This window comes from Pantoea sp. X-Soil-TKNS-1211, from assembly GCF_059730495.1.
In genome coordinates, this window is sequence record NZ_AP035953.1 from 3,096,095 (window position 1) to 3,210,667 (window position 114,573).

Below are 114,573 nucleotides of genomic sequence, written 5' to 3' on the forward strand. Positions count from 1 at the left end.
GAAACTTTCTCACCGAGAATCGGGTTGTCGAAGCGATCGCGCAACGTGATGGTAAAGCCAGCCGGTTTACTCATCAGAATCGTTCCTGGCTTAATCTTTCCATCGGTCGTTTGGCTTTTCCAAATCTGCGCAGAATTCACATCTGCGATGATGATAAAGGCCTTGGTGGCTACAGGTTTTTTCTCGCCCGCCACACGAACGGTGACGCTATATTTGCCTGCCTTTTTCTCGATCAGCGTTGCTGACACGTTACCTTGTGCATCGGTTTTCCCACCGTTGGCAGCCGCGATAACTTTGCCATTTTTATCAGTAAATTCAATGACCGCATCCTTGACCGGCTTACCATTGATATCTGTAGCTTTGACCGTGAAGGTGGCGTTGCTGCCCGCGACAAATTTATTATCCTTGCTGACAAAGGCCAGATTGGTTGCCTTAACCACTTCCGCTTCTTTAGCTTTCAGCTTCAGCGTTTGCGGTTGTCCCAGCGGTTGGTTGCCATGATACAGCGTCAAGGTCACGATACCGTCTTCATGACCGGCAGTCAGATCCACCACATAGTGGCCCTGCACCTTACCTAACTCGCGGAACTGGCCGATGGTAATGCGTGAGCTGGCGCGCATCCTGGTATCCAGCAGGGTGGCTTCCAGACGCAGGTTCGCGGTTTCGTTACCGACCGGCTTACCCTCTTTGTCTCTCAGTTCAATCACCGCATGGGTCTGGTCAGTACCGTTGGCGATAAGCTCATCAGCACCCAATGTCAGGGTGGATTTTAACGCATCCGGTTGAGTAGGTTGCGCGGGCTGTTCAGGCTGAGTCTGCTCCGCTTGTTCGACCACAATCTGCACCTGAGCGCGCGGTGAGGCTTTACCTTTGCTGTCATAAGCCACAGCGCTCAGGGTGTAGTGGTTATCTGCCCCGTCCTTATACGCTGGCAATACCAGTACCGCGTTAGTCCCTGTCCCGGTAATTTTGCCGCCCGCGGCCACCAGTGCAGCATCATCCCAGACAATTTTGTCCAGGCCGTGCTTCGCCCACACGCTCACGCCGAGCGAATGTGACGTGCCTTCCACGCCCTGAATCGCACTCGCCAGCGAGAAGGTGATCACCGTCTGCTCGCGATAATCCATCACGATCTGGTTATTGCGCGATACCAGATCATAGCGCGAACCGGCCAGGCTACGCTGTGCTGCCACGGCGTCTGGTGACAGATGCCAGTCAAGCGAGCGACCAAAGTTCCAGTTCAGGTTAAGTCCAACCGTAGTGTCCTCACCACGCTGCATACTCATGCGATGGCCTGCATCGATCGAGACCAGCGGAACTGGGGTCCAGTTCACCCCGACGGTGGCAACGGATGGGTTGTGCTGTAAGCGATCACGGCTGATTAACGCAACGTTATCACCATAATATTGTTCATATTTCACCTTGCCACCAAGCTGTGGATACATCGGCAGCCAGCTGGACAGTTCAATATCCCAGCCATTCGCCGGACGTTCGTCATGGTCGGCGATAAAGCGCGAATCATGCCAGCCATTCAGTTTGAAATAGCCGTTGGCGTTCAGGCGTATGGCATCAGTCCCGACTTCCGCACCGATACCGATACGGCGGTTGTTGCCACTGAAATCATTGTCATAAAAGATGTTATTACCCAGCATCCAGCCATCAGCAAAATAACGCGCACCGAGGCCGACGTTGCCGGTGGTGCGGTCATCTGCGTGACGAACCCCTAACTGGCTGAAGATCATAAAATCTTCACGGCTGTTCCACAGCGGCAGCAGCACATCACCGGCATAGTTGTATTTCGCAAAATTTTTCGCCGAGTTGATGGCAACACGAGAAGATCCGCCAAAACCATTGAGCCAGGCTTCTGCCTGCTGGCTTGCCAGCGATGTCAACTGATCTTGCCCAAACCGACGTGCATCGGTGGTTTTGTCGTTGGCTTTGGCATCCGCCTTACCGGCTTTCGGTGCCTGCACCGTGGCATGTGCCAGCGGCAAGGTGGTTTCTTTTACCGCCGGTACAGTCGGAATCCAGATGGTTTGCCCGGCACCTGCCGCCACGAAAGCCGCTTTATCACTCCATTCAAAGGAGTTTATTTCCCATAAATGGTCAATCATCAGGTTATTGTTGCGCGCGATATCCGCCACGCTCTCACCCGGTTTGAGTACCGTAGCCTCAACCGCCATATCTTGATATTGCGTGCTTCTCGCATGCGCAACACCGGTGACACCCACCGTTGACGCAGCCAGTTGCATAAAAATCGCGGTATAAATAGCGGAAAGCTTAAACTTCTTAAATCTCATGTTAAAAATAACCCAGCAAAGTGAAGACGCATGTAATCATTCAGCACAGGGTATTAATTTTTCCTCCTATGCTTTTTCGCCGGGCATTCTCTGTTCAGTTCGCAAAAAACGGTAATGAGATTTTTCACAGATATTTATGATGAGTTTATCCTGAATTTAGCTTCCTGATTTCTTAGTTCAACTTCCATGACATCTGAAAAATTAAGCGCGTAGTCATAGGTGGAAATTGCGAAAGGAATGATTTATCACAATAATTACCCCGCATTGAATTACCGGTGTGAAATTTCAAATCTGATAAGTATGAAAAGGTGCCAGAATTACGTTTTGACAAGATTCCAGTAGGAAAGTGGGTCATCATCATGTTTTTATCATCTGCTAGTCTGGATTGTGTATGCGTTAGGCGAGAGCAGCAATCCGTCGCACCGCTACGAGTCAGCGAAAATATGCAAGACAACATATTTTCCTTAGTTGATAAGCATAAAACTTGCTGGTCAGGTAACGTTACTGGGGGACATGGGTAAGGAAAGAGCTGGAAGCTGAACTATTTTCGACAAAACGAAAAAGGCAACCATCGATGCGGTTGCCTTAAAGGTTATTAATGACCGAGCCGTACTCTACTTAATTGACCTTTCTAAATTCCATAATGGTCGCAGGACCATCAATACGCTTACCGTCTACCATAACATACAAGTCATAATAACCATTTGCCGAATCAAGACGGTCAGTCAAGACGCCCTCACCTGTGGATTCACCATTGGTATTGGTCTTACCGCTATTGTCCAACTTAAGGGTAGCTGGTGGCAATCCAGCTCTTGCTTCCGCAATAACAGAGACGATTTCGCCAATAATTGGGTTCTTGAAGCGATCCTGCAAAGCGATGGCAAAGGTTGCTGGTGTCACCATTTCCGCTTCAAAGCCGTTGTTTCTGAGTGTGCCTACAGTAGTACGCCCCTCTATCACACGAGCCGAAGACATATCAGCTTTCACATAATAAGGTTTGTCAATCAAATAGGTTTCAGCACCCGCAAGGCGAATGGCAACGTTATAATTTGCTGCTTTTTCTTTCATCAGAGTAAAAGAGAGTTTACCTTCTGCATCTGTTACGCCGTTATTTTCCGGCGTGATGACGTTACCCTCACGATCGTTAAGCTCAAGTGCCGCACCTTTAACCGGATTTCCCTGCTTGTCAGTGGCGATTATAGTTTGGGTAAAGCTATTCCCGGCAATAAATTGATTTTCAGTGGTAACAAACCGAATCTTATCAACCACTACGGCTTCCGTTTCCTTCGCTGTCAGCGTCAGAGTCAGCTGTCCCATCTGAGTGCTGCCATGATATAGCGTCAACGTCACCACACCAGCCTGGGTTCCTGACGTCACATCCACTGTATAGCGACCCGGTTGCTGACCATCTTCTTTAAACTGACCGACCGTCACACCCGCCTCAGCGCTTCTCAGCAGATTTTGCATTTTTGCATCCAGACGCAGGCTGCCTGCTTCATTGCTTACCGGCTTGCCATCTTTATCTTTCAGCTCAACAACCACCTCAGTTTTGCCGCTGCCATCAGCCACCAGTTCACCGCTGGTCAGGGTGACAGTGGTCTGTCCGGCATCCGGCTGCCCTGGCTGTTGCGGCTGCTCCGGTGTACCCGGTTCTTCCGGCTGCTGCGGCTCTTCAGGAATAGTCTGTTCCGCTTTCTCTACCGTAATCTGCACCTGAGCACGTGGAGACGCCTTGCCTTTGGTGTCATAAGCTACCGCACCGAGGGTATAGGTGTTGTTCGCCCCTTCTTTATACGCTGGCAGAACCAGTACTGAGTTAGTGCCAGTACCGGTAACTTTACCGCCCGCCGCCACCAGTGCCGCATCGTCCCAGACAATTTTGCCCAGACCATGTTTCGCCCAAACGCTGACACTCAGCGGTTGAGAGGTGCCTTCCACGCCTTTAATCGCGCTCGCCAGTGAGAAGGTAATCACGGTCTGCTCACGGTAATCCATCACAATCTGGTTATTACGTGACACCAGCTCATAGCGTGAACCGGCCAGGCTGCGCTGATCGGCCACCGCTTCTGGCGACAGGTGCCAATCCAGGTTACGGCCAAAGTTCCAGTTCAGGTTCAGGCCAACGGTAGTGTCTCCGCCGCTCTGCATGCTTTTGCGATGACCCGCGTCAACGGTAACAAGCGGAACCGGTGTCCAGTTCACACCCATCGTCACGGCTGACGGGTTCTTTTGCAGGTTGCTACGGCTCATCAACGCCACGTTGTCGCCATAGAATTGTTCGTATTTAACCTTACCGCCGAGCTGCGGATACATCGGCAGCCAGCTCGCCAGTTCGATATCCCAGCCATTGGCCGGACGTTCGTCATGATCCGCCAGCAATTTAGACTGATGCCAGCCGTTCAGTCCGTAATAGCCGTTAGCAGCCAGACGCAGTGCTTCGGTCCAGATTTCGGCACCAAGGCCCAGACGGCGGTTGTTGCCACTGAAATCATTATCAAAAAACAGGTTGCTACCCAGCATCATGCCATCAGTAAAATAACGTGAACCGAGACCGATATTACCGGTAGTGCGGTCGTCAGCATGACGCGCGCCCAACTGGCTGAAGATCATAAAATCACGGCTGTCCCACAACGGCACCAGCACATCACCGGCATAGTTGTAGTTAGAGAAGTTGTTGTCGGAGGAGATGGAAACACGTGATGAACCGCCGAAACCGTTCAGCCAGGATTCGGCCTGCTGACCGGCCATCGAGTTCAGTTGGTTCTGACCAAACTGACGTGCATCGGTGGTTTTGTCGTTAACTTTGGCATCAGCCTGCTGTGCCGACTTGCTGGCTTTTTTATCCTCATGTGTTGCTTTATCCACTGGCAACGCGGCTGTTTTGCTGGCAGGAACCCAGATGGCTTCACCGGCGGAAGCTGCAAGGAACGTCGCTTTATCGCTGAAAGCAAACGAGTTGATTTCCCATAAGTGATCGACCGACACCTTATTACGCTTCGCAAGATCGGCGACACTCTCACCCGCTTTAAGTACCGTGGACTGAACCTTCATGTCCTGCTGCGCACTGGCGTGGGCCACAACCGGCATACCCAGCGTGGAAACAGATAGCTGCATAAAAATTGCAGTATAAATAGCCGAGAGCTTAAATTTTTTAAATTGCATTCAGATTTACCCAGTGATTGAAAACCGCTTAAAAATATCGCCCGAAATAAAAATCGCTTTTTTACTTCGAACTTTACCGCTGGGAATTTTCAATGCAGTGAGAAAAAATCGGTAATGAGATTACACGTAATTATTAAGGATGAGAATAATCGTCATAAGCGGATTATTTTCCTCACTCATACTATACCTGTAAGATAAAACCTCAGACATTAGCCACCAACTGCCTATCGCATTGATATGATTGATTATCAGATCATAAAAACATGAATAAAACCTGATAGTAAAAAGCATACTTTGCCGAATTGTGAATGAAATTAAATATAGACATTCAAACAATGGTGGGTTTTATAATTAAATTAACAGGAAAAATAGAGACAAAAAAATCTTGGGGCAATCAGAAAGCACTCAGTATAACACCGGGTATTTTCAGTTTTTTACCTACATAGCTAAGAATAAATAATACAGAAGAAAAGCGATAAAATAGCGAAAAAACGGGCGAGAAAGATTAGCAGTCAAATTATTTGCAGAAGATGCCCGCTTTTAAGTATTGATTAAAAGCGGGCAAAACCAACTTAACCTTCGTTATGCAGTTCCAAACCTTCCACTTCAGTCTGACGCGCGACAGCTTTCGCATCATCATTGCGCAGTGACTGGAGATAGTCGAGATAACGCTGGTCAACGTCTTTGGTGACGTAGATACCGTTAAACACCGAACACTCGAACTGTGCGATATCCGGGTTCTCTTCGCGTACCGCTTCGATCAAATCGTCCAGGTCCTGGAAAATCAGCGCGTCAGCTTTGATTAACTGGCGAATCTCTTCCACTTCACGACCATGGGCAATCAGCTCGGTAGCGCTTGGCATATCGATACCGTAGACGTTCGGAAAACGAATTTCCGGTGCCGCAGAGGCCAGATAAACGCGCTTCGCACCCGCTTCACGCGCCATCTCAATAATCTGCTCAGAAGTGGTGCCACGTACGATGGAGTCGTCCACCAGCAACACGTTCTTGTCACGGAACTCAGCACGGTTAGCATTCAGCTTACGACGTACCGCGCTGCGGCGCAGATGCTGGCCCGGCATGATAAAGGTACGGCCCACATAGCGGTTTTTCACAAAACCCTGACGATACGGTTTGTCGAGAATACGCGCGATTTCCAGCGCCACATCGGTGGAGGTTTCCGGGATTGGAATCACCACGTCGATGTCGAGATCTTCCCACTCACGAGCAATTTTCGCTCCCAGCTTGGTACCCATACGCACGCGCGCGCTGTAGACCGAAATTTTGTCCAGGAAGGAATCCGGGCGCGCAAAGTAGACGTACTCGAACAGGCACGGATTGCTTTTCGGGTTTTCGGCACACTGACGGGTAGACAGCTGGCCCTGCTCGGTGATGTACACCGCTTCACCCGGTGCGACGTCACGAATAAACTCAAAGCCCAGCGTATCCAGCGCCACGCTTTCCGAGGCCACCATGTACTCGGTACGGCCATCAGCAATGACACGTTTGCCCAGCACCAGCGGACGGATACCGTTCGGGTCGCGGAAAGCCACCATACCGTGACCGATAATCATCGAAACGACCGCGTAAGCTCCGCGCACCTGCTGGTGCACCGCAGCCACCGCGGCAAAAATGTTGTCAGCTTCCAGCGGGTAGTGCTGAAAACGGTCCAGCTCCTGCGCAAAGATGTTCAGCAGGATTTCGGAATCTGAGGTGGTGTTGACGTGACGGCGACCCACTTCGAACAGCTGTTTACGCAGTTCATGTGCGTTGGTCAGGTTACCGTTGTGCGCCAGCGTAATGCCGTACGGGGAGTTCACATAGAAAGGTTGCGCTTCAGAGGCGCTGGAACTGCCTGCTGTCGGGTAGCGTACGTGACCAATCCCGATGTTGCCTTGCAAACGCTGCATGTGGCGTGCTTCGAAGACATCGCTCACCAGCCCGTTGGCTTTGCGCAAACGAAAGCAGTTCAGCGCATCGATGGTACAAATGCCGGCGGCATCCTGCCCGCGGTGCTGCAGCACCGTTAACGCGTCATAGATCGACTGGTTTACTGGCATAAAACCGGTGATACCAACAATACCGCACATGTTGTCATTTCCTCATTAGCCGCACTCCCGATGGCGTCACCGGGGTAAAAAACTGGACGTGCTTTTCAGATAGTCGAAAAACCACCTGATGATATAACTGAACTGGGGAATAAGTTGGGACTGCTGCCAGTCCGGGCTTTTTGAGAAGCCGGTGAATGTATCAAGGAAGAAGAGAATAGCGGCAACAATCAGCACGCCACGCAACGCCCCGAAACAGACCCCCAACACCCTGTCGGTTCCCGACAGGCCGGTCTTTTCAACCAGCGTGCCGATCACATAGTTCACGATGGCACCCACAATCAGGGTGGCAACGAAAAGCACCGCGATAGCGATACCGTTGCGAACCAGTTCGTCGTCAAAACCTGTAAACCAGACTGCAAGGTAGGCGTAGTAGTGACTGGCGACAAAAAACGCACATCCCCAGGTAACGAGAGATAAGGCTTCCCGGACAAACCCGCGAACCAGGCTGACCAGGGCCGAAAAACCAACTACCGCAATAATGACGTAATCAATCCAGATCATGAACTCTTCCAGCGCCAGCGCGATTGCACCCCTGCATCCAGTTCGGGGCGCATTCTAACAGAAAAAGAAAACGTTTGCGTAGGGTTTTCCGGTTCTGCATCCATAAAAAGGGCGATGAAAAAAACTTTCCTCGCCCTGAGCCACTTCAGCATTATAATCCACTGAAATATAATAAATTTTTACCCATCACCGCAGTGAACACTCCGTGCTGTGCCGCGCCTTTTTCAGCTATCGGCGCGGCTTATCAACGGTTTAGCGCGTGCTGTAAGGTTTCACCACACCGCCCAGTCCGGAGAGGTTTTTCAGCTCACCCAGTGCGGCCTGCATCTTCGCTTTTGAGGCATCCGGCCCGACATAAATACGGGTGATCTGCCCCTGAACCGGCGTGGAGGGCACGGTAAAGGCGCGATATCCCGACAGGCGTAGCTGCGCGACGATCTCATTCACTTTGGCGGCGTTTTTCAACGCACCGAGCTGTACCACATAAGCCTGGCCGGTTGGAACCTCCGCTTCGCTCTGCTTCGGCGTTTCAACCGGTTTAGCGGTTTCAACCGACTTCGGTTGTTCGACCGGCTTCGGCTCTACCGGTTTGGGTTTCGGCTGCTCGACAGGTTTGGGCTTCGGTTGCTCAACCGGTTTCGGTTTCACAGTCTGATGCACCGGCGGCGGCGTCACCACCGTGGGTTCGCTGTTCTCCACGGGTTGCGGGCTGCTATTCTCGGCTGGCGTGGTGATGGTTTTGCCATGAGCTTCACTCTGCGCTGCCCCCGCGCCTTCCGGTGGCTGTGCAGGCAGCGACTGCGTTACCGGCGGCACCATTTCGCTGTCCTGCTGGTCATCCGGTTTCGGCACCAGCGGTATCGCAGCGAACTCCTCTTTATAGTGCTTTTTCTTGCCATCCAGCAGACCGGGTAACACGATGACGCCAACCGCCACCAGGATTACCGTGCCCACTAAACGGTTCTGAAACTTACTTGCCACTGCCGTTCTCCGCTGCCATCGATTCCATTACCTGTGCCACGGTGTGGAAAGATCCACACACCAGAATCACATCCTCGGGTCTGGCCTGCTGACGCGCGGCCTGCCATGCTGAGTCTACGGTAGTAAATGCCTCACCACTCGCCAGGTGGGCAATCAGTTGTTCCGCTGTTGCACCGCGTGGACCATCCAGTGGTGCGCAGTACCAGCTATCCACCTGTGGTGCCAGCGCCGCCAGCGTCCCGGCGATGTCCTTATCATGCAGCATGCCGACCACCGCGTGTACCTTACCCGTACTCGGCAATTCAGCCAGACGTGAAGCCAGATAATAAGCGGCATGGGGATTATGCGCCACATCAAGGATCACGCGCGGCGCAGTGCTTACCGTCTGGAAACGGCCCGGCAAAATCGCCAGCGGCAGATGCTGACGGATAATCTCTTCGCTTACCGCCAACCCCGAGGCACGCAGCGCGATAAGCGCGGTGGCGGCATTGGGGAGTGGCACCTGTGGCAATGGCAGATCACGTAATTCGCCCTGCGCATCCTGCAACGTCCAGCTGTCGCCCTGCTGCTGCCATTGCCAGTCACGATTACGCTGCAACAACAGCGCGCCCTTCTCCGTCGCAACGTCAGCAATGGTATGCGGCATCTCGGGTTCACCCACCACTGCCGGTTTGCCGCCACGAAACACGCCGGCTTTCTCGCGGCCAATGCTTTCGCGATCCGGCCCCAGCCAGTCGGTATGATCCAGCGCGATGCTGGTGATAACAGCCACGTCCGCATCGACGATATTGGTTGCATCCAGACGTCCGCCAAGGCCGACTTCGAGGATCACCACATCAAGCTGCGCAGCACGGAATAGGTTCAACGCCGATAGGGTGCCGAACTCGAAGTAGGTCAGGGAGATATCACCCCGTCCGGCTTCAATGTCAGCGAAGCTGGCGCTATGCAGCGCTTCATCCAGCTCAGCGCCCTGAACACGTACCCGTTCGGTATAACGCACCAGATGCGGCGAGCTGTAGACGCCGACACGATATCCGGCCGCCATCAACAGGGTTTCCAACGTGCGGCAGGTGGTGCCTTTGCCGTTAGTACCGGCAACGGTGAAGACAAATGGCGCAGGTTTGAGCAGGTCAAGGCGTGCGGCGACGCGCTGAATACGATCCAGCCCCAGTTCGATGGGCTGAGAATGCAGGTGTTCAAGATAATGAAGCCACGTGACCAAAGGCGACGTGGCTTGAGGAAGGTGAAGAGTGTCCATGTGTCCCGTTAACTAACTTTATACGGTGCATTGGTGAAAAGGCGCATTGCTGCGCCTTTCCGTTGCCTGTCAGGCCTCGTTGCTCTCCGGCTCAGCCGCAATCGGCTGATCACCATCCTGCAGCGGCGCTGGCAGGTTCATCATTTTCGCCAGCAGGCTGGCCAGCTTAAAGCGCATCTCCGGACGACGGATGATCATATCGATCGCGCCTTTTTCGATCAGGAACTCACTGCGCTGGAAGCCCGGCGGCAGTTTTTCACGTACGGTTTGTTCGATGACACGTGGACCGGCAAAGCCGATCAACGCTTTCGGTTCCGCCACGTTGAGATCGCCCAGCATCGCAAAGCTGGCAGAAACGCCACCCATGGTCGGGTCAGTCAGTACCGAGATATACGGCAGACCGCGTTCCTGCATTTTCGCCAGCGCGGCGCTGGTTTTCGCCATCTGCATCAGCGACATCAGCGCTTCCTGCATACGCGCACCGCCACTGGCGGAGAAGCAGATCAGCGGGCAGTTGTCTTCCAACGCCTGCTCAACCGCTCGCACGAAACGCGCACCCACCACAGAACCCATTGAGCCACCCATAAAGGAGAACTCAAACGCGGCAGCCACGATTGGCATGCCATGCAGCTGGCCTTTCATTACGATCAGAGCATCTTTCTCGTCGGTCTCTTTCTGAGCCGCCGCCAGACGATCTTTGTACTTCTTCGAGTCACGGAACTTCAACAGATCCTTCGGTTCCAGCTCGCTACCTAATTCTACCAGCGTCCCTTCATCCAGCATGCTATGCAGGCGCTCACGGGCGTGCATGCGCATGTGATGGTCGCACTTCGGGCAGACCTCAAGATTACGCTCCAGCTCGGCGCGATACAGCACCTGTCCACAGCTGTCGCACTTGGTCCAGACCCCTTCCGGGATGCTGGCACGGCGCGTTGGCGTAATATTGCTTTTGTTAAGTATGCGTTCAATCCAGCTCATTGATGACCTTTCTGTTTAAAACCGACCTGGTCCAGTCTTCTCATTGCTGCTGAAATCACCTTCAGCAGGCCGTAAATGTCGCTCATTAAACCACAACCGCTTCTCGCTGTGGATAAAAATCTGGTTACGGGCTTACTGAGGTTTTTGCTGACGCGCCTGACGACGATGACGCCAGACTTCAATCACGCCCGGCAGAATCGACACCACAATGATAGCGACAATCAACAGTTTCAGGTTCTCCTGTACCACTGGCAAATCACCAAACAGGTAGCCAGCGTACGAGAACAGCAACACCCACAGCAGCGCACCCGTCACGTTAAAGAGCGCGAAGTGACGATAGGACATGTGCCCCATCCCTGCCACAAAGGGGGCAAAGGTTCGCACGATTGGTACAAAGCGTGCAAGTATTATGGTTTTGCCGCCGTGACGATCGTAGAACGCATGGGTCTTATCCAGATAGCTACGACGGAAAATTTTCGAATTGGGGTTACTGAACAGCTTCTCACCAAACAGGCGGCCAATGGTGTAGTTAACGGCGTCACCGAGAATGGCGGCAATGACCAGCAGAGTCACCATCAGATGCACGTTGAGATCGTTGCCCGGCAGTGCCGCCAGCGCCCCGGCGACAAACAGCAGGGAGTCTCCCGGCAGGAACGGCGTCACCACCAGCCCGGTTTCACAGAACAGAATCAGGAACAGAATGGCGTAAATCCAGATGCCGTACTGCGCCACCAGCTCGGCCAAATGCACATCAATATGCAGAATAAAATCGACAATAAAATGGATGAACTCCATAAAGCCAAGCTCCTTACATCCTTCGAGTAACAATTAATCCGCGAGGAACAACGGTCCCAGCGCAGGCTGAGGTAACGCAAAGTGGGCTGGATAATCCACCGCCACCAAATACAACCCTTCAGCTCTGGCGGTCGCTGCGGCAAGGGTGCGATCTTTCGCTGCCAGCAACGTTGCCATCCAGGTTTCCGGCTGATTGCCGCAACCAATCTCCATCAGGCTGCCAACGATGTTGCGCACCATATGGTGCACAAACGCATTCGCCTTGATATCCACAATCACGTACGGTCCCTGACGCGTGACGTTAAGATGCATCACATTGCGCCACGGCGTCCGCGACTGGCACTGCACGGCGCGAAATGAGGTGAAATCATTTTCGCCCAACAGGCATTGTCCGGCGCGCTGCATCTTTTCCGCATCCAGTGGATGGTAAAAATGTGTTACGCCACTGCCAAGAATCGCCGGACGCAGCCGCTGATTATAAATCACGTAGCGGTAACGCCGCGCCGTCGCGCTAAAGCGTGCATGGAACGCATCCGGCACCGCTTTAACCCAGCGCACGGCGATATCCGGCGGCAGGTTGGCATTGACGCCCAGCGTCCAGGCTCCATCTGCGCGCTGCGAGGTGGTTTCGAAGTGCACCACCTGTCCGGTGCCGTGTACCCCGGCGTCGGTACGTCCGGCGCAGAACACGCTGACCGGATGGTTAGCCACTTTCGTCAGCGCTTTTTCCAGCTTTTCCTGCACGCTGCGTACTTCCTGCTGCCGCTGCCAGCCATAATAACGGCTGCCATCGTACTCAATACCCAGCGCCAGCTTATGCGTGTTTCCTTCAGACAACATTAATACAAATACTCCTGCACCAGCTTCTCAGCGGTTTTCACCGCCATCAGCGCGCCGCCGAAGCGAATGTTGTCAGCCACTGACCAGAATTGCAGCAGCTCAGGGATACCGTAATCGTTGCGCACACCGCCAATGCTCAGCTCACCACTGCCGGTGGCATCCTGCACCGGAGTCGGGTAATCCCCTTCGTCGCTCAGGCGGATATCCTCGGCACGCGCCAGTTCATCACGCGCTTCTTCCGCCGACAGCGGACGCAGATTTTCCAGATGAACGATCTGCGCAGTGCCATAGAATACCGGTGCCTGCACGCTGCTCACCGCAATCGGTAAGCCTTCGTCCTGTAACACTTTGCGCACCTGATCAACCAGACGACGTTCGCTCTCGACGCTGCCATTGCTGTCCACTTGCTGTGGCAGCAGGTTAAATGCCAGCTGACGGCCATAATAATGTTCATCCGCCGGTACACCATTCAGCAAACGCGCACTCTCACCCGCCAGCGCATCCACCGCGCTCTTACCGTCGCTGGAGACCGAAATCAGGTTGGTCACCTGCAAACGGCCCAGACCGGCGGCATCCACCAGCGGTTTGATGGCACTCAGCAACTGGCTGACCAGGCTATCCGCCACGCTGATGATGTTGCGGTTGCGATAATCCGCCAGCACCTGCGGATTGACATCCGGCACCACCAGCGGCACATCCGGTTCCAGCGCGAACAGATCGCTGCTGTCGATCACCAGGCAACCCTGGCTGGCCGCTTCTTCGGCGTAACGCGCTGACGCCGTACGCCCGGCGGCAAAAAACGCCAACTGCACCTGCGCCCAGTCAAATTCCGCTGCATCCTGCACCCTCAGCGAGCGGCCTTCAAAGCGCTTAGTTTCACCTGCGCTATTTTCGCTCGCCAGCAGATATATCTCACCAACCGGGAACTGGCGTTCCGCCAGCAGTTCCAGTACAGCGTTCCCTACTGCGCCTGTCGCGCCCAGTAGCGCAATATTCCAGCCGTCAGACATGTTGGTTTACTCCAGACAATGACATAAAAACAGAAGGCGGTGACATTCACCGCCCAAGAATTAAGATTTATCCCGCCAGGGCCAGTTTAACTGTGATGCAGGCTGGCGCGGAAACCGAGTTGATTCAACATCGCCGCCGTGTCTGCATCATCACAGATCACCTGCAACGACGACCATTCACGGCGTTCTTCATATTGCTTACGCAGGCGATCAAACTCTCCCGGCAGCGCGGCCACTTTGCGTAGCGGCGCATCATCACGGCGCACATCATACACCAGGTGCACCAGACGTTTCAGCGTCGGCTGATCAAGCTTGCCGTGTAAGTTAACGCTGCCAAATTCTGGCGCAGGCAGCAGGCTTTCCAGCGGCACCTGCTGCGGCTGACCGAGAAACGCACACCAGGCTTCGAACACCTGCGTGGTGCCGCGCGCCTTTCCTTCGAGGGTATAACCAGCGATATGGGCGGTGGCGATATCCACCCTGTCCAGCAGTTCCAGCGACAGCTCCGGTTCCGGTTCCCACACGTCCAGTACTACGCTGAGATCCTGGCGAATTTTCAGCACTTCGAGCAGTGCGGCGTTATCCACCACCGGGCCACGGCAGGCATTGATCAGGATGGTGTTGGGTTGCAGCGCCATCAACAACGCTGTATCAGCCAGATGCCAGCTTTTATAGGGTCCGTCTTTAAACAGCGGGGTGTGGAAGGTCAGAATATCCGCCTGCGCCACTACCTCATCCAGCGTTCGGAAATCTTCCTCATCGCCACGATCGGCACGCGGTGGGTCGCACAACAGGGTTTTCACCCCCCAGGCCTGCAAACGTTTTTGCAGACGCCCGCCGACATTACCGACACCGACAATCCCCACGGTACGATCGCGCAACTCAAAACCATCACGTTCTGCCAGCAGCAACAACGAGGAGAAGACATATTCTACTACCGCAATGGCGTTGCAGCCCGGTGCGGCCGAGAACGCGATTCCTGCTGCCGCCAGCGAGGCCTCATCGATATGGTCAGTGCCCGCCGTGGCGGTGCCAACAAATTTCACCGGCGTACCCGCCAGCAACGCAGCGTTGACTTTGGTCACCGAGCGCACCATTAACCCGCTGGCATCGGTGAGTTCAGCTTCCGGTAACGGACGTCCCGGTACCGCCAGCACCTCGCCGGTGCGGCTAAAGAGTTCACGGGCGTACGGCATGTTTTCATCGACGAGAATTTTCACCACGGCTGTCCTGTAAATTCGCAAGGGCCATATTCTGGCACAAAGCCTTTGATTAACCTAACCGGCTGCGATAGCGATCCGGTGTGGTACCGGCCTGATGCTGAAACATCACAATCAGCGCCGAGGCTGAGCTGTAGCCCAGCTCATGGGCGATAGCCTGCACGCTGATGCCTTGCTCCAGCAAGGTGATGGCACGTAAAAAACGCAGGCGCTGCCGCCACTCGCTAAACGACATATTCAGTTGCTGCTGGCAGCGTCGCGCCAGCGTACGCTCGGTGGTAAACACGCGCTTTGCCCATTGTGCCAGCGTGGTGTTATCGCCAGGGTGGGCCTGCAAGGCATGGAGGATCGGGGCGAGCAGTTTGTCATTCGAGCCAGGCAGATAACTGTTATGCACTGGCGCAAGGGATAACCGGTCCCTCAGCACCTCACACAGACGCCTGTCGGCTGCCGTGTGGGGCTGCTCCAGGCCACGCCGGGCAAACTCGTCCATAATGGCATGAACGATGGCATCAACATTCAGCAGGCAGGCTTGTTGCGGCAAGCCGTCGCACAAGTCCTTCGCCAGATTGAAGGTACGAAACAGCGACTGACGATGGTTATAGCTGCTATGACGATGCCCTGGTGGGATCCAGATCGGCATATCCGCCGGAGTCAGCAGGCGCTGCCCTTCCACCTCCATCTCCAGCACATGGCTTTTGACGAAAATCACCTGTCCCCAGGTATGGGCGTGCGGCAGATATTCGGTTTTGGCATTTGCCTGTTCGAAGCGCATAAAGTAACGCAACTGCGACGCATCGACAGGCGGCTGATACTCGACCTGTAAATTCATTCTGTCCGGTCATCAATGATTTTTGTCCGATTTTAATTATCTGTTCTAAACCGGTCAAACGTAAACTGTTCGCGTTTACTTTCAGGAGCCGTACGATGAACTTTCTGTTTCCGCTGGTAGCGGTGTTGATCTGGTCGATCAACACCATCGTCAGCAAACTCTCCGCCGGTAGCATCGATCCTGCGGCAATCGCGTTCTATCGCTGGATTCTGGCGCTGGCAGTGTTGACGCCGTTTGCGTTGCCGGGCGTCTGGCGTCATCGTCGCCAGATTGTTGCCAGTAGTGGGCGTTTGTTGATCCTCGGCCTGCTTGGCATGGTGTTGTATCAAAGCCTCGCCTATTACGCGGCGCACAGCGTGTCGGCGGTGATGATGGGGATCCTCGGGGCGACCATTCCGCTGCTAACCATTCTGCTTAGCCTGGTGGTATTACGCCTGGCACCGACGCGGGGCATTTTGTTTGGTGGCTTGTTGTCGTTTGCCGGTCTGGTATGGCTGGTGAGCGCCGGTAACCCGGCCCAGTTGCTGGATCAGCGGCTCGGCAACGGTGAGTTGATGATGCTGGCTGCGTCAACCTCATATGCGCTGTACGGTGTTCTCACTAAACGCTGGGCGATCCCACTACCCGCCTGGCAAAGCCTGTACGTCCAAATTTTCTTTGGCGTGCTGCTGTTGCTGCCCGGTTTTCTGCGCACACCGGATGTATCACTCAACGCACACAATATTCCGCTAGTACTGTTTGCCGGGCTGTTTGCATCGATTGTCGCGCCCTTCCTGTGGATCCTCGGCGTAGAGCGTCTGGGAGCTAGCACCACCAGCATCTTTATGAATTTCGTGCCCGCATTTACCGCCGTCATCGCGGTGTTGTTCCTGCATGAACAGCTGCATGCGTATCACTGGATTGGCGGCGGTATGACGTTGCTGGGCGTGATTCTGGCACAGCGTCTGCGCACGCCACTGCGTCGCGCCCGCGCCGTGACACCGCCGATCAGCGGAAACTGATGCTCACCCGTAGTCCGCCTAACTGCGGGCTACGGTCCAGCTGCAAATGCGCGCCGTGCCAGCTGCAGATATCCTTCACTAACGCCAGGCCGATCCCCGCACCCGGTTGTTGCTGACCATGATCCAGCCGGGAAAAGGGTTGCAACGCTTGCTGCTGTTGCGCATCCTCAATGCCCGGTCCGCTGTCCTCAAACGCCAGTCCCTCCGCGCTGATGCGTGCCGTCACAGTACCGTGCACCGGTGTGTACTTGATGGCGTTATCCAGCAGATTGGCGCACAACTCTGCCAGCAGCAACGCATCCCCCTGCACTTCATAGCAACTGGCCCCTTCATAGCCCAGATCGATCTGTTTATGCCGTGCGGCTGCATAACCGCTGAAGCATGCCTGCTGCACAATGGCGGCAAGATCAACACGGGTCATCACTTTTTCTTCACCGTGGCGTGCTTTTACCTGCGCCAGTTGCAACAGACGATCGGTCAGTTGCACGGTGTCATCCAGCGTGTGGCTCATACCCTGCAAACTTTCCCGCCACTGCCGGGGATCGTCGCTGTTCAACGCCACCCCCAACTGAGTTTTCAAAATGGTCAGCGGAGTGCGCAACTGATGCGAAACATCGGCGCTAAAGCGCTCCTGACGCGCCAGCAAACCACGCAAGCGCTCCAGATGACGGTTGAAGGCGATAATCAACGGTTGCAGTTCCGACCACGGCAATAGCGATGGCAGCGGTGTCAGTTCACCCGGCGCTCGACGCAATACAATCCGCGACAAACGCCGCAGCGGTCGCAGCACCTTGCGCAGTAGCCAACCGGCCAGCAACAGGGTCATCAGCACCAGAATGCTTTGGCTGATCAATGCAGTACGCAACAATCCTTCCGCAAAGGCATGGCGTGAATTGAGTGTTTCCGCTACCAGCACCAGCGCCATGCCCTGCACGCCCTCTTCATTAACCGGCTGCCACAGGGCCGCAACGCGAATCGGTTGCAGGTGATAACGTGCATCATAGAAATGCACCAACGCTGGGAAGGCTTCCGAACGCGGAGCCGTCGCGGGTAACGGCGGTAGATCATCGTACCCTGACAGTGTCTCCCCTTCTGGCGAGATCACCTGATAAAACAACTGGTCATTCATATTACGTTCGAAGCTATCCAACACCACCCAGGGAACATCGACGCGAATACGCTTTTGCCGCACTTCCAGTCGTTCCGCAACGGTGCGTGCCGAGGCCAACAAGGAACGATCGTAAGCCTGGTTGGCGGCATGTAACGCACTTTGATAATGGGTGTAGACCGATAATCCCCACAGCAGCAGCAGCGGTACACCCAGCCACAACAACAACTCGCCGCGTAACGAGTGGATCAGCCGCATTGCTGGCACTCAAGGCTGTAACCTAATCCACGTAGCGTGACAATCGCCACATCGCTGCCCGCCAGTTTTTTGCGTACCCGATGGACATATAACTCAATCGTCTCCTGACTCGCTTCATCACACAGCGTAAAGGTCTGTTCATACAGATGTTGTCGTGATACCGGATGACCGGGGCGGCGCATCAGGGTGGTCAGCACACTCGCTTCGCGCGGCGTCAGACGCAGCGGTTTGCGATTCAGCAGGAAACAGCCCTGATTATCCCGCTCCAACTGACCAATCACCTGTGATTGCGTTAGCTGGCCCTGGCCGCGACGCAGCAAAGCGCGCAAGCGTGCCTCCAGTTCATCCAGCTCAAAAGGTTTGGTGAGATAATCATCAGCACCAGCATTCAACCCCTGGACCCGCTGCGCCAGCGCGCTACGGGCAGTCAGCAGCAAAACCGGCACTTTCTGCTCACGTCGACGTAAACGCGCCAGCACTTCCAGACCATTCATGCGCGGTAAAGTCACATCCAGCACCACCAACGCATACTCTTCGGTTTGCAGAACATGATCTGCCGCCACGCCATCAGCAACCCAATCCACCGCAAATCCTTTTTGCGTCAACGCTTTTTGCAACCAACCCGCCAGCTCAACCGTGTCTTCCACCAGTAAGAGACGCATGTCACACCCCGCCATTTTTCCCGATGAATGAAAGGTAAATGAAAGACTCAGGCCTTAACAATTCATTAACCGCGATTCTTCGGCGGGTATCACACTCTGAAACCTACAATGGAGCGACCAATGAAAAATACTATTCGCACCAGCCTCACCGCAGGCCTGCTGGTCTTGTCAATTTCTTCTGTTTTTGCCGCTGCACCGGAACGTACTGAATGTATCGCCCCCGCTAAACCGGGCGGCGGTTTTGATCTGACCTGCAAATTGTTGCAGGTTTCCCTGCAAGAAACCGGGCAGATCACGACACCGATGCGCGTGACTTATATGCCGGGCGGCGTCGGTGCCGTGGCCTACAACGCCATCATTGCCCAGCGCCCGGCAGAAGCAGGCACCGTTGTCGCCTACTCCGGGGGGTCTCTGCTCAACCTGTCACAGGGCAAGTTTGGCCGTTACTCCGTAGACGACGTGAAATGGCTGGCGGCGGTTGGCACCGATTACGGCATGGTGGCGGTCCGTAACGATGCACCATGGAAAACCCTCGGTGAACTGATGGAAGCGATGAAACAGGATCCCACCAAAGTGGTAGTGGGCGCTGGTGCGTCAATTGGGAGCCAGGACTGGATGAAAACCGCGCTGCTGGCGCGTGAAGCTGGCATCGATCCACGCAAAATGCGTTATGTCGCCTTTGAAGGCGGTGGTGAACCCGTCACGGCATTGCTCGGCAACCATATCCAGGTGGTATCTGGCGATATGAGCGAAATGGTGCCCCATTTACAGAGTGGCAAAATGCGTGTGCTGGCAGTGATGGCTGGCGAACGTCTGCCTGGCGAACTGGCGCAAATTCCCACCGCCAAAGAACAGGGCTTCAACGTCGAATGGCCGATTATCCGTGGTTATTACCTGGGACCAAAAGTGAGCGATGCCGATTATCAATGGTGGGAGGATGCGTTCAAAAAGCTGGTGACTACCAAAGAGTTCCAGCAGCAGCGTGATATGCGTGGCCTGTTTGAGTTCAACATGTTTGGCAGCGAATTAGACGCTTATGTAAAAAAACAGGTTGCCACCTACCGTGAACAGGCTAAATCGTTCGGTCTGGCGAAATAAGGGGGCAACATGAGCGATCGTATTTTTGCCACCGTCTGGCTGTTGCTTTGTGTCGCCGGGCTGTTTATCGCCTGGCAGATTCAAAGCGAATACAGCTATGAACCGGTCGGGCCCCGCCCCTTCCCGATGCTGTTGCTCGGACTGATGGCCCTGTGTTCGGTGTTGATGCTGTTACGCAAACCCGATGCCGTACATTGGCCCGTGCCAACCACGCTGAGAAAACTTATTACCCTGTGCCTGATGTTGATGCTGTATGGCTGGCTGTTTGAACGCATGGGATTTGCCCTCTGCACCACCCTGTTGACCTTCGGCATCGGTCTGCTGTTTGGTGCCCGCTGGTGGGCAGCGGTGATTTCTGGTGGCGTGATGGGCATTACGCTGTTTTACGCCTTCGATCATCTGCTGGATGTCACGCTGCCGGTCGGCAGCTGGTTCAGTTAACGGGAGATTATGATGGATACCTGGTCTTTTCTGATGCAGGGTTTCGCCGTCGCCATGACGCCGGAAAACCTGATGATCGCCCTGATCGGCTGCTTTATCGGCACCATTGTCGGACTGCTGCCGGGGCTGGGGCCAATTAACGGCGTGGCGATTCTGATGCCGCTGGCGTTTGCCCTACACTTACCGGCCGAATCGGCGCTGATCTTGCTGGCAACGGTGTATATCGGCTGTGAATATGGCGGACGTATCTCGTCAATTCTGCTGAATGTGCCGGGGGACGCCGGAGCGATCATGACCGCACTGGATGGCTACCCGATGGCGCAGCAGGGCAAAGCGGGGGTGGCGTTGTCGATTTCCGCCGTCAGTTCGTTTATCGGTTCCACCATTGCTATCATCGGCATCATCCTGTTCGCCCCGCTGCTGGCAAACTGGTCGCTGGCCTTTGGCCCGTCGGAGTATTTCGCGTTGATGGTGTTCGCCATCGCCTGCCTCGGCAGCATGATGAGCCATAACCCGCTGAAGTCATTCCTCGCCGCGCTGATGGGGCTGGGGATGGCGACGGTGGGTGTCGATGCCAACACCGGCGTCTATCGCTTCACCTTCGATAGCGTGCATCTCTCCGACGGTATTCAGTTCGTGGTGGTGGTGATTGGTTTGTTCTCGGTGAGCGAAATTCTGCTGATGCTGGAATCCACCAGCAGCGGTCAGAAGATGGTACGTGCCAGCGGCCGTATGCTGTTCAACATGCAAGAAGCGGCGATGGCGACAGGAGCAACCCTGCGCTCCTCCTTTATCGGTTTCTTTGTCGGTGTATTGCCCGGTGCTGGAGCGACCATTGCCAGCGCTATTGCTTACATGACCGAAAAGAAAATCAGCGGCAGCGATCAGTTTGGTAAAGGCGATATTCGCGGCGTGGCAGCACCGGAGGCGGCGAATAATGCCTCGGCCTGCGGTTCGTTTATCCCGATGCTGACGCTGGGCATTCCCGGCTCCGGCACCACGGCGGTGATGGTCGGTGCGCTGACGCTCTACAACATCACTCCCGGCCCGGCAATGTTTACCGAGCAGCCGGATATCGTCTGGGGATTGATCGCCGCGCTGCTGATTGGCAACGTAATGTTGCTGATTATGAACATCCCGATGATCAATCTGTTCGCGCGTATGCTGACGATTCCGCTGTGGTTTCTGGTCCCGGCGATTGCGGCGATTTCTGCGGTGGGCGTCTATGCTGTGCACAGCACCACCTTTGACCTGCTGCTGATGGTGGGGCTGGGGATTTTCGGTTATATCCTGCGTAAAATGGATTTCCCGATGTCTCCGCTGATCCTCGGCTTTGTGTTGGGCGAGATGCTGGAGCAAAACCTGCGACGCGCATTGTCGATCAGCAACGGCAACCTGCCGATCCTGTGGGAAAGCCTGATCTGCAAAGTGTTGTTGGTGCTGGCCGTGGCGGTGCTGATCGTGCCCCCCATCTGGAAACGCTGGCGACGTAAACGCGTACGGTTGGTCGAGGTAAAATAATTCCCTGCCCTCTGCTGCCCCCGTGGATTTCCCGGGGGCATTTGCTATCATATGGCCTCGTTTTTCCGGCGCACCCGGATCTGACTCGTTTTTCAAGGATTCCGCCATGCAACCTATTAGCGGTCCCGGTGTGCCCGCGGGCGATCGTTCCCCTCTCACCAACGCCGCTGGGCGTCCCGGCGGACCCGCTGGCGAGCAGCCATTAAGCCCGGCCCAGCGCACCACGCTGGAACGCCTGATTGTGCGTATCATGTCGCTCAGCACCCTGAAAGCCCCGGAACTGTGGGCCGGAGTACGCCATGAAGTTGGCGTGAAGAACGATGCGGAACTGCAATCACGTCATTTTCCTGCTGCTGAGCAGCATCTCAACAGCCGCCTGACCCAGGTGCAGGATAGCCATGCCACGCGCCAGCTGTTGCAGCAATTGTTGGAAAAACTGCCGCAGGGCAATAACCGCCAGGCGGTAAGTGACTTTATCCGCCAGCAGTTTAATCAGACGGTATTGAGCGCGCTGTCGCCGGACCAGCTGCGTCAGGTGCTGACCATGTTACAGAACGGTCAGATAGCCATCCCGCAGCCGCAACAAACGCGCAGCAGCGATCGTACCCTGCTGCCTGCCGAACATCAGGCACTGAATCAGCAAGTGACACGTCTCGCTGCCAGCACCGGTGAATCACCGGTGAAAGTGCTGGAGGATGTGTTAAAGCTGGTCAATCTGAAGAGTGGCGACCCGATTCCGTTGCGCCACTTCCCGCTGCTGACGCAATATTTGCAGGTGCGTCAGACGCTGAGTCAACAGAGCGCGCCCACGCTGCACATGCTGGAAAGTTCACTCAAACAGCCGTTAACCACTAGCGAGCAACGCCTGCTGGAGGATTACAGCCAGCAGCGTTTCCAGGCTACGCCGCAGATGGTGCTGACGCCAGCGCAAACTCAGGATTTACTCAACCTGTTGTTCAGCCGTCGCGCCGAAAAAAACCTCGAACAACCGCTGGCAGACAGCGAACTGCGTCCGCAACCGATCTGGGCACCGTTGGTGAGCCAACTGCCTGCGCCGTTTGCTCAGCGCCCGGCGTTAACCCTCAGTCTGGCGCTGGTGGTGTTTATTTTTCTGCTGTGGATTTTCCTGTGATTTAACAACCGCAAGAGGCGGCAGGCGCAGCGGCAGGCCACTCGCCCGGCGCACTGCCCCATGCCAGTGGATGGCCATCACGTTTCCAGAAATCCAGTCCGCCAATCAGCTCCTTCACCTGAAAACCCAATGCCGCCAGCTTCAGCGCCGCTTTGGTCGAGCCATTGCAGCCGATACCGTCGCAATAGGTGATGTAGACTTTTTCCCGATCCAACTGTGCGGTGGTGTCGGCGCTAATGGTGCGATGCGGAAATGAGATCGCACCACAAATATGTCCGGCCTGATACACCTCTGCCGATCGGGCATCAAACACCACGATCGCATCACAGCCGTTCGCCATATCCTCGGCTAAATCCCAGGCGTCGGTGTAATACGCCAACTTGTGTTGCAGATATGCCAGGCTTGCGGAGGCGCTGGCTGGGGGAAAGGCTAAGACAGATGACATCGTATTCTCCTGCTTTGAATTTCCGTCAGTGTAAGGCAAAGTGGTCTGCATATTGATACCACTTTTCATATGATGATAAGACCACAATGACAACATCTCCCCTGCTGACCTTGTTCAGTCATCAAAGCCAGGGCGGCCTGCGCGAACGATTGTGCGCTACGCTACGCCAGGCGATTGCCAGCGGCCACCTGGGTTATGGGCAGAAAGTCCCTTCCAGCCGCCAGCTCGCCAGCGACCTCAGTCTCTCAAGGGTGACGGTGGAGGCCGCCTATGCCCAGTTGGAGAGTGAAGGCTATCTGCAACGCCACTGCGGCAGAGGAACCTTTGTCGCCATTGCCATGCCGCAGCGTGTACCCTCTGGCGTGCAACACAGTGGCCTGCATTTTTCTGCGCGTGGCAACCAGGTACTGGCGACCGGGGGGTGTCAGGATCCGCCCTTCCCACACGCCTTTGCCGCTGGCTCTCCGGAACTGCGTGCCTTTCCGCATACCACCTGGCGGCGCATCAGCGCCAGCGTGCAACGTTCACTCGGTAGCAAGGCGATGGGTTATGGCGACCCTTGCGGCTATGCGCCGCTGCGTCAGGCCCTGGCCGATTATCTGGCATTATCGCGCGGTATGCGCTGTAGCGCCGAACAGGTGTTGATCCTGACCAGTTCACAGCAGGCGCTCCAGCTGCTGGCATTGATGTTTCTGGATAGTGGTGACGATGTCTGGCTGGAGGAACCGGGTTATCCCGGCGCGCGTAATGCCTTCCTCGCCGCTGGCGCACGTTGTCGGGCGATGCCGCTGGATGCAGCCGGAGCGCTGCCCCTCGACGGCAGCGCCAGGCTGGTTTATCTCACCCCGTCACACCATTATCCAACCGGAACACCAATGAGCCTCGCGCGCCGCCTTGAGTGGCTGGCATGGGCGCACCAACAGGATAGCTGGCTGATTGAGGATGATTACGACAGCGAATTTCACTATGACGAACGCCCTCAGCCCGCGTTGCAAGGGCTGGAAGCGAATAGCCGGGTGATCAGTCTCGGGACATTTTCCAAATCCTTGTTCCCGTCGCTGCGTCTGGCATGGATGGTAGTGCCACCCGCGCTGGTGGAAGCGCTGGGCCGTGCACGCAGCGTGCTGGATGGGCACAGCGCGTTACTGCCACAGGCGATCACCGCCGAATTTATCCAGCAGGGACATTTCGCCAGCCACCTGCGCCTGATGCGCCAGCTGTACCACAGCCGTCGGGATGTGTTGCTACAACAACTCAGCACACGCTGTGCCCCCTGGCTGACAGCGTTCCCGGCGACCGGCGGTTTGCAACTGACAGTGCATTTATTGCAGGGGGAAGAAGCGGCGCTCACCGCTCAGGGGCAAGCGCATGGGTTGTTGCTGCCACGTCTGTCGCCACTGTATGCGGGACAGGCGTGGCAGCCAGGCTGGATACTGGGTTTCGCCGCACTGACGCCTGGCGAAATCGTCAGCGCCTGCGATAAGTTGGTTATGCTGCTGTCGCGCTGCGGGCAAAACGCCAGGTGACCACGATGCCCAGTACCGCGCAGCAGGCGCCTGCCGCATACACTGAGCCGTAGCCCAGTGCGGTCGCCAGCAAACCAGTCAACGGACCACTGGCACCGTAAGCAATATCCTGAAACGCGGAGAAACCGCCCAACGCGGTGCCGCGGATCTGTGGTGAGACGCGTTTGATCACCTCCACCCCCAGCGCCGGGAAGATCAGTGAACAACCACTGCCGGTTAATGCCGCTCCCAACAGGGCCACCCAACCCTGTCCGGCCAGCGCCAACAACGTCAGGCCAACGGCTTCGACCAGCAGTGACACCATCGCCACCCGCACCCCACCGTGCCGATCCGGCAGGCCGCCAAAGAACACGCGCACCAACACAAAGGCACACCCGAAAGCGGTGAGCGCCAGTCCGGCATTGCCCCACTGCTGCGCAGCAAAGTACAACGAGGTAAAGGTGCCGATCACCGCAAAGCCAGTACCCTGCAACGCCAGTGCCAGGCCTGGCTGAAAGATGGTTTTCACCACGCTAAACAGCGAAGGACGTTCCCCCCCCACCACCGGCACCGGGGCAATCCAGCTGTTCAGCGCCAGCGCCAGCAACGGCAACAACAGCGCCACGCCACCCAGCGCGGCAAATCCGGCGTATTGATGAACCAGCAATCCGATCGGCGCACCGGCGGCCAGCGATCCATAAATCGCCATGCCGTTCCACGACATCACCAGCCCGGATCGTCGGCTACCGACCAGCCCCATCCCCCAGGTAAGATTACCGGTCAGTAACAGGCTTTCACCAAAACCGAGCAACAGACGGCCAAGCGCCAGCAGACCAAACTTCCCCCACGGTGACAGCGGCAACAGCGCCGCCGCCAGATAGGCCACGCCCACCAGCGCTATCGCCATCATGCCATGTTGGGTGGTGAGCTTAGCACCGTGCTGATCGGCCCGCCGTCCGGCAAAGCTGCGCGTCAACAAAGTGGCAAAGAACTGAATCCCCACTGCGACACCGACCATGACGTTGTTCATGCCCAGCTCCTGGTGGACATACAACGGGATCACCGGCAGCGCGAGGCCCGCCGTCAGATAGGTCAAAAACACCGCAAAGGAGGTGCAGGCTAAGGGAAACACAGATTGCGTCTGCGCATCGGCAGCAGTAGACATAATGGACGTAACTCCTTGTTCTGAGACGTGCCATGCAGGCGAAAACCAGACACACGCACGTCTTCTGTGATTAACAGAAACGGGTGCGTTGATTCACGTGAACGCTTACGTATTACGGGATGAGGGAATTGATTGTGGCAAGCGGAGCGGAGAATGTCAAAACGACAAGGGCCGGATTAACCGGCCCTTGTGGGATAAAACTACATTAACCCTGATACTTACGCATCGTCAGGGTGGCGTTAGTCCCGCCGAAGCCGAAGCTGTTTGACATCACAGTGGTCAGCGCTTTTTCTGTCGGCTGAGTCACGATGTTCATGCCTTTCGCCGCGTCGTCCAGCTCTTCCACGTTGATGCTTGGTGCGATGAAGCTATGCTCCAGCATCAGCAGGGTGTAGATCGCTTCCTGCACGCCCGCCGCACCCAGTGAGTGGCCAGTCATGGCTTTAGTGGCGGAGATGTATGGCGTGTTGTCGCCAAACACTTCACGAATCGCACCCAGCTCTTTCACATCACCCACCGGAGTAGAGGTGCCGTGGCTGTTGAGGTAGTCGATCGGGGTATCCAGACCCTGCATCGCCATCTTCATGCAGCGCACTGCGCCTTCACCTGACGGTGCGACCATATCTGCGCCATCAGAGGTTGCGCCGTAGCCGACGATTTCGGCATAGATATGCGCGCCGCGCGCCAGGGCGTGTTCCAGTTCTTCAACCACCACCATACCGCCACCACCAGCGATGACGAAACCATCACGGTTCGCGTCATAGGTACGAGACGCTTTTTCCGGCGTTTCGTTGTATTTGGTGGAGAGTGCGCCCATCGCATCGAACTCACAGGCCATTTCCCAGCTCAGCTCTTCGCCGCCGCCAGCAAATACCACATCCTGTTTGCCCAACTGGATCTGCTCAACCGCATTACCGATGCAGTGTGCCGAGGTGGCACAGGCGGAGCTGATCGAATAGTTTACGCCGTGGATTTTAAACGGTGTTGCCAGACAAGCGGAAACGCCAGAGGCCATCGCTTTGGTGACCACGTACGGACCCACCGCCTTCAGGCCACGCGAGCTACGCATTGCGTCAGCACCGAACACCTGGAAACGCGGAGAACCGCCACCAGAACCGGCGATCAGACCCACACGCGGGTTGCTCTGATACTGCTCTTCGGTCAGGCCAGAATCTTTGATAGCTTCTGCCATAGAAAGATAAGCGTAAATGGAGGCATCACTCATAAAACGCACGATTTTGCGATCGATAAGCCCGTTCGTATCCAGTTTTACATTACCCCATACGTGGCTGCGCATACCGGCTTCTTTCATCTCTTCGGAGAAAGTGATACCAGAACGGCCTTCACGCAGAGATGCCAGCACCTCTTGCTGGTTACTACCAATGCTGGAAACGATACCCAGGCCAGTAATCACTGCACGTTTCATTCAAATAGTCCTCATTCCACTTCTTTTGGATTGACGTGCACTCTAGCTTACAGTTGTAAGCCGAACAAGTCCGATCAGCCATTTCCTTTTGTAAATTTGCGTCATGTGACCGCACTCGCTAAAATCACGCCACTGCCTGAAAAATGAGCCTTTCCCTTGAAGTTATCCCCGGTTGAACACGCACAACTTAACTGGAACGAACAGGGTACACCTGTTTCGCAAGCCTTCGATGACGTTTACTTCTCCAACGACAATGGTCTGGAGGAGACACGCTATGTCTTCCTTGATGGCAATGGCATTCCGCAGCGCTTCCTCAACCATGATCGTGAGCTGTTTATTGTGGCGGAAAGCGGTTTTGGCACCGGGCTTAACTTTCTCACCTTGTGGCAGGCTTTCGACCATTTTCGCCGCCAGCATCCCACCGCCAACCTGAAGCGCCTGCACTTTATCAGCTGTGAAAAATTCCCGCTCACCCACCCGGACCTGGTGGCAGCGCACGCGCACTGGCCGGAACTCCAGCCGTGGGCCGAACAGCTGCAACAGCAGTGGCCCGCAGCATTGCCGGGCTGCCAGCGTCTGCTATTTGGCGGCGGCGAGGTCACCCTTGACCTGTGGTTAGGCGATATTAACGCGCTAATTGATACCTTTGATGACAGTTTGCATCGTCAGGTGGATGCCTGGTTCCTCGATGGCTTCGCCCCGGCGAAAAATCCGGAGATGTGGACGCCAGAATTATTTGCTGCGATGGCGCGCCTGGCGCGTCCCAATGGGACGCTGGCAACCTTCACCTCTGCCGGATTTGTCCGGCGCGGTTTGCAGGAAGCGGGTTTTCACATCAGCAAACGTAAAGGCTTTGGTCATAAACGCGAGATGCTGACCGGCCAGTTAGCTGATGCCCCTGCCCTGTCGCAGCGTCAACCCTGGTATGCACGCCCGCAGGCGCAAAGCCAGGAAGTGGCGCTGATTGGCGGTGGCGTCGCCAGCGCGGTACTGGCGCTGGCGTTGCTGCGTCGTGGCTGGCGCGTCACCCTGTATTGTGCCGATGCCGCCGCCGCGCTGGGGGCGTCGGGTAATCGTCAGGGGGCGCTTTATCCGCTGCTGAATCAGCATGATCCGGCGCTGGCAACCTTTTTCCCCGCCGCGTTCAGTTTTGCCCGCCGTGTTTATGATGCACTGCCGGTGGCGTTCGAACATGCCTGGAGCGGCGTGCTGCAACTGGGTTGGGACGAGAAAAGTGCCGACAAAATCGCCCAGATGTTGAGCATGGGGCTGCCGCACGACCTTGCTTATGGCGTAAATAAAGAAGAGGCGGAAGCGCTGGCTGGCGTGGAGCTGGGGATGGGCGGCATTTACTATCCGCACGGCGGCTGGCTGTCGCCGTCGGAATTGACCAGCAACCTGCTGGAATACGCACAAACCCAGGGATTACGCGTGCACTGGCTGCATCGCGTAACCCGACTAACGCCGCAGAATGACGGCTGGACGCTGAGTTTTACTGAACAGCACGATGTTCAGCACCAACAGGTGGTGCTGGCGAATGGTCATGCCTTGCTGGATATCGATCAGAGCCGTAATCTGCCGGTGTATGCCGTTGCGGGCCAGGTCAGCCATGTACCGACGACTCCCCAGCTTGGCGCATTGCGCAGCGTGTTATGTTACGACGGCTATCTCACGCCGGTCAGCCCAACCTATGCCACCCACTGCATCGGAGCCAGTTACCACCGTGGCGATACGACTACAGACTATCGTGCCGCTGATCAGCTGGAGAATCGTCAGCGCCTGATCAATTGCCTGCCCACCACCGACTGGCCAGCACAGGTGGATGTCAGCGATAGCGAGGCGCGTATCGGCGTCCGTTGTGCCACACGTGATCATCTGCCGATGGTCGGTAGCGTGCCGGACTACGACGCCACCCTGGCGCAGTACGCCACGCTGGCTGAGCAGCGGGCGCAAGGCGCAGCGATCGCCACAGCGCCTCTTTATCCGGGATTATTTGTGCTGGGTGCATTGGGGTCGCGGGGTTTGTGCAGCGCACCGCTGGCCGCGGAAGTGCTGGCGGCACAGATGAGTGATGAGCCGCAGCCGCTGGATGGCGCGACTCTGGCGGCACTGAATCCAAATCGCTACTGGGTGCGGAAACTGCTTAAAGGAAAGAAAGTGGGACGCCCGTAACGGCGCGATAAATCGCGCCGCTACGAAATGTACCTTAGGCTGTTTGGCGCGCCTGGTTAAACAAGTTTTCCCACATACCGACCACCAACGCCTGATCACGTGGTGACAGCTCACCGGCAGCAATAGCTTTTTGCAGGCTATGGGTGACCTGAATCTGCAACGCTTCCGGCGTGTGTTCGCCGCTTTGTTCGATTTCGGCCACCGCCAGCGTCAGATGTCCACGCAGATAACCGCCAGCAAACAATTCGTCGTCACTGGCGTGATCTACCATATCGTCAATCAGCGCCAGAATGCGTGACTCAAATTCTACGATCATCTCAATTTTCCTTCATTAATGGTCACAGATCTTCCGGCCAGGGAAACTGTGCCGCAGTCAGCGCAGGGGTGCCGTAATAATCTCGTAATGCCTGAATAAACCGCGCCGGACGCGCCGGGATGCCTTGCTCAAGATACCTCATCACCTGGGCATGCACTTTACGCTGAAACGCAATGCGATCTGGCTCACAATCTCCTTCGAGATTGTCACAACTTACGTTGAAGGGAAAGCCTGCCGCCACACAAAACAACCACTCCAGCGCCTGTGGTTTGATCTCCACCGATTCAAACTGGCTTTGTGTCTGCGCATCGCGTCCGTCCGGGCAATACCAGTAGCCAAAATCCACCAGCTTGCGGCGTGCTTCTCCGGCAATACACCAGTGAGAGATTTCATGCATACCGCTGGCGTAAAAACCGTGGGCAAAAACCACGCGATGCCACGGTGAGGTCTCATCTGCCGGAAGATAAATGGGTTCGTCGTCGCCTTTAATTAGACGCGTCTGAAACTCGTCCTGAAAGCAGCTATCGAACACGCTAATCAGCTGCTCGTAATGGTGTGTTGTACTCATGATGTCATTGTTCTGTTGAAAACCGGCGTCATTGTCGCATCGGCTGCCGGTATTGACGAGTGTTTGATCACAGGGTGGCCATCCATGCTAGCAATGCGCTGCCGTGACTATCCCATAACAGTTTAGCGCTCATCACCGCAGAGACTGTCACCACCATCGGGCGGATCAGTTTCTGACCACGGCTCAGCACCAGACGCGCGCCGAGTCTGGCACCGCAAAACGCACCCAGCAACATAATCAGGCCGGTGCCCCACACCACCTTGCCGCCAAACATAAAGAACAGCAGGCTACCAAAGTTGGAGGTGAAGTTGAGGATCTTGGCGTGTGCAGTGGCTTTTGCCAGATTGAAACCACACAGGGTGACGAAAGCCAGGGCATAAAAAGAACCGGCACCGGGACCGAAGAAGCCATCGTAAAAACCGACACAACCGCCCCCCACCAATGCATAGGCTAAACCGTGCAGGCGTTGCGCACGATCCTGCTCACCAATACGCGGCATCAACAGGAACCACAGCCCGATACTGATCAACAACAGCGGCAGTACCTGGCGCAGGATATCGGCTTTGATATGCTGGATCAGCACGGCACCGCAGATCGCGCCGATAAAGGTCAGGGCAATATTCAACCGTTGTGCATGGAGGTTAATCACTCCACGTCGAACAAAATAGAGGCTGGCGGAGAAAGACCCCCCCACCGATTGCAGTTTATTAGTGGCTAACGCCTGCGCAGGGGAAAGCCCGGCCGCCAGCAGGGATGGCAGCGTCAACAAGCCACCGCCACCGGCAATGGAATCAATAAAAGCCGCCAGCACCGAGACACCGAATAACACGACCAGCACCAGAGGGCTGGCTACAAACCATTCCATACTGTTCTTACATCCCTGTTATAACAAATGGTTATCCAACAATGCCTGGCATGAAGGCGGCAGTGGTGGCGGTTCTTTTTTAACCGGTGCGGTGCTGCCCGGCTGCTTCGGCAGGAACCAGCTCTCCAGCTCGGCACCGCATCCGTCACCCGGCGGTGGTGCCGGTTGATCCTGGCATTCCAGGCTGCCCGGCGGGCAACGCAGTCGTACATGCATATGCGCGCGATGGGCAAACCACGGGCGCACCTTATTCAGCCAGGCGCGATCGCTGCCAGCATCGGCACAAAGCTGCTTTTTAATCGCCGGATTGACGAAGATACGCGTCACTTCATCATCTTTCGCTGCCAGTTTGATCAGACTGTCGATCTGCGGCTGCCAATGACGCGCTACCACCTGCTTGCCATCTGGAGCAACCAGGTCGAGGGGCTGTGGTTTCAGCAGTTGCTGCGCCGTCCAGCGGTTACGCGGCAGTTGCAGCCAGATATCAACATCCAGACCAGTCTGATGACTGGCATGACCGCTGCTAAAACGGCCGCCCGCCGCCATCCCCATATCCCCAATTAACACCTGCCCCAGTTGCAGCTGATGGACCTGGCTGCTGAGACGCTGAATAAAGGCGATCAGGTCGGGATGGCCGAAATAACGGCGCTGGTCCTGACGCATCACCTGGTAATCAGGTGAGTTCAGCGGCAGTTGTTGGGCACCGACAATACAGCCATTGGCAAAGCTGCCAATCGACTGCGGTGCACCGCTAATCGGTTGATAAATTTGCTGCCACGGTGTGGCAGCATTGACGGCAGCGGTGCAAAGCAACGCGGCAAGGGTGAGCAGCAGGCGACGCATCGATTTACCAGCGTGGAACAGTGGAGTTAACGTCAGCACACTGCGCACGCTGGCGCAGCAGATGATCCATCAGCACGATCGCCATCATCGCTTCGGCAATCGGCACGGCGCGGATACCGACACAGGGATCGTGACGACCTTTGGTGATCATCTCAACCTCTTCGCCGTCGCGGGTGATGGTTTTACCCGGTACGGTGATGCTGGATGTCGGTTTCATCGCCAGGTTCGCGCTGATAGTCTGGCCGCTGCTGATACCGCCGAGAATGCCGCCTGCGTGGTTGCTCTGGAAGCCGTTAGCACGGATTTCATCGCGATGCTGGCTGCCACGCTGGTTAACCACCGCGAAACCGTCACCGATCTCAACGCCTTTCACGGCGTTGATGCTCATCAGCGCATGGGCCAGATCTGCATCGAGACGGTCAAACACCGGCTCACCGAGGCCCGGTGGCACATTTTCTGCCATCACCGTCACTTTAGCACCGATGGAGTCACCCTCTTTTTTCAGTGCGCGCATCAGTTCATCCAGTGCTTCCAGCTTGTCCGCATCCGGGCAGAAAAACGGGTTTTCTTCAACAATGCTCCAGTCCTTCAGCTCGCAAGCCACGTCGCCAATCTGCGCCAGGTAACCACGAACCTGAATACCGTGCTTCATCTGCAAATATTTTTTGGCGATGGCACCCGCAGCCACCCGCATCGCGGTTTCACGTGCTGACGAACGACCGCCGCCACGGTAATCACGCAGGCCGTATTTTTGCTCGTAGGTGTAATCCGCATGGCCTGGACGGAACAGATCTTTGATCGCGCTGTAATCCTGCGAACGCTGGTCGGTATTCTCAATCAGCAGACCAATTGAGGTTCCGGTAGTCACGCCTTCAAACACGCCAGACAAAATTTTCACCTGGTCCGGCTCACGACGCTGGGTGGTATAACGCGATGTGCCAGGACGACGACGATCGAGATCGTGCTGAATATCGGCCTCGGTCAATGGAATGCCCGGCGGCACGCCATCAACAATGCAGCCCAGCGCAATACCATGCGATTCGCCAAAGGTGGTTACTCGAAAAAATTGTCCGATGCTGTTTCCGGCCATGCTGATTCCTTGTTGCGATGTTCGCTTTTAGTCTTTAAAGAATGAGAAATGATGTTGCGCGTCAACAATTTGCTGGCGGGTCAACATAAATACGCCGTCACCACCGTTGTCGAACTCGAGCCAGGTGAAAGGCACATCGGGATATTGTTCGATCATATGCACCATGCTGTTGCCCACTTCGCAAATCAGCACGCCCTGCTCGCTGAGATATTTCGGGGCACAGGCGAGGATACGCCGTACCAGTTTCAGGCCATCGCTGCCCGCTGCCAGTCCCAGCTCCGGCTCGTGGTGATATTCACCCGGCAGGTCATCCATATCTTCGGCATCAACGTAAGGCGGGTTGGTGACGATCAGGTCGTATTTGACCTCCGGCAGACCGCGGAACAAATCGGCGCGAATCGGGGTAACGTGGTTCAGCAAACCATGTTCTTCGATGTTCTGCTCCGCAACCGCCAGCGCATCGGTGGAGATATCCACTGCGTCCACCTCGGCTTCCGGGAAGGCATAAGCACAGGCGATGGCAATGCAGCCACTGCCGGTGCACATATCAAGGATATGACTCGGGTTATCAGCAATCAGCCCGGCAAAGCGGTTGTCAATCAACTCACCAATCGGCGAACGCGGCACCAGCACACGCTCGTCGACATAAAACTCATGGCCACAGAACCAGGCTTTGTTGGTGAGATAGGCCACCGGGATACGCTCGTTGACGCGGCGAATCACGCGTTCAACGATGCGATGACGCTCGCTGGCTGTCAGGCGCGCATAACGCATATCTTCCGGGATATCGAGCGGCAGCCAGAGGGTGGGCAGGACCAGTTGTACCGCTTCGTCCCAGGGGTTGTCTGTGCCGTGACCATACCAGATACCGGCCGCAGAAAAACGGCTGACGGCCCAGCGCAGCATATCCTGAATGGTGTGCAGTTCGTTGACTGCCTCATCGACGAAAATTTTGTCCACGTAGCCCTCCAGCAGGCCATAAAATCAATCGGCCGATAGTTTGCCACGAAGCCGGGCAGAATTCAGCGCGGCAAGGTGAAAAAGCTGACATTTGTTAACACTTAAAGGTAAGGTAGGACATCAGAGTCCCCCGCCATTCCTGAAGACATCTATTGAGACATGAGTAAGAAGACGCCGCTAAGCCAGGACGATCAGGCGATGTTCCGCCAGTTAATGACCGGAACACGCAAGTTGAAACAGGATACCGTCGTGCACAAACCGGTGGTAAAAACGCGTGAAGTACCGCTAAAAAGGCTGCTTTCCGAACAGGCCGATAACAGCCATTATTTCTCCGATGAATTTCAGCCGCTGCTTTCCAGCGACGGGCCGGTGCGCTACGTACGCGCCGATGTCAGCCATTATGAGTTGAAAAAACTGCGGCGCGGTGATTACACCCCGGAGATTTTCCTCGACCTGCACGGCTTAACCCAGATGCAGGCCAAGCAGGAGCTGGGCGCTCTGATTGCCGCCTGTCGTCGTGAACATCTGTTTTGCGCCAGCGTGATGACCGGGCACGGTAAACACATCCTCAAGCAGCAAACGCCGCTGTGGCTGGCACAACATCCGTGGGTGATGGCGTTTCATCAGGCACCGAAAATGTTTGGCGGTGATGCCGCCTTGCTGGTGCTGATTGAAGTGGAAGAGTGGCAACCGCCAGAATTGCCTTGAGGGCCAGGGCCGCTGCGGCGGCCCATCGCGGGATTACATCGCTTTGGCCAGTTTTGAGGGACTGACCTGCCACTCCAGTTTGCCTTCGCAGGTTACCGGGTCAAAATTGACACAGGCAATCGCGGAAGTCGCGAACATCGGCGGGGTTTCCTGTGGGCAAAGCTCGGAAACCAGATAGCCCACCAGCGGCAGATGCGAAATCACCAGCACCGATTTCACCCCTTCGTTCGCCAGCGTCTGCAAATAGCAGGCCACCAGCCCCGGATCGCCGCCCGGCGTTAGCTCTGGCAACACATCCTGCCCTTCCGGCAGCGTCAGAGCTTCTCGTACCGTTGCCAGGGTTTGACCGGCACGCAGATAGGGGCTGACCAGCACCCGTTCGATATCCAGCGCCTGGCCGTTGAGCCAGCTCGCCATCTGGCGTGATTCGTCACATCCGCAAAGCGTGAGTGGTCTGACTGAATCACTTGCTGCTTCCAGAGCCGCATCGCCATGACGCATGATAAAAACTTGCATAAAGCACCGCTGTTGTTTGTCGATATCATCCGGTACCACAGCACCAGACGCTTCATTCTGCGAATGAACGCTGTGTTTTACCGCAATGGCTTCAGTATAGTCAACCGGTTGTTTATTAAATAAGCATATCTCAGAATGCTACCGCATAAGGGTTATCCGAACTCTCTTTCTAACCCGCTGAATCTGTAAGCCTATTCAGATTTGTGCGGAAGTGTAAAATTTCGTTTGCTCTTGTAGCGCTGTCATCAGTGCGTCACAAGGTGCAAAACGATCGCCGTGTCGCTGCATTAAGGCATTTAATGTATTGACCATTTCAGCAGCCCCGAGCTGATCCATATAGCGGAACGGCCCGCCGAGGAACGGTGGAAAACCGATGCCAAATACGGCGGCAATGTCACCATCACGCGCGCTGCGAATCACCGCTTCATCGAGACAGCGAGCCGCTTCGTTCAGCATCATCATTATGCAACGCGTGGCAATCTGCTCTGCGGTTTGCGTGGCTTGAGGTTCGATGCCCAGCAGGCTATAAAGCGACGCATCGGCTTTGCGCTTCATTGGGAAACGTGCGCGTTGATATAAATAGAAGCCTTTGCCGTTTTTACGTCCCTTGCGATCGTCTGCCAGAATCGCCGCCACCGCCTCCGGCGCGCTGAAACGATCACCATACGCCTGTTGCAGGATCGGGCTGATTTTGCTGCCAACATCGATCCCTACCTCATCCAGCAACTGCAACGGGCCTACCGGAAAGCCAAACTTCACCAGCGCCCGATCAATATGTTCAATCGGCTCGCCTTCCAGCAGACAGCGCATCGCTTCATTTATATAGGGCGCGAGGATACGGTTGACGTAAAAGCCTGGTTTATCTGCCACCACCACGGCGGTTTTACCCTGCTGTCGCGCCAGTTGCACCGTGGCCGCCAGCGTTTCTGCGGAGGTTGTGGCATGGGGAATCACCTCGACCAACGGCATTTTGTCTACCGGGCTGAAGAAATGCAGGCCGATCACGTTCTCCGGGCGTTGCGCATTGGCAGCAATCTCGCCAATCGGCAGCGACGAGGTGTTGGAGGCAAAGATGGTGTGTGGCTGGCAATGGCTTTCAATTTCCGCCACCATCTGCTGCTTCAGCGCCAGATCTTCAAATACCGCCTCAATCACCAGATCGCGGCGGGCAAAGCCCTGGTAATCCTGGCTGCCGCTGATCAACGCCATCTGTTGCTGGCGCTGCGCCGCATTGATCTGGCGGCGCTTCAGACGCTGCGTCAGCCGATCCCAACTGTACTGCAACGCATGATTGATGCCACTGAGGTTAATGTCACGGATGCGCACCGGTAATCCGGCACTCAGCGCCGTCACGCTGGCGATACCACCGCCCATCAGCCCACCGCCGAGTACGCCGATATGCTGTAGCTCTCTCGGTGCTGCATCGGCAAAAGCTTCTTTTTTTATCGCGGTGGAGGCAAAAAATACGCTACGCAGCGCGGCCGACTCGCGGGTCATCGCCAGCTCGCCAAAAGCACGCGCTTCGGCTTCGTGACCAGCGCTGCTACCCTGCTCCAGGCCAATCCTCACCACCTGCAAAATCCGCGTCGTGGCAGGATAGTTGCCCTGGGTTTTGCTATCGGTCTGGCGTTTTGCCAGCGCGAATAACAACTGCCGGGCCAGCGGCCCTTGCCAGAGCCGATCGCGACATGGCAGCGTGCGCAGGGTCTTTTTCCCCTTTAACACCCGCGCAATAGCGGTTTCCAGCAGGATGGATTGAGGGACAGCATCATCAACAATACCCAGTTTTAACGCCTGTTTTGCCCGTAGTTGTTTCCCGGTCAGGATTAGCGGCAGCGCCTGCTGTACGCCAATCAGTCGGGGCAACCGCTGCGTCCCACCGGAACCGGGCAGTAACCCCAGCTGCACCTCCGGCAGACCAAGACGCGTTTTGTCATCCAGCGAGCAGATACGTGCATCGCATGCCAGCGCCAGCTCCAGTCCACCACCAAGGCAGGCTCCGTGAATCGCCGCCACCACCGGAAACGGCAGCGCCGCAATGGCCGCCATAACTTCCTGCCCCTGGCGTGCCAGCGCTTCAGCTTCTTCAGCGGTCCGGCAGCGATCGATCATGCTGATATCCGCCCCCGCAATAAAGTTGTCACGCTTACCGGAAATCAGCACCAAGCCAGCCAGCTCAGGATCGCGTCGGGCTTCAGCCAACACCGCCTGAATCTGCGGAACAAATTCAGCTTTCAGGGTGTTCATCTTCTCGCCCGGCACATCAATGGTGATCACACCGATATGGTCGAGGCGCATGTGCAGGTGAAATGCGGAATCGCTCATTATTCAGCCTCCAGTACCATCGCGGTGCCTAAGCCACCCGCTGCGCAGGCGGTCACCAGCCCCAACCCGCCGCCACGTCGCCGTAATTCCTGTAATGTCTGGGTGATCATGCGTGCACCGGTTGCAGCAAAGGGATGACCGTAGGCAATCGATCCCCCCAGCACATTAAAGCATTCTTCATTGACCTCACCGAGCGCGTGCGGGCGATTTAACACCTCACGCGCAAAGCGTTCATCATTAAACATTTTCAGGTTTGCCAGGGTTTGCGCAGCAAAGGCTTCATGCATATCAATCAAGGTCAGGTCGTTTAAGCTGATACCGGCACGCTCCAGCGCCAGCGGCGAAGCATAAGCCGGTCCCAGCAACATATCCTGCCAGACATCAATGGCGCTAAACGCGTAGCTGCGCAGATAACCGAGCGGTGTGATGCCCAACTCACGCGCACGTCCTTCACGCATCAGAATCACGGCTGCGGCACCGTCGGTAAGTGGCGTGCTGTTGGCGGCGGTTACCGTGCCGTGGCGGCGATCAAACGCCGGGCGTAGCCGGGCATAATCAGCCGCACTGGCGTTAAAACGGACGTTGTTATCCTGTTCAATCGGGGCTTTCCACGGCGGCACAAAAGCAGGCATCACTTCCTGTGCCAGCACACCGGATTGCCAGGCGCGCGCCGCACGCTGATGCGAACGCAGGGCCAGTGCATCCTGCTGCTCGCGGGTGATGCCGTGCGTTTTTGCCATCTGCTCAGCAGTGTCCCCCATGCGCAGCCCGGTAGAATACTCGGCCACCGCAGGCGGCACCGGCAGCAGGTCACGCGGACGCAGACGACGGAGAATTTGCAGTTTCTGGCTGAAGCGGCGTGCCTTGTTAAGATCCACCAGCGCGTGCGCCAGGGTTTTACTGACACCAATCGGCAGTACTGAGGAGGAATCAGCTCCCCCGGCGATACCGGCATCAATGGTGCCTGCCATCAGGCTTTCGGCCACATTCGCCACCGCCTGGAAACTGGTCGCGCAGGCGCGGCTGACACTGTAAGCATCGGTGTGGACGCTTAATCCGCTGCTGAGCACAATTTCACGGGCGATGTTGGGTGCCTCCGGCATCTGCACCACCTGGCCGAACACCAGTTGGTCGATGACCTCCACCGGCAATTCGCTGCGTGCCATTAATTCGCTCACCGCCATCCGTCCCAACTCCAGCGCCGGGATACCATGAAAATCACTCGCCTGACGGGCAAATGGGGTACGGAGTCCGTGGGTTATGGCGATGCGTTCGCCCTGACGCGTCAGCAGCGGCTGCGCTTTGCTCATTGCCTGTCACCTGTGCTTATCGACCGGGGCGTCATTGCCCAAAGAGGTCTGACCTGATCATCAGTGTTAACCAGGAGCGCGTAAGTCGCCAATATGCAGAAGGAAAAAGTGCGAGGAGAAACACGAAATTAACAAACACTGCCGGAACGCTGTCCGGCAGTGGGAGGATTAACGCAGGCCGAGCTGGAAGATCAGGGATTCCGCCTGACAGGCGAAGATAAAGTCGATATTCAGGCGCACGCCTGCTGCTTCATTCTCCAGCCGTGAACGGATATCGCATGGCTCGGACTCAACCTGGCGTGCCCGTTCACTCAGGTGCTTCAGCATCGCTTCCGCCGCATGGCGATCGGCGAATAATCCAGACCAGTTGGCCGTACAATCGGTGTTGTCGACAACGGTGCCAACATCAACACAGCAGCAGGCTGCGGTCTCGGTAGCACTGCATTTTTTAATGGCATCAGTCATGGCTTTCTCCTGACGATAAAACAGACAAAAAAGGAATTTTTCTGCCACAAAGTGTACGCCTGAAGCCCCATCATCGCCACGCTCAACCTGCTAAGTGACGAATATCACACTAAAAATTGATCCAAAACAAATTTGACTCGCTATGCTGGAACGTAACGGCAAGGATTTTGTTAAGCAGATCTGATTTTATCGATCAAATTGGAAATATTTTAAAAACATTATTGCAACAAAGACACAGGTCAGACCTATACTCGTCGCACTGGTCTGATATGTGTCTCTGTCGTCAGTCCCTACAATCCGCCGTCCCTTGTTACGCGATGTAACAACGTTTAATAATAATTGATGAGGTTGTGGTCATGAACCATAAGAACCTGTTTGCAAAGTCAGCTGTGGCAGCTGCAGTCGCGCTCGTCTCTTCTCATGTTTACGCTGCTGGCTTTCAACTTAATGAATTTTCAGCAATCGGATTAGGCCGTGCCTATTCAGGTGAAGGCGCAATGGGTGATACCGCTGCCTCCGCCAGCCGCAACCCGGCAACGATGGCGTTAATGGATCGCCCCGAGTTCTCCATTGGTGCAGTGTATATCGACCCGGATGTGAATATTAGTGGTACCAGCCCATCGGGCCGCAGCCTTGATGCCAAAAACATCGCGCCAAATCAGTGGATCCCCAATATCCATTATGTTCATCCCATTAACGATCAGTGGTGGGTCGGGGCTTCCGTCACTTCTAACTACGGTCTGGCGACAGAATTTAATAACGGTTACACCGCAGGCGCTTACGGCGGTACCACCGATTTAACCACCGGTAATTTTAACGTCAGCACCGCTTATCGTCTGAATGAACATTTCAGTTTTGGTATCGGTTTTGATGCAGTGTATGCCAAAGCGAAAATTGAACGTTACGCCGGCGAATCGGGTGCTGCGCTGAGTCTTCCAGCTGATACCCAAATCGCCCATTTGAAAGGCGACGAATGGGGCTATGGCTGGAACGCCGGTATCCTGTATGAAGTGGATAAAAACAATCGCTTCGGCTTTACCTATCGTTCTGAAGTGAAAATCGACTTTGATGGCGATTATAAAAGTAACCTGCCGACCTCAGTTAACGCCATTAACCAGGCGATGGGTTTAGGTCTGCCTTATGCCACCGGTGGGTCAACGATCCCGGGTTCACTGACGCTGAATCTGCCTGAGATGTGGGAATTGTCTGGCTGGCATAAAGTGGCGCCGCAATGGGCCGTGCACTACAGCATGACCTATACCAGTTGGAGCCAGTTCCAGGAGCTGAAAGCCACCAACAATGGCCAGACCCTGTTCTATAAAGATGAAGGTTTCCACGACGCGTATCGTATCGCGCTGGGCACCACCTATTTCTACGACGATAACTGGACCTTCCGTGGCGGTATCGCCTTTGATGACAGTCCGGTACCGGCAGACAAACGCTCTATCTCGATCCCAGACCAGGACCGCCTGTGGTTGAGCGCCGGTGCGTCCTATGCGTTCAATAAGGATGCGTCGGTGGATATCGGTGTGTCTTACATGCACGGCCAGAATGTGACGATTAAAGAAGGTAACTACACCTTCAGATCGGAAGGGAAAGCGATGCTGTATGCGGCAGGCTTTAACTATAAGTTCTGATGAATAAGGATGTGCAGAGATGCGCATCCGGTTCGTAGCAGCAAAAAAAGCGGCTGAATCAGCCGCCTTCTTTTCATTTATTCCGCGTCAATCTCGTTGAGATCGCCCTGAATCGCTTTGGCGTTCGGGTTTTCTTCTGGCTTCAACTTACCGCCACGGGCAAGGAAATCATTACGCTGGAAATAGGCGTTGCGGATAAACGCATATGGATCCTGTTGCTGACGCAGAATAGCATCGCTATCCAGCAACTGCGCACGGGTTTCCACCCCTTCCAGTGTCCATTTACCGATCGACATCGGCCAGGTCAGCCAACCCAGCACCGGATAGAGGGTGTCAACATAGTCCCCGCCATCCTGACGCAGGGTAAAACTACCGTAAGCAGGCAGTTCCACATAAGGTCCATAACCGACGCCATAACGCCCGAGCGTACTACCAAAACGGTGCGGCTCTTCACGCGCCAGCTCAGGGTTAGCTTTGCCCGCTACGTCGATAAAACCACCCAATCCTAACGTCGAGTTCAGGAAGAAACGCGTGAAATGGATCATCGCACGACGCGGCTCGCCGGTCAGGAAGGCGTTGACCATACTCGCCGGTTCATCAAGGTTACTGAGAACATTGCTGATCCCAGTACGCGCAGGCACCGGCACATAATCGCGCCAGGCCACCGCCACCGGACGCACCACATATGGATCCAGCACGTTGAAGTTAAAGTTAAACATCGTGCGGTTAAAGCCTTCAAACGGATCGCTGCGCTGCGCAGGTTGATCGTTGTCAGCCGGTTTGGAGCTGGCACATCCCACCAGCAATACACTGGCCAGCGCCAGACCGGTCAGGCGGTAATTCATTGTTCTCTCCCTGTGCGTGCGAATTTTATGGTGTATCGCCTCAGGGCTGCTGCTGATTAATCTCTACAGCCAGTTGCTGATGACCGTCCCAGGGCGTCACTGCGCTTAAACCAAACCAGTCTCCAGACTGCGGATTGGCGCTACCATCGCGCGAGATACGCACCCGGACCTGCACCTGATGCTGCGCCGACAATAAACGGTCTGGCATCATAGCGTTGCTGTCATCCAGCGTGAGCGATAACGGGAAGTGGCTGAGCGGTAAACGCTTCACTGCCACAGGCACCGGTGATACACCGTCAGTCACAGAAATATACAACACTCCGCCTTGCGGTAACATTTTTTCTGCCTGCGGCGTTAAACTTACCGCCAATGCCAGGTGGCTATTTTGCTGTCCCGCATCCGTTTTTGCTTGTTCAATGCTGCGCTCGATCATCGCAATACGATGATCCCCCGCCGGTAACAATTTCAGCATCGTCTGCCAGGCACCAATCGCCTCATCATATTGCTGTTGCTCAAAAGCGTTGAACGCCAGCAAACTCAGGGTACGGACATTGCTGTGATCGCGCTTCAGCAGGTCACGCAGCAACATGCTGGCCTGACGATTATCCTGTGGATCGCTGGAGCGCGTCAGCACTTCTGCGTAATCCTGTTGCAGTTCCAGATTATTCGGAGCCAGTTGCAACGCACGTTCGAATGCCTGACTGGCATCGGTGGCGTTATTCAGCACCATGCCAAGTCGGCCCAACATGGTCCAGTCATTGAGGTTTTGCGGATCGGATTGCAGCGAGGTCCGTAGCCCAAGTTGCAGACGCGCCAGTTCTTCCATCGTCAACGGTTTAGCCTGCGGATCCATCACGCGCGCACGTAACGCCGGATATTCTTGCTGTACCGAGGTCCAGCCCGCCAGTTGTGCCAGTCCACCGGTTTTCAGATACATACCCAGCGAAACCACCACCAGCAAACCCGCACCAGGCAGCAGAATCCAACGGCTGCTTTGGTGGCTGCGCGCCTGGTCCTGCTGCGGTACATCGGTCAGCAAGGTTTGTTGCAACTCGCGCACCATCTCCGGGCGCTCTGCCACCACGCCCTCGTCTTCATCACGCTCCAGCTCGCGCAGGCGCTGTTGATAAAAGTCGGTGTTCAGGCGATCGCGATCGCCATTGCTGGCGACGCGTTGACGCCAACCCGCGCTGAGAAACAGCGCCGTGGCCGCCGCCAGTAAAATTATCAGGGTAATCCAGAATCCACTCATTACGGCTTCCCGTCACGCTTCAGAATCGCCGCAAGGCGCTGTTGTTCGTTGTCATCCAGTTCGCTACGCGTTTTACGCTGGCGACTGCGCAGGATAATGATCAGGCCGCCCAGCACCACAAACAGTGCCGGACCGACCCAGAGGATCAGCGTTGATGGAGTGACCGGTGGTTCATAAGTCACGAAATTGCCATAACGCGCGACCATATAATCAATGATTTGCTGACGGCTCTGGCCCTGCTTCATCAGTTCATACACTTTGAGGCGCATATCCGCAGCAATCATCGCGTTAGAGTCGGCGATGCTGTTGTTCTGGCACTTCGGACAACGCAGCGAACCGGTCAGATCGCGGTACTGCTCCTCCTGTTGTACCGAATCGAACTGGTAAGTATCAATCGCCGCCCACAGGCTGGTGCTCAGCAGCACGCCTGCGAGCAAAAGAAGCAGCCGTTTCACGCCCCTGCCCCCTTGCTGTATTTATCCCACAGCGGTTTTACTTCCTGCTGCCAGACACGTTCGTTCATATCACCGGCATGGCGATAACGAATAATGCCTTTACCATCAATCAGGAAGGTTTCCGGCGCACCGTAAACACCGAGATCAAGGCCGAGCATGCCATCACCGTCATACAGGCTCAGCGCGTAGGGATTTCCCAGCGTGTTCAGCCAGGTCACCGCTTTGGTGCGATCATCTTTATAGTTAAGACCCACCACGCGAATGCCTTTTTCCGCCAGCGTGTTGAGATATTCATGCTCAGCGCGGCAGGTCGGGCACCAGGTGGCCCAGACATTCAGCAGGATCGGTTTGCCATCGGTCAGCACCTGCTGGTCGTAAATTTTGCCCGGTTTATCGAGCGCTTCCAGTTTGAATACCGGCACCGGCTTACCGATCAATGCCGACTCCAGCAGTGTCGGATCATCACCGTTGGCGTTGCGCGTCAGCTGCCACAGCAGCGCCGCCGCCAGCAGCAAAAAGAGCACCAGCGGGATAAAAAGGATTTTCTTGTTCATGCCAGCTCCTCCCGTTGCGCTTTTTTGCGCGAACGATAACGCGGATCGAGCAGACACAGCAGGCCACCCACCGCCATAAACACACCGCCGAACCAAATCCAGCGCACGAAAGGTTTGTAGTAAATCCGCACCGCCCAGGAGCCGTCATCCAACTCTTCCCCCAGCGCAGCGTAGAGATCGCGAGTAAAGCCGCCGCTGATCGCCGCTTCGGTCATCATGGTACGTGCGGCAGTGTAGAAACGTTTTTCCGCGTGCAGCACCGCTTCCGGTTTACCGTCGCGGGTCACGTCGATAATCGCTACGCCACCACTGTAGTTCGGCCCTTGCAGGTTATGTACGTCACGGAAAATAAAGTGATAGTTATGGATATCAACGTTATCACCCGATTTCATCCGCACATCACGCTCGACGCTGTATTGGGTACTGAAGGCGATACCAATCACCGTGACCGCTACGCCGAGATGGCCGAGCACCATGCCCCAGTGGCTGCGCGTCAAATGTCGCAGCCCTTTAAAGAAGGTATGGCGATGGGTGGCGCGTTCGTGCAGCTCCATCAACGTCAGCAGGATCACCCAGATCGACATCAGCAAGCCAATCACCGTCATCGCTTCGATGCGATCCTGCAACAACCACGGCAAGGCGATGGAGAGGACTAGCGTGACCAGTAAGGCGATGCCGAGGCGTTTCCACAGTTTCTGCGGCTCATCACGACGCCAGCGCACCAGCGGGCCGATGCCGAGCATCAGCGCGAAGGGTGCCATCAACCAGGTGAACATGGTATTAAAGAAGGGTTCGCCAACCGAAATGCTGCCCAGGCCCAGTTGCTTATGCACCAGCGGCAGCAACGTGCCCAGCAGTACCACCAGCATGGCGGCAATTAACAACACGTTGTTGCCAAGCAGGAACGATTCGCGTGACCAGGCTTCGTTTTGCACCCGGCTACGTACCTGGCCGCCTTTAATCGCGTACAGCAGCAACGAGCTACCAATCACAATCACCAGGAAGGCCAGGATAAACATGCCACGCGCCGGATCGGAGGCAAACGAGTGAACCGACACCAGCACACCGGAACGCACAAGGAAAGTCCCGAGTAAACTCAGCGAGAAAGCGGTAATTGCCAGCAACACCGTCCAGGATTTAAAACTGCCGCGTTTTTCCGTCACCGCCAGCGAGTGCATCAACGCCGTACCCGCCAGCCACGGCATAAAGGAAGCATTTTCAACCGGATCCCAGAACCACCAGCCGCCCCAGCCCAGTTCATAGTACGCCCAGGCTGAACCCAGCACGATGCCAATGGTCAGAAACACCCAGGCTGCGGTGGTCCACGGACGTGACCAGCGCGCCCAGGCGGTATCGAGACGCCCTGCCATCAATGAGGCGATGGCAAACGCAAACGCCACTGAGAAGCCGACATACCCCATATACAGCAGCGGCGGATGGAAGATCAGGCCGATATCCTGCAACATTGGGTTGAGGTCACTGCCGTCGATCGGGAAGTTGGGTAAGGTGCGGGTAAACGGGTTGGAGGTCAGGGTGATAAACAGCAGGAAGCCGAGGTTAATCATCCCCATCACTGACAACACACGCGCCAGCGCATCCTGCGGCATGCCGCGGCTGAAAATCGCCACCGCAAGCGTCCAGCTACTGAGCAGCAGCACCCACAACAGCAGCGAACCTTCGTGCGCGCCCCAGGTGGCAGCGATGCGATAGTAAACCGGCAGCAGGGTGTTGGAGTTGGTTGCAACATATGCCACGGTAAAATCGTTAACGATAAACGCGTGCACCAACACCAGGAACGCCCCGGCAATGCAGGCAAACATTCCCCAGGTGAGCGGACGCGCCAACGCCATCAAACGCGCATCCTGACGTACCGCGCCCCATAGCGGATAAATACTTAACAGCAGCGCCAGTCCCAGCGCCAGGCAGAGCAGAAAGCTGCCAATTTCTGGCATCATGATTGGGCACCTGCCTGCTGATATGTTGCCGCAGGTCCTGTGTGATTTTTCTTCATTGCGTCCTGAATTTCCGGCGGCGTGTATTTTTCATCGTGCTTCGCCAGCACTTCTTTGGCATTTACCAGGTTGCCGTCTTCCAGCACGCCCTGCGCGACGACGCCCTGCCCTTCTCGGAACAGGTCCGGCAGGATACCTTCGTAGCTAACGCTCACCACGCCATTGGCGTCGTAAAGTTTGAACGAGACGGCGAGGGTTTGCGGATCGCGCTTAACGCTACCCGGCATCACCATGCCACCGACGCGAAGACGCTGGCCCGGTTCAGGTTTCTGATGATCTTCACCCTTGCCGTACAGGATTTCACTCGGGGTGTAGAACAGATCAATGTTGGAACGCAGCGCATACATCACAAGCGTAGTGGCAAGGCCTAAGCCCACCAACACCGCCACCACCACGTAAAGGCGGTTACGACGACGAATATTCACACAGATTCTCCTGCCGCTTCACTGGCGGCTTTTTTCGATTTCGCCGCGCGGATGCGACGCTCCCTGGATTGACGCTGGCGAATTTCCGCCAGCAGGCGGCGGCGGAACAACACGGTGTGCAGCACCAGTCCGATCAGCGGAATCAGCGTGAAAACCACAGCAAGCCAGACATAAAAGGCATAACCGCCCATGGCAAAGAAATCCTGCAAGGAAGAGAAAGCTGGCGTCATGATTTGCGGCCTCCCTGTGCGACCTCAATCGCCCATGGACGATGACGTTCAGTAAACAAAATCATATTGCGCAGTCGCATCAGCGTCAGCGTGATAAACACCAGCAGATAGCCAAGGATCGCCCAGCGCAGCGGAGTACGCATGCTCGGCGCAATAGCCTGTTGCAGAATGCCGGACGATCCCTGATGCAAGGTGTTCCACCACTGCACCGAGAAGTGAATAATCGGCAGGTTAACTACGCCGACCAGAATCAAAATTCCAGCGGCGCGACCGGCAGTGCGGCGGTCGTCAAAGGCGTGATACAGGGCAATGACACCCATATAAAGGAACAGCAACACCAGTTCAGAGGTCAGACGGGCATCCCAAATCCACCAGGTCCCCCACATCGGTTTGCCCCAGGCAGAGCCGGTAACCAGCGCGATAAAGGTGAACACTGCCCCAACCGGTGCCATCGCTGCCGAGACCAGATCAGCCATCTTCATCTGCCACACCAGGCCGATAAATGCTGCAATCGCCATTGAGGCATAGACGCCCATTGACCACATCGCCGCAGGTACATGGATGTACATAATGCGGAAACTGTCACCCTGCTGATAATCCGCAGGCGCAAAACCAAAGCCCCACACCCAACCCAGCAACAAGGTGACAACCCCCAGTACCGCAAACCAGGGAATTAAGCGGCCACAAAGCCGATACAGCTTTTCAGGCTTTGCCCACTGGTGTAACCATTTCCACATTTGCATAGCTCACAATATAAGAAGAGAGATTCCGGCATCTCTGTGGATGCACGATTTAATGCAGGCTAATACGCAGCGCTGCCGCCGTAGCAAACGGTGACAGCGTGGCGCTGCCTGCCAGCATGGCCCCGAGAATCGCCAGATAACCGCCAATCGGCAGGCCCTGTCCGGCGGCATCAATCGCAGCGCTGGCAAAAATCAACACCGGTATCGCCAGCGGCAATACCAGCAAACTCAGTAGCACCCCGCCGCGCCGTAAGCCAACGGTCAGACCAGTGCCGATAGCCCCAAGAAAACTCAGCGTGGGCGTCCCCAGCAACAGGGTTAACGCCATAGCACGCCACCCGGCAAAATCCAGCGACAACAGCAGTGCCGCCAGCGGGGACAATAAAATCAGCGGCAATCCGGTAATCAGCCAGTGAGCAATCACTTTGCCCAGAACCGTTACCGGCAGCGGCGTTGGCAGTAGCAGCAACTGCTCCAGCGAACCATCCAAAAAGTCATCACGGAACAGACGTTCCAGCGCCAGTAACGACGCCAGCAACGCTGCCACCCATGCAATGCCCGGGGCAATGCGCGCCAGTTGTTGTGGATCGGGGCCAATACCCAGCGGGAACAGCGTAATCACAATCAGGAAAAACCACAGCGGGTTAATCACTTCCGCACCACTGCGGAAGGCAATTTTCAGCTCACGCTGAATCACACGGCCCAGCATCATGCCCACTCCGATACCAGACGAATTTTACGTACCCGCCCGGCGCTATCCGGCAGATCCTGATGCGTGGTCAGGATCACCGCGCCTCCGTTATCGGCATGCTGCATAAAGCGTGCCATTAATTTTTCTACTCCGGCCTTATCGATAGCCGTCAGCGGCTCATCCAGAATCCACAGGGCTGCAGGACTGAGCCACAGACGAGCCAACGCGACACGACGCTGCTGACCGGCAGAGAGTTGTGCGACCGGCACCTCTTCATACCCCAGCAGATCAACCTGTTCCAGCGCCGCAAAGATCGCGTCACTGTGATTGTCACCATGCCAGAAATGTAAATTCTCCAGCGGAGAGAGTACCGATTTCACCCCAGGGTGATGGCCAAGATAAAGCAGATTTTGATGCCATATTTCTCGTTGCTGGCGGATCGGCTGTCCCTGCCACAGCACCTCACCTTCTTCCGCCCGGCTTAACCCGGCCAGCAAACGCAGTAACGAAGTTTTTCCCGCACCGTTTGGCCCCTCGATTTGCACGATATCACCTGCTTCGACACCAAAGCTCAGCCCATTGAACAGGGTACGCTCATCGCGAACACAAGAGAGATTAATGACTTCGAGCATAAAAGGGGGAATCACGGCAATGAAATTAGGCCGGGATAATACCACAATGAATCTGTGGGCCGTAGTCTGTGAGCCATGTCACACCTACCCCAAACGGGGTAAACGAGGGGTTCAGATCAATAAATTGCTCAAAAAACCACCACAGTTAAAATCTTGTTACTCTTAATTTGAATCTACGTAACAAATCGGTCTTGCGCAAAACGGCTACGCTTATTACGCGATGGCATTATCACCGGGGGAAAACATGAAGCAATCACCATCGATTTCACCAGATAGCAATGACGTTGAAAGCGAAGAAAAAGCGCAAGGTACGAAGATAGAAGTCGATGAGGAGGCGTTACCCTCACGTGCTGCTGCCATCCATGAAGAGATACGTCAGGACGGGGAAAAGGAGCTGGAGCGTGACGGCATGGCACTGTTGTGGTCAGCGATTGCCGCCGGTATGTCAATGGGTGCCTCTCTGATGGCGAAAGGAATTTTCCAGGTACATCTGGAGGGCGTCCCCGGTGCCTTTTTGCTGGAGAATCTTGGCTATACCTTTGGCTTTGTCATCGTGATTATGGCGCGCCAGCAGCTGTTTACCGAAAACACCGTGACGGCGGTACTCCCCATAATGCACAAACCCACGTCGGGAAATATGTTGCTGTTACTGCGCTTCTGGGGTGTGGTGCTGGCGGGGAATTTGGTCGGGACTGCGTTGGGAGCATTGGCCTTTAATTATATGCCAATCTTTGACGAGGCAACCCGCCAGGCCTTCACGGTGATCAGTGAAAAAGTCATGGCAAATTCACCGGGCGAGATGTTCGCCAATGCGGTGATTTCCGGTTGGATTATCGCCACCATGGTGTGGATGTTTCCTTATGCCGGGGCGGCGAAAATCGTGGTGATTGTGATGATGACCTGGCTGGTTGCACTCGGTGATTTAGCGCACATCGTGGTCGGTTCAGTAGAGGTGCTGTATCTGGTCTTTGCCGGCAGCATTCCCTGGTATGAATTTCTCTGGCCATTCGCCCTGCCCACGCTGCTTGGCAATATCACGGGAGGGACGCTGATTTTTGCCTTAATCAGTCACGCGCAGATTCGTAATGACATGAGCGAAGCGGCAAAAGCCAAAGCCCGCGCCGAGCAAAAACGCCAGGAGAAGCGTGAGAAATCACGCTAATTTGTTGAGTTATTGAGCAAACGGGAGACTGGCGGTTAAATTTACCCGGACGCTGAGGTATACTGCGCGCCGACGTTCCCTTAGTTAAATGGATATAACGAGCCCCTCCTAAGGGCTAGTTGCAGGTTCGATCCCTGCAGGGAACGCCATATTTCGCTCAGATCCTGTTCCTGCTTTGACACACGGATTTCCATATTTGGCTTCCTCGCTTAAGCACCCATCACTAACCAAGTGATAGTAACATTGCGTTATCCCCCCCCTACTTCAACCAGTAAGTTCATGCTAGTGAGACCAGATTGAAAGGGGTGCTGGTATTGAGGCATTGAAGGTAAGTTCCTCAAGAAGCAGATGTCAGATCATAGTAACCTGAATTTTGCGCTGAGATGATCTTACCGCTGCTCCTGCCGCCACGACGAAGGCGTCACGCCATGCAACTGCCGGAAACGGTTACTGAAATGACTGGATGAGTGGAAACCACAGCGCAGCGCAATCTCTGTCAGCGGTAGCGCCGTGTGTCTGAGCAATGTCAGCGCTTCATCCATCCGGCGACGCATCACATATTGATGTGGTGCCTCACCGACGCTGGCGCGGAACATGCGGGCGAAATGGAACTCGCTGAGTGCCGCCTCGGCCGCGAGGTGCGCCAGCGTGAGCGGTTGATCAAGATGCGCATCGACATACGCCAGAATGCGACGTAACACCACCGGGGCCAGCCCGCCACGGACCTGCGGAGCCTGCCATTGCACATCGCTGTAGTGCTGCAACAAGTGCGTCATTAATAGCGTTGACGCGCTACTGAGCATCAGTTGGTTGGCGGGCTGTTGCCAGTCGGTACTGAGCAGGAAATGACGGTAGAGTTGGGTGATGCGATCATCTGTCGAAAACACCTTCTCATGCAGATTCAGGCGAGCGGGACTGCGATCCCAGATTTGTTCCGCCATCTGACGCAGGTGTTGATCGGTGCAGTAAAGATGCACAAACGACAAGTCAGAACGAATATCCCACACCGATTCGGTGCCGGACGGCATCAGACAAAAACGATCAGGTCCACCGCCGTTGCGCCAGCCATGCTGGGTTTTATGCCAGGTATCATAGCCATCGGCGGTATACAGGCTGAGGGTATGGTGATTACTCAGATTCGTCACGCGATCGTCGCTATTAAACCAGGCTGCCAACTTGATGCCGCTACTCAGTTGCACGCTGTCACGCAGTTGTGCTTTGTGGCGCTGGAGCATGTTAAAAGTCTGGTAGTCAGGCATGGTCAAAATCACTCGCTGGGCAATAGCGTCCAGTTTACGGATTCAGGCGGACATAAAACAGGTCACATTGGGACGCAGACAGAAAAAGCGCAAGATTTTGCAATTGCAGCGCAAGGGGATGCAAGTCATCAACCGGGAGTGGCATCACACTCGCCGCAAAATAAGTTGTGGAGAGGTCAAAATGAACCTGATGTTGTATCTGGCGGTGGTTTTAATCTGGGGCACCACCTGGATTGCGATTTTTTTACAGCAGGAAGCGGCAGACACACCGGTCTTCGTGGCGGTGTTCTGGCGCTTTTTACTGGCCTCGCTGGTCATGCTGGTAGTACTGAAACTGATTCGCCGCCTGAAAAAGCTGGATGCGCAGGATCATCTATTTTGCCTGTTACAGGGATGCTGTGTGTTTGGCTTCAATTTTGTCTGCTTCTATCATGCCGCCGCATGGATCAGCAGTGGGCTGGAATCCGTCATTTTTTCCATGGCCGTGCTTTATAATGCTTTGAATAGTTGGATTTTCTTCCGTCAACGCCCACCATTCCGTTTGCTCCCTGCCGCTATTCTGGGCTTGGGCGGCATTGTTGCATTGTTCTGGAGCGACATCCGCGCGGCACATCCGGCACCGCAACTATTATGGGGCGTGGGACTGAGCGCGCTCGGTACGCTCGGCTTCTCCTTTGGCAATATGATTTCGACACGCCACCAGCGACGTCAGCGCGATGTACTAACCACCAACAGCTATGCCATGCTTTACGGTGCGCTGATCATGGCGGCGCTGGCGATACTGAACGGCGATTCACTGGCTCCGGCACTCAATCTGCAATGGCTTGGTTCGATGAGCTATCTGGCGATTTTTGGTTCGGTGCTGGGGTTTGGCGCGTATTTCACCCTGGTTGGACGTATCGGGGCCAGTCAGGCTGCCTACAGTACGCTGCTGTTTCCGCTGGTGGCGCTAACCTTATCCACCCTTTATGAAGGTTATCAATGGCACAGCAACGCGATTGTTGGTCTGGTGATGATTCTGGCAGGGAATATGGTGATGTTCGTACGCTGGCCGATGGCAAAACGTCTGCGTCTGGCCTGAAGCACGAGAGCGGGCATTGCGCCCGCTCTCTGGTCCTCTTAGCGCCAGCCCTGCACGCCGATATTGAGCTGGTGAGGTTGATTGATGGCTTTTCTGGCAATCCAGTAAAGCAAGATGCGTTCATCGTCTCTGTCGCGGTCGGCCATTGCCAGTAGTTTCAACGACAGTGTGGATTTATTCACTGGTTGATGCTCATCACTTAACTCGATCACCGCCTGACCGATGATGCAGCAAACTTCATCCTCGCTTGACGCGGATTCATATGCTCGGTCTTTCATATTTCCTCCTGAGAAGTGAATTTTAAGCCTGGCAAAATCTCGCTAATTTGCAGCCGAGAAATCGCCTGGGACGCATCTGGTTACACATCATCACGCAAGGCAACAACCTTTCATGCGCTGACACGCAATACCTGCCAGCAAATATCGCAATGCCATTCATACCCGTTTCGCTGCATTTCATTCCGTCGTCACAGCCTCTCACGCCCTTTATTCCCACGCCCACGCGCGAGCGATTTACCATCGCCTCAGTTTCCGAATTCCCGGATGGGAGAGAAAAAAATGCAAACCACCACATCAAATTACCAACGTACTCGCTGGCTCACCCTGGCTGGCACCATTTTGACCCAGTTCGCGTTAGGTTCGGTCTATACCTGGAGCCTGTTTAACGGTCAACTGGCGCAAAAACTCGACGCCCCCGTTAGTCAGGTGGCGTTCTCGTTTGGTTTACTGAGCCTTGGCCTGGCGATTGCTTCATCACTGGCCGGTAAATTACAGGAACGCTTTGGCGTGCGGAATGTCACCATCGGCGCTGGCGTGCTGATGGCGTTGGGTTTCTGGTTAACTGCCCATGCGGATAACCTGATGATGCTGTATCTCAGCGCGGGCGTGCTGGTCGGGCTGGCGGATGGTGCCGGTTATCTGCTGACCTTATCCAACTGCGTAAAATGGTTCCCGGAACGTAAAGGGGTAATCTCCGCCTGTGCCATCGGTGCTTATGGCTTAGGTAGCCTCGGCTTTAAGTTTATTTGTGGTGCGCTGCTCAGCACGCAGGGGCTGGAAAATACCTTTGTGATTTGGGGGGTGATGGCGATGACCATGATCATCCTCGGCGCGCTACTGATGCGTGACGCACCGGTGCAGCAGAGCAACACCACCTCAGCCGTGCAAACTAAAGACTACACCCTGGCGCAGTCCATCCGTTTGCCGCAGTACTGGATGCTGGCGCTGATGTTCCTCACCGCTTGCATGAGTGGCCTGTATGTCATTGGTGTGGCGAAAGATATCGGTGAAGGTCTGGTTCATCTCAGCACGCAAACTGCGGCGAATGCGGTGACAGTAATTGCCATCGCTAACCTGAGTGGCCGTCTGGTTCTGGGTGTGCTGTCCGATAAAATGGCGCGTATCCGGGTGATTTCGCTGGCACAGGTGGTTTCACTGGCAGGGATGAGCATTCTGCTCTTCACCCACATGAATGAATCCACCTTCTTTATTTCTCTGGCCTGCGTAGCATTCAGCTTCGGCGGCACCATCACCGTCTTCCCGTCGCTGGTCAGTGATTTCTTCGGTCTGAACAACCTGACGAAAAATTACGGCCTGATCTATCTCGGCTTTGGTATCGGCAGCGTCTTGGGTTCACTGGTAGCCTCAGTGTTTGGTGGCTTCACCATCACCTTCAGCCTGATTATGACCTTGCTGGTGATTTCCCTATTCCTGTCACTCAGCATCCGTCTGCCGCAACGTCACAATGTGCAGGAGCCGGTGTTGCATCGCAGTTAATTCTCTTCACCTCAACATGCCGTGCCTGTGGGCGCGGCATGTTTTTATCCTTTATAAAACGGCTCCGCCACGCCCGCCACATCAACTTCCACGGCGAAAATATCCCCTGACTGCGGATAACGTGCCAGCTCCTCAGCGGTACGATGCTCACGAGATGAGGTGATATACAGGGTTTTCAGATCGGCACCACCAAACGCCACCATCGTCGGCCAGCGTACCGGCAATGTAATCTCATCAACGATCTCCGCCGTCAGCGGATCAATGCGCACCACCCGCCCACCATCAAATAAGGCTGACCAGTAGTAACCTTCGCTGTCCACGGCGGCACCATCCGGCAAGCCCCCTTGCGCATCAAATTGGCGGAAAAGCTGACGCTCGCCCGGCGCACCCGTTTGTTCATTCAGTGGATAACGATACAGCACCTCATTCGGCGTATCGCTGTGATACATCCATTGACGATCCGGCGAGAACGCCAGGCCATTGGATATTTTCACATCCTGCGCCATCACCGTTAATTTGCCGTCAGGCGTCACACGACACAGTAATCCGCCGTTTTTATCCTGCGGCTCCCACAGGCTGCCGCACCAAAAATTCCCCCATGGATCGACGCGTCCATCGTTAAAACGGCTCTGCGCGGCTATCCCCGGATTATCCGCCAGCTTACACTGGGGTTTTCCCTGTTCATCCAGCAGCCAGACACCACTGCGCAATGCTGCGATTAAGCCGCCCTGCGCGCGCAACCCGATACAACCGACTTCTTCCTGTTGGGGAAAGGTAAGCAACTCACCACTGGCGGGATCGAAACGATGAATGGCAGGCGCCAGAATATCCACGCACCACAGCACCTGCTCGCGGGTTGACCACAAAGGACACTCTGCCAGCTCCGCCTGCAAGCTCAGTACATTTATTACTTCACGCGTCATGATTGCTCCTTATTTAGCTGCCCTGACTTTAGCCTGTATCCCAGAAACCCGCGCGATAAATCGCGCTGATCGCGTCATTTTATCTTAATTGAGAACAGATATTATTTAGACTTGATTTTCAGAGTAATCGCGTTATTATCATCGGGCATTCAGCTTATTCCGATTGGTTTATATTCATTCCTGACACCCTCCCGCGCAAATTGAAATATTCAGCAATAGATCCAGAAATAACTCTACATTCGCTGCATCTTCGCTCCACTTTTCCACTGTAATCTGGCCTCATTGGAAAAGAGGAGGACTCTCCATGAAAAAACTAATTAAAGTCGCGTCCGTTGTTGCCGTTGTCGCCATGCTGAGCGGTTGTATTATTGATGGCGGCCACGGACGTGGACCTGGCTGGGGACCGCCGCATGGCGGCTGGCACGGCGGTGGCTGGCACCACGGACCAGGCCCTGGCAGACACTGGTAATCGGGCAAAGCTCACACACAGCAAATAATAAAAAAGAAAAAGGGCGGGGAAATTCCCCGCCCTTATTTTTTAACTTTTCACCGCGTAATTACATTGATACCAGGCTTTCTTTAGTCCTGGAATATGACTATCCTGGGCGGGTAGGGCTTCAACTTTATCAAACCCACGCTTGCTACAATATTCTGCCAAATCTGCTGCCATGGCATCTTTATTAAATGTCTGTGGATCGTAACGATACTGGACAGTATTTGAGCTGAGGTCTTCATCCACTCGCTCAAATCCCCCTGGCTGGCTGACACTACAGCCAGACAACATTAATAGCGCAATGGCACCAATTAACCCATTTTTCATTGTGATGTCCTCATTTAGCACCGCAGTGTAAAAGACGGCGCTGCGCCCGGCTATAGGAATGGGACGCGAAATATCTGAACAAAGAAAAGATTTTACCAATTAAATTGATAAAACCAAACGGCTACTCTTATCACTTCTGCAGTGACATACTTTTCTCAGACCAAACGAAGTCCACGCCACACCAGGTGAATAACGAAAGAGACTGACTGATTGTGACCTTATGCCCGTGCTGAGCGGGCTTTTTTTTGCCCGCTATCCGGTAAGGCTGACCATTTTACGCAGAAGATTGGCAGCTTGTTTGTCAGGCAATGCGAGAATGCCGCTGTAGAGGTCAATCGACATCGCGCACATTGCTGAACGATCGACCGTCGTATCCGCCGGCATATTGAGCTGTTGCAGACGATCGCCCCATTTTGTGTACAGCGTCTCCACCACCTTTTGCAAATCGCGCTGCGCCGCCTGATTATCCAGCGGTTGTTCATCTCCGGTACTTTGCGCCAGCAACGCATCTAATGCCTGTGCATCACGCTGATTCAGTTGTGGTGGTAGCAATTGCTGTAAATTGACACCACCATTCACCTGCGGGTAGAGAAAACGGAAGCAGCTTTGTGCATTCTGTTGTTGCAGCGCCTGCATCTCCTCGACGGAGACACGAATATAATTGAGGATGGCTGTATCACTGGCACGCACCAGACGTTGATTAACTAAATCAAACAACCAACCACGCATTTCGCCCAGCGCTTCATCCGGCGGCACCCCGGCCAGACGTTTATGCAACAACTCACGATTCAGTAGCTGCCACAGCACAGGTTCCTGGGTTTTCAATAGCCGATAACCCGGAGCCTGGCTGAGTTGATTTGCCACTTCGGACGCCAGCTCTTGCCGTTGCTGACGTGGATGGAGCCAGCTAAACCACAGCAAATTAGCCAGCAATACCGGCAACAGAAAAAGCAGCACCCCCTGCCAAAGACGCAATGCGGTGGTACGCAACAGCACAATAATGATCAACGCCAGCAGCACAAATGCCACCAGCGTGATGAGGAAAAGCGAGAGCATGGAGCGGTTATTAATCCTTGCGAACGTCAATCAGAACCGGACAGTTGGCACGTTCAATCACGGCGGCACTGACCGAGCCTTTCAGCAGGCGGTTAAACGGTGAAAGATGGCGGCGTCCCATGATAATCATGCTCGCCTGTACCGCCGCCGATTGTGCCACGATGGTTTCCGCCGCTTCCCCGGCCAAAATAACCCCTTTAGCCGTCACCCCTGCACGCAGAATCGGTGCCAGCGCATGGCGCACCACCATTTCCGCAGTATTTTGTTCATCCTTTGCCACCAGAAAATCATCCGGATCTTCACCTGCATCAATCTCGATTGGTTGATTACAGGACGAATAGGCGGGGTCGACGCAGCACAGCACCACCACCTGCGCCTGGTGCGCAAGCGCCTGTTCAATTGTCAGCGCGATCACTTTTTCCGCCACTGGAGAGTTATCAATGGCCATTAATAAGGTTTTCATCAGTGGTTATCCTTCAACAGCGGTCATTTTGCCAATTTCACGGGTCAGCGCCTCTTTACACTTCAGGATTTCCTCACAATAACGCGCTTCGTATTTACGAAAACGCGCTGTCGGCACCAGCAGTGAAATAGAGAAGCGGCCAAATAAAGTGTCGATCGCCACCGCCATGGTCGAGATGCCCTCCAGCGTCTCGCCACGATCGTAGGAGAAACCGGTTTTGCGCACCTCACTGATCAGTTCCAACAATTGCGGCAGCGTTTTGATGGTCATCTCTGTCAGCTCTTTATAGGCTTCGCCAACCATCACACGGACATCATCATCACTCTCCAGTGCCAGCAGGGCACGACCACCCGAGGTGCTGTACAACGGCAGATTCAGCCCCATACGCGGCACCACACGCAGTTCGCGTGACGCTACCACATAATGGACGATAGCCAATTGCGTCCCACTGGCACGCGCCAGCGAAACAGTTTCGTTGGTTTCTGCGGAAAGTCGTTCAAGGAAAGGACGCACCACTTCAACCACGTCACTATGCACGCTGGAGATCAGCTTGAGAAGCGCCGGTCCCAACCGTAAGCCACCCGCGCCACTGCTGCGCACCAGTTGCGCGTTATCCAACGCGGCGACAATACGTTGCACCGTTGAGCGAGGCAAATCCACTACCTGAGCAATCTCCCCCAGACTCATACCGCCGGGGTGTTCACCCAATGCATTTAGAATTTTTGCCGCGCGAGCGATGACCTGAATACCGCCCGCTTTTTCATCCTCACGGCAGGAGGGAAGTTCAACCATGTTTCGTTCCTTTGTGACCTGGCTTACTTTAGCGCGATTAACCGCACTTTTACACCCTGTATCACATTGCAATACAACATACCGGGATGTAATATGCGACCTGTATCACATCGCAATACACTGCATCAACATAATGAGAAACCTGCTATGAATGCCCAGCCCGCAGCGGCCCCGGCACCCCATCCTTTTACCCTGCGCCTCGCGCTCGGTCTGGTGGGTGTGCTGATTGCCGCGCTGACCGCCGGTTTAAACGATCGCGTCACTGACATCGCTCTGGTGGATATCCGTGCGGCCATTGGCATCAGTTACGATCAGGGTAGCTGGATCATTTCTGCTTACCAGGCCGCCGAAGTGGCCGCCATGATGATTGCCCCTTGGTTTGCCGTCACCTTCTCGCTGCGCCGTTTTGCGCTCACCGTCTCGGCTGGCTTTATGATCACCGGCATTCTGCTGCCGCTGCTACCCAATGCCACCTCATTTATTACCCTACGCGTTATCCAGGGTCTGTTCGGTGGCGCTCTGCCCCCGTTACTGATGACGGTCGCGCTGCGTTTCTTACCCCCGCCAATCAAATTATATGGCCTTGGCGCTTATGCGCTGACAGCCACCTTCGGCCCTAATCTTGCCGCCTCACTGGCCGCCTTCTGGACCGATGACGTCAGCTGGATGTTCGTGTTCTGGCAGGTGGTACCCGCCATGCTGATCGCCATGCTGCTGATTAACTGGGGGCTGCCGCAGGACCCACTGCGTTTTGAGCGTTTCCAGCAGATGGACCTGTTCGGCATGATGACCGGTTGCAGCGGTATGGCGTTGCTAATCCTCGCGCTGACGCAAGGTGAACGTCTGGACTGGCTCAGCTCACCATTAATCGTCGCGCTATTATTCAGCGCAGCGGCATTGCTGATTGTGTTCTTTATTAATGAATGGTTTCATCCGTTGCCGCTGTTTAAGTTGCAGATGCTGCAACGCCGCAACCTCGCGCACGGCCTGTTGGCCCTGGCTGGAGTGCTGATTCTGTCGCTTTCTGGATCTGCCCTGCCCTCCGCTTATTTTGGCCAGATCGAAGGTTTCCGTACCCTGCAATTTGCGCCCTTAGCGCTGATCGTCGGTTTGCCGCAGTTATTAATCGCACCATTGATTGCTGCACTGCTGAATATCCGCTGGATTGACTGCCGCTGGATGCTGACCACAGGCGTGGCATTGCTTGTGGCCTCCTGCCTGCTCGGTATGCAGGTCACCACCGACTGGGGACGACAGAATTTCTGGCTGATACAAATTTTGCAGGCTTTTGGTCAACCGATGGTGATTTTGCCGGTGCTGATGAGCGCCACCAGCGTGGTTGCGCCGCCGGAAGGTCCGTTCGCCTCGGCGATGTTCAATACCGTGCGCGGCTTCTCCAGCGTCGCCGCCAGTACGCTGGTGGAGTGGTTTATCAGTCATCGCGAACAGTTTCATTCCAATATTCTGGTCGGCAATGCCGCCAGTCGTTCGTGGCTGATGACCGCGCCAACCAGTGCGCAGGCCAGCAGCAGTTTCCCCTTGCTGCCGGATGGCAGCGCCAGCAACAGTGAAAACCTGAGTGGCTTCGCCAGTTTGTTGAAACATCAGGCGATGGTGTTGAGCCTGAGCGATAGCTATCTGATGCTGATTGGCTTTGCCGCACTGCTCCTGCTGCTCACCGCCTGGCTGCCGAAACGAGTCTGGCCACCGCAAACCCTGATTCAACCTGTTACAAACACGTCGAGATAACTGATATGCGTGCTTTTGCTCTGAAGAGAACGGTGCTGCTGAGCACCTTATTGCTGCTGTTGCTGATCATGGCTTTTTTTGTCTGGTCGACAATGACCGGCAACGATCACCGAACCGATGATGCTTACGTCAATGCGGATTACACCCTGGTCGCACCGAAAGTTTCTGGCTATATCGCCAGCGTTAACGTGCAGGATAACCAACGCGTCAAGGCCGGTGAGCTGCTGGCGACCCTGGATGACCGCGACTATCGCGTGGCGCTGGAAACCGCCAAAGCCAATTTACAGGTCAGTGAAGCCAAACGTCTGAGTAGCCAGGCGCAACTGGAGCAGCAACAATCCACCATCGATCAGGCCAAAGCAACGCTGGCTGCCAGCCAGGCTTCGGCACAGTACGCCGGACAGAGCGCGGCGCGTTACGACAGTCTGTATAAAAGTGGCACCATCGCCGCCGATGAGCAGCAGAAAGCCAGCTCCACGCAACGTTCCGCTGCCGCCACCGTACGCCAGAGCGAAGCAGCGTTGGCAGCCGCGGTGAAGGAAGTGGGCGTATTGCAGGCGGCGTTGCGTCAGGCAGAGGCGGATGTCACCGCCGCGCAAGCCAGCGTCGATCAGGCGCAGCTTAATCTTTCCTATACGCACATCGTCGCGCCGGTCGATGGCATGGTCGGTCAGCGTTCGGTGCGACTCGGTGCCTATGTCACTGCCGGAACCCGTTTGCTGGCCGTGGTGCCCCTGCAGCAAACCTATATCACCGCCAATTATCTGGAAACCCAGTTGACCGATGTGCGTGAGGGACAAAAGGTACTGGTGCGCATTGATGCGTTACCAGGCAAGACCTTTTCCGGCCATGTAGACAGCATCGCCCCGGCCACCGGCGCGACCTTTTCCGCCATTTCACCGGATAACGCCACCGGCAACTACACCAAGGTAGTTCAACGTCTGCCGGTGAAAATCGTGCTGGATGCGAACCAGGCTAATCTGGCGCAATTACGCGTTGGGATGTCGGCAATTCCTGAGATTGAAGTGCGGTAAAAACGTGAGAAATATCTCAGATTGGATCTATTTCTTTTCAGAAAAATTACGCGTAAATTAGCGTTCGATCCTGTTCTGAGTTTGCTCTGAACGACCTGAGATGAAAGCGTGTAGCGGTGATGAACTCCACCTTTCTCTTATTCTGTCGCGTTACGCTGGTCTGGGATCACCATCGTCGTAAACGCTCAGAGGAGTTGTAGTGTGAAATACGCTTTGATGGGAGTCTCTTTTTTCCTGTTAATCTGGGTCGGCACCTTCATGCTGATGCTGTAGAATCACCAGGAAGCCCCCGTCATACTTCGAGTTGCATCTGCGTTGGCTGCGCTTGTTCACCCCAGTCACTAACTTTAGTAAGTTCCTGGGGATTCACTCGCTTGCCGCCTTGCTGAAACTCGAATTATTTAGGGGGCTATTCGTCGTCTGAGGTTTTCACCGTTCCGGGCAGAATACCGTCGGCACGGAACATCGATTTAATCCCTCGCACCGCCTGACGAATACGGTCGCTGTTCTCAATCAGCGCAAAACGCACATGGGTATCACCGTAATCACCAAATCCGATGCCCGGCGACACACACACTTTGGCGTCCTGCAACAAACGCTTAGCAAACTCCAGCGAGCCAAGGTGCGCGTAATGGTCAGGGATTTTGGCCCAGACGTACATTGAGGCTTTCGGCATCTCCACCATCCAGCCAGCTTCATGTAATCCTTTTACCAACACATCGCGGCGACGTTTGTACTGCTCGGCAATGTCGCGCACACATTGCTGATCCCCTTCCAGTGCGGCAATTGCCGCCACCTGCAACGGGGTAAAGGTTCCGTAGTCGTGGTAACTCTTGATGCGCGCCAGCGCCGAGACCAGCTCTTTATTCCCGACCATAAAGCCGATACGCCAGCCCGCCATGTTGTAGCTTTTCGACAGGGTGAAAAACTCTACCGCGACATCGCGTGCGCCTGGTACCTGCATGATCGACGGGGCTTTCCAGCCATCGTAGACGATGTCGGCATAGGCCAGGTCGTGGATCACCAGCACGTTGTACTGTTTCGCCAACGCAATCACGCGCTCGAAGAAGTCCAGCTCAACGCACTGCGCGGTCGGGTTTGACGGGAAACCCAGAATCATCATCTTCGGTTTTGGGTAGCTTTCGCGAATCGCGCGTTCCAGCTCGTTAAAGAAATCGACGCCCGCCACCAGCGGCACAGAACGGACCTGCGCTCCGGCAATCACTGCGCCGTAAATATGAATCGGGTAGCTTGGATTCGGCACCAGCACGGTGTCGCCGTGGTCGAGGGTGGCCAACATCAGATGCGCCAGTCCCTCTTTCGAACCAATGGTGACAATGGCTTCGGACTCAGGATCGATATCCACCTGATAACGGTCAGCGTACCAGCGTGAAATGGCACGGCGCAGACGCGGAATCCCTTTCGAGGTGGAGTAGCCGTGTGTGTCCTCACGTTGGGCCACCTGGCACAGTTTTTCTACGATATGCGGTGGCGTCGCACCATCCGGGTTCCCCATCGAAAAATCGATGATGTCTTCGCCGCGCCGACGTGCAGCCATCTTCAATTCAGCGGTGATGTTAAAAACGTAAGGGGGAAGGCGGTCAATACGAGAAAAACGACGGGGTGTGCTGTGATCAGCCATGATGTCCTCTGGAGTACGTTAGCGCCCGGACCGTCCGAGCGACGTGGGTCACTGCTGTGACCGAACCCAAAACATAACGCGGCGATTACCGGATTGTCGAGTACCGAAGATAATTTTTTTATTTCTGCTGATTCAGACGGCCGAGCACCCAATCGTTCACCCATTGGCCATTTAACAGATAATTATCTCGCAAAACCCCCTCCAGTACGAAATCATTCTTCTCCAGAATGCGTCGTGACGGCCAATTCCCCTCCACCACCAGCGCTTTCAGCTTATGAAATTCGGCTTGCAGTAAAAACGTACAAAGTGCACCCAACGCTTCACTGCCGTAGCCCTGACCGGTAAAGCGGTGCAGCATCATATACCCGACTTCAGCTTGCCGATAAGGCTCCCATTCCGGGTTGCAGCCAAACAGACCAATCGCTTCGCCGGTTTCACGCAGGCGCGCCACCATGCACAGCATGTGAAAGCTGCTGACCTGCCACGGAACAAGACGTTCCGTAAAACGCTGGCGAATATCCTCCTCATCGGGAATTTCACTCACCCAGGTCATGGTGGCGGCATCTTCGTGTACGGCTTTAAAAATTTGCCAGTCTTCAGGCTGAAGGCGATCAAGGATCAAACGAGCTGTGACTAATTGCATGGCTGCGCTCCGAAAAAAGCTTAGGCCAACATAACAAACCGGGCCGGTGACAACCAGTCTCACCGCAGGGAAAAAGGTAATCCTCTTTTTATTACTCAACTTTTCCTCTTTTTGTTTTTTCCCCGACAAAAATTGATCCTGGCCATAAGAAGTGTCTGAGGGCTGTCATGGCGCTGGCGGATCGTGATCACATTTTTTATCATAGCCCTACCCCCCTGGTTACCGACGAGATGCCTGTGCCTTCTCACTTTGACATGCTGCTGGCGGTATTTGACCGCGCCGCACTGATGCTGATCTGCCTGTTCTTTCTTACCCGGACGCGTGCGTTTCGCCAGTTGCTACAGAAAGATGAACATTCGCGTCAGGAAAAAGTGGTGGTGACAGCGATCTTTTCGCTGTTTGCCCTGTTCAGCACCTGGTCAGGTATTGATGTCGATGGTTCCCTGCTTAACGTGCGCGTGATTGCTGTGATGTCGGGCGGTATTTTGTTTGGCCCGTGGGTTGGTATCGCCACCGGCGTGATTGCCGGACTGCATCGTTTTCTGATTGATATTCATGGTATTACCTCAGTCCCCTGTCTGATCACCAGCATCATTGCCGGTGTCGCTTCGGGAGCGATTAATCGTCGGGTAAGCAAAGAGCAACGTTGGCGTGCGGGTATTCTCGGCGGCATGCTGTGTGAAACCCTCACCATGGTATTGATTGTGCTGTGGGCCAGGCCGATGTCACTCGGTTTTGATATTGTCTCCGAAATTGCGCTGCCGATGATCCTCGGAGCCTCCAGCATTGGTTTGATTGTGCTGCTGGTGCAGAGTGTTGAAGGAGAAAAAGAAGCCATTGCGGCACGTCAGGCCAAGCTGGCGCTGGAGATTGCCAATAAAACGCTGCCGTTATTCCGCCAGATTAACAGCCACTCACTGCATCAGGTGTGCGACATCATTCGCTGCGAGATCCATGCGGACGCGGTGGCGATCACCAACACTAAACAGATTCTCGCCTATGTCGGTTATGGCGCAGAAAACTATCAAAATGGCGACGATGGCCTCAGCCCCACCACCGCGCAGGCGATCACCAGTGGCAAAATCATCATTAAGAATAATGATGAAGCGCACCGCACCAAAGATATTCATTCAATGCTGGTTATTCCCCTTTGGGAAAAAGGGGAAGTTACCGGCACGCTAAAAATCTATTATCGCCGCGCCCATCGTATTACCGGATCACTGAAAGAGATGGCGGTTGGGCTGTCGCAAATCATCTCCACCCAGTTGGAAGTGTCCCGTGCCGAGCAGCTTCGTGAGATGGCGAACAAAGCGGAGTTGCGTGCGTTACAGAGCAAGATCAACCCGCATTTCCTGTTTAACGCGCTGAACGCCATCTCGGCATCGATCCGGATGAACCCGGATACCGCGCGTCAGTTGGTGATCAATCTGTCGCGCTATCTGCGTTACAACCTGGAACTGAATGACGACGAACCTATCGATATCAAAAAAGAGCTGTGGCAGGTGAAGGATTACATTGCCATTGAGCAGGCACGCTTTGGTGACAAATTATCGATGATCTACGACGTCGATGAAGACCTGCATTTTACCCTGCCCAGCCTGCTGATTCAGCCGCTGGTGGAAAATGCCATCGTGCACGGCATCCAACCCTGCCGCGGCAAAGGTGTGGTGACACTCAGTGTCAAAGATCTGGGTGACCGGGTACGTGTGGCGGTGCGCGATACCGGAGCAGGTATTAGCGATGAGGTGATGTCGCGTGTGGCACGAGATGAAATGCCCGGCAATAAAATTGGTCTGCTTAACGTACATCATCGGGTTAAGCTGCTTTCCGGACAGGGATTGACGATCGTGCGTCATCAACCTGGCACCGAAATCTCCTTTACCCTGAGTAAAAATGGCCACCGATTATCGACACCGCGCGCCAGCGTGACGGAGACTTCAGCGTGAAAGCCATTATTGTCGAAGACGAATTCCTGGCGCAGCAGGAGCTGAGCTGGATGATTCAGCATCACAGCCAGATCACCCTCGAAGCCTGCTTTGATGACGGTCTGGAAGTGCTGAAATATCTGCAAAATCATCGGGTCGATGTCATTTTCCTCGACATCAATATCCCTTCGCTGGATGGGATGTTGCTGGCGCAAAACATCAATCAATTCGCTCATAAGCCATTGATTGTATTTATTACTGCGTGGAAAGAGCATGCGGTGGAAGCGTTTGAGCTGGAGGCTTTTGACTACATTCTGAAGCCGTATCATGAATCGCGCATCATCACTATGCTCAACAAACTGGAAGCGAGCTGGCAACAGCAGCAATCCCCAGCCAGCAACCCGCAAACCCTCGCGCCACAGACGGTGAATCTGCTTAAGGATGAGCGCATCATCGTCACTGATATTAACGATATCTATTACGTGGAAGCGCACGAGAAACTGACGTTTGTATATACGCGGCGGGAAGTCTATGTAATGTCGATGACTATCAGTGAGTTTTGCAGCCGCTTACCGGAGACGGTTTTCTTTCGCTGCCACCGTTCATACTGCGTCAACCTGAGTAAAATCCGCGAAATCGAACCCTGGTTCAACAATACCTATCTGGTGAAATTACGCGACCTGGATGCGCAGGTGCCGGTGAGTCGCAGCAAGGTAAAAACATTTCGTCAATTGATGCGATTGTGAGGCGAACGGCGCTGAGGGCCGCTCGCCAACGGGGGATTACAGCACGCGCCCCAATGTCTGACGCAGATGTGCGCCTGCACCGAGCAGGCCCGGTTGATCGTGGGTGATCATAAACACCGGAATATCTACCAGGTAGTCGCGGAAACGACCTTTATCTTCGAACGCCGCACGGAAGCCCGACGCTTTAAAGAAGTCGAGGAAGCGCGGCACAATGCCACCGGCGATATACACGCCACCAAAGGTGCCGAGGTTCAGCGCCAGGTTGCCGCCAAACCGTCCCATGATGACGCAGAACAGCGACAACGCGCGACGGCAATCAATGCAGCTGTCTTTCAACGCACGTTCGGTGACATCTTTCGGTTTCAGGTTTTCCGGCTCACGCTGGTCCGATTTGACGATGGCGCGATACAGATTGACCAGCCCGGAACCAGATAGCACGCGTTCTGCCGAGACATGGCCCAGCTCTGCACGCAGCACTTCCAGAATCTCGGCCTCTTCTTCGCTGTTAGGTGCGAAATCAACGTGCCCGCCCTCACCCGGCAGACTCACCCAACGTTTATCGACATGCACCAGATGGCTGACGCCGAGGCCGGTGCCCGCACCGTAAATGGCGATCGGTTTGTCCTTCACCGCCGCTTTGCCACCAAACTGAATCACATCATTTTCAGCCAGCATCGGCACGGCCATTGAGATGGCGGTGAAATCATTAATGATTTCAAGATGGGTAAAGCCGAGGCCTTCTTTCATCTGCTTCGTGGAGAAGGCCCAGTCATGGTTGGTCATTTCGACCCAATCGCCGGTGATCGGGCAGGCAATGGCGATGCAGGCATCTTTAATATCCTGCTTTTGCTCGTCCAGATAGTGACGAATCACCGCTTCAAGATTGTCATAGTCTGCTGTTGAGAATGTTGTGGCCTGGGAGATGGCACCGGTTTCCACCTCACACAGGGCGAGACGGGCATTGGTGCCGCCCACGTCGCCGACCAGGGCGTATTTTGTCATTCTTCTGCTGCTCCGCTTGGGTCATAAATAATTGCAGGACACTATAAAAGCCTACCAATAAAACAACAACGCCCATCAGTGCGACAGATGGGCGTAATCACTCAGGTGCGACCACATCCTGCCACGCAGCAGGCGGGCTGCACAGAGGCAACTGTCCGAATTCAGCCGCCGTTGCGCTGGTGCAGCGAGGCAGTCACTTTGCGCAACAACGGTGGGATATCGTCTTTATCCAGTACCACTTCCACCAGCGACAGACGCTGATTACCCGCCAACCGTGCCATCACCGCCTCCAGTTGTACCGTTTCACTGACGCGCCAACTTTGCGCTTCCCCTGTCAGACTGAGCGCCTGCGGCAGCGCGGTCCAGTTCCACTGCGCAATATCGTTATAACGCTGATGTGCACCATGTATCGCGCGTTCAACGGTATAGCCTTCATTATTCAAAAGAAAAATAATCGGTTGCTGACCATCGCGCTGCATTGAACCCAGCTCCTGAATGGTTAGCTGTGCCGAGCCGTCGCCGATGATTAAAATCACGCGCCGATCCGGTTGCGCGGTTTGCGCACCAAAGGCGGCAGGTAAAGTATAGCCAATCGACCCCCATAACGGCTGCACCAGCAGTTGCACATCGTGGGGAAGACGCAATGCGGCGGCACCGAAAGCGGCAGTACCTTGATCGGCAAGGATAATATCACCGGGTAGCAGGAAGCGCTGCATTGCCTGCCAGAAGGAGTGTTGACTGATGAAAGCATCAGCATCTGGCACATCTTCCCTCGCCATGGTGTTACCGACGCCCCAGCGCTCACCATAACGGCGGAACAAGGGTTCCAGCGCGTTCAGCGCTTCAGACAGCGTTAGCGGCGCGAAGGTTTCCCCTGCCACCACCGCATGAAACGGTTGCAGATCGATCAGTTTTTCAGCGGGGAGGTGCTGGGTGAAACCGGCGGTGACGGTATCGGTGAAGCGCACACCAACACAAATCGTCACGTCGGTTTCTTCGATGGCCGCACGCACCGCTGGCGTGCTGCCCTCCCCGGCATAGGTGCCGACAAAGCCTGGCTGTTGTTCGTCCAGCACACCTTTGCCCATCAACAGGGTGGCAGCAGGAATGGCCCGGTGCTGGCGCAGGGCAGACAGCTGGGGTTGCAGTTGCCAGCGCGCGGCAAGAAAATCGGCCAGCAACGCCACCTGCCGGGCGGATGCCAACATGGCTTCCGCTGCCAACGCAAAGGCCGCCACCGCAGAAGGGGATGAGTTGACGGCGGGGGCTGACGCTGGCAGCGCGATCTCCATCTGAGCGACATCGACCGCCAGCAGCAGATAACCGGGACGGTGCTGATGCAGGGCTTCGCCAATCACGCGATCAATTTCCTGCGCAGCATTCTCTGCACTCAGTACCGCACTCGCCGCACTGACCTCCTCCGCCATCCGGCTGAAATGACGGAAATCACCATCGCCCAACGAATGATGAACACAATCCCCCTGCTGCTGAACCTGGCTGGCTGGTGCGCCGACGATATGAATCACCGGCACATATTCGGCATAGCTGCCAGCGATACCGTTAATCGCACTCAGCTCTCCGACCCCGAAGGTCGTCAACAAGGCAGCCGCACCGTTGCAGCGACCATAACCATCAGCGGCATAGGCCGCATTCAATTCGTTGGCACAGCCCACCCAGGTGATATCCGGATGGGCAATGACGCTATCGAGAAATTGTAAATTGTAATCTCCCGGCACGCCGAACAGGTGACGGATCCCCGCCTGCTGTAAACGCATCAACAAAAATTCGCCAACTTTTAGAGTTTTCATGCGCAGCTACTCCTGTGTGGGTTATATCAGGAGTATTATCGATGCAGCTGAATTGGTTGAGTTTTCACCATCTTTTCTCAGAATACTCTGGCAATAGATCGTTACGATGAGGGAAAAATCTGTAAGTTGGGATCGGCGACGCGTTTGTCATTAGTGTAAACGCATACACTGCTATGCTGATGACACTTTCTCCCTTTTGAGACAGGAACGCTGCATGAGTGTTTTTCCCCATCCCGAACGTTATCAACAAATGCAATATCGACGCAGTGGCCGTAGTGGCCTGAAACTTCCCGCTATCTCGCTCGGCTTGTGGCACAACTTTGGTGACAGCACCAGGGTTGATAACAGCCGTACGCTGCTGCGCCACGCCTTTGATTGCGGCATTACGCATTTTGACCTGGCAAATAACTACGGGCCGCCGCCGGGATCGGCTGAAGAGAATTTTGGTCGCATTCTGCGTGAGGATTTTCGTGGCTATCGTGATGAATTGCTGATCTCCACCAAAGCAGGTTACACCATGTGGGATGGACCATACGGTGACTGGGGTTCCCGCAAGTATTTGATCTCCAGCCTCGATCAAAGCCTGAAACGCATGGGACTGGAGTACGTCGATATCTTCTATCACCACCGCCCGGACCCGGAAACGCCGCTGGAAGAGACCATGCGTGCCTTAGATCAGGTAGTCCGTCAGGGCAAAGCGCTGTATGCCGCCATCTCGAATTACCCGGCAGAACGAGCCGCTGAAGCGATTGCTATTTTGCGCGACCTCGGTACACCCTGTCTGATCCATCAGCCACGCTATTCGATGTTTGAACGCGCGCCGGAACAAGGGCTGCTGGATGTGTTGGGCGACAATGGCGTCGGCTGTATTGCCTTCTCGCCCCTGGCTGGTGGCGTTCTGACTGACCGCTATCTGCAAGGTATTCCCGAGGATTCACGGGTTGCCAGCGGCAGCAAATTTTTGAACGAAGATCAGCTGACGCAGGAAAAAATGGCGAAGGTTCGTGCCCTGCAAAACATTGCGCAGCAGCGTGATCAGAAACTGGCGCAGATGGCGCTGAGCTGGGTGCTGCGTGATACACGCGTCACCTCAGTATTGATTGGTGCCAGCAAAACATCGCAAATTGACGATGCGGTAGCCATGCTGAGCCAGTCAGCATTGAGTCAGGAAGAGTTACAGACCATCAACGAAATTTTAGTGTAACCGCTTTCCCGCCCGGCCAGCGCCGGGCCTCTCCTTCAGCAGAAAATTCTTATTTCAGATTTTCCTCAACGCATTCAGACTGCGTCTTAAGGACTTTTTGGTCCGATCTGGCAGACTGGCGCAACGGGAGCAACTGATAAGCTGCCGAAAAGGAGAATTATGAAACGTGGAATTTTGTTTGCCGCTTTGCTGGCAACGCTGTCCCCGCTGGCACTACACACAGCCCAAGCCAGTAGTGCCACCATTAACCTGGCCCCTGGTATCACCCTGCATTTAGGCGATCGCGATCATCGTGGTTATTACTGGGATGGTGGTCGCTGGCGCGAGCCGCGTTGGTGGAACGATCGCTATCGTTACCACGATCATCGCTGGTGGCGTCATGAAGAGTGGCGTCGTCATGAGGCGTGGAAACGCGAGCAGGAACGTCGTCGTCATGAGCGCTGGCGTTATGAACATCGCCACGATCATCATGGTCACGGGCACGGGCATGGTCGTGGGCACGACCATTGAAGAACCGACAACAGGTGCGCTCCAGGCGCACCTTGTTTACAACCCCAGCGCCTGCCCTACCAGTAGATAAATATTCAACGCCACCACCAGCGCCACAATCACCCAGCCAATGGTTTGCATCAGACGTGAATTGACCATCTCGTCACCCATCAGTTCGCGGTTGCCGGTAAAGAACAGCAGCGGCACCAGCGCCAACGCGATACCAAAACTCAACAACACCTGACTAAACACCAAAATGCGTGTCGGATCCCAACCAGCCCAGATCACGATAAATGACGGCAGCATGGTAATGGCACGGCGTAACCACAGCGGGATTTGGAAACGGATAAAGCCCTGCATCACCACCTGCCCGGCCAGGGTTCCCACCACCGTGGAGGACAGCCCTGCCGCCACCAGACTCAGACCAAATACCGTCGCCGCCGCGTGGCTTAGCAACGGTTGCAGCGTCAGATACGCCTGATCAAGATCGGCAATACCGGTATGGCCACTGAAGTGAAATGCCGCCGCCGCTGTCGCCATCATTGCCAGATTAACAAACCCAGCGATGGTCATGGCAATCGCCACATCCAGTTTGGTGGAGGAGTAACGCTGCCCTTTGGTGCCCTGATTGCCGTACTGCGTCAGCGCCGAATGCAGATAAATCACGTGCGGCATAATGGTTGCACCGAGTACCCCGGCGGCAAGGAACACCGCATCTGCCGTTGGTAATGACGGCAGCGCCATACCGGTAATCAGCTCACTGACTTTAGGCTGGGAGAAGAACAACTCAACAATATAGGCCGCAGCCACGAACAGCAGCAGCCCGCCTATAACCAATTCGAGGGGCTTTTGTCCGCGATTTTGCAGCATTAGAATAAGGAAAGTGGCAATACCGGTCAGCACTGCGCCCTGAAAAAGCGAGATGCCAAGCAACAACTTAAAGCCAAGCGCAGCACCGATAAATTCGGCCAGGTCGGTCGCCATAGCGATGATTTCAGCCTGTACCCAGTAGAACCACACCGCCGGACGCGGGAAGCGATCGCGAATATGTTCCGCGAGGTTTTTGCCGGTCGCAATCCCGAGCTTGGCGGACATTAACTGGATCAGCATCGCCATAATATTCGCCCAGACCACAACCCACAGCAGTTTATAGCCGTACGCAGCCCCCGCCTGAATATTGGTGGCGAAATTGCCGGGATCGATATAACCGATAGCCGCGATGAAGGCCGGTCCCAGCAAGGCAAGTTTGATCTTTCTGGCTCCGCGAGCGGCGCGCTCTGCGGTGCGGCTTTCTGACATAGTTTTGACCCTGTCTTAACGCTTGTTTACCCGTACAGGTTACGAGGCAGGCGCGGCAAGTGAAATATGGTTATAGTTATCGCTTTAATAGATAGTGCTATAAAGTATAGCCTTTGCTATATCGTACGGTAAAGTCAGGTTTTGCCAAAATGTGTGCAACAGGATTCAATCTACCCTTGGGTCATTTTATAGACAATCACTTTATGGTTATTTTTCTTGTAAAAAGTGTGTGAAGAAGTTGTGATGGTTGAGACTAATCTTAAAAATATGTCGATAGTTAATACTTATAATGTGGTTTAGATCTCGTTTTTAAGTAACGCGTTACATAGAATACGCAGCAAAATACAACCCTCCTCAAATTTGGAGCCGACATGTCCCATATTTTGCACTTTCTTTTGGCATTGGTGGTGGTAGCCGTGCTGGCCTTGTTGGTCAGTCACGATCGTAAAAGCATCCGTATCCGCTATATCGTTCAGCTTCTGGTGATTGAAGTCCTGCTGGCTTGGTTCTTCCTTAACTCGGAAGCCGGTCTCGGCTTTGTGAAGGGTTTTGCTGGTCTGTTTGACCATCTGCTTAAGTATGCAGCAGAAGGCACCAACTTCGTGTTCGGCAATATGAATGAAAAAGGCCTCGCCTTCTTCTTCCTGAATGTGCTGTGCCCGATTGTGTTTATCTCTGCACTGATCGGTATTTTGCAGCATTTTCGTATCCTGCCTTGGGTGATTCGTGGCATCGGTACTGTGCTGTCAAAAATCAATGGCATGGGCAAACTGGAATCCTTTAACGCCGTTAGCTCTCTGATTCTGGGACAATCAGAAAACTTTATCGCCTATAAGGATATCCTCGGCAAAATGTCACAGCGCCGCATGTACACCATGGCGGCTACCGCGATGTCGACAGTGTCTATGTCGATCGTTGGCGCTTATATGACCATGCTGCAACCGAAATATGTGGTTGCTGCGCTGGTGCTGAACATGTTCAGTACCTTTATCGTGCTGTCGCTGATTAACCCGTACCGCGTTGATAGCGAAGAAGATTTGCAGTTGCAGGATCTGCACAAAGGTCAGAGCTTCTTCGAAATGCTGGGCGAATATATTCTTGCCGGTTTCCGCGTGGCGATTATCGTTGCTGCGATGTTGATTGGCTTTATCGCCCTGATTTCCGGCCTGAATGCGCTGTTTGATGTGATCTTCGGCATCAGCTTCCAGGGTGTGTTGGGTTATGTCTTCTACCCGTTTGCCTGGGTGATGGGCGTGCCTTCCAACGAAGCGTTGCAGGTGGGCAGCATCATGGCGACCAAACTGGTCTCTAACGAATTCGTGGCGATGATGGATCTGCAAAAAATTGCCGGTCAGCTGTCACCGCATGCGGAAGGTATTCTGTCGGTATTCCTCGTCTCCTTCGCTAACTTCTCTTCTATCGGGATTGTGGCAGGCGCGATTAAAGGTCTGAACGAAGAACAGGGCAACGTCGTTTCCCGCTTCGGTCTGAAACTGCTGTACGGCTCGACCCTGGTAAGCGTGCTTTCCGCTGCGATTGCCGGTCTGGTGCTGGCATTCTGATGCTAAGGGCGAGCGACAGCTCGCCCTTCTCTTCTTAATTATTCCTATCCGTTATATCCCCCTTTTTTCACAGGTTTCTCCGCGCCCTTCCCTGCTTCACCGCGAAACGCAAAACCTTTGCACAATATTGAATTTCCGTTGCCACCGCCTGCGCCCGTAGCTTTTCTCCATCACCTCACATCAGGAGAACACTATGAGCATTCAGTTTCTTGGCATGATTGGCCACCGCCTCGCCTCAGAAATCATTCCCGCCAGCGGCCCGTTATTTGATAAAGACTACATCGCCCGCTTCGCCCGCGCCCATGAAGACGCCGGGTTTGACCGCATCCTGGTCGGCTACTGGTCTGATCAACCGGACGGTTTTCTCGTCACCGCACAAGCCGCAGCCCATACCTCGACACTGAAATTCCTGCTGGCGCACCGTCCAGGTTTTGTCGCACCGACCCTGGCTGCGCGCAAACTGGCTTCGCTCGATCACCTCACCGATGGTCGCCTCGCCGTGCACATCATCAGTGGCGGCAGCGATAGCGAACAACGCCGCGATGGTGATTTCCACAATAAAGCCGAACGATATGCGCGTACCGATGAGTTTCTGACGGTGTTGAAGCAGAGTCTGGAATCCACACAGCCCTATGATCATAAGGGAACGTTCTATCAAGCCGAACAGGCGTTCTCCGCGATTAAACCGTTACAGAAAAAGCTGCCGATTTATTTTGGTGGTTCGTCAGCAGAAGCGATTGATGTCGCTGCACGCCATGCCGATGTTTTTGCCCTGTGGGGCGAGCCGTTGAAAGGTGCGGAAGAGACCGTGCGTAATGTCCGCGCCGCCGCGGCAAAACAGGGACGGGAAATCGATTTCAATATCTCCTTCCGGCCTATCCTTGGTAAAACCGAAAAAGAGGCCTGGGAACGCGCCGAATATATTCGCGAAACGGCAGGAAAACAGCTGGCGGAAAGCGGTTATACCTTCGGCTTGCCAAAACCGCAGAGCGTCGGCGCGCAGCGTCTGCTGGCTGCCGCCAATCAAGGGGATCGCCACGATAAGGTGCTGTGGACTGGTGTCGCCAAACTGGTACAGGGCGGCTACAACTCCACCGCCCTGGTTGGCACGCCCGAGCAAGTGTCTGACGCGCTGCTGGATTACTACCGCCTCGGCATCCATAACGTACTGATTCGCGGTTTCGATCCGCTCAATGATGCCGTGGAATATGGCCGCGAGTTGCTGCCACTGACGCGCGAAAAAGTGGCGGCACTGGATCGCCAGGAAAAAAGGAGCGCCTGATGCGGCTGGCTACTGTATTTGCCGGTTTGACGCTGGCGCTAGCGCTTAATCCGCTGTTTGCCGCGGAGAAAGTCACATTACGTCTCGGTGATGTGAAGGGTGACCGCTTTGCTGCACTCAAGGCGTCTGGCGAGCTGAACAACCTGCCTTATGATCTCAAACTCACGGCGTTTGACTCCGGTGCGCCAGTGCAGGAAGCGCTGAACGCCGGGGCGCTGGATGTCGGTTTTACCGGCGATCTGCCGTTCCTGTTTGTCTATGCCGCTGGCGCACCGGTTAAAGCGGTGGGTGCGTGGCAGAACAATCCCGACAGCATCGCCCTGCTCACTCGTCCCAATGCCGGGGTGCACAGCTTACAAGATTTGAAAGGTAAGCAGATTGCGGTGAATCGCGGCGGCTGGGGTCACTATCTGATCCTCGGCCTGCTGGAGCGCGCGGGTCTTAAGCCCAGCGACGTGACGCTACGCTTCCTCGGCCCGGTGGACGGTCGTGCCGCGTTAACCTCAGGGGCGGTAGCCGCCTGGGCACCATGGGAACCTTATATCGCCACTTCTACCGCCGTCGATGGCACGGTGCGCGTGCCACAGGGTGGCGGCAAAGGCATTATGTCGGGCTACTCCTATGCGCTGGCGCGTGATGAAGCACTGAGTAACCCGGAAAAACGCAAAGCCATCGCCGATTTGCTGGTGCGCTTAGCCAAAGCGCAGGTCTGGGCGCAGCAGCATCCCGTTGAGTTCGCCGAAGTGTTGGGAAAAACCCTCAATATGCCCACCACCATTACCGCCAGTTGGATCGCCGACGCACGCATCCGTCCGTTGGTATTTGATGCCAGCCTGATTGGCACGTTGCAAAAATCAGCAGATTTTTTTCATCGCTACCAGGTTCTGCCAAAACAGGTCGATGTCAGCAAAGCCTTTGATTTCAGCCTCGCAGCCGGAGCTAACCAGGTGGCAAAGCGTGTTCAGGGGGATAAATCATGAGTGAACTTCAGCACCAGCGGTTACGCACTTTTGTCGGTAATCTGGCGCAACTGCTCGACAGTCAGCCCGATGAACAAACCATTTTGCATCGCGGCAGCGCCTGGTTGGGGGAGTTAATCCGCCATGACGACTGGCTGGATGAAGCGTTTACCCAACCGCATCCCCAGCATTATCAACAATATTTGTTGTATGCCGATGCGCAGCAGCGCTTCTCGGTGGTGAGCTTTGTCTGGGGGGCGGGGCAACAGACGCCGATTCATGATCATCGTGTCTGGGGTTTGATTGGCATGCTGCGTGGCGCGGAGATTTCCCAGTCATGGCAACCCGGGCCAAACGGGTTACAACCCGAAGGCCAGCCGGTACGCCTTGAGCCAGGCAGCGTGGAAGCCGTATCCCCTACGGTGGGCGATATCCATCGTGTCAGCAACGCGTTTGATGATCGCGTATCCATCAGTATCCACGTCTATGGCGGCAACATCGGCGCGGTCAAGCGTGCGGTCTGGCGCGAAGACGGCAGCGAAAAAGTGTTTATCTCCGGTTACAGCAACCGTTATTTACCAAACATATGGGATCTTTCACATGACTAAACCGGTTTTTCCGTTACGCCAGGCAACCGACATTTTGACTGCACTGCGCCAGCAGCAGGAAGTGGCGCTGGTCGATGTGCGCGATGAAGCGCTGTATGCCACTGGACACCCGTTGTTTGCGGTGAACATCCCATTATCCAAACTGGAACTGGAGTGGCTGGATCGCATCCCACAGCGTGATACCGCCATTACCTTATACGATAACGGGGAAGGACTGGCGCAAGCGGCAGCGGAACGTATAAGCGCGCTGGGTTACGACAATGTCGCGCTGCTGGCGGGTGATCTGCCGGGCTGGCAGGCCGCTGGCGGTGAGTTGTTTATTGACGTTAACTCACCCAGTAAAGCCTTCGGCGAACTGGTGGAACACCATAACCAGACGCCTTCGCTTTCCGCCGATGAAGTGCACGGTCTCCTGAACGGTGACCACGACGTGGTGGTGTTGGACGCACGCCGCTTTGATGAGTACCAGACTATGAGCATCCCGCACGCCACCAGCGTACCCGGTGGTGAGCTGGTGTTACGGGTACGCGATCTCGCCCCCTCACCGGAGACCACGGTGATCGTCAATTGTGCAGGCCGTACCCGCAGCATCATCGGCACGCAGTCACTGGTGAATGCCGGTGTCCGTAATCCGGTGTATGCGCTACGTAATGGCACCATCGGCTGGACGCTGGCGGGCCATCCACTGGAAAAGGGACAGGAGCGACGTTATGGCACCGCCAGCGAAACCGCCCAACGCCAGGCGGCGGCAAAAGCGCGTGAACTGGCGGATCGCGCCGGTGTGGAGCGCATCACGCTCGACACACTGCAAGGCTTGCAGCAGGAGAAACGCACCACTTATCTGTTTGATGTTCGAGATGCGCAGGAATATGTCGCAGGGCATATCCCCGGCAGCCGACCTGTACCAGGCGGCCAACTGGTGCAGGAAACCGATCATTATGCCAGCGTGCGGGGCGCACGCATCGTGTTGATCGACGACGATGGCGTACGTGCCAATATGACCGCGTCTTGGCTAGCCCAACTCGGCTGGCAAGTCGCAGTACTGGAGGGATTGCAGTCCAGTGATTTCAGTGCAACGGGCAACTGGCAGGCACAGGTGCCATCAATCTCGCCACCAGAATTTGTTTCGCCAACACAGCTTGCCAGCCTGTTGGCTGAGGGGAAAACTCAGGTGCTGGATTTCACCACCCGCGCGAATCACCTCTACAGCCATATTCCCGGTGCTGCCTGGCTGCTGCGCTCAACCCTGCAACAACAGGGCGACGCCGTACTGCCTGAGGCGCAGCAATATGTGCTGACCTGCGGCAGCAGTCTGCTGGCGGGATATGCGGTGCAACAGGTAGCAGAAGTAACCGGAAAACCGGTGTACGTACTGGAGGGCGGCAACACCGCCTGGCGTGCGGCAGGTCTGCCAACTGAGCAAGGGGAGCAGCGGTTGCTGTCACCGGCGATTGATCGCTATCGCCGCCCGTATGAAGGCACCGATATTGAACCTGCGGTGATGCAGGCCTATCTCGACTGGGAATACGGTCTGGTGGCGCAACTGGATCGTGATGGGACACATGGGTTCAGGGTACTGAAGGCCTGATGGGTGTAGCGGCGCGATTTATCGCGCTGTTTTTTTAATACGCGACAGCGTATAACGCAATACAATGATTTTTGAAAACTTGTTCGGAACGAACGGAGAAATGGTGGAGATAAGCGGGATCGAACCGCTGACCTCTTGCATGCCATGCAAGCGCTCTCCCAGCTGAGCTATACCCCCACATCTGGAATCGTTTTTTCAGTGCCAAACTTTTGGGAAGAAGTTTGGTGGAGCTAAGCGGGATCGAACCGCTGACCTCTTGCATGCCATGCAAGCGCTCTCCCAGCTGAGCTATAGCCCCTAACCGAAAAAACCGCCGAGTTACCTCGACGGACGGCATAATATGCAACCCCTTCCTGGGTGTCAACGTCAAATTTCCGTTCTGTGTTCAATCGCTGAAAAAGGCGGCAAACCCGTGTCGCTGTGGCTTTTTTTTCAGCATCACCCCCCGTTTTCTGATGCTATCTGGTTAAACCATCGTTAATTGCTATCGTAAGAAGGCTTGTTTTTTGTTAATGGTCGGTGTAAAACTTCGCACGCTAATTAACCGGTCATCGACCAGGGGGTTTTCCCTCTATTGATCGGCCAGCACATCCCTTCCCTTGTTATTAATAAGAATGCGAATTTATGTCACTGCATACACCTAAAGAGATCGCCCAACTGGCGATTCAGTCTGGCGTGGTTAAAAGCCAGGCGCCCGTATCTACCTTATTGATTCTTGGCTTTATGGCGGGCGCATTTATTGCGACCGGCTTTCTGCTTGATCTGCATGTCATTAACCAACTGCCAGCCGATTGGGGTTCCTTCGGTGGACTGCTGGGTGCGGCCGTATTCCCGGTCGGTCTGATTCTGACTGTGCTGGCAGGCGGTGAGCTGCTGACCGGTAATATGATGACCATGCCGATTGCCTGGTTCGCCCGTCGTATCAGTGGCTTCAGTGTGCTGCGCAACTGGTTCTGGGTCACAATCGCCAACTTCCTCGGCAGTATTGCCGTGGCGTGGTTCTTTGGTCATATGCTGGGCATGACCGAAGGTGATTACCTGAAAAAAACTGTCGCCATCGCCACGGCGAAAGTGAACGCCGATTTCCTGCATGCGTTTATCTCCGGCATTGGCTGTAACTGGCTGGTATGTCTGGCGGTATGGCTGGCGTTCGCCAGTAAAGATGTGGTGGGCAAAATTTTCGGCATGTGGTTCCCGGTGATGGCGTTTGTAGCGATTGGTTTCCAGCACGTGGTGGCGAATATGTTTATCGTTCCGGCGGCAATTTTCGCCGGACAGTTGAGCTGGGCCGAGTACCTGCCGAATTTTGTCGCCGTGTTCCTTGGTAACGGCGTTGGCGGCGCAATTTTTGTCGGTCTGACCTACTTTATCGCCTTCCGTCCGGCAATGGCTGCAACCTCCGAAGCTCGTTAATCGAATGGTGCCTTTTGCCCGCAGGCAAAAGGCATTTTCCATCGTGGTTACTTTCACCTGTAACGTTTTGTTGTAATATGTAGATCTAATGTATTTAACAGGGAAAGCGTCGTGAAAAAGGAATGGCTAACACCCGAAGAGCTCGCGCTGGAAACCGGATACAGTCGCCAGACTGTTAACAAATGGATTAAACGCGAAAACTGGACAACCACGCCGAAACCCGGTGTACAGGGCGGTAAGGCACGTTTGATCCACATTGATGAACGCGTTAAAAGCTTTATCCAATCCACCCGCCACGCGAATGAACCGGCAGCTCATTACGGTACACAGCAAAATACGTTACCTGCGTTATTAATAAATTCTATCCAGCAAATGACGACCGCCGAACAGGAAAAACTGGTGGCACTTCTGCTGCGGGAGGGAATTAGAGGCGTATTGCAACGACTGGGAATTCAGGAAAAATAAAAAAGCCGGGAGCACAGCTTCCGGCTTTTTTTCACTCGTCAGGGTTTACGCCTGGGCTTCACGCTCAGCAATAAATGCCAGCGCTTTTTCAATGCGTGCCACGCTGCGGCTGCGGCCAATGGCCTGTACTGTCACATCCAGTGCAGGTGACTGCCCGGCACCGGTCACAGCGACACGCAGCGGCATGCCAACTTTCCCCATCCCCAACTCCAGCTCATCAGCTGCGCTTTGAATGGCGTGGTGCACGTTCTCAGCGGTCCAGTCGCTGTCGCTGATGGCGGCCAGTTTGTCACGCACCACTTCCAGCGGCTGACGCGCGACCGGACGAAGGTGCTTCTTCGCGGCGTCGGCATCAAACGCTTCGAACTCTTCATAGAAGTAACGGCAGGAAGCGGCAATCTCTACCAGCGTTTTGCAACGTTCACCCAGCAACGTGACCAGCTTCGCCAGTTCCGGGCCAGTACGGGTATCAATCTTCTGCTGTTCAATGTGCCATTGCAGTTGGGTGGCGACATATTCCGGTGGCAGCGTATTAATGTAGTGATGGTTTAGCCACTGCAATTTTTCCGTATTAAAGGCGCTGGCTGATTTGCTGACCGCATCGAGGGTAAACAGCTCGGTCATTTCCGCCACGCTGAAAATTTCCTGATCGCCATGTGACCATCCCAGGCGCACCAGGTAGTTAAGCAGCGCCTCCGGCAGGTAGCCGTCATCACGATACTGCATCACACCCACCGCACCATGGCGCTTGGAGAGTTTTTTGCCGTCATCACCGAGGATCATCGAGACGTGGGCATAAGTCGGCACTTCCGCACCAATCGCTTTCAGGATGTTGATCTGACGCGGCGTGTTGTTGATATGGTCCTCACCGCGAATCACGTGGGTGATGCCCATATCCCAGTCGTCCACCACCACACAGAAATTGTAGGTCGGTGAACCATCGGTACGGCGAATGATCAGGTCATCCAGCTCCTGGTTGCTGAATTCAATCGGACCACGAATCTGGTCATCAAAAATCACCGAGCCATCTTGCGGATTACGGAAACGCACCACGCAAGGTTCATCAGCGGCATGATGCTCATGGCTGTCACGGCAACGACCGTCATAACGCGGCTTTTCGCCCTTCGCCATCTGCTCTTCACGCAACGCTTCCAGACGCTCTTTCGAGCAATAACATTTATAGGCAGTACCCGCTTCCAGCATTTCGTCGATCACCGCGTTATAGCGATCAAAACGTTTAGTCTGGTAGTACGGGCCTTCGTTCCAGTCGAGGCTCAGCCAGTTCATGCCATCCATAATGGCTTCGATGGCTTCCGGTGTGGATCGCTCCAGATCGGTATCTTCGATACGCAGAACAAATTCGCCCTTGTTATGGCGAGCATAAAGCCAGGAGTAAAGAGCAGTACGAGCACCGCCCACATGCAGATAGCCAGTGGGGCTGGGTGCGAAGCGAGTTTTGATTTTCATTCAGCATTGCCTTAAATGCGCGGAGGTTCGTTGTCTGGATGACAAAAAACAGGTTAACGCGAAAAAACAGTGCGCATATTCTAGCAGCTGACCATGATTCCTCAATGATTGTCGCGGCTCAGGTCACGATTGATAGTGGTTTTTCTGCTAATAAAACCAGCACATTGGCTAAAAGCGCCGCGAGATGTTTAATTTTAAAGCGAACGCACATTTATGTTTTAAAAAGCGTTGACTCACTTCGAAGGATCCCTATAATGCGACTCCACACAGCGGGGGTGATTAGCTCAGTTGGTAGAGCATCTCCCTTACAAGGAGGGGGTCGGCGGTTCGAGCCCGTCATCACCCACCACTCTTAAGGTGGCCCGCAGTGAACAAGAGATAAGATATGGGTGATTAGCTCAGTTGGTAGAGCATCTCCCTTACAAGGAGGGGGTCGGCGGTTCGAGCCCGTCATCACCCACCATATCTTAGTCAGATGACGCTCTTGTTAAGCAGTACCGAAGTGGGTGATTAGCTCAGTTGGTAGAGCATCTCCCTTACAAGGAGGGGGTCGGCGGTTCGAGCCCGTCATCACCCACCACTTCGGGTCGTTAGCTCAGTTGGTAGAGCAGTTGACTTTTAATCAATTGGTCGCAGGTTCGAATCCTGCACGACCCACCAATGTAGAAAGGCGCCCTAAAGGCGCCTTTTTGCTATGCGCGCTACATTATCCCCTGCTTTGCAAATTCCTTTCACAACTTTAACGTTTTGTGTCCTCATGTGATTTTATCCCCTTGCCGATAACGACTGTGAACTATTGCAAGGAGAAAACCATGAGTACCATTTCAAGTGTATCCAGCAGTACCAGTAGTGCCAGCAGCAGTAGCGGCAGTACGTCGCAAATCGCCAGTCTGAATAAACAAATTCAGAGCCTGACCAAGGAGCTTAAAGATCTGTCCAGCGATGACACCCTCACCGATGAACAAAAATCTGAACAGGAGCAGTTGCTGGAGTCGCAGATTCAGATGATTGAATCGCAGATTGCGCAAATCGAGCAGCAGGCGGCTGAGAAAGCGCAACAGCAGCAGGAACAGCAGCAAAAGCAGGAAACCAGCACCACCGCAACCAAAGCGGATGGTATCAACCGCCCTACTGATACCAATCAGATCAACGTTTACGTTTAAAACGCCGGTTTGAGAGATCGTTGTTGCGTCAGTAGCGCTGCCTGCTGACGCACTTCCTGCCAAATCGCCTCCGCGGCGGGCGTCAATGATCGATTTCGGCGTTTAATCAGCATCAGGCTGCGGTTTATTTCCGGGTAAAGACGTCGCACCGTCAGTTTGCGCCCCGCAGGCAATGGCAACGCCAGCGCCGGGAGAATGCTAATGCCAATCCCCGCTTCAACCATCGGATACAGCGTCGCCGGATGCCCAATCTCCTGTATCACGTTGACCACAACACCTTGCTGATGCAGCGCGGCATCAATCAACAGACGACTGCCCGAGGCATAATCCTGCAGCACCATGGTGCGCCCATTCAGCATTGACCACTGCGGCTGAACCTCCTGCGCCAACGCATCATCTTCCCGACACAACAGCAAAAAGGGTTCATCCATAATGGTTTGGTAATCAAAATCACTATCGCGTAATGGCCCGATAATGATGCCGAAGTCCACCTCCGCATTGCGCACGCTTTGCAGCACCCATTGTTGTGCACGATCATGCAAAATCACACGAATATCAGGGTAGCGTTGTTGACTACTGGCGAGACATTGCGGCATCAGATGTGCAGAGGGGGTCTGACTGGCCGCCACCCGCACCGTACCACTGCGCTGCTCACCGTAGCTGCGCACATCCAGCACCGTACTGTTCAGCTCTTCCAGCAAATGCTCCAGTCGTGTTGCCAGCTGCTGACCTGCCCCAGTCAGCAACACTTCCCGTGTGGTGCGGTCCAGCAAACGCACCCCCATTTCCGCTTCCAGTTCTTTAATGCTGTGGCTGACCGCCGACTGGCTCAGACCAATGACCTGCCCGGCAAGGCTGAAGCTGCCGTGCTTTGCCACGGCAACAAAGGTACGCAACTGACGTAGCGTGTAATTCATCGATATCACTCATAGATTAATGCAATAAATCAATTTTATTTCTAAACCTGGTTGGCGCACAATTGGCAACAACGTATTTTAATTAACCGGATTGTAACAATGGGATTTTTACGCCTCGACCCGATGATGGTCAAACTCATCATCACCGTGCTGCTGGCCAGCTTCTTACCGGCCAAAGGCGGGTTTGTCGATTTCTTTGAATGGCTGACTACCGCAGCCATCGCCCTGCTGTTCTTTATGCACGGCGCCAAATTGTCGCGTGAGAAAATCATCGCCGGTAGTAGCCACTGGCGACTGCATTTATGGATTATGTGCAGTACTTTTGTGCTGTTCCCGATCCTCGGCCTGCTGCTGGTGTGGTGGCATCCGGTGGATGTGGGTACTGAAATCTATACCGGCTTTATTTATCTGTGCATTCTGCCCGCCACCGTACAATCGGCGATTGCCTTTACCTCGATGGCTGGTGGCAACGTCGCGGCGGCGGTGTGTAGCGCTTCCGCCTCCAGCCTGCTTGGCGTGTTTGTTTCACCGTTGCTGGTCAATCTGGTGATGAATGTACACAGCGATGCCCCGAGCAATGGGCTGGAGCAGATTGGCAAAATCATGTTGCAGTTGCTGGTGCCTTTTGTGCTCGGCCACATCTCGCGCCGCTGGATTGGTGGCTGGGTGGAGAAACATCGCAGCTTGATCGGTAAGACGGACCAGACCTCGATTCTGCTGGTGGTTTATTCCGCCTTTAGTGAGGCGGTAGTGAACGGCATCTGGCACCGCGTCGGCGTAGATACGCTGCTGTGGATTCTGGCTGGTAGCCTGCTGCTGCTGGTGATAGTACTGCTGATCAACCTCGGCGCATCGCGACTGTTTGGTTTTTCACGCGCTGATGAAATTACGGTGTTGTTCTGCGGTTCGAAAAAGAGCCTGGCCAACGGCGTGCCGATGGCGAATATCCTGTTCCCGGCCAGCAGCGTGGGGATTATCGTACTACCGCTGATGATCTTCCATCAGGTGCAGTTGATGGTGTGTTCCTTCATTGCCCAGCGCTACAAAACCAGTAACGCGAAACGGTTAGCGAAGCAGCAACAGGTTGAAGTACAGAAGTCGTAGCGACGCGATTTATCGCGCCGCAACATCGATCATGTACGTTGCAGCGGCTTTACCAGGCCTTGCAACCCTTCAATCTTGATCGCCAGGGTGAGCTGCATCAGCTCACCCAGCTTCCCGGCGGGAAACTCACCGCTGCGGGCAAACCACAGCAGATACTCCTCCGGCAAATCAATGAGCACCCGGCCTTTGTATTTACCAAACGGCATCGGCGTATTGGCGATCTCAATCAGCTGCTGCTTTTCCATCTCAGGCTCCGAGCAGGCGAATCATCTCTGCTTCGTCAATCACCGCAATGCCCAGTTCCTGCGCTTTCGCCAACTTAGAACCCGCGGCTTCTCCGGCAATCAACAAGTCAGTTTTCTTCGATACGCTGCCGCTGACTTTAGCACCGAGTGCCGTCAGACGGGCTTTGGCATCATCACGGTTCATCTGCGACAGCGAACCGGTTAATACCACGGTTTTTCCGGCAAACGGGCTATCGATCTCCGCCGCATTCACCACCTCAACCTGTGGCCAGTGCACACCCATTTCCCCAGTCAGTTCGCGGATCACTTCACGGTTGCTCTCTTCATCCATAAAATTGCGCACGTGGCTGGCGACCACTTTGCCGACATCCTGCACCGCTATCAGCGCATCCAGATCGGCATCCATCACTTTTTCCAGCTCACCGAAATGATTGGCAAGGTTAGCCGCTGTGGCTTCCCCCACCTCACGAATGCCTAGCGCATAGAGGAAACGCGGTAGCGTGGTGAATTTGGCTTTCTCCAGCGCATCAACCACATTCTGCGCCGATTTTGGCCCCATACGATCCAATCCGGTCAACTTGCCGGCGGTAAGGCGGAACAGATCAGCGGGGGTTTTGACGTATTCCTTTTCCACCAGTTGATCGATGATTTTGTCGCCCATCCCCTCAACATCCAGCGCGCGGCGCGAGACAAAATGCTTGAGCGCCTCTTTACGTTGCGCGCCACAAATCAGGCCACCGGTACAGCGCGTCACCGCTTCGCCTTCCACACGCTCCACATCAGAACCGCAAACCGGGCAATGGCTGGGGAACACGATTTCACGCGTGTCTTCCGGGCGTTCCGATTCCACCACGTTCACCACTTGCGGGATCACATCGCCTGCGCGTCGAATCACCACTTTGTCACCAATGCGCAGTCCCAGGCGGGCAATTTCATCGGCGTTATGTAGCGTGGCGTTGCTGACCACCACACCGGCCACCTGCACCGGCTCCAGACGGGCCACCGGCGTGATAGCTCCGGTACGCCCCACCTGAAACTCCACGTCGCGCACCACGGTCATCTGCTCCTGCGCCGGGAATTTGAAGGCAACAGCCCAGCGCGGTGCACGGGCAACAAAACCCAGCTGTTCCTGCAAGGCCAGTGAATCAACCTTGATCACCACGCCATCGATATCAAACCCCAGCGTCGGACGATCCTGTTCAACCTGGCGATAAAACGCCAGCACCTCATCGGCATTATTGGCCAGGCGGATGCGGTCGCTCACCGGTAAACCCCAGGCTTTAAATTGTTGCAGACGCCCGAGGTGGCTGGCAGGCATCTCACCGCCTTCCAGCAGGCCAACACCGTAGCAGAAGAAGGTCAGCGGACGCTTCGCAGTGATGCGTGGATCGAGCTGGCGCAGCGAACCGGCTGCGGCATTACGTGGGTTTGCGAAGACTTTCGCGCCAGTACGACGTGCTTCTTCATTCAGCTTTTCAAAGCCAGTTTCCGTCATAAATACTTCGCCACGGACTTCGACACGGGCCGGGATAATGTCGCCATGCAGACGCAGCGGGATGGCGTGGATAGTGCGCACATTGGTGGTGATGTTTTCCCCGGTGGTGCCGTCGCCACGTGTAGCGGCGCTGACCAGCAGGCCATCTTCATACAACAGGCTGACCGCGAGACCATCCAGCTTGAGTTCACAGCAGTACGTCAGATCATCGCTACTTTTCAGACGATCCTGAACGCGTTTGTTAAAGGCAAGGAAACCCGCTTCATCGAAGGTGTTATCCAGCGACAGCATGGGAACTTCGTGGCGTACCTGTTCAAAGGCGGCCAATGGTGCGGCACCAACACGTTGCGTTGGTGAATCCGGTGTCACCAGCTCGGGGTGCGCGCTTTCGAGGTCACGCAGTTGCGCCATGAGTCGGTCATACTCTGCATCCGGGATTTCCGGCGTATCCATCACATGGTAGAGATATTCGTGGTGACGTAACGTGGTGCGCAGCGCGGTGATCTGCTCCTGAACCGATTTCATAGTGCCTCATCCGATAAAAAACCCCCGACAGGCGGGGGTTATAAGTAGAGATTTTTGACGCCAACGTAGGTTATCAGCCGATAATCTCGCGAATACGTGCTTTATAAGTTTCCAACTTTTGCGGCGTCATCATACGACGCTCATCATCCAACACCACACCGCCGACATCATCAGCGATACGCTGTGCGGATTGCAGCATCAGTTTAAAGTTCTGATTTGCATCGCCGTACGACGGCACCATCATAAAGATGGACACGCCTGGCGTGCTGAAATCACCCATTTCGTCCGGGTTGAACGAGCCGGGTTTTACCATATTCGCCAGACTAAACAACACCGGGCCACTACCGGCCGGGCTGAGATGACGATGGAAAATATTCATTTCGCCGAACTGGAAGCCTGCCTGCAGAATCCCCTGCAACAACGCTTCGCCATTCAGCACACCGCCTGCATGGGCCGCAACGTGCAGCACCAGCACCGCTTCTTTCTTGCTACCTGCAGCGGCTGGCTGCGGCTGTTCGTCATGAGCAACCGGCGTATTTTCTTCCGGCTCTGGTTGTTGCGCGACAACCAGCGGTTCCTGGTCCAGCAACGGGTCAGACTGAATCGGTTGCGGCTGTGCGACGGGTTTTACCACAGGGGCAACCGGTGCTACAGGGGCAACCGGTGCTACAGGGGCAACCGGTGCTACAGGTTGCTGGCGCACTTCTGGCTCCGCATCGAACAGCGGATCGCGCGCAACGGAAGGTTCCTGACGCGGTGCAGGCTGACGAACAGGCTCAGGCGCACGCGCGGGCTTCTCTGCGTAGCCACCCAGTTCCGGTTCATCATGCGTATCGCGACGAACACGTACTTCGCCGACGCCTTCATCATCGTCGCTCAGCAGATCATCATCCGCTTCTTCGCGTTGTTTCAGACGTTTGTGCGGGCGATCGCGAAACACGGAGGAGCGCTCTTTACGGCTGGTCCACAGTCCGTGAAGTAGCAGCGCTATTATGGCGATCGCGCCAACAACGATTAATATCAGACGCAAATCCTGCATCATTGTATTCTCTGTTGTTCCAATACCTTGCCACCACGGCAAACTTTACCCTCTAACTGTATTTGCCCAGCTACACAAGTGCAAGTCTGCGCAGTATTTTCTGACAAATAAGATAGCTCCCCCACGCTTTTTTGCTGATTTTTCGTGCAAAGCGACCCTGTTGCCGATAAAAAGCCAGGTTATGATGTTCGCGCCCGTACACATTGGAGAAAGGCTCGTTATGCCCGCTGAGAATTCAGTCTCAACTTTAAATGGTATTCATTACTTCGCCGAGGGATGGAAGCTGGTACGTCTGCCCGGCATTCGCCGTTATGTCATCATCCCATTGCTGGTCAATATCGTGCTGCTGGGTGGAGCCTTTATTTGGTTATTCCACCGCCTGGGGCAATGGATACCGCAGTTAATGGCCCATATTCCCGACTGGCTGCAATGGCTGAGCTACCTGCTCTGGCCACTGTCAGTGATTTCGATTGTGCTGGTATTCAGCTACTTTTTTTCCACTATCGCCAACTTAATTGCCGCGCCTTTTTGCGGCCTGCTGGCCGAACAACTGGAGGGACGTTTGACGGGTAAACCGCTGCCTGATAGCGGCTGGGTTGCCATGTTTAAAGATATCCCACGCATCATGAAGCGTGAGATGCAGAAGCTGGGCTACTACTTGCCCCGCGCCCTGGGGTTGTTGTTGCTCTACTTTATTCCGGGGTTTGGGCAGACGGTGGCGCCGATTCTATGGTTTTTGTTCAGCGCCTGGATGCTCTCAATCCAATATTGTGATTACCCGTTTGATAACCACAAAGTGAGTTTTCAACAGATGCGCAATGCGTTACGTCGCCATAAAAGCGCCAATATGCAATTTGGCGCACTGGTCAGCCTGTTTACCATGATTCCGATTCTGAATCTGGCGATTATGCCAGTCGCCGTATGTGGTGCCACCGCCATGTGGGTTGATCGCTATCGCCAGCAAAATGGCCGTCATTAATCCATCAAAAAGCCTTATGCATTTTTGCATGGGGCTTATGGTCATGGGCTATATAGATATACGATTTCTTTCCTTCCGCACACGGGCAGAAAAGGTATGCTCTGAGGGTTCCCAATATTTCATACAGTTAAGGACGAGCTATGAGTAAGATCTATGAAGACAACTCGCTGACAATTGGTCATACGCCGCTGGTTCGACTGAACCGCATCGGTAACGGCCGCATTCTGGCGAAGGTCGAGTCCCGTAACCCGAGCTTCAGCGTCAAATGCCGTATCGGTGCCAATATGATTTGGGACGCAGAAAAACGCGGCATCCTAAAACCTGGCGTAGAACTGGTGGAACCGACCAGCGGCAACACCGGTATCGCTCTGGCTTATGTGGCTGCGGCGCGTGGTTACAAGCTGACGCTGACGATGCCGGAAACGATGTCGATTGAACGTCGTAAGCTGCTGAAGGCACTGGGCGCGAATCTGGTGCTGACCGAAGGCGCGAAAGGTATGAAAGGTGCCATCGCCAAAGCAGAAGAGATTGTTGCCAGCGACCCGGACAAATACGTGCTGCTCCAGCAGTTCAGTAACCCCGCTAACCCGGAAATCCACGAAAAAACCACCGGCCCGGAAATCTGGGAAGATACCGATGGTGCTGTCGACGTATTCATTGCGGGTGTCGGCACCGGCGGTACGCTGACGGGTGTGAGCCGTTACATCAAAAATACCAAAGGCAAGAAAGACCTGATTTCGGTCGCGGTAGAGCCGACCGACTCCCCGGTTATCGCGCAGGCGCTGGCAGGTGAAGAGATCAAACCCGGCCCACACAAAATTCAGGGTATCGGTGCCGGTTTCATTCCGGGCAACCTCGATCTGAAGTTGATTGACCGGGTGGTCGCCATCACCAATGACGAAGCGATCAGCACCGCACGTCGTCTGATGGAAGAGGAAGGTATTCTTGCCGGTATCTCCTCAGGGGCTGCGGTAGCCGCTGCGCTGAAGTTGCAGGAAGATGAAGCCTTCGCCAATAAGAACATCGTGGTGATACTCCCCTCTTCTGGCGAGCGTTATCTGAGTACCGCGCTGTTTGCCGATCTGTTCACCGAAAAAGAGCTGCAACAGTGACCGGTCAAAGTCTGAAATGACGAAAAAAGCACCCAAATGGGTGCTTTTTTGTGGCTCAGATCTCACTTTTACCACCTGGCAGATTGCTTTCAGTGACGTGGGTCTGGTATTTAAGCAACCAATTATTTCGATGCCTGAAATTAATCAGGCTTTGAAGTGGATCAAGCTGAATCGATTTACTGATTTGGCGATACGGCGAATCACGGCATAATGAGCAGATGGAGCGATCATCTCTGCTTTTGATCCTTCCGCTGGATGTGACGCTTACATCGCATGCGCATTTTTTTGGTTAGCGTGATGCCATCCAGTGCACCTACACAGGCTAAAGTTACGGCTCCAGGCTAGACTTTAGATCCATAACACCAAACCTGATAAAGTTGGGGAAATAGAATGTTCCAGCAAGAAGTTACCATTACCGCACCTAACGGCCTCCACACTCGTCCTGCAGCTCAGTTCGTTAAAGAAGCCAAGGCTTTCCAGTCAGAAATCACTGTGACCTCGAATGGCAAATCTGCCAGCGCGAAAAGCCTGTTCAAACTGCAGACACTGGGTCTGACTCAGGGTACGGTTGTTACGCTGTCTGCCGAAGGTGAAGATGAGCAGCAAGCGGTTGAACACCTGGTGAAACTGATGGCTGAGCTGGAGTAATCCGCTCAGTTTGTGACTAAACCGACTCCTTTGCCCCATTGAGTGCAAACATCTTGATCGCGGACAACTTGTCCGCGTTATTGCTTCCGTAGATTGACTTATCCGCGACAATGGCAATGCATTGGGTCAACGAGCCATCGTGATTAAAAGGTAGGGTTATGATTTCAGGCATTTTAGCATCACCGGGTATCGCCTTCGGCAAAGCATTGCTGCTAAAGGAAGATGAGATCGTCATCAACCGTAAAAAAATTTCTGACGATCAGGTTGAGCAGGAAGTACAACGCTTCCTCGACGGACGCAGCAAGGCTGCTATCCAGCTCGAAGCCATCAGAGTTAAAGCCGGTGAAACCTTCGGTGAAGAGAAAGCGGCGATCTTTGAAGGTCACATCATGCTGCTGGAAGACGAAGAGCTGGAGCAGGAAATCATCGACCTGATCAAAAAAGATCACGCGACTGCTGACGCTGCGGCCCACTCGGTTATTGATGGTCAGGCGAAAGCCCTGGAAGAGCTGGACGACGAATATCTGAAAGAACGCGCCGCTGACGTGCGTGATATCGGTAAACGCCTGCTGCAAAACATCCTCGGCCTGCACATCGTCGATCTCAGTGCAATTCAGGACGAATCCATTCTGGTGGCGAAAGATTTGACGCCGTCAGAAACCGCACAGCTGAACCTGAAAAAGGTGCTGGGCTTTATTACCGATCTCGGTGGTCGTACCTCACACACCTCCATCATGGCGCGTTCGCTCGAGCTGCCAGCAATTGTTGGTACAGGTAACGTGACTGCTACCGTTAACAACGGTGATTTTCTGATTCTGGATGGCGTAAACAACAAAGTTTATGTCAACCCGACGCCAGACGTACTGGAAGAGCTGAAAGCCATCCAGACGCAATATCTGTCAGAAAAACATGAACTGGCGAAACTGAAAGACCTGCCGGCTATCACCCTGGATGGTCATCAGGTTGAAGTTTGCGCCAACATCGGTACGGTACGCGACGTGGCCGGTGCAGAGCGTAACGGTGCGGAAGGCGTCGGCCTGTATCGTACTGAGTTCCTGTTTATGGACCGCGATTCACTGCCCACCGAAGAAGAACAGTTCCAGGCCTATAAAGCCGTTGCTGAAGCGATGGGTTCACAGGCGGTTATCGTCCGTACCATGGACATCGGCGGTGACAAAGATCTGCCGTATATGAACCTGCCGAAAGAAGAGAACCCGTTCCTCGGCTGGCGCGCCATCCGCATCGCGATGGACCGCAAAGAAATTCTGCATGCCCAGCTGCGTGCCATTCTACGTGCCTCGAAATTCGGCAAACTGCGTATTATGTTCCCGATGATCATTTCGGTGGAAGAAGTTCGCTTCCTGAAAGCGGAACTGGAAACGCTGAAAGCGCAACTGCGCGAAGAAGGCAAAGCCTTTGATGAGACCATTGAAGTGGGCATTATGGTGGAAACACCCGCTTCAGCGGTTATTGCTCGTCATCTGGCGAAAGAAGTCGACTTCTTCAGTATTGGGACAAACGACCTGACGCAGTATACTCTGGCGGTCGATCGTGGTAATGATTTGATTTCTCACCTCTATAACCCAATGTCGCCTTCGGTTCTGGGCCTCATCAAGCAAGTGATCGATGCATCACATGCCGAAGGGAAATGGACCGGCATGTGTGGTGAGCTGGCTGGTGATGAACGTGCTACACTACTGTTACTGGGAATGGGGCTGGACGAATTCAGCATGAGTGCCATTTCAATCCCAAGCATCAAGAAAATTATCCGTAATACCAATTTTGAAGATGCGAAGGCATTGGCGGAGCAGGCTCTGGCTCAACCCACAGCAGACGATTTGATGAACCTGGTGAACAAGTTCATCAAAGAAAAAACACTCTGCTGATCCGCGAGACGCTGGCCCCAAATTACTGCTTAGGAGAAGATCATGGGTTTGTTTTCTAAACTTTTTGGCGATAAAACAGAGAGCGCATCAGGGACTATTGAAATTGTAGCGCCTCTGTCAGGCGAAATCGTGAATATTGAAGACGTACCAGATGTGGTATTCGCGGAGAAAATTGTCGGTGACGGTATTGCGATCAAACCGACCGGCAACAAAATGGTTGCGCCGGTTGATGGCACCATCGGTAAAATTTTCGAAACCAACCACGCATTTTCAATCGAGTCTGACAACGGCATCGAGCTGTTCGTCCACTTCGGTATCGACACGGTTGAACTGAAAGGTGAAGGCTTCAAACGTATCGCTGAAGAAGGCCAGAAAGTGAAAAAAGGCGACGTGGTGATCGAGTTTGATCTGCCGCTGCTGGAAGAGAAAGCAAAATCCACGCTGACGCCGGTGGTGATCTCGAACATGGACGAGATCAAAGACCTGATCAAACTATCTGGTCCGGTAACCGTGGGCGAAACCCCGGTGATTCGTATCAAGAAGTAATTCGCAGTCTGGATAGTAAAACGGCACCTGATGGGTGCCGTTTTTGTTTCCGAGGGAGTTAGTTCTGTTTCCAACGTGGCAGCCTGAGCGTCAGTTCCAGCCCACCTTCCGGGCGATTCACCGCCTGGACTTCACCGTGATGCGCCAGCACCACCTTACGCACAATCGACAGCCCCAGACCGTAGCCCTTGCCCATCAACGGCGAATTGACGCGTACAAAGGGGTCGAAAATGCTGGAAAGCTTTTCATCATCGACACCCGGCCCCTGATCGCGCACACGAATCGCCAGCCACTGGTTTTCCGCTTGCAAGCGCACCTGAATATGCTGCCCCTTGAGGGAAAAACGCAACGCGTTGCGCAGCACATTCTCCACCCCACGACGAATCAGCTCAGCGTTGCCATGCACGGTGTAATCCGCATTTTCATCGACCTGAAAATCGACCTTCACCCCGGGAATTTGTGCCTCGTAACGAACATCCGTCACTATTGCATGCAGCAGTCCTGTCAGATCGAAGTACTGCTCGCCCGGCATACTCTCGTGCTCGGCGCGTGAGAGCGTCAGCAGTTCGCCAATCATCTTATCCAGCCGACGTGCTTCTTCATCGATACGATTCAAAGAGGATTCGACGCTTTCCGGCGTCTGACGCGCCAGACCGGTTGCCAGCTGTAAGCGTGCTAGCGGTGAACGCAACTCATGGGAGATATCATGCAGCAGCTCCTCACGTGCTTTCACCAACGTATCCAGCCGCTCCACCATCGCATCGAAATCCTGCGCAACGCTGGAAAGCTCGTCATGGCGTTTACGCATCACCGGATAGAGTCGCACGCTCAGGTCACCACTGCTCACGCGGGCAAAACCTTCGCGTAACTGACGCATCGGACGCGTCAGGTTCCAGGCCAGCAGCAGGCTGAACAGCAAGCCAAGCGCACCGGCAAAGGTAAACATCGGCTCCGGAATATTCAGGATGCGGCGCGGACCGCCAACACCCATCGAGCTATCTTCCCGCAACGCTTTGACGTCATAGCGCAGCTCGTACTCTTTACCGTCCGATCCTTTTACCCAGCGCACAATCACATCGGGAAAAGGACCGTGGAACGGCTCATTAAAACCTGATGGCGGCAATCCTTCCGGTGGGGTATTCACCGTGGGGCTCGGTTTGCTGTGCTGGATAACCGAGAAAAACTGACGATCATTCGGTTCCCAGTCGGCCATCATGTCATCCAGCGCGCCTGGACCGCCTCGCTCCAGCACCGAGACCGCCGATGCCATCTGCAAATTGACGATACGGCGAATTGCCACGATTTCTGGCGGTTCGTGGCGGTTACCTGAAAGCGAAAAACCAAGCCACAGCAGCTGGCTGATAATGACAAATACAATCCAGAAGCCCAGCAGGATCTTCCAGAACATCCGGCCACGGTAGCTATGTTTCATCGAATGCGATAACCAATACTGCGCACGGTTTCGATATTGACGCTGTCAGCGGTCAACGCTGCCAGTTTCTGGCGAATGTTGCTGATATGCACATCGACGCTGCGATCGTAGGCTTCACGCGGACGCCCCAGCCCTTTTTCCGACAGCTCATCTTTCGATACCACGCGATCGGGCGCACGCATCAGCAGATCGAGCAGGTTAAATTCGGAGGCAGTGAGATCAAACGCCTTGCCCTGCCATTCGGTAATTCGGGTAGCAGGATTGAGGATTAAATCGCCCCAACGCAGCACTTCTTTTTTGTCCGGCAGGGGTGCCTGATCTTCAAAGCGACGCAACACGGCACGCAGACGCGCTACCAGCTCACGCGGATAACAAGGTTTTGGCACATAATCGTCCGCCCCCATCTCCAGACCGATGACACGATCGATATTGTCGCCTTTGGCGGTCAGCATGATTACCGGCAAACGGCTGTTCTGGCGCACCTGACGCAACACATCAATTCCGCTCATATCCGGAAGCATGATATCGAGGATCATGGCGGTGTAATTGCCTGAAAGCGCACCTTCAACTCCGGCACTTCCGGTCAAAACCAGTTGTGCATCAAAGCCTTCCGCAATCAGGTATTGGCTCAGCATAGTACCAAGCTCTAAATCGTCATCAACAAGCAGAATTTTCATCTTTATCTCTCGTACAAAATTGCCGCTATTTTGTCCTGAGTTCGTCCTGAGCGCAGCCGGTTTTACTCGATCCTTACAGTGACGATACTCCGTAGCGACGCGATTTATCGCGCGAATGTAAAACACAGGAAAAGAGCGCGATAAATCGCGCCGCTACGCATTTTTACAAGAGGATAGTTTAGTGGAAAACACCGGTGGAGAGATAACGGTCGCCGCGATCGCAAATAATCGCCACCACCACACTGCCCGGTTGCGCGCCGGCAACACGTAATGCGCCTGCCACCGCCCCACCGGAGCTGACACCGCAGAAAATACCTTCGCGCCGCGCCAGCGCACGCATGGTTTCTTCGGCTTCCTGCTGGGACATATCCATCACTTCATCCACCAATTCCGGGCGAAAAATCCCCGGCAGATAGGCACTCGGCCAGCGGCGGATACCGGGAATGCTGCTACCTTCCTGCGGTTGTAAGCCAATGATTTTCACCGCAGGAGCAAACTCACGCAGGTAACGTCCCACGCCGGTAATGGTGCCGGTGGTGCCCATGCTGGAGACGAAATGCGTCATCCGTTGCTGACTCTGCTGCCAGATTTCCGGGCCGGTGGTCAGGTAGTGGCCGAGTGGATTATCCGGGTTGTTGAACTGATCCAGTACCCTCCCCTCCCCGCGCGCCGCCATCTCCTGCGCCAAATCGCGTGCCCCTTCCATGCCCTGCTCACGCGTTACCAGCACCAGCTCAGCTCCGTAGGCCCGCATCGCATCCTGACGTTCCTGACTCATGTTATCCGGCATCAGCAAACGCAGACGATAGCCTTTCATCGCCGCAATCATCGCCAGCGCGATGCCGGTATTGCCGCTGGTGGCTTCAATCAACGTATCGCCCGGTTTAATTTCTCCACGCCGTTCCGCCTGGTGAATCATCGACCAGGCTGCGCGATCTTTTACCGATCCCGCCGGATTATTACCTTCCAGTTTTAACCAGATTTCGCTGCCGTTGTCAGGCGTCAGGCGCTGCAACTTAATCAACGGCGTGTTGCCGATGGTATTTTCCAGTGTGGTCACGGTCAGATTCCCGGCGTAGAAAGAGAGGCAAAGAAATCGGGCGGGAAAATCCCGCCCGAAGGAGTGTCAAAAATATCAGGCGCTCTCGGCAAAGGCAACCGCACGCAGCGGCGTTGTTCCCTGGTAAAGTCGCGCCTGTTGCAGGCCAACAAACAGGCGTTCACCGCGAATCGGAGCGGTTTGCTCGCCATCAAACACCAGGGTGAAAGGTTCGCTTTGCCAGCCACTGGGCTGCACCACCAACTGCCAGAAGTGACCACGCGGGCTGACTTCCAACACCTGTACCGGCAACGGGGTTTCCAGGCTGCTTTGGCGCGAGACATCAATCTCCCACGGGCGCAGGAACAACTCGACCTCGCCCTGATGGGCAGGCGTGTAGCCCAGCGGCCAGCGATGCGCGGCAACATGGAACTGCGAGCCATGTACTTCACCGTCGAAGCGGTTCACTTCACCGAGGAACTCCAGCACGAAGCGGGTGGCAGGATCGCGCCACACGTCATTTGGTGTACCCACTTGTTCAATGTTGCCCTGACTCATCACCACCACCCGGTCAGCGACTTCCATCGCCTCTTCCTGGTCATGGGTCACGAATACGCTGGTGAATTTTAACTCTTCATGCAACTGACGTAGCCAGCGGCGCAGCTCTTTACGCACCTGGGCATCCAGCGCGCCGAAGGGTTCATCCAGCAGTAAAATCTGCGGTTCCACTGCCAGCGCACGCGCCAGCGCAACACGCTGTTTCTGGCCGCCCGACAGTTGCGCCGGGAAACGGTTAGCAAGGTGCGCCAGTTGCACCATTTCCAGCAAACGGGTCACCCGTTGTTTGATTTCGGCGCTGGAAGGACGCTCACGACGCGGCAACACCGTCAGACCAAAGGCGATGTTGTCAAACACCGTCATATGACGGAACAGCGCGTAATGCTGGAAGACAAAACCGACCTGGCGATCGCGGGCATGAATGCGACTGACGTCTTTGCCGTGAAAATAGATCTGCCCACTGTTCTGATGTTCCAGTCCGGCGATAATCCGCAGCAGCGTGGTTTTACCGGAACCGGATGGCCCCAGCAGCGCCACCATCTGGCCGGAAGGAATATCCAGAGAGATATCGTTCAGCACCGGGGTACGGCCAAACGCTTTGTTAATTTGTTTAATCTCAATGCTCATGATTTTCCTCCTGTTGGCGTTTCTGCTGATGCTCTAAACGCCACTGCAGCACGCTTTTCAGAAACAGTGTCACTATCGCCATCAGGGTCAGCAGCGCGGCGGCGGTAAACGCGCCGACGGTGTTGTAATCCTGATGCAGTAATTCAACCTGAAGCGGCAAGGTATAGGTTTCGCCGCGAATCGATCCCGAGACCACCGAGACCGCACCAAATTCGCCGATGGTACGTGCGTTAGTCAGTACCACACCGTACAACAGCGCCCAGCGAATGTTGGGCAGCGTCACGCGGCGAAACATCTGCCAGCCGGACGCGCCAAGCAACACCGCCGCCTCGTCTTCATTGCTACCCTGGCTCAGCATCACCGGCACCAGCTCACGCACCACAAACGGACAGGTGACAAAAACAGTCGCCAGCACCATACCGGGCCAGGCAAACATAATCTGGATATTGTGCGCATCAAGCCAGCCACCAGCCGGACCGTTGATGCCCCAAAACAACAGATACATCAAGCCTGCCACCACCGGTGACACGGCAAACGGAATATCAAACAGCGTGAGCAACAGCTGGCGACCAGGAAAGTTAAAACGCGTCACCAGCCATGCCAGCAGCGTACCGAACACCAGGTTTACCGGCACGGTAATCAGCGCCACCATCACCGTCAGCCAGATGGCATGCAGCATGTCGCCATCTTTCAGATTGCTGATGGCGGTGCCCAATCCCTGATTGAGCGCTTCCCAGAAGATGGACACCATCGGCACCACCAGCAACAGGATAGAGACCAGCGCACCAATACCAATAAGCAGCCACTTGCCCCAGTTGACCGGTGAACGATCAACACGATTGATTTGCGAAATCTCTGCCATCAGTGGCCTCCTAAACGACGGCCAAAGCGGCTTTGCAGGGTATTAATGGCGAACAACAGCAGCAGCGATGCGGCAAGGATCACCGAAGCAATCGCACTGGCAGCCGGGTAATCAAACTCCTGCAAACGCACGAAAATCATCAGCGAGGTGACCTCGGTCTTCCACGCGATGTTACCGGCGATAAAAATCACCGCGCCAAATTCACCGAGGCTGCGGGTAAAGGACAACGCGGTCCCAGCCAGTAGCGCCGGTGCGACTTCCGGCAGCACCACACGACGGAAACTTTGCCACGGCGAAGCACCGAGCGTTTCTGCCGCTTCTTCATATTCCGGACCTAACTCTTCCAGCACCGGCTGCACGGTACGAACCACAAACGGGATGCTGGTAAAGGCCATCGCCACCGCGATACCGAGCCAGGTGTAAGAAACTTTGATATCAAACTGCGCCAGCCACTGCCCATACCAGCCGTTGACCGAAAACAACCCGGCCAGCGTCAGACCGGCAACGGCGGTTGGCAGCGCAAACGGTAAATCCATTAAACCATCGAGCAGCGTACGGCCTGGGAAGCGATAACGGGTCAGGATCCACGCCATCAGCATGCCAAACACCGCGTTGAAGATGGAGGCCACACCGGCAGACAACAGCGTCACCTTGTAGGCCGCCACCAATTGCGGGCTGGAGATCACTTCCCAGTACTGCGCCAGCGTCATCTTTGACAACTGCATCAGCAGCGCGCTGATCGGCAGCAGCAGGATCAGGCAGGTAAACAGCAGGCTGGTGCCAAGGCTGAGACCGAATCCGGGTAGCACCCGCTTTTGCGTTGAAGCAAACATCAACCGCGCCCCGCTGCCAGCAGTTTGTCCAGCTCAGCGCCAGACGCGAAATGGGTTTTCATCACGTTATCCCAGCCGCCAAACGCCTGATCTACGTTGAACAACGCCGTCTGCGGGAAGCGATCTTTTTGCTCCGCCATCAGTTGCGGGTTGTTTACGCGATAGTAGAAGCTGGTGATAATTTTCTGCGCTTCCGGGCTATAGAGAAAATTCAGGTAGGCTTTCGCCGCATCGGCGGTGCCATTGTGCTCAACATTTTTGTCCACCCAGGCCACCGGGAACTCGGCGAGGATGTTGGTTTTGGGCACAATCACTTCATAACCCTCTTTGGCGTACTGGTTGCGGATGTTGTTCACTTCAGATTCAAAGCTAATCAACACATCCCCCAGACCACGTTCGGCAAAGGTGGTGGTCGCACCGCGACCGCCGGTATCGAACACTTCGACGTTCTTCAGGAATTTAGTCATAAAGGCTGCGGTTTTGGCCTGATCTTTACCATCCGCCTGATCCGCCGCGCCCCAGGCAGCCAGATAGGTATAACGGCCATTACCGGAGGTCTTTGGATTAGGGAACACCAGCTTCACATCATCGCGCGCCAGGTCAGCCCAGTCGTGAATGTTCTTTGGATTGCCCTTGCGCACCAGAAACGCCATGGTGGAGTAGAACGGTGAGCTGTTATTCGGCAGACGGGTTTTCCAGTCCGCCGGAATCAGATTGCCTTTATCATGCAGCACCTGCACGTCCGTCACCTGATTGTAAGTCACCACATCGGCACGCAATCCTTGCAGGATCGCCAGCGCCTGTTTTGAAGAACCGGCATGAGATTGTTTAATGGTCAGCTGGTCACCAGGATGGCTGGCATCCCACTGTTTCTCAAACGGCGCATTCAGCGCGACAAACAACTCGCGCGAGACGTCATAAGAACTGTTGAGCAGTTCAGTCGCCTGCACAGCACCCGCCATTGCCAGCGAAAGCGCGATACCGCCAACCAACTTTTTCAAAACGGGAAGTGTCATGCTGCACCCAGAGATATGGAGTTACGGCTGATGCCATTAGATGTTGTCAGTGTATTTATAACTCAGGGCAAACCAGTAACGGTTTTATATATCGTTTGCTGATTTCAAAGTCTAAAAAGGCATAAGACGGCGGGGAAGATTATGCAGCTGGCGGGATAGAAGGCGGACGGCAGTGTGGCCGTCCGTAAGGTGCTTACAGCGACTGCAACGCATCAAGGGATGGCGCGAAATAGTAGCTACCGGTCACTGGCTTGGTGAAACGCAGCATGGCGTCCATCTTGCCATCACGCTCGCCAAACATACTCAGCAGTTGCTGCTCAATGTTGTACAGGCGATTGCAATAGGCGATAAAAAACAGACCGTGGGTGCCGCTGGCGGTGCCATAAGGCAGGCTCTGGCGCAAAATCTTCAGCCCTTTCCCCTCTTCTTTGAGATCGACACGGCTCAGATGCGAGGTTGCCGGGCGCTCCTCACCGGGTATCTCTTCGTTCTCGACTTTGGTGCGCCCCATCACCGCTTCCTGCTTCTCAACCGCCATGCGATGCCACAGCTTCAGGTTATGCTCCCAACGTTGGGTGAAGACGTAGCTGCCGCCCGCATCCGGGCCGTCAGCGATAATCGCCACCTGCTGACGTTGCTCGCCTTGCGGGTTTTCCGTGCCATCAACGAATCCCGAGAGATCGCGTTCCTCAACCCAGCGGAAGCCGTGGGTTTCTTCTTCGACAGCGACGGCGTCAGCAAAGGCCACCAGCGCTGCCTGCGCCAGCGAGAAGTTGACATCATGACGCAGCGACTGGATGTGGATCAGCAAATCATGCTGGATGGCGGGCGCAATACCCTTACCCAACGCGCTAAAGGCTTTCAGCTCCGGCGCGCTATCGGCACCCCGTAAATCGCGCCACAGCGTATCGCCAAACGCGACCACCGCGCCCAGACCGGCATCGGCAAATTGTTGTTGCAGCGATTCGAGGTGTTGCAGAAAGGTTTTGCTGCCCAGGCGCAGCGCATCGAGGTCGCCCGTGACACGGGCTTCCAGCCAAATGGCGAAACGGCGGTGCTCCAACAGGATCCCGCTCTGAAATTGAGACATCGACATGCTCTCCGGCAATGGGGGTTAAACGACGTTTTTTTCGTCTGTATCATACCGGAAAGCCGCGGTGATAGCCCGTATCACCGCACTTTTTTCAGGGTTAACGTTGCCAGACGATCTTACTGATTTTCCAGTTTTTCAGCGTATCATCAGATGGCATCAGCCCTTCAGGCCCATGCCATTCACCACTGTAGATATAAGCGATGTGCTGGCTATTTGGCGCACGGCACTCCACATCACGGCTATCGAGGCCCGGCACCATTTTGCAGTTGTTGAAGGCTTTGGTGAATTTTGCGCTGAACAGGTCGCCAATTTTGCTGCCGTCAGAACTTTTCGCGCCGCTATCCAGCACTTCAATGCGCTCCACGCTGCTTTGACCGTGAATCACCATTTTGACCTTGCCGTCATCCAATGCTTGCCAGAACTCCACCACCTGGCCGTTCTGCGTACGCATCCCCTGGCGCAATTTGAAATCCCCGCCCAGAGCTTTGTCGATGGCGCTTTGCGTCATCGCGGTGCTGCTGGAAAGCCCGGCAACGCCCTGCTCGGTCACGGTAAGCGCACCGCCAAACCAGTTCAACGGATTCAGCGCTGACCAATGATAACTGAGCGGGTTATACCAGTGGCTTTCATCCGTTGTGGAAGAGGAACCCGAACTGGCACAGCCTGCCAGCACCAGGGCCGTCGCCAGCAGCGCGGGACGAACAACTTTCATGAAAACTCCTTGATTTTCTTTGCCGGTTGGCGTGCCTGTTGGAGTCGCAAAGCGACAAAAAGTTTATTCGTGATGCTGATGTTCGGGCAAAAAACTGTCACACAGGCGGCGATGGGTTTGCAGCCAATACAGCGCCAGCAGGTCAAACAACGTCAGCAGCAACGGAAACGGCGAGTCGGGCATTTCGCCCTGCCACAGGTTGCCGCCCTGCCACAGCAGGTTAATCAGCAGTGAGAGACTTAACACCCAGCGCCAGCTTTGCCACAAGCGCGGCCAACGCTGGCGATAACCGGTGAGCAGTAACCCGATGGCCGACGGAACACCCAGCGCCAGGCCGAGCCAGAAACTTTGCCTGTCGGGATAAAACAGCGCCAGCAGGTCATTTCCCTGTTGGCGTGAGGCCCCGGCCATCACCAGCAGTAACCAGGTGCGCGCCTGTAACAACAGGATCAGCCAGAAAAGAAACGGCAGCCGCAGCTGCCCTTTCGCATCGTACTCTTCGGGTGGATATTTCAGCGTGACCACTTAATACTCGCGATCTTCAATCAACCGTTTACCAAACAGCAGCGAGTCCACCGGTTCGTAATCGAGCTTTTCATAGAACGCCACCACCTGGTCGTTTTCTTCACGCACCATCAGATGGATTTTCGGGCAGCCGCGCGCAATCAGTTTCTTTTCCAGACGGTTCATCAACGCATTGGCAAAGCCGCGTCCCTGGTAATCCGGATGTACTGCCAGATAATAAGCGGCACCACGATGGCCGTCGTAGCCGCCCATCAGCGTGCCCACCACTTCGCCACCGACTTCGGCTACCAGGAAGAGATCCGGGTCATGGTTCATTTTGCGTTCGATGTCCAACTCCGGGTCGTTCCACGGGCGCAACAGATCGCAACGCTCCCAGAGCGTGATCACTTCTTCAAAATCTTCCTGGCGGAAAGAACGGATTTCCATCGGCGTTACCCTGCTGTTAGGCACAATTCGCTGATTATCACGTATTCTTTGCCGGGTGCAAACCTTGCACCGCGCAGTGGCGGAAAAAAGCGGCAAAATTCTTGTTAGCGACCTGAAATACAAAGTAAAGCCCTGAAATAGTTGTGAGGTCGCACCTGACAGGGTGTTACGCTATAACACTTCGCAGGTTTACCTGTCAGGGATTCATTGATGAAAAAGATTTCACTGCTCAAACGCTTAACCAATCGCCGTCAGCTGCTGCTGTCCGGGCTGGCGCTGGCGGTGCTGTCACCGCGTCTGGTCCAGGCCAAAGAAGAGAGCGCCGATTTGCGCCTGCTGCCACGCCACAGCAAACCTGCACCGCCTGCCCGCAACGGCAAACGCATTGTGATGATCGACCCCGGCCACGGCGGCATCGATTCCGGTGCCGTCGGCGAGCAAGGCTCGGAAGAGAAGCATATCGTGCTGGATATCGCCAACAACGTGCGCCAGTTGTTGCAGGATCATCCGAAGGTCGAAGTCCGCCTGACGCGCGACACTGACTACTTTATTCCGTTGTATCAGCGGGTTGAAATCGCCCACCAGCACGGCGCGAATCTGTTTATGTCAATCCATGCTGATGGCTACACCAGTCCGGATGCCAACGGTGCTTCGGTGTTCGCCTTGTCGAATCGGGGTGCCAGCAGCGCGATGGCGCGTTATATGTCGCAAAAAGAGAACGATGCCGACAAAGTGGGCGGTGCTGAAGTGGCGGCGAAGGACCAGTATCTGAACCAAATCCTGTTCGATCTGGTGCAGACCGACACCATTCGCAACAGCCTGACACTCGGTAAACACGTGCTGGATCAGATCCGCCCGGTGCATCATCTGCACAGCCAGCACACCGAGCAGGCAGCATTTGCGGTACTCAAGTCGCCATCCATTCCTTCGGTGCTGGTGGAGACCTCGTTTATCACCAACCCGCATGAGGAGCAGTTACTGGGTACGCAGGCGTTTCGTCATAAAATTGCCAGCGCGATTGCCGATGGCATCGTCAATTACTTTGATGAGTACGATCGTCGCCAGGCTTAGGTATAATTGCGGCAAATTTCCGGAACGAGTGACTTATGAGCAATCCCGATATTTCCCGCGTTAAAGCCTTTTTGCTGGCGCTCCAGGATGACATTTGCGCCCAGTTGGCGGCGGAAGATGGTAAAGCAGACTTTGCTGAAGATAGCTGGCAGCGGCCCGGCGGTGGCGGTGGACGCAGCCGCGTACTGCGCAACGGTGCAGTGTTTGAGCAGGCTGGCGTTAACTTCTCCCACGTTCATGGCGACCAGATGCCCGCTTCTGCTACCGCGCATCGTCCGGAGCTGGCGGGCCGCAGTTTCGAAGCCATGGGCGTATCGCTGGTGATCCATCCGGAAAATCCGTATGTGCCGACCAGCCACGCCAATGTGCGATTTTTTATAGCAGAGAAGCCAGGGGCCGAACCGGTATGGTGGTTTGGCGGCGGTTTCGACCTCACCCCGTATTACGGTTTCGCAGAAGATGCCGTGCACTGGCATCAAACAGCCTTTGAGTTGTGCCAGCCGTTTGGTGAGGACGTCTATCCGCGCTTTAAAAAATGGTGCGACGACTATTTCTACATCAAGCATCGTGAGGAACAGCGCGGCATTGGTGGCTTGTTCTTCGATGATCTCAACACCCCCGATTTTGACCACTGCTTCGACTTTACCCAAGCGGTAGGCAACGGTTTTCTGCAAGCCTATCGTCCGATTGTGGCAAAACGCAAAGCGCTGCCGTGGGGTGAGCGCGAGCGCCAGTTCCAGTTATACCGCCGTGGTCGCTATGTCGAGTTCAACCTGGTGTGGGATCGCGGCACCCTGTTTGGTCTGCAAACCGGTGGACGAACCGAATCTATCCTGATGTCGATGCCACCCCTGGTGCGCTGGGAATATGATTATCAACCGGAAGCGGGAACGCCAGAAGAGGCGTTGTACCGCGATTTTCTGCCGGTGAAGGATTGGCTGAAACAGCGGTAAAAACCCGCACGATGAATCGTGCCGCTACAAAATCGCAGAGAATCGTAGCGGCGCGATTTATTGCGCAATTCCCGCATTACAACGGTTCGGTCTGCGCCTCGACCACCGCCAGCGCCACCATATTGACGATGCGTCGCACAGAGGCGATACGCGTCAACACATGTACCGGCTTGCTGATGCCCATCAACACCGGCCCGACCGTCACCCCCTCCGAACAGGAGACGCGCAGTAGGTTGTAGCTGATACGCGCCGCTTCAACATTTGGCATGATCAACAGATTAGCGGTGCCTTTTAACGGGCTGTCCGGCATCAATTCCCGGCGGATGTTTTCCACCAGTGCCGCATCACCATGCATTTCACCGTCAATCTCCAGATCCGGCGCACGCTGCCGAATCAACGCCAACGCTTCACGCATCTTGCGTGCGCCCGGTGCATTCGAGGTGCCAAAGCTGGAGTGCGACAGCAACGCAACGCGCGGTTCGATACCAAAGCGTCGCACCGTCTCCGCCGCCATCAAGGTGATATCCGCCAGCTGTTCCGGTGTCGGATCTTCGTTGACGTAGGTATCGGTGATAAAGGTATTGCCGCTCGGCAGCAGCAGCGCGTTCATCGCCCCGGCGACGCGTACATCAGGACGGAAGCCAAACACCTTTTCAATCACGTCGTAATGTTCATGATAATCGCCAACGGTACCGCAAATCATCGCATCCGCTTCACCGCGATGGACCATAATCGCTCCAATCAGGGTGGGGTTGCCAATCACAGCGCGCTGCGCCATCTCCGGCGTAACGCCACGCCGTTTCATGATCTGGTAATACTCGCTCCAGTAGGCTTTAAATCGCGGGTCCGATTCGTTGTTCACCACCTCAAAATCTTTACCGGCTTCGATTTTCAGCCCCTGCTTTTGCAGGCGCATGGCGATCACGTTAGGACGACCGATCAGAATCGGTTTCGCCAGACCGAGTGTCACCAGCTCCTGGGTGGCGTGCAGCACCCGCACTTCCTCTCCTTCCGCCAGCACCACGCGCTTCGGCTCTTTGCGTGCCTGGGAGAAAATCGGTTTCATGAACAGGTTGGTTTTATAGACAAACTCGGTGAGTTTCTCGCGATAGGCGTCGAAATCCTCAATCGGTCGCGTGGCGACACCAGACTCCATCGCCGCCTTCGCCACCGCAGGCGCAATCTGCACAATCAAGCGCGGATCAAAAGGTTTAGGGATTAGATAGTCCGGGCCAAAACTCAGATCCTGGTCGTCATAGGCCGAGGCCACCACATCGCTTTGTTCTGCCTGCGCCAGCGCCGCTATGGCGTGTACCGCTGCCAGTTTCATCTGCTCGTTGATAGCGGTGGCCCCCACATCCAGCGCACCACGGAAGATAAACGGGAAACACAGCACGTTATTGACCTGATTGGGGAAATCCGAACGCCCGGTGCAGATGATCGCATCAGGACGTACCGCTTTCGCCAGCGGCGGCATGATTTCCGGTTCCGGATTAGCCAGCGCCAGAATCAGCGGATCTTTTGCCATCTGCTTGACCATCTCTGGCGTCAGCACCTGCGGCCCGGAGCAGCCGAGGAAAATATCCGCCCCGGCAATCACCTCTTCCAGCGTACGTTTACCGTTGTCCTCGATGGCATACAGCGCTTTAGTTTCAGCCATCTCAGCATCACGACCGCGCCAAATCACCCCCTTCGAATCACAAGCCACGATGTTATGGCGCTGCATTCCCAGCGCCACCAACAGATTCAGGCAGGCAATGGCCGAAGCCCCCGCTCCCGACACCACCAGCCGCACATCGGAGATGGCTTTTTTCACAATCTGCAACCCATTCAGCACCGCAGCGGTACAAATAATGGCGGTTCCGTGCTGATCGTCATGAAACACTGGGATCTTCATGCGTTCACGCAGCTTCTGCTCAATATAGAAGCACTCCGGCGCTTTGATATCTTCGAGGTTGATGCCGCCGAAAGTCGGTTCCAGCGCGGCGATCACCTCAATCAGCTTGTCTGGATCCAGCTCGTCGATTTCGATATCAAATACATCAATTCCGGCAAACTTCTTAAACAGCACGCCCTTGCCTTCCATCACCGGCTTACCCGCCAGTGCGCCAATATTACCGAGGCCCAGCACCGCCGTACCATTCGAGATCACCGCCACCAGGTTGCCGCGCGCGGTGTATTTATGTGCCGCCAGGGGGTCGAGCGCAATTTCAAGGCAGGGTGCCGCTACGCCGGGTGAATAGGCCAGGGCCAGATCACGCTGCGTCGCCAGCGGCTTGGTGGGTGACACCTGAATTTTTCCGGGGGTGGGATACTGGTGAAAATCGAGAGCGCTTTGCTTCAGTTGATCGTCCATTGGGCATCCTGTTGCACGGAGAAAGAGCGTTCAGTATAGAAATCAACCGCCCAAAAGAGGGTGAAGGCGCTCAAAGAATGCGCGGCTGACAACGGCACAGATTGCCACAGCCGGATCAACGGCACGGTCACAGGCTGCTATGCTTAGAGTTGGTAAAACACGCAGCTGATATCTCAGGCTGGCCCCTCTATCACAACCGCGCGCAGTGGGCACCCCAGCGTCACAATCAGAGAAAACGCATTTTCTTAACCTGACGCCTGTAGCAATGTGTTGGACCGGTACTCACCTGGAAATGGCGTAATAAGGCCAAAGCTGCCTGAGGTTCTTTATTTGCCATAATGATTGCTAATCAAGGAGTTAAGCGATGAACCAGTTAGATGCTTTAAAACAGTTCACCACCGTAGTGGCGGACAGTGGCGACATTGAATCCATTCGCCAGTACCACCCGGAAGACGCCACCACCAACCCTTCATTAATCCTCAAAGCCGCCGGACTCGACGCCTACAAACACCTGATTGATGACGCCATCGACTACGCGAAAAAACAAGGCGGCAGCAAAGAAACCCAAATCATCAATGCCAGCGATAAAGTGGCGATCAACCTCGGTATGGAAATTCTGAAAAGCGTACCAGGCCGTGTCTCGACCGAAGTGGATGCGCGCCTCTCTTTCGATCGGGGCATGTGTGTCACCAAAGCCGAAAAACTGGTGCGTTTGTACGAAGAGCACGGCATCGATCGTTCACGCATCCTGATCAAGCTGGCGTCGACCTGGGAAGGGATCCGCGCCGCCGAGGAGCTACAAAGAAACGGCATCGACTGTAACCTGACGCTGTTGTTCTCCTTCGCTCAGGCACGCGCCTGCGCCGAAGCCGGCGTGTTCCTGATTTCGCCGTTCGTTGGCCGTATTTATGACTGGTACAACAGCCGTAAACCGCTTGACCCGTATGTGGCGGATGAAGATCCGGGCGTGAAGTCCGTGCGTCGTATTTATGATTACTACAAAAAGCATCGCTACAACACCGTCATCATGGGTGCCAGCTTCCGTAAAGTGGAGCAGATTCTGGCGCTGGCGGGTTGTGACCGACTGACCATCTCGCCAAACCTGCTGGAGGAGCTGGCCAACAGCGATGCGCCAGTTGAGCGTAGGCTGGAGCCATCTACCGAAGGTTTCCATCAGCCTGCGTCGCTGTCCGAAGCGGAGTTCCGCTGGGAGCATAATCAGGACCCGATGGCGGTAGAAAAATTGTCCGATGGCATTCGCCAGTTTGCCATTGACCAGCAAAAACTGGAGGACGTGCTGGCCGCTCGCCTCTGATTGTTTATCACCTCATGCCGGACGGGCGTCTTGCCCGTCCTTTTTTGCCAAATCACAAGGGAGAACCCTATGTCTTCACGCAGAGAGTTGGCTAACGCGATTCGTGCCCTGAGCATGGACGCAGTACAAAAAGCAAATTCTGGTCACCCAGGCGCCCCAATGGGCATGGCGGATATCGCCGAAGTCTTGTGGCGCGATTTCCTCAGACATAACCCAACTAACCCGCATTGGCCCGATCGCGACCGCTTTATCCTCTCCAACGGTCATGCCTCTATGCTGCTATACAGCCTACTGCATCTCACCGGTTATGACCTGCCGATGGAGGAATTGAAAAACTTCCGTCAACTACATTCAAAAACGCCAGGACACCCGGAACTGGGATATACCCCTGGCGTGGAAACCACCACCGGCCCGCTGGGTCAGGGGCTGGCGAATGCGGTGGGGATGGCGATCTCCGAACGCACCCTGGCGGCGCAGTTTAACCAGCCGGGGCATGAGATCGTTGACCATTTCACTTATGTGTTTATGGGCGACGGCTGCCTGATGGAAGGGATTTCTCATGAAGCCTGCTCGCTGGCGGGCACCCTTGGACTTGGCAAGCTGATCGGTTTTTACGATCACAACGGCATTTCCATCGACGGGGAAACCGAAGGCTGGTTTACCGACGATACCCATAAACGTTTTGAAGCCTATAACTGGCATGTGATTGGCGATATTGACGGTCATGATCCGGCCGCCGTCGCCAGCGCCATCAAAGAAGCTCAGAGCGTTACCGACAAACCTTCGCTGATCATCTGTCGTACCATCATCGGCTTTGGTTCACCGAATAAAGCCGGTAAAGAAGAGTCCCACGGTGCCGCGTTGGGTGAAGCCGAAGTGGCGCTGGCGCGAAAACAACTGGGCTGGAACTATCCGGCGTTTGAGATCCCGAAAGACATCTATCAGCAATGGGATGCCAAAGAAGCCGGTGCCGCGCGAGAAAATGCCTGGAACGACAAACTGGCCGCGTATCAATCCGCCTATCCCGAACTGGCACAAGAGTTTACACGCCGCCAGAGTGGTGAGATGCCCGCTAACTGGGAAAACGAGGTACAGGCTTTTATTACGCAACTTCAGGCGAACCCGCAGAAAATTGCCAGTCGCAAAGCGTCGCAAAATACCCTTGAAGTGTTTGGCAAGCTGCTGCCGGAATTCCTTGGCGGCTCTGCGGACCTCGCTCCCAGTAATCTCACCATCTGGTCCGGTTCGAAATCGATCAAAGAGGATATTGCCGGGAATTATATTCACTACGGCGTGCGTGAGTTTGGCATGACGGCGATCGGCAACGGTATCGCTAATCACGGCGGCTTTTTGCCTTACACCGCCACCTTCCTGATGTTCGTTGAATACGCGCGTAATGCGGCGCGTATGGCAGCCCTGATGAAGGCGCGCCAGGTGTTGGTCTACACGCATGACTCGATTGGTCTGGGAGAAGATGGCCCGACGCACCAGCCGGTGGAACAGCTTGCCAGCCTGCGACTGACGCCCAATATGAGCGTGTGGCGCCCATGCGATCAGGTCGAAACCGCGGTAGCCTGGAAGGCGGCGGTGGAACGTCATCACGGCCCGACCGCGCTGATTCTGTCGCGCCAGAATCTGCTGCAACCGGAACGCAGCGCAGCGCAGGTCGCCGATATCGCGCGTGGTGGTTATGTGTTACAAGATTGCGCCGGTACGCCGGAAGCCATCATTATCGCCACCGGTTCGGAAATTGAAATCGCCCTCGGCGCAGCAGATAAGCTGACCGCCGATGGTCATCAAATCCGCGTAGTGTCGCTGCCTTCCACCGACGTGTTTGATAAGCAGGATGCGGCTTATCGTGAATCAGTGCTGCCGTCTGGCGTAAAAGCCCGCGTGGCGGTGGAAGCCGGGATTGCCGATTATTGGTTCAAATATGTTGGCCTGGACGGTGCTATCGTCGGAATGACCACCTTCGGTGAATCGGCACCGGCCGGTAAACTGTTCCCGGAATTTGGCTTTACGGTGGAAAACATCGTCAGCCATACCGAAGCATTACTCAAACTCCACTAATCAATCTGGCCCCATTGCGGGGCCATTTTTGATCACAGCCTGAAACAGAAAAAAATCTTACTTGACCTCTTTTCGCCCCTTGCAAACTGATTACTATAAGACGTTCCTTTAATTAGCCTGGCGGACGCTTTCCCGTTGAAAAAACGTACACCCTTTTTACTGAGCTTACTGGTTTCGCTGCTTCCGTTAAAAAGCATGGCGCAGGCGTCACCAGACCCCCTGCTCGCTTCACAGATCGTTGATCGTTACGCCGAACATATCTTTTATGGCAGCGGAGCCGTGGGTATGGCACTGGTGGCGATTGATGGCAATCAGCGCGTGTTCGCCAGTTTTGGCGAAACCAGTCCGGGCAACAATACGCGGCCACAACAGGATTCAGTGATTCGTATCGCCTCACTCAGCAAGCTGATGACCAGCGAAGTGATGGTAAAAATGGCCGAGCGTGGTCAGATTCGGCTCGACGATCCCTTGAGCAAATATGCGCCGCCTGGCGTGCGTGTGCCGAACTTCAACGGCCAACCTATTCGCCTGATTAATCTGTCAACCCATACCAGCGGTCTGCCACGCGAGCAGCCTGGCGGTAAGCCACATCGTCCGGTGTTTGTCTGGCCAACCCGTAGTGACCGCTGGCAATGGTTGTCGCGTGCTTCGCTGAAAGCGGCACCCGGTGCCAATGCGGCCTATTCCAACCTTGGTTATGACCTGCTGGGCGACGCGCTGGCAAAAGCCGGAGGTAAACCCTATCCGGCGCTGTTCCAGCAGCTTATCACCCGTCCGCTGGGGATGAAGGACACCACCTATACGCCTTCGCCGGATCAGTGCAAACGCCTGATGATCGCCGAAAAAGGGGCCAGCCCGTGTAATAACACCCTCGCCGCGATAGGCAGCGGCGGCGTTTATTCAACACCGGATGATATGGGGCGCTGGATGCAGCAATTCCTGAATTCCGCTGTCAACAAGCGCACGCCGCAGATCGACCGACTGCAAACACTGATTTATCGCCGTGACCAGTTGAATAAAGTGGAAGGAATGGATGTGCCTGGACGTGCCGATGCGCTGGGTATGGGTTGGGTTTATATGGGGCCGAAGAATGGCCGTCCTGGCATTATTCAGAAAACCGGTGGCGCAGGTGGTTTCATTACCTATATGGCGATGGTGCCGCAGCAAAATGTCGGGGTGTTTGTGGTGGTGACACGCTCACCACTGTCACGCTTCACACCAATGAGCGATGGTGTTAACGATCTGCTGGCTGAGCTGGTGGGTAATCAGAACGGCTCACCGATGATGGTGAAAGCTATCCGCTAACGCGATTGCGGCGCGGTTTCCGGCTGGCTGACCCACAGGGTTGGCCAGTCGTCGCTACTGTGCCAGGCATCGCAGGTTTTCTCTTCCGCATATTCCGCCAGCACGAATTCGTTGCCATCAAACTGCCAACGCGTGGCAATACCGCAATCTCCCAAGCCACGCCCCTTACTGAAGGTGTACAGGAAGCCGCTGCTGGCATCGTATTCGGCGTTGACCACATCCAGTTGATTATCCGTGCGCGACGGTGGCGTAAAGGGCAACGTCAGCGTCAGGCCTCGCGCCACATACGGTTGACTGCGCGTGACTTCAAAGGCCAGATCAATCACGTTGTACGCCCCGGTTTCACAGCTCACCAGCAGCAACGCTTTGTTATCGGTCAACGGCGCGACGCTGACTTCACGCCGCATCGGGTCAAGCGAGCAGCTGTCGGTATTGATGCGCCAGGTGCCGTAATCAATTAAACCACTGGTTTCCTCGCGGGTGAGCGCCGCAGGCTGCGGCAGTGGCGCAGGTAAACGGGGTAATATTGGCTGTGGTGGAACATCCCATACTACACGGTCGCCGCGCTTAACCCAGGCGCTCAGACCATTCACCCTGCCCTGTACCTCGTCCATCAGCAGCAGTGCCGCCTTCATACCGTGCAATGAAACGGCCGCTTTGGCTTGATACGTGAGCTGAAGGGTATCCGCATCCAGCGTTTGTGCCAAAAACTCATCAATGGCGATGGGATTGCTGGTCGCGAGATGATGGGGTTCCACGCTCCAGTGTTTGAGATCGGGTTTCAGCAAACGCTGATCGAGCAGCAGATTATCCTGCAAGGGCGCACCGGGAAGTTCGCCGCTGTAAGCGCTGCCATAATCAATCCGCAGTAAAGGACGATCATCACTCCCGGCATGCCGGGAGAGGGTCATCACCAGGCCATTGTCCCCCGGAAAACTGCGCGCTACGCAAAAAGCCGCATTGTTGCAGGTCAGCTGCCAGTCAGAAAATGACTTTTGCAGTGGATCCGCCTGCACTCCCGCAGCAAACAGAAAAAGCAATAAAAGCAGCGATTTCATCCAATACGACATTAAGAAAACCGGTCCCCGAAATCTTAGAGAGAAGATGATAGCGCAATGGCAGCGCTGGCACCGGGCCTAATCTGTGAGCTGGCCCGAAAAGCGGTACTAACTGCCGAAAAAGACGTCGCCTGGGAGCGATCTGTGCGGGTGGTGCGAGGGGTCATCATCCTTGCCGAACGCATAACGCTCAATCGGATTAGTCGCACAATTAAGCAGGCAGCGCAGCATACGGCCAATCATTGCCAGAGAAATTTTCTGGAATTGCGAAAGCGTCACATTATCGCCATCAAGGGGAAAGTATTTTTAATACCGGTGAAGTAAAAATTGAACGTATTCTCATCAAGGAAGAGGGTAAATTATGCCGAATAATAGCGTTAGTCGTACATTCAATAATTTGAGCATGACTGCAACAGAAATAACCACCACAACACCGTCCGTTATGGATAAAATAACCACCATCAGGTCCAATAATACCGAACCTTATAGGTTACGCACCGTGGCATCATTAGATTCAGTATCCACATCAGCAGTAATCACCGCAACATCATCCTATGATAATCATACCGCACCTACCAACACAGGATGTTTTACTCTCATGCCAAGGATGAACAATAGTCGCCCTCTCATGGGGCATGAAATGATAAATAGACTAACTAAAGTTGATAAGTTTATTAAGGGCATCCCTGACATTATCACTACGATGGAGGGATCAACCAACCCTTTGGTAAGCCAATTCCAAAACTCCCTGCTGGATATAAAATCTAAACACACAGGGGTAAAAAACAACCTTAGTAAAAAAGCCAAAGTAACGTATGAAATAAACATCAAAACAATTAAAGAGTTGCTTGCAACCATCAATGATAGTGATCTCAGTAAATTTTTTAACTCAATACTGGCAATTTATGAAGCCAAAACCAGCAACGTACTTAAAGAAAAAATATCAGATATAAACGGCTATATGCGAATGATAGAAAAACAGAAAAACAGAAAAGAAAACCTTACATCATTTTGGCACGGAATTATTGACGAAGATGAGAACCCCATCAGGAATTTCTTAGATAGATTTGACTTGTGGGAGGATTTCAAAACTAAAGTCCAGCATACATTAGAGAACATAGATGATGACTTCATCGAACGTCACCAGGAATTATATGACCAACTAAAAACACTTTGCTTCCCAATGACCCTTCTTGAGAAAAATGACAACATTTTATCACATGAGCTTTGTGTCAAATTTACTAAAGACCAAACTGTCACCAAAGCAATAAAATCTTTGCAGGAAAATAAGGGATTAACCTATGTATTAGAACGTACCGAATACGGCAAAAAAATGTTAAAACAACTCAATAACTTCCCGGTATTAATCAACCTGAATACAAGAATAAAACATAATAAAAAACTTA

At 54.8% G+C, this 114,573-nt stretch carries 108 protein-coding genes and 7 tRNA genes (2 of these 115 only partly in view); 46 read left to right on the top strand and 69 right to left on the bottom strand.

The genetic code is table 11. The features are described 5' to 3' along the window. The 12 genes from AC6I8W_RS14620 to AC6I8W_RS14675 all read right to left on the bottom strand — a co-directional run. Nucleotides 1–2,300, bottom strand: partial view of an inverse autotransporter beta domain-containing protein gene (locus tag AC6I8W_RS14620; RefSeq protein ID WP_497835597.1) — the 5' portion only. The gene continues 205 nt to the left of window position 1, outside the view; the window shows 2,300 of its 2,505 coding nt (coding positions 1–2,300); it begins with the start codon at nucleotides 2,298–2,300; the stop codon falls past the left edge of the window. Between the two features lie 618 nt (nucleotides 2,301–2,918). After that, nucleotides 2,919–5,414: an inverse autotransporter beta domain-containing protein gene (locus AC6I8W_RS14625; RefSeq protein ID WP_497835598.1), complete on the bottom strand. Its 2,496-nt coding sequence runs from the start codon at nucleotides 5,412–5,414 to the stop codon at nucleotides 2,919–2,921. A gap of 620 nt (nucleotides 5,415–6,034) precedes the next feature. Then, nucleotides 6,035–7,552 carry an amidophosphoribosyltransferase gene (purF, locus tag AC6I8W_RS14630; RefSeq protein WP_480364690.1) on the bottom strand — a complete coding sequence of 506 codons (1,518 nt, stop codon included), beginning with the start codon at nucleotides 7,550–7,552 and terminating at the stop codon, nucleotides 6,035–6,037. A gap of 36 nt (nucleotides 7,553–7,588) precedes the next feature. Beyond that, the gene (gene cvpA / locus AC6I8W_RS14635) at nucleotides 7,589–8,074 is read right to left on the bottom strand and encodes a colicin V production protein (RefSeq protein WP_013509911.1); all 486 of its coding nucleotides are present in this window, start codon (nucleotides 8,072–8,074) and stop codon (nucleotides 7,589–7,591) included. Nucleotides 8,075–8,326: 252 nt separating this feature from the next. Further along, entirely contained in the window at nucleotides 8,327–9,055 is a 729-nt protein-coding gene (gene dedD, locus AC6I8W_RS14640; protein WP_497835599.1) for a cell division protein DedD, read from the bottom strand. Beyond that, nucleotides 9,045–10,313, bottom strand: coding sequence for a bifunctional tetrahydrofolate synthase/dihydrofolate synthase (folC, locus tag AC6I8W_RS14645; RefSeq protein WP_497835600.1), 1,269 nt, complete (start codon nucleotides 10,311–10,313; stop codon nucleotides 9,045–9,047). The genes dedD and folC overlap by 11 nt, the downstream gene beginning before the upstream one ends. A 69-nt stretch (nucleotides 10,314–10,382) precedes the next feature. Continuing rightward, nucleotides 10,383–11,291 carry an acetyl-CoA carboxylase, carboxyltransferase subunit beta gene (accD, locus tag AC6I8W_RS14650; protein WP_497835601.1) on the bottom strand — a complete coding sequence of 303 codons (909 nt, stop codon included), beginning with the start codon at nucleotides 11,289–11,291 and terminating at the stop codon, nucleotides 10,383–10,385. Nucleotides 11,292–11,423: 132 nt separating this feature from the next. Further along, nucleotides 11,424–12,086, bottom strand: a complete 663-nt coding sequence (locus AC6I8W_RS14655; protein WP_480364695.1) for a DedA family protein — start codon at nucleotides 12,084–12,086, stop codon at nucleotides 11,424–11,426. A gap of 33 nt (nucleotides 12,087–12,119) precedes the next feature. Continuing rightward, nucleotides 12,120–12,926: a tRNA pseudouridine(38-40) synthase TruA gene (truA, locus tag AC6I8W_RS14660; protein WP_497835602.1), complete on the bottom strand. Its 807-nt coding sequence runs from the start codon at nucleotides 12,924–12,926 to the stop codon at nucleotides 12,120–12,122. Further along, a complete protein-coding gene (locus tag AC6I8W_RS14665; RefSeq protein WP_497835603.1) occupies nucleotides 12,926–13,936 on the bottom strand; it encodes an aspartate-semialdehyde dehydrogenase in 1,011 nt (336 codons plus the stop codon). Before AC6I8W_RS14665 ends, truA begins: the two co-directional genes overlap by 1 nt. An 86-nt stretch (nucleotides 13,937–14,022) precedes the next feature. Beyond that, on the bottom strand, nucleotides 14,023–15,156 hold the full coding sequence (pdxB, locus tag AC6I8W_RS14670) for a 4-phosphoerythronate dehydrogenase PdxB (RefSeq protein WP_497835604.1): 1,134 nt from the start codon (nucleotides 15,154–15,156) through the stop codon (nucleotides 14,023–14,025). A 52-nt stretch (nucleotides 15,157–15,208) separates the two neighbouring features. Then, the gene (locus AC6I8W_RS14675) at nucleotides 15,209–15,988 is read right to left on the bottom strand and encodes an AraC family ligand binding domain-containing protein (protein ID WP_497835605.1); all 780 of its coding nucleotides are present in this window, start codon (nucleotides 15,986–15,988) and stop codon (nucleotides 15,209–15,211) included. A gap of 95 nt (nucleotides 15,989–16,083) precedes the next feature. Between AC6I8W_RS14675 and AC6I8W_RS14680 the strand changes: the two genes are divergently transcribed. Then, entirely contained in the window at nucleotides 16,084–16,989 is a 906-nt protein-coding gene (locus AC6I8W_RS14680; protein WP_497835606.1) for a DMT family transporter, read from the top strand. Here the strand turns inward: AC6I8W_RS14680 and AC6I8W_RS14685 are convergent. Both AC6I8W_RS14685 and tctD read right to left on the bottom strand, forming a co-directional pair. Next, complete coding sequence (locus tag AC6I8W_RS14685; protein WP_497835607.1) at nucleotides 16,976–18,355, bottom strand: sensor histidine kinase; 1,380 nt, start codon at nucleotides 18,353–18,355, stop codon at nucleotides 16,976–16,978. The genes AC6I8W_RS14680 and AC6I8W_RS14685 overlap by 14 nt on opposite strands. Further along, nucleotides 18,346–19,017 (bottom strand): transcriptional regulator TctD, encoded by a 672-nt coding sequence (gene tctD, locus AC6I8W_RS14690; RefSeq protein WP_497835608.1) that lies wholly within the window; start codon nucleotides 19,015–19,017, stop codon nucleotides 18,346–18,348. The genes AC6I8W_RS14685 and tctD overlap by 10 nt, the downstream gene beginning before the upstream one ends. 120 nt (nucleotides 19,018–19,137) lie before the next feature. On the opposite strand from tctD, the gene AC6I8W_RS14695 reads away from it, so the two are divergent. From AC6I8W_RS14695 to flk, 4 genes are all read left to right on the top strand, one after another. Beyond that, complete coding sequence (locus AC6I8W_RS14695; RefSeq protein WP_497835609.1) at nucleotides 19,138–20,115, top strand: Bug family tripartite tricarboxylate transporter substrate binding protein; 978 nt, start codon at nucleotides 19,138–19,140, stop codon at nucleotides 20,113–20,115. A gap of 9 nt (nucleotides 20,116–20,124) precedes the next feature. Further along, on the top strand, nucleotides 20,125–20,556 hold the full coding sequence (locus AC6I8W_RS14700) for a tripartite tricarboxylate transporter TctB family protein (RefSeq protein WP_497835610.1): 432 nt from the start codon (nucleotides 20,125–20,127) through the stop codon (nucleotides 20,554–20,556). Between the two features lie 12 nt (nucleotides 20,557–20,568). Next, nucleotides 20,569–22,077 (top strand): tripartite tricarboxylate transporter permease, encoded by a 1,509-nt coding sequence (locus tag AC6I8W_RS14705; RefSeq protein WP_497838197.1) that lies wholly within the window; start codon nucleotides 20,569–20,571, stop codon nucleotides 22,075–22,077. 106 nt (nucleotides 22,078–22,183) lie between these two features. Beyond that, nucleotides 22,184–23,209, top strand: a complete 1,026-nt coding sequence (flk, locus tag AC6I8W_RS14710; protein ID WP_497835611.1) for a flagella biosynthesis regulator Flk — start codon at nucleotides 22,184–22,186, stop codon at nucleotides 23,207–23,209. A 1-nt stretch (nucleotide 23,210) separates the two neighbouring features. Here the strand turns inward: flk and AC6I8W_RS14715 are convergent, their stop codons facing one another. Beyond that, nucleotides 23,211–23,654 (bottom strand): rhodanese-like domain-containing protein, encoded by a 444-nt coding sequence (locus AC6I8W_RS14715; protein ID WP_497835612.1) that lies wholly within the window; start codon nucleotides 23,652–23,654, stop codon nucleotides 23,211–23,213. 86 nt (nucleotides 23,655–23,740) lie between these two features. Between AC6I8W_RS14715 and pdxR the strand changes: the two genes are divergently transcribed. Continuing rightward, the gene (gene pdxR / locus AC6I8W_RS14720; protein ID WP_497835613.1) at nucleotides 23,741–25,180 is read left to right on the top strand and encodes a MocR-like pyridoxine biosynthesis transcription factor PdxR; all 1,440 of its coding nucleotides are present in this window, start codon (nucleotides 23,741–23,743) and stop codon (nucleotides 25,178–25,180) included. On the opposite strand, the gene AC6I8W_RS14725 is transcribed toward pdxR, so the two are convergent. Further along, nucleotides 25,143–26,324 carry an arabinose transporter gene (locus tag AC6I8W_RS14725; RefSeq protein ID WP_497835614.1) on the bottom strand — a complete coding sequence of 394 codons (1,182 nt, stop codon included), beginning with the start codon at nucleotides 26,322–26,324 and terminating at the stop codon, nucleotides 25,143–25,145. The two genes, pdxR and AC6I8W_RS14725, sit on opposite strands and share 38 nt — an antisense overlap. Before the next feature lie 205 nt (nucleotides 26,325–26,529). Continuing rightward, complete coding sequence (fabB, locus tag AC6I8W_RS14730; RefSeq protein WP_497835615.1) at nucleotides 26,530–27,750, bottom strand: beta-ketoacyl-ACP synthase I; 1,221 nt, start codon at nucleotides 27,748–27,750, stop codon at nucleotides 26,530–26,532. A 156-nt stretch (nucleotides 27,751–27,906) separates the two neighbouring features. On the opposite strand from fabB, the gene mnmC reads away from it, so the two are divergent. After that, nucleotides 27,907–29,922 (top strand): bifunctional tRNA (5-methylaminomethyl-2-thiouridine)(34)-methyltransferase MnmC2/FAD-dependent 5-carboxymethylaminomethyl-2-thiouridine(34) oxidoreductase MnmC1, encoded by a 2,016-nt coding sequence (gene mnmC / locus AC6I8W_RS14735; RefSeq protein ID WP_497835616.1) that lies wholly within the window; start codon nucleotides 27,907–27,909, stop codon nucleotides 29,920–29,922. A gap of 34 nt (nucleotides 29,923–29,956) precedes the next feature. Here the strand turns inward: mnmC and AC6I8W_RS14740 are convergent, their stop codons facing one another. From AC6I8W_RS14740 to prmB, 6 genes are all read right to left on the bottom strand, one after another. Then, complete coding sequence (locus tag AC6I8W_RS14740; protein ID WP_497835617.1) at nucleotides 29,957–30,238, bottom strand: YfcL family protein; 282 nt, start codon at nucleotides 30,236–30,238, stop codon at nucleotides 29,957–29,959. A gap of 22 nt (nucleotides 30,239–30,260) precedes the next feature. Beyond that, nucleotides 30,261–30,806: an elongation factor P hydroxylase gene (locus tag AC6I8W_RS14745; RefSeq protein WP_497835618.1), complete on the bottom strand. Its 546-nt coding sequence runs from the start codon at nucleotides 30,804–30,806 to the stop codon at nucleotides 30,261–30,263. A gap of 67 nt (nucleotides 30,807–30,873) precedes the next feature. After that, nucleotides 30,874–31,671 carry a sulfite exporter TauE/SafE family protein gene (locus AC6I8W_RS14750; protein ID WP_497835619.1) on the bottom strand — a complete coding sequence of 266 codons (798 nt, stop codon included), beginning with the start codon at nucleotides 31,669–31,671 and terminating at the stop codon, nucleotides 30,874–30,876. An 18-nt stretch (nucleotides 31,672–31,689) separates the two neighbouring features. Then, nucleotides 31,690–32,514 (bottom strand): penicillin-insensitive murein endopeptidase, encoded by an 825-nt coding sequence (gene mepA / locus AC6I8W_RS14755; RefSeq protein ID WP_497838198.1) that lies wholly within the window; start codon nucleotides 32,512–32,514, stop codon nucleotides 31,690–31,692. Between the two features lie 4 nt (nucleotides 32,515–32,518). Further along, nucleotides 32,519–33,604: a chorismate synthase gene (gene aroC / locus AC6I8W_RS14760; RefSeq protein ID WP_021185123.1), complete on the bottom strand. Its 1,086-nt coding sequence runs from the start codon at nucleotides 33,602–33,604 to the stop codon at nucleotides 32,519–32,521. A gap of 27 nt (nucleotides 33,605–33,631) precedes the next feature. Further along, nucleotides 33,632–34,564, bottom strand: coding sequence for a 50S ribosomal protein L3 N(5)-glutamine methyltransferase (gene prmB / locus AC6I8W_RS14765; RefSeq protein ID WP_497835620.1), 933 nt, complete (start codon nucleotides 34,562–34,564; stop codon nucleotides 33,632–33,634). 159 nt (nucleotides 34,565–34,723) lie between these two features. Here prmB and smrB point away from each other — a divergent pair, with 159 nt between their 5' ends. Then, nucleotides 34,724–35,272 (top strand): endonuclease SmrB, encoded by a 549-nt coding sequence (smrB, locus tag AC6I8W_RS14770; protein ID WP_497835621.1) that lies wholly within the window; start codon nucleotides 34,724–34,726, stop codon nucleotides 35,270–35,272. A gap of 33 nt (nucleotides 35,273–35,305) precedes the next feature. Here the strand turns inward: smrB and sixA are convergent, their stop codons facing one another. From sixA to AC6I8W_RS14790, 4 genes are all read right to left on the bottom strand, one after another. Further along, on the bottom strand, nucleotides 35,306–35,788 hold the full coding sequence (sixA, locus tag AC6I8W_RS14775; protein ID WP_497835622.1) for a phosphohistidine phosphatase SixA: 483 nt from the start codon (nucleotides 35,786–35,788) through the stop codon (nucleotides 35,306–35,308). 195 nt (nucleotides 35,789–35,983) lie between these two features. Further along, entirely contained in the window at nucleotides 35,984–38,113 is a 2,130-nt protein-coding gene (fadJ, locus tag AC6I8W_RS14780) for a fatty acid oxidation complex subunit alpha FadJ (protein ID WP_497835623.1), read from the bottom strand. Continuing rightward, nucleotides 38,113–39,423, bottom strand: a complete 1,311-nt coding sequence (fadI, locus tag AC6I8W_RS14785; RefSeq protein WP_497835624.1) for an acetyl-CoA C-acyltransferase FadI — start codon at nucleotides 39,421–39,423, stop codon at nucleotides 38,113–38,115. Before fadI ends, fadJ begins: the two co-directional genes overlap by 1 nt. Nucleotides 39,424–39,591: 168 nt before the next feature. Then, on the bottom strand, nucleotides 39,592–39,888 hold the full coding sequence (locus tag AC6I8W_RS14790; RefSeq protein ID WP_497835625.1) for a YfcZ/YiiS family protein: 297 nt from the start codon (nucleotides 39,886–39,888) through the stop codon (nucleotides 39,592–39,594). Nucleotides 39,889–40,244: 356 nt separating this feature from the next. Here AC6I8W_RS14790 and fadL point away from each other — a divergent pair, with 356 nt between their 5' ends. Next, nucleotides 40,245–41,525: a long-chain fatty acid transporter FadL gene (fadL, locus tag AC6I8W_RS14795; RefSeq protein ID WP_497835626.1), complete on the top strand. Its 1,281-nt coding sequence runs from the start codon at nucleotides 40,245–40,247 to the stop codon at nucleotides 41,523–41,525. Between the two features lie 77 nt (nucleotides 41,526–41,602). On the opposite strand, the gene mlaA is transcribed toward fadL, so the two are convergent. From mlaA to ccmA, 10 genes are read right to left on the bottom strand one after another with little or no spacing between them, the layout of a single operon-like run. Further along, nucleotides 41,603–42,370 carry a phospholipid-binding lipoprotein MlaA gene (gene mlaA, locus AC6I8W_RS14800; protein WP_497835627.1) on the bottom strand — a complete coding sequence of 256 codons (768 nt, stop codon included), beginning with the start codon at nucleotides 42,368–42,370 and terminating at the stop codon, nucleotides 41,603–41,605. A 40-nt stretch (nucleotides 42,371–42,410) separates the two neighbouring features. Continuing rightward, the gene (gene ccmI, locus AC6I8W_RS14805; protein ID WP_497835628.1) at nucleotides 42,411–43,622 is read right to left on the bottom strand and encodes a c-type cytochrome biogenesis protein CcmI; all 1,212 of its coding nucleotides are present in this window, start codon (nucleotides 43,620–43,622) and stop codon (nucleotides 42,411–42,413) included. Continuing rightward, nucleotides 43,622–44,077, bottom strand: a complete 456-nt coding sequence (locus AC6I8W_RS14810; protein ID WP_036626831.1) for a cytochrome c-type biogenesis protein — start codon at nucleotides 44,075–44,077, stop codon at nucleotides 43,622–43,624. The genes ccmI and AC6I8W_RS14810 overlap by 1 nt, the downstream gene beginning before the upstream one ends. Further along, nucleotides 44,074–44,631 carry a DsbE family thiol:disulfide interchange protein gene (locus AC6I8W_RS14815; RefSeq protein WP_013509947.1) on the bottom strand — a complete coding sequence of 186 codons (558 nt, stop codon included), beginning with the start codon at nucleotides 44,629–44,631 and terminating at the stop codon, nucleotides 44,074–44,076. Before AC6I8W_RS14815 ends, AC6I8W_RS14810 begins: the two co-directional genes overlap by 4 nt. Beyond that, the gene (locus AC6I8W_RS14820) at nucleotides 44,628–46,586 is read right to left on the bottom strand and encodes a heme lyase CcmF/NrfE family subunit (protein WP_497835629.1); all 1,959 of its coding nucleotides are present in this window, start codon (nucleotides 46,584–46,586) and stop codon (nucleotides 44,628–44,630) included. Before AC6I8W_RS14820 ends, AC6I8W_RS14815 begins: the two co-directional genes overlap by 4 nt. Further along, nucleotides 46,583–47,068 carry a cytochrome c maturation protein CcmE gene (ccmE, locus tag AC6I8W_RS14825; RefSeq protein ID WP_480364725.1) on the bottom strand — a complete coding sequence of 162 codons (486 nt, stop codon included), beginning with the start codon at nucleotides 47,066–47,068 and terminating at the stop codon, nucleotides 46,583–46,585. Before ccmE ends, AC6I8W_RS14820 begins: the two co-directional genes overlap by 4 nt. Then, a complete protein-coding gene (gene ccmD / locus AC6I8W_RS14830) occupies nucleotides 47,065–47,298 on the bottom strand; it encodes a heme exporter protein CcmD (protein ID WP_480364726.1) in 234 nt (77 codons plus the stop codon). The genes ccmE and ccmD overlap by 4 nt, the downstream gene beginning before the upstream one ends. After that, nucleotides 47,295–48,035, bottom strand: coding sequence for a heme ABC transporter permease (locus tag AC6I8W_RS14835; protein ID WP_497838199.1), 741 nt, complete (start codon nucleotides 48,033–48,035; stop codon nucleotides 47,295–47,297). The genes ccmD and AC6I8W_RS14835 overlap by 4 nt, the downstream gene beginning before the upstream one ends. A gap of 55 nt (nucleotides 48,036–48,090) precedes the next feature. After that, nucleotides 48,091–48,750 (bottom strand): heme exporter protein CcmB, encoded by a 660-nt coding sequence (ccmB, locus tag AC6I8W_RS14840; protein WP_036626878.1) that lies wholly within the window; start codon nucleotides 48,748–48,750, stop codon nucleotides 48,091–48,093. After that, the gene (ccmA, locus tag AC6I8W_RS14845; RefSeq protein WP_497835630.1) at nucleotides 48,750–49,364 is read right to left on the bottom strand and encodes a cytochrome c biogenesis heme-transporting ATPase CcmA; all 615 of its coding nucleotides are present in this window, start codon (nucleotides 49,362–49,364) and stop codon (nucleotides 48,750–48,752) included. Before ccmA ends, ccmB begins: the two co-directional genes overlap by 1 nt. Nucleotides 49,365–49,608: 244 nt before the next feature. Between ccmA and AC6I8W_RS14850 the strand changes: the two genes are divergently transcribed. Both AC6I8W_RS14850 and AC6I8W_RS14855 read left to right on the top strand, forming a co-directional pair. After that, nucleotides 49,609–50,526, top strand: coding sequence for a formate/nitrite transporter family protein (locus AC6I8W_RS14850; protein ID WP_497835631.1), 918 nt, complete (start codon nucleotides 49,609–49,611; stop codon nucleotides 50,524–50,526). 74 nt (nucleotides 50,527–50,600) lie between these two features. Continuing rightward, a tRNA-Arg gene (locus AC6I8W_RS14855) sits at nucleotides 50,601–50,675 on the top strand. A gap of 240 nt (nucleotides 50,676–50,915) precedes the next feature. Here AC6I8W_RS14855 and AC6I8W_RS14860 read toward each other — a convergent pair. After that, nucleotides 50,916–51,785, bottom strand: a complete 870-nt coding sequence (locus tag AC6I8W_RS14860) for an AraC family transcriptional regulator (RefSeq protein ID WP_497835632.1) — start codon at nucleotides 51,783–51,785, stop codon at nucleotides 50,916–50,918. 181 nt (nucleotides 51,786–51,966) lie between these two features. Here AC6I8W_RS14860 and AC6I8W_RS14865 point away from each other — a divergent pair, with 181 nt between their 5' ends. After that, a complete protein-coding gene (locus AC6I8W_RS14865; protein ID WP_497835633.1) occupies nucleotides 51,967–52,866 on the top strand; it encodes a DMT family transporter in 900 nt (299 codons plus the stop codon). 38 nt (nucleotides 52,867–52,904) lie between these two features. On the opposite strand, the gene AC6I8W_RS14870 is transcribed toward AC6I8W_RS14865, so the two are convergent. Then, complete coding sequence (locus tag AC6I8W_RS14870) at nucleotides 52,905–53,144, bottom strand: hypothetical protein (protein WP_013509957.1); 240 nt, start codon at nucleotides 53,142–53,144, stop codon at nucleotides 52,905–52,907. 279 nt (nucleotides 53,145–53,423) lie between these two features. Between AC6I8W_RS14870 and AC6I8W_RS14875 the strand changes: the two genes are divergently transcribed. Next, entirely contained in the window at nucleotides 53,424–54,641 is a 1,218-nt protein-coding gene (locus AC6I8W_RS14875; RefSeq protein WP_497835634.1) for an L-lactate MFS transporter, read from the top strand. Between the two features lie 44 nt (nucleotides 54,642–54,685). Here the strand turns inward: AC6I8W_RS14875 and AC6I8W_RS14880 are convergent, their stop codons facing one another. Beyond that, on the bottom strand, nucleotides 54,686–55,564 hold the full coding sequence (locus AC6I8W_RS14880; protein ID WP_497835635.1) for an SMP-30/gluconolactonase/LRE family protein: 879 nt from the start codon (nucleotides 55,562–55,564) through the stop codon (nucleotides 54,686–54,688). Between the two features lie 304 nt (nucleotides 55,565–55,868). On the opposite strand from AC6I8W_RS14880, the gene AC6I8W_RS14885 reads away from it, so the two are divergent. Beyond that, nucleotides 55,869–56,033, top strand: coding sequence for a hypothetical protein (locus AC6I8W_RS14885; protein ID WP_497835636.1), 165 nt, complete (start codon nucleotides 55,869–55,871; stop codon nucleotides 56,031–56,033). Nucleotides 56,034–56,102: 69 nt separating this feature from the next. On the opposite strand, the gene AC6I8W_RS14890 is transcribed toward AC6I8W_RS14885, so the two are convergent. The 4 genes from AC6I8W_RS14890 to AC6I8W_RS14905 all read right to left on the bottom strand — a co-directional run bounded on the left by AC6I8W_RS14890 (nucleotide 56,103) and on the right by AC6I8W_RS14905 (nucleotide 58,695). Next, complete coding sequence (locus AC6I8W_RS14890; RefSeq protein WP_497835637.1) at nucleotides 56,103–56,384, bottom strand: hypothetical protein; 282 nt, start codon at nucleotides 56,382–56,384, stop codon at nucleotides 56,103–56,105. A 252-nt stretch (nucleotides 56,385–56,636) separates the two neighbouring features. Then, on the bottom strand, nucleotides 56,637–57,440 hold the full coding sequence (locus AC6I8W_RS14895) for a hypothetical protein (RefSeq protein WP_497835638.1): 804 nt from the start codon (nucleotides 57,438–57,440) through the stop codon (nucleotides 56,637–56,639). A gap of 10 nt (nucleotides 57,441–57,450) precedes the next feature. After that, entirely contained in the window at nucleotides 57,451–57,903 is a 453-nt protein-coding gene (locus tag AC6I8W_RS14900; RefSeq protein WP_497835639.1) for a universal stress protein, read from the bottom strand. A 6-nt stretch (nucleotides 57,904–57,909) separates the two neighbouring features. Beyond that, nucleotides 57,910–58,695, bottom strand: a complete 786-nt coding sequence (locus AC6I8W_RS14905; protein ID WP_497835640.1) for an IclR family transcriptional regulator — start codon at nucleotides 58,693–58,695, stop codon at nucleotides 57,910–57,912. Between the two features lie 147 nt (nucleotides 58,696–58,842). Here AC6I8W_RS14905 and AC6I8W_RS14910 point away from each other — a divergent pair, with 147 nt between their 5' ends. The 3 genes from AC6I8W_RS14910 (at nucleotide 58,843) to ypdK (ending at nucleotide 61,751) form a co-directional block, all read left to right on the top strand. After that, nucleotides 58,843–60,444: an MFS transporter gene (locus AC6I8W_RS14910; RefSeq protein ID WP_497835641.1), complete on the top strand. Its 1,602-nt coding sequence runs from the start codon at nucleotides 58,843–58,845 to the stop codon at nucleotides 60,442–60,444. Nucleotides 60,445–60,449: 5 nt separating this feature from the next. After that, complete coding sequence (locus AC6I8W_RS14915; RefSeq protein ID WP_497835642.1) at nucleotides 60,450–61,478, top strand: HlyD family secretion protein; 1,029 nt, start codon at nucleotides 60,450–60,452, stop codon at nucleotides 61,476–61,478. Nucleotides 61,479–61,679: 201 nt separating this feature from the next. After that, on the top strand, nucleotides 61,680–61,751 hold the full coding sequence (gene ypdK / locus AC6I8W_RS14920) for a membrane protein YpdK (protein WP_497838200.1): 72 nt from the start codon (nucleotides 61,680–61,682) through the stop codon (nucleotides 61,749–61,751). 136 nt (nucleotides 61,752–61,887) lie between these two features. On the opposite strand, the gene alaC is transcribed toward ypdK, so the two are convergent. Continuing rightward, nucleotides 61,888–63,120: an alanine transaminase gene (gene alaC, locus AC6I8W_RS14925; RefSeq protein WP_497835643.1), complete on the bottom strand. Its 1,233-nt coding sequence runs from the start codon at nucleotides 63,118–63,120 to the stop codon at nucleotides 61,888–61,890. A gap of 118 nt (nucleotides 63,121–63,238) precedes the next feature. Further along, complete coding sequence (locus AC6I8W_RS14930) at nucleotides 63,239–63,763, bottom strand: GNAT family N-acetyltransferase (protein ID WP_497835644.1); 525 nt, start codon at nucleotides 63,761–63,763, stop codon at nucleotides 63,239–63,241. A 254-nt stretch (nucleotides 63,764–64,017) separates the two neighbouring features. Between AC6I8W_RS14930 and AC6I8W_RS14935 the strand changes: the two genes are divergently transcribed. Both AC6I8W_RS14935 and AC6I8W_RS14940 read left to right on the top strand, forming a co-directional pair. Beyond that, nucleotides 64,018–65,709: a LytS/YhcK type 5TM receptor domain-containing protein gene (locus tag AC6I8W_RS14935; protein WP_497838201.1), complete on the top strand. Its 1,692-nt coding sequence runs from the start codon at nucleotides 64,018–64,020 to the stop codon at nucleotides 65,707–65,709. Next, on the top strand, nucleotides 65,706–66,434 hold the full coding sequence (locus tag AC6I8W_RS14940) for a LytR/AlgR family response regulator transcription factor (protein ID WP_497835645.1): 729 nt from the start codon (nucleotides 65,706–65,708) through the stop codon (nucleotides 66,432–66,434). Before AC6I8W_RS14935 ends, AC6I8W_RS14940 begins: the two co-directional genes overlap by 4 nt. A gap of 36 nt (nucleotides 66,435–66,470) precedes the next feature. Here AC6I8W_RS14940 and glk read toward each other — a convergent pair whose 3' ends face one another. Both glk and AC6I8W_RS14950 read right to left on the bottom strand, forming a co-directional pair. Next, nucleotides 66,471–67,436 (bottom strand): glucokinase, encoded by a 966-nt coding sequence (gene glk, locus AC6I8W_RS14945; protein ID WP_497835646.1) that lies wholly within the window; start codon nucleotides 67,434–67,436, stop codon nucleotides 66,471–66,473. 161 nt (nucleotides 67,437–67,597) lie between these two features. Further along, the gene (locus AC6I8W_RS14950) at nucleotides 67,598–69,244 is read right to left on the bottom strand and encodes an alpha-keto acid decarboxylase family protein (RefSeq protein WP_497835647.1); all 1,647 of its coding nucleotides are present in this window, start codon (nucleotides 69,242–69,244) and stop codon (nucleotides 67,598–67,600) included. Nucleotides 69,245–69,458: 214 nt separating this feature from the next. Between AC6I8W_RS14950 and mgrA the strand changes: the two genes are divergently transcribed. Then, nucleotides 69,459–70,448: an L-glyceraldehyde 3-phosphate reductase gene (gene mgrA, locus AC6I8W_RS14955; RefSeq protein WP_497835648.1), complete on the top strand. Its 990-nt coding sequence runs from the start codon at nucleotides 69,459–69,461 to the stop codon at nucleotides 70,446–70,448. A 159-nt stretch (nucleotides 70,449–70,607) separates the two neighbouring features. Continuing rightward, nucleotides 70,608–70,958: a DUF2502 domain-containing protein gene (locus AC6I8W_RS14960; protein ID WP_497835649.1), complete on the top strand. Its 351-nt coding sequence runs from the start codon at nucleotides 70,608–70,610 to the stop codon at nucleotides 70,956–70,958. A gap of 36 nt (nucleotides 70,959–70,994) precedes the next feature. Here the strand turns inward: AC6I8W_RS14960 and AC6I8W_RS14965 are convergent, their stop codons facing one another. Then, the gene (locus AC6I8W_RS14965; RefSeq protein WP_497835650.1) at nucleotides 70,995–72,236 is read right to left on the bottom strand and encodes an Nramp family divalent metal transporter; all 1,242 of its coding nucleotides are present in this window, start codon (nucleotides 72,234–72,236) and stop codon (nucleotides 70,995–70,997) included. 371 nt (nucleotides 72,237–72,607) lie between these two features. On the opposite strand from AC6I8W_RS14965, the gene AC6I8W_RS14970 reads away from it, so the two are divergent. From AC6I8W_RS14970 to AC6I8W_RS14990, 5 genes are all read left to right on the top strand, one after another. Further along, entirely contained in the window at nucleotides 72,608–73,798 is a 1,191-nt protein-coding gene (locus tag AC6I8W_RS14970) for a NupC/NupG family nucleoside CNT transporter (RefSeq protein WP_013509976.1), read from the top strand. A 193-nt stretch (nucleotides 73,799–73,991) separates the two neighbouring features. Continuing rightward, complete coding sequence (locus AC6I8W_RS14975) at nucleotides 73,992–75,080, top strand: LLM class flavin-dependent oxidoreductase (RefSeq protein ID WP_497835651.1); 1,089 nt, start codon at nucleotides 73,992–73,994, stop codon at nucleotides 75,078–75,080. Continuing rightward, complete coding sequence (locus AC6I8W_RS14980) at nucleotides 75,080–76,060, top strand: ABC transporter substrate-binding protein (protein WP_497835652.1); 981 nt, start codon at nucleotides 75,080–75,082, stop codon at nucleotides 76,058–76,060. Before AC6I8W_RS14975 ends, AC6I8W_RS14980 begins: the two co-directional genes overlap by 1 nt. Beyond that, the gene (locus tag AC6I8W_RS14985; protein ID WP_497835653.1) at nucleotides 76,057–76,647 is read left to right on the top strand and encodes a cysteine dioxygenase family protein; all 591 of its coding nucleotides are present in this window, start codon (nucleotides 76,057–76,059) and stop codon (nucleotides 76,645–76,647) included. The genes AC6I8W_RS14980 and AC6I8W_RS14985 overlap by 4 nt, the downstream gene beginning before the upstream one ends. Then, nucleotides 76,640–78,235, top strand: a complete 1,596-nt coding sequence (locus AC6I8W_RS14990) for a rhodanese homology domain-containing protein (protein WP_497835654.1) — start codon at nucleotides 76,640–76,642, stop codon at nucleotides 78,233–78,235. Before AC6I8W_RS14985 ends, AC6I8W_RS14990 begins: the two co-directional genes overlap by 8 nt. A 101-nt stretch (nucleotides 78,236–78,336) precedes the next feature. Here the strand turns inward: AC6I8W_RS14990 and AC6I8W_RS14995 are convergent. After that, nucleotides 78,337–78,412, bottom strand: a tRNA-Ala gene (locus AC6I8W_RS14995). A gap of 45 nt (nucleotides 78,413–78,457) precedes the next feature. Next, nucleotides 78,458–78,533 (bottom strand) — tRNA-Ala (locus AC6I8W_RS15000). A gap of 326 nt (nucleotides 78,534–78,859) precedes the next feature. Here AC6I8W_RS15000 and AC6I8W_RS15005 point away from each other — a divergent pair. After that, nucleotides 78,860–79,648, top strand: a complete 789-nt coding sequence (locus AC6I8W_RS15005) for a formate/nitrite transporter family protein (RefSeq protein WP_480364784.1) — start codon at nucleotides 78,860–78,862, stop codon at nucleotides 79,646–79,648. A 111-nt stretch (nucleotides 79,649–79,759) separates the two neighbouring features. Further along, nucleotides 79,760–80,113 carry a YfeC-like transcriptional regulator gene (locus AC6I8W_RS15010; protein ID WP_497835655.1) on the top strand — a complete coding sequence of 118 codons (354 nt, stop codon included), beginning with the start codon at nucleotides 79,760–79,762 and terminating at the stop codon, nucleotides 80,111–80,113. Between the two features lie 45 nt (nucleotides 80,114–80,158). Here the strand turns inward: AC6I8W_RS15010 and gltX are convergent, their stop codons facing one another. After that, a complete protein-coding gene (gene gltX, locus AC6I8W_RS15015) occupies nucleotides 80,159–81,580 on the bottom strand; it encodes a glutamate--tRNA ligase (RefSeq protein WP_497835656.1) in 1,422 nt (473 codons plus the stop codon). A 273-nt stretch (nucleotides 81,581–81,853) separates the two neighbouring features. Between gltX and AC6I8W_RS15020 the strand changes: the two genes are divergently transcribed. From AC6I8W_RS15020 to AC6I8W_RS15040, 5 genes are all read left to right on the top strand, one after another. Beyond that, nucleotides 81,854–81,929, top strand: a tRNA-Val gene (locus AC6I8W_RS15020). A gap of 38 nt (nucleotides 81,930–81,967) precedes the next feature. Further along, nucleotides 81,968–82,043, top strand: a tRNA-Val gene (locus AC6I8W_RS15025). Between the two features lie 41 nt (nucleotides 82,044–82,084). Continuing rightward, nucleotides 82,085–82,160 (top strand) — tRNA-Val (locus AC6I8W_RS15030). Between the two features lie 4 nt (nucleotides 82,161–82,164). Then, a tRNA-Lys gene (locus AC6I8W_RS15035) sits at nucleotides 82,165–82,240 on the top strand. A 152-nt stretch (nucleotides 82,241–82,392) separates the two neighbouring features. Continuing rightward, entirely contained in the window at nucleotides 82,393–82,743 is a 351-nt protein-coding gene (locus AC6I8W_RS15040; RefSeq protein WP_497835657.1) for a FlxA-like family protein, read from the top strand. Here AC6I8W_RS15040 and AC6I8W_RS15045 read toward each other — a convergent pair. Next, complete coding sequence (locus tag AC6I8W_RS15045; protein WP_497835658.1) at nucleotides 82,740–83,660, bottom strand: LysR family transcriptional regulator; 921 nt, start codon at nucleotides 83,658–83,660, stop codon at nucleotides 82,740–82,742. The genes AC6I8W_RS15040 and AC6I8W_RS15045 overlap by 4 nt on opposite strands. A gap of 99 nt (nucleotides 83,661–83,759) precedes the next feature. Here AC6I8W_RS15045 and AC6I8W_RS15050 point away from each other — a divergent pair, with 99 nt between their 5' ends. After that, entirely contained in the window at nucleotides 83,760–84,764 is a 1,005-nt protein-coding gene (locus AC6I8W_RS15050) for a bile acid:sodium symporter family protein (protein ID WP_497835659.1), read from the top strand. Nucleotides 84,765–84,793: 29 nt separating this feature from the next. Here the strand turns inward: AC6I8W_RS15050 and AC6I8W_RS15055 are convergent, their stop codons facing one another. From AC6I8W_RS15055 to zipA, 3 genes are all read right to left on the bottom strand, one after another. Continuing rightward, nucleotides 84,794–85,009 carry a DUF3820 family protein gene (locus tag AC6I8W_RS15055; protein ID WP_497835660.1) on the bottom strand — a complete coding sequence of 72 codons (216 nt, stop codon included), beginning with the start codon at nucleotides 85,007–85,009 and terminating at the stop codon, nucleotides 84,794–84,796. A gap of 1 nt (nucleotide 85,010) precedes the next feature. Continuing rightward, nucleotides 85,011–87,029, bottom strand: a complete 2,019-nt coding sequence (gene ligA / locus AC6I8W_RS15060) for an NAD-dependent DNA ligase LigA (protein ID WP_497835661.1) — start codon at nucleotides 87,027–87,029, stop codon at nucleotides 85,011–85,013. Nucleotides 87,030–87,102: 73 nt separating this feature from the next. After that, nucleotides 87,103–88,071, bottom strand: a complete 969-nt coding sequence (zipA, locus tag AC6I8W_RS15065) for a cell division protein ZipA (protein ID WP_497835662.1) — start codon at nucleotides 88,069–88,071, stop codon at nucleotides 87,103–87,105. Between the two features lie 217 nt (nucleotides 88,072–88,288). Here zipA and cysZ point away from each other — a divergent pair, with 217 nt between their 5' ends. The 5 genes from cysZ to crr all read left to right on the top strand — a co-directional run bounded on the left by cysZ (nucleotide 88,289) and on the right by crr (nucleotide 93,239). Then, nucleotides 88,289–89,047, top strand: coding sequence for a sulfate transporter CysZ (gene cysZ / locus AC6I8W_RS15070; protein ID WP_497835663.1), 759 nt, complete (start codon nucleotides 88,289–88,291; stop codon nucleotides 89,045–89,047). A gap of 140 nt (nucleotides 89,048–89,187) precedes the next feature. Continuing rightward, a complete protein-coding gene (gene cysK, locus AC6I8W_RS15075) occupies nucleotides 89,188–90,159 on the top strand; it encodes a cysteine synthase A (protein WP_013509991.1) in 972 nt (323 codons plus the stop codon). A gap of 390 nt (nucleotides 90,160–90,549) precedes the next feature. Further along, nucleotides 90,550–90,807, top strand: a complete 258-nt coding sequence (ptsH, locus tag AC6I8W_RS15080) for a phosphocarrier protein Hpr (protein WP_007889063.1) — start codon at nucleotides 90,550–90,552, stop codon at nucleotides 90,805–90,807. 158 nt (nucleotides 90,808–90,965) lie between these two features. After that, nucleotides 90,966–92,693, top strand: coding sequence for a phosphoenolpyruvate-protein phosphotransferase PtsI (ptsI, locus tag AC6I8W_RS15085; protein ID WP_497835664.1), 1,728 nt, complete (start codon nucleotides 90,966–90,968; stop codon nucleotides 92,691–92,693). A gap of 42 nt (nucleotides 92,694–92,735) precedes the next feature. Continuing rightward, complete coding sequence (crr, locus tag AC6I8W_RS15090) at nucleotides 92,736–93,239, top strand: PTS glucose transporter subunit IIA (protein ID WP_013509993.1); 504 nt, start codon at nucleotides 92,736–92,738, stop codon at nucleotides 93,237–93,239. A gap of 58 nt (nucleotides 93,240–93,297) precedes the next feature. Here the strand turns inward: crr and AC6I8W_RS15095 are convergent, their stop codons facing one another. The 11 genes from AC6I8W_RS15095 to AC6I8W_RS15145 all read right to left on the bottom strand — a co-directional run bounded on the left by AC6I8W_RS15095 (nucleotide 93,298) and on the right by AC6I8W_RS15145 (nucleotide 103,039). Next, nucleotides 93,298–94,671: an ATP-binding protein gene (locus AC6I8W_RS15095; protein ID WP_497835665.1), complete on the bottom strand. Its 1,374-nt coding sequence runs from the start codon at nucleotides 94,669–94,671 to the stop codon at nucleotides 93,298–93,300. Then, nucleotides 94,668–95,348 carry a response regulator transcription factor gene (locus tag AC6I8W_RS15100; protein WP_497835666.1) on the bottom strand — a complete coding sequence of 227 codons (681 nt, stop codon included), beginning with the start codon at nucleotides 95,346–95,348 and terminating at the stop codon, nucleotides 94,668–94,670. Before AC6I8W_RS15100 ends, AC6I8W_RS15095 begins: the two co-directional genes overlap by 4 nt. A gap of 178 nt (nucleotides 95,349–95,526) precedes the next feature. Next, nucleotides 95,527–96,408, bottom strand: coding sequence for a cysteine synthase CysM (gene cysM, locus AC6I8W_RS15105; protein ID WP_497835667.1), 882 nt, complete (start codon nucleotides 96,406–96,408; stop codon nucleotides 95,527–95,529). Between the two features lie 75 nt (nucleotides 96,409–96,483). Beyond that, nucleotides 96,484–97,572 carry a sulfate/thiosulfate ABC transporter ATP-binding protein CysA gene (cysA, locus tag AC6I8W_RS15110; protein WP_497835668.1) on the bottom strand — a complete coding sequence of 363 codons (1,089 nt, stop codon included), beginning with the start codon at nucleotides 97,570–97,572 and terminating at the stop codon, nucleotides 96,484–96,486. Then, nucleotides 97,562–98,434, bottom strand: a complete 873-nt coding sequence (gene cysW, locus AC6I8W_RS15115; protein ID WP_497835669.1) for a sulfate/thiosulfate ABC transporter permease CysW — start codon at nucleotides 98,432–98,434, stop codon at nucleotides 97,562–97,564. The genes cysA and cysW overlap by 11 nt, the downstream gene beginning before the upstream one ends. Then, complete coding sequence (cysT, locus tag AC6I8W_RS15120) at nucleotides 98,434–99,267, bottom strand: sulfate/thiosulfate ABC transporter permease CysT (protein WP_497835670.1); 834 nt, start codon at nucleotides 99,265–99,267, stop codon at nucleotides 98,434–98,436. Before cysT ends, cysW begins: the two co-directional genes overlap by 1 nt. Then, on the bottom strand, nucleotides 99,267–100,283 hold the full coding sequence (locus tag AC6I8W_RS15125; protein WP_497835671.1) for a sulfate ABC transporter substrate-binding protein: 1,017 nt from the start codon (nucleotides 100,281–100,283) through the stop codon (nucleotides 99,267–99,269). Before AC6I8W_RS15125 ends, cysT begins: the two co-directional genes overlap by 1 nt. 193 nt (nucleotides 100,284–100,476) lie before the next feature. Continuing rightward, nucleotides 100,477–101,373 carry a Dyp-type peroxidase gene (locus tag AC6I8W_RS15130; RefSeq protein WP_497835672.1) on the bottom strand — a complete coding sequence of 299 codons (897 nt, stop codon included), beginning with the start codon at nucleotides 101,371–101,373 and terminating at the stop codon, nucleotides 100,477–100,479. A gap of 100 nt (nucleotides 101,374–101,473) precedes the next feature. Beyond that, a complete protein-coding gene (locus tag AC6I8W_RS15135) occupies nucleotides 101,474–102,088 on the bottom strand; it encodes an RpoE-regulated lipoprotein (protein ID WP_497835673.1) in 615 nt (204 codons plus the stop codon). Nucleotides 102,089–102,151: 63 nt separating this feature from the next. Then, nucleotides 102,152–102,613, bottom strand: a complete 462-nt coding sequence (locus tag AC6I8W_RS15140) for a DUF2919 domain-containing protein (protein WP_497835674.1) — start codon at nucleotides 102,611–102,613, stop codon at nucleotides 102,152–102,154. After that, entirely contained in the window at nucleotides 102,614–103,039 is a 426-nt protein-coding gene (locus AC6I8W_RS15145) for a GNAT family acetyltransferase (protein ID WP_013510004.1), read from the bottom strand. 210 nt (nucleotides 103,040–103,249) lie between these two features. Here AC6I8W_RS15145 and amiA point away from each other — a divergent pair, with 210 nt between their 5' ends. Beyond that, nucleotides 103,250–104,110, top strand: a complete 861-nt coding sequence (amiA, locus tag AC6I8W_RS15150; protein ID WP_497835675.1) for an N-acetylmuramoyl-L-alanine amidase AmiA — start codon at nucleotides 103,250–103,252, stop codon at nucleotides 104,108–104,110. Between the two features lie 35 nt (nucleotides 104,111–104,145). Further along, on the top strand, nucleotides 104,146–105,063 hold the full coding sequence (gene hemF / locus AC6I8W_RS15155; protein ID WP_497835676.1) for an oxygen-dependent coproporphyrinogen oxidase: 918 nt from the start codon (nucleotides 104,146–104,148) through the stop codon (nucleotides 105,061–105,063). 76 nt (nucleotides 105,064–105,139) lie between these two features. Here hemF and maeB read toward each other — a convergent pair whose 3' ends face one another. After that, nucleotides 105,140–107,419 (bottom strand): NADP-dependent oxaloacetate-decarboxylating malate dehydrogenase, encoded by a 2,280-nt coding sequence (maeB, locus tag AC6I8W_RS15160; RefSeq protein WP_497835677.1) that lies wholly within the window; start codon nucleotides 107,417–107,419, stop codon nucleotides 105,140–105,142. Between the two features lie 364 nt (nucleotides 107,420–107,783). On the opposite strand from maeB, the gene tal reads away from it, so the two are divergent. The 3 genes from tal (at nucleotide 107,784) to ampH (ending at nucleotide 112,109) form a co-directional block, all read left to right on the top strand. Next, complete coding sequence (tal, locus tag AC6I8W_RS15165; RefSeq protein ID WP_497835678.1) at nucleotides 107,784–108,734, top strand: transaldolase; 951 nt, start codon at nucleotides 107,784–107,786, stop codon at nucleotides 108,732–108,734. A gap of 69 nt (nucleotides 108,735–108,803) precedes the next feature. Continuing rightward, nucleotides 108,804–110,804 (top strand): transketolase, encoded by a 2,001-nt coding sequence (gene tkt, locus AC6I8W_RS15170; RefSeq protein ID WP_497835679.1) that lies wholly within the window; start codon nucleotides 108,804–108,806, stop codon nucleotides 110,802–110,804. A 135-nt stretch (nucleotides 110,805–110,939) separates the two neighbouring features. Beyond that, on the top strand, nucleotides 110,940–112,109 hold the full coding sequence (gene ampH, locus AC6I8W_RS15175) for a D-alanyl-D-alanine-carboxypeptidase/endopeptidase AmpH (RefSeq protein WP_497835680.1): 1,170 nt from the start codon (nucleotides 110,940–110,942) through the stop codon (nucleotides 112,107–112,109). Here ampH and AC6I8W_RS15180 read toward each other — a convergent pair. Beyond that, nucleotides 112,106–113,179, bottom strand: coding sequence for a DUF1176 domain-containing protein (locus tag AC6I8W_RS15180; RefSeq protein WP_497835681.1), 1,074 nt, complete (start codon nucleotides 113,177–113,179; stop codon nucleotides 112,106–112,108). The genes ampH and AC6I8W_RS15180 overlap by 4 nt on opposite strands. 45 nt (nucleotides 113,180–113,224) lie before the next feature. Between AC6I8W_RS15180 and AC6I8W_RS15185 the strand changes: the two genes are divergently transcribed. Both AC6I8W_RS15185 and AC6I8W_RS15190 read left to right on the top strand, forming a co-directional pair. After that, complete coding sequence (locus tag AC6I8W_RS15185) at nucleotides 113,225–113,491, top strand: hypothetical protein (protein WP_497835682.1); 267 nt, start codon at nucleotides 113,225–113,227, stop codon at nucleotides 113,489–113,491. A gap of 79 nt (nucleotides 113,492–113,570) precedes the next feature. After that, nucleotides 113,571–114,573 carry the 5' end (the start) of a hypothetical protein gene (locus AC6I8W_RS15190; protein ID WP_497835683.1) on the top strand. The gene runs 3,812 nt beyond the window's last position, so only the first 1,003 of its 4,815 coding nucleotides appear in the window; the start codon lies at nucleotides 113,571–113,573; its stop codon lies beyond the right edge, outside the window.

Coding starts and splice junctions, on each gene's coding strand:
- AC6I8W_RS14625 (WP_497835598.1), bottom strand. CDS start 5,414: ATGCAGCTATCTGTTTCCACGCTGGGTATGCCGGTTGTGGCCCACGCC.
- purF (WP_480364690.1), bottom strand. CDS start 7,552: ATGTGCGGTATTGTTGGTATCACCGGTTTTATGCCAGTAAACCAGTCG.
- cvpA (WP_013509911.1), bottom strand. CDS start 8,074: ATGATCTGGATTGATTACGTCATTATTGCGGTAGTTGGTTTTTCGGCC.
- folC (WP_497835600.1), bottom strand. CDS start 10,313: ATGGACACTCTTCACCTTCCTCAAGCCACGTCGCCTTTGGTCACGTGG.
- accD (WP_497835601.1), bottom strand. CDS start 11,291: ATGAGCTGGATTGAACGCATACTTAACAAAAGCAATATTACGCCAACG.
- AC6I8W_RS14655 (WP_480364695.1), bottom strand. CDS start 12,086: ATGGAGTTCATCCATTTTATTGTCGATTTTATTCTGCATATTGATGTG.
- truA (WP_497835602.1), bottom strand. CDS start 12,926: ATGTTGTCTGAAGGAAACACGCATAAGCTGGCGCTGGGTATTGAGTAC.
- AC6I8W_RS14665 (WP_497835603.1), bottom strand. CDS start 13,936: ATGTCTGACGGCTGGAATATTGCGCTACTGGGCGCGACAGGCGCAGTA.
- AC6I8W_RS14675 (WP_497835605.1), bottom strand. CDS start 15,988: ATGAATTTACAGGTCGAGTATCAGCCGCCTGTCGATGCGTCGCAGTTG.
- AC6I8W_RS14680 (WP_497835606.1), top strand. CDS start 16,084: ATGAACTTTCTGTTTCCGCTGGTAGCGGTGTTGATCTGGTCGATCAAC.
- AC6I8W_RS14685 (WP_497835607.1), bottom strand. CDS start 18,355: ATGCGGCTGATCCACTCGTTACGCGGCGAGTTGTTGTTGTGGCTGGGT.
- tctD (WP_497835608.1), bottom strand. CDS start 19,017: ATGCGTCTCTTACTGGTGGAAGACACGGTTGAGCTGGCGGGTTGGTTG.
- AC6I8W_RS14695 (WP_497835609.1), top strand. CDS start 19,138: ATGAAAAATACTATTCGCACCAGCCTCACCGCAGGCCTGCTGGTCTTG.
- AC6I8W_RS14700 (WP_497835610.1), top strand. CDS start 20,125: ATGAGCGATCGTATTTTTGCCACCGTCTGGCTGTTGCTTTGTGTCGCC.
- AC6I8W_RS14705 (WP_497838197.1), top strand. CDS start 20,569: ATGGATACCTGGTCTTTTCTGATGCAGGGTTTCGCCGTCGCCATGACG.
- flk (WP_497835611.1), top strand. CDS start 22,184: ATGCAACCTATTAGCGGTCCCGGTGTGCCCGCGGGCGATCGTTCCCCT.
- AC6I8W_RS14715 (WP_497835612.1), bottom strand. CDS start 23,654: ATGTCATCTGTCTTAGCCTTTCCCCCAGCCAGCGCCTCCGCAAGCCTG.
- pdxR (WP_497835613.1), top strand. CDS start 23,741: ATGACAACATCTCCCCTGCTGACCTTGTTCAGTCATCAAAGCCAGGGC.
- AC6I8W_RS14725 (WP_497835614.1), bottom strand. CDS start 26,324: ATGTCTACTGCTGCCGATGCGCAGACGCAATCTGTGTTTCCCTTAGCC.
- fabB (WP_497835615.1), bottom strand. CDS start 27,750: ATGAAACGTGCAGTGATTACTGGCCTGGGTATCGTTTCCAGCATTGGT.
- AC6I8W_RS14740 (WP_497835617.1), bottom strand. CDS start 30,238: ATGATCGTAGAATTTGAGTCACGCATTCTGGCGCTGATTGACGATATG.
- AC6I8W_RS14745 (WP_497835618.1), bottom strand. CDS start 30,806: ATGAGTACAACACACCATTACGAGCAGCTGATTAGCGTGTTCGATAGC.
- AC6I8W_RS14750 (WP_497835619.1), bottom strand. CDS start 31,671: ATGGAATGGTTTGTAGCCAGCCCTCTGGTGCTGGTCGTGTTATTCGGT.
- mepA (WP_497838198.1), bottom strand. CDS start 32,514: ATGCGTCGCCTGCTGCTCACCCTTGCCGCGTTGCTTTGCACCGCTGCC.
- aroC (WP_021185123.1), bottom strand. CDS start 33,604: ATGGCCGGAAACAGCATCGGACAATTTTTTCGAGTAACCACCTTTGGC.
- smrB (WP_497835621.1), top strand. CDS start 34,724: ATGAGTAAGAAGACGCCGCTAAGCCAGGACGATCAGGCGATGTTCCGC.
- sixA (WP_497835622.1), bottom strand. CDS start 35,788: ATGCAAGTTTTTATCATGCGTCATGGCGATGCGGCTCTGGAAGCAGCA.
- fadJ (WP_497835623.1), bottom strand. CDS start 38,113: ATGAGCGATTCCGCATTTCACCTGCACATGCGCCTCGACCATATCGGT.
- fadI (WP_497835624.1), bottom strand. CDS start 39,423: ATGAGCAAAGCGCAGCCGCTGCTGACGCGTCAGGGCGAACGCATCGCC.
- AC6I8W_RS14790 (WP_497835625.1), bottom strand. CDS start 39,888: ATGACTGATGCCATTAAAAAATGCAGTGCTACCGAGACCGCAGCCTGC.
- fadL (WP_497835626.1), top strand. CDS start 40,245: ATGAACCATAAGAACCTGTTTGCAAAGTCAGCTGTGGCAGCTGCAGTC.
- mlaA (WP_497835627.1), bottom strand. CDS start 42,370: ATGAATTACCGCCTGACCGGTCTGGCGCTGGCCAGTGTATTGCTGGTG.
- ccmI (WP_497835628.1), bottom strand. CDS start 43,622: ATGAGTGGATTCTGGATTACCCTGATAATTTTACTGGCGGCGGCCACG.
- AC6I8W_RS14815 (WP_013509947.1), bottom strand. CDS start 44,631: ATGAACAAGAAAATCCTTTTTATCCCGCTGGTGCTCTTTTTGCTGCTG.
- AC6I8W_RS14820 (WP_497835629.1), bottom strand. CDS start 46,586: ATGATGCCAGAAATTGGCAGCTTTCTGCTCTGCCTGGCGCTGGGACTG.
- ccmD (WP_480364726.1), bottom strand. CDS start 47,298: ATGACGCCAGCTTTCTCTTCCTTGCAGGATTTCTTTGCCATGGGCGGT.
- AC6I8W_RS14835 (WP_497838199.1), bottom strand. CDS start 48,035: ATGTGGAAATGGTTACACCAGTGGGCAAAGCCTGAAAAGCTGTATCGG.
- ccmB (WP_036626878.1), bottom strand. CDS start 48,750: ATGCTGGGCCGTGTGATTCAGCGTGAGCTGAAAATTGCCTTCCGCAGT.
- ccmA (WP_497835630.1), bottom strand. CDS start 49,364: ATGCTCGAAGTCATTAATCTCTCTTGTGTTCGCGATGAGCGTACCCTG.
- AC6I8W_RS14850 (WP_497835631.1), top strand. CDS start 49,609: ATGAAGCAATCACCATCGATTTCACCAGATAGCAATGACGTTGAAAGC.
- AC6I8W_RS14860 (WP_497835632.1), bottom strand. CDS start 51,785: ATGCCTGACTACCAGACTTTTAACATGCTCCAGCGCCACAAAGCACAA.
- AC6I8W_RS14865 (WP_497835633.1), top strand. CDS start 51,967: ATGAACCTGATGTTGTATCTGGCGGTGGTTTTAATCTGGGGCACCACC.
- AC6I8W_RS14870 (WP_013509957.1), bottom strand. CDS start 53,144: ATGAAAGACCGAGCATATGAATCCGCGTCAAGCGAGGATGAAGTTTGC.
- AC6I8W_RS14875 (WP_497835634.1), top strand. CDS start 53,424: ATGCAAACCACCACATCAAATTACCAACGTACTCGCTGGCTCACCCTG.
- AC6I8W_RS14880 (WP_497835635.1), bottom strand. CDS start 55,564: ATGACGCGTGAAGTAATAAATGTACTGAGCTTGCAGGCGGAGCTGGCA.
- AC6I8W_RS14885 (WP_497835636.1), top strand. CDS start 55,869: ATGAAAAAACTAATTAAAGTCGCGTCCGTTGTTGCCGTTGTCGCCATG.
- AC6I8W_RS14890 (WP_497835637.1), bottom strand. CDS start 56,384: ATGAAAAATGGGTTAATTGGTGCCATTGCGCTATTAATGTTGTCTGGC.
- AC6I8W_RS14895 (WP_497835638.1), bottom strand. CDS start 57,440: ATGCTCTCGCTTTTCCTCATCACGCTGGTGGCATTTGTGCTGCTGGCG.
- AC6I8W_RS14900 (WP_497835639.1), bottom strand. CDS start 57,903: ATGAAAACCTTATTAATGGCCATTGATAACTCTCCAGTGGCGGAAAAA.
- AC6I8W_RS14905 (WP_497835640.1), bottom strand. CDS start 58,695: ATGGTTGAACTTCCCTCCTGCCGTGAGGATGAAAAAGCGGGCGGTATT.
- AC6I8W_RS14910 (WP_497835641.1), top strand. CDS start 58,843: ATGAATGCCCAGCCCGCAGCGGCCCCGGCACCCCATCCTTTTACCCTG.
- AC6I8W_RS14915 (WP_497835642.1), top strand. CDS start 60,450: ATGCGTGCTTTTGCTCTGAAGAGAACGGTGCTGCTGAGCACCTTATTG.
- alaC (WP_497835643.1), bottom strand. CDS start 63,120: ATGGCTGATCACAGCACACCCCGTCGTTTTTCTCGTATTGACCGCCTT.
- AC6I8W_RS14930 (WP_497835644.1), bottom strand. CDS start 63,763: ATGCAATTAGTCACAGCTCGTTTGATCCTTGATCGCCTTCAGCCTGAA.
- AC6I8W_RS14935 (WP_497838201.1), top strand. CDS start 64,018: ATGCTGCTGGCGGTATTTGACCGCGCCGCACTGATGCTGATCTGCCTG.
- glk (WP_497835646.1), bottom strand. CDS start 67,436: ATGACAAAATACGCCCTGGTCGGCGACGTGGGCGGCACCAATGCCCGT.
- AC6I8W_RS14950 (WP_497835647.1), bottom strand. CDS start 69,244: ATGAAAACTCTAAAAGTTGGCGAATTTTTGTTGATGCGTTTACAGCAG.
- mgrA (WP_497835648.1), top strand. CDS start 69,459: ATGAGTGTTTTTCCCCATCCCGAACGTTATCAACAAATGCAATATCGA.
- AC6I8W_RS14960 (WP_497835649.1), top strand. CDS start 70,608: ATGAAACGTGGAATTTTGTTTGCCGCTTTGCTGGCAACGCTGTCCCCG.
- AC6I8W_RS14965 (WP_497835650.1), bottom strand. CDS start 72,236: ATGTCAGAAAGCCGCACCGCAGAGCGCGCCGCTCGCGGAGCCAGAAAG.
- AC6I8W_RS14970 (WP_013509976.1), top strand. CDS start 72,608: ATGTCCCATATTTTGCACTTTCTTTTGGCATTGGTGGTGGTAGCCGTG.
- AC6I8W_RS14975 (WP_497835651.1), top strand. CDS start 73,992: ATGAGCATTCAGTTTCTTGGCATGATTGGCCACCGCCTCGCCTCAGAA.
- AC6I8W_RS14980 (WP_497835652.1), top strand. CDS start 75,080: ATGCGGCTGGCTACTGTATTTGCCGGTTTGACGCTGGCGCTAGCGCTT.
- AC6I8W_RS14985 (WP_497835653.1), top strand. CDS start 76,057: ATGAGTGAACTTCAGCACCAGCGGTTACGCACTTTTGTCGGTAATCTG.
- AC6I8W_RS14990 (WP_497835654.1), top strand. CDS start 76,640: ATGACTAAACCGGTTTTTCCGTTACGCCAGGCAACCGACATTTTGACT.
- AC6I8W_RS15005 (WP_480364784.1), top strand. CDS start 78,860: ATGTCACTGCATACACCTAAAGAGATCGCCCAACTGGCGATTCAGTCT.
- gltX (WP_497835656.1), bottom strand. CDS start 81,580: ATGAAAATCAAAACTCGCTTCGCACCCAGCCCCACTGGCTATCTGCAT.
- AC6I8W_RS15040 (WP_497835657.1), top strand. CDS start 82,393: ATGAGTACCATTTCAAGTGTATCCAGCAGTACCAGTAGTGCCAGCAGC.
- AC6I8W_RS15045 (WP_497835658.1), bottom strand. CDS start 83,660: ATGAATTACACGCTACGTCAGTTGCGTACCTTTGTTGCCGTGGCAAAG.
- AC6I8W_RS15050 (WP_497835659.1), top strand. CDS start 83,760: ATGGGATTTTTACGCCTCGACCCGATGATGGTCAAACTCATCATCACC.
- AC6I8W_RS15055 (WP_497835660.1), bottom strand. CDS start 85,009: ATGGAAAAGCAGCAGCTGATTGAGATCGCCAATACGCCGATGCCGTTT.
- ligA (WP_497835661.1), bottom strand. CDS start 87,029: ATGAAATCGGTTCAGGAGCAGATCACCGCGCTGCGCACCACGTTACGT.
- zipA (WP_497835662.1), bottom strand. CDS start 88,071: ATGATGCAGGATTTGCGTCTGATATTAATCGTTGTTGGCGCGATCGCC.
- cysZ (WP_497835663.1), top strand. CDS start 88,289: ATGCCCGCTGAGAATTCAGTCTCAACTTTAAATGGTATTCATTACTTC.
- cysK (WP_013509991.1), top strand. CDS start 89,188: ATGAGTAAGATCTATGAAGACAACTCGCTGACAATTGGTCATACGCCG.
- ptsH (WP_007889063.1), top strand. CDS start 90,550: ATGTTCCAGCAAGAAGTTACCATTACCGCACCTAACGGCCTCCACACT.
- ptsI (WP_497835664.1), top strand. CDS start 90,966: ATGATTTCAGGCATTTTAGCATCACCGGGTATCGCCTTCGGCAAAGCA.
- crr (WP_013509993.1), top strand. CDS start 92,736: ATGGGTTTGTTTTCTAAACTTTTTGGCGATAAAACAGAGAGCGCATCA.
- AC6I8W_RS15095 (WP_497835665.1), bottom strand. CDS start 94,671: ATGAAACATAGCTACCGTGGCCGGATGTTCTGGAAGATCCTGCTGGGC.
- AC6I8W_RS15100 (WP_497835666.1), bottom strand. CDS start 95,348: ATGAAAATTCTGCTTGTTGATGACGATTTAGAGCTTGGTACTATGCTG.
- cysA (WP_497835668.1), bottom strand. CDS start 97,572: ATGAGCATTGAGATTAAACAAATTAACAAAGCGTTTGGCCGTACCCCG.
- cysW (WP_497835669.1), bottom strand. CDS start 98,434: ATGGCAGAGATTTCGCAAATCAATCGTGTTGATCGTTCACCGGTCAAC.
- cysT (WP_497835670.1), bottom strand. CDS start 99,267: ATGTTTGCTTCAACGCAAAAGCGGGTGCTACCCGGATTCGGTCTCAGC.
- AC6I8W_RS15125 (WP_497835671.1), bottom strand. CDS start 100,283: ATGACACTTCCCGTTTTGAAAAAGTTGGTTGGCGGTATCGCGCTTTCG.
- AC6I8W_RS15130 (WP_497835672.1), bottom strand. CDS start 101,373: ATGTCTCAATTTCAGAGCGGGATCCTGTTGGAGCACCGCCGTTTCGCC.
- AC6I8W_RS15135 (WP_497835673.1), bottom strand. CDS start 102,088: ATGAAAGTTGTTCGTCCCGCGCTGCTGGCGACGGCCCTGGTGCTGGCA.
- AC6I8W_RS15145 (WP_013510004.1), bottom strand. CDS start 103,039: ATGGAAATCCGTTCTTTCCGCCAGGAAGATTTTGAAGAAGTGATCACG.
- amiA (WP_497835675.1), top strand. CDS start 103,250: ATGAAAAAGATTTCACTGCTCAAACGCTTAACCAATCGCCGTCAGCTG.
- hemF (WP_497835676.1), top strand. CDS start 104,146: ATGAGCAATCCCGATATTTCCCGCGTTAAAGCCTTTTTGCTGGCGCTC.
- maeB (WP_497835677.1), bottom strand. CDS start 107,419: ATGGACGATCAACTGAAGCAAAGCGCTCTCGATTTTCACCAGTATCCC.
- tal (WP_497835678.1), top strand. CDS start 107,784: ATGAACCAGTTAGATGCTTTAAAACAGTTCACCACCGTAGTGGCGGAC.
- tkt (WP_497835679.1), top strand. CDS start 108,804: ATGTCTTCACGCAGAGAGTTGGCTAACGCGATTCGTGCCCTGAGCATG.
- AC6I8W_RS15180 (WP_497835681.1), bottom strand. CDS start 113,179: ATGTCGTATTGGATGAAATCGCTGCTTTTATTGCTTTTTCTGTTTGCT.
- AC6I8W_RS15185 (WP_497835682.1), top strand. CDS start 113,225: ATGGCAGCGCTGGCACCGGGCCTAATCTGTGAGCTGGCCCGAAAAGCG.